Consider the following 112,191-nt stretch of genomic DNA (forward strand, 5'->3'; position numbering starts at 1 on the left):
GGCTGTGTTCCGGAATCGCCTTGAGCAGCGCTTCGCTGTAAGGGTGTGCCGGAATGTCGAACAGCTGTGGCACTTGACCCACTTCTACCGCTTGGCCGGCGTACATCACGCACACGCGCTGAGCGGTTTCGGCCACGACCGCGAGGTCGTGAGTGATCAGCACCAGGCCCATGTTCTGCTCTTTCTGCAACGCCAGCAGCAGGTCCATGATCTGCGCCTGAATCGTTACGTCCAGTGCGGTGGTCGGCTCGTCGGCGATCAGCAGTTTCGGTTCGCCGGCAATCGCCATGGCGATTGCAACACGCTGGCTCATACCGCCAGAGAGTTGATGCGGGTAAGCGTCCATACGACTGGCGGCGCCCGGGATTTCAACTTTTTCCAGCAGTTCGATGGCGCGTGCGCGGGCTTGCTTGCCGGACATTTTCAGATGCAGGCGCAGCACTTCTTCGATCTGGAAGCCAACGGTGTAGCTCGGGTTCAGCGCGGTCATCGGGTCCTGGAAGACCATGGCCAGGTCTTTGCCGACGATTTGCCGACGCTGACGGTTGCTCAGCTTGAGCATGTTCTTGCCGTCGAAATTCAGGGCGTCGGCGGTGACGATCCCCGGGTGTTCGATCAGGCCCATCAGCGCCATCATGGTCACGGACTTGCCGGAACCCGATTCGCCAACGATGGCCAAAACCTCGCCCTTGTCCACGGTAATGTCGAGACCGTCGACCACCGGAACGGCGTTCTTGTCGCCGAAGCGAACGTTGAGATTCTTGATTTCTAACAGTGACATTTGAATCTCCTCAGGCGGCGTTCTTGAGTTTCGGGTCCAGCGCATCGCGCAGGCCGTCGCCCATCAAGTTGATTGCCAGCACGCTGAGCAAAATGGTCAAACCAGGCAGACTGACGACCCACCAGGCGCGTTCGATGTAGTCGCGAGCCGAAGCCAGCATGGTGCCCCACTCAGGGGTTGGCGGTTGTACGCCAAGGCCGAGGAAGCCCAGTGCCGCAGCATCGAGAATCGCCGAGGAGAAGCTCAAGGTCGCCTGAACGATCAGCGGCGCCATGCAGTTGGGCAGCACGGTGACGAACATCAGGCGTGGCAGACCGGCACCAGCCAGGCGCGCGGCGGTCACGTAGTCGCGGTTCAATTCGCCCATCACCGCGGCGCGGGTCAGACGAACATAGGACGGCAACGAAACCACGGCGATGGCAATAATGGTGTTGATCAGGCCAGGGCCGAGGATGGCGACAATCGCCACGGCCAGCAGCAGCGACGGCAGGGCCAGCATGATGTCCATCAGACGCATGATGGTCGGGCCGAGCAGTTTCGGGAAGAAGCCGGCGAACAGACCCAAAAGGATGCCCGGAATCAGCGACATCACCACCGACGACAAGCCGATCAGCAGGGACAGGCGCGAACCGTTGATCAGTCGCGACAGCAGGTCGCGACCCAGTTCATCGGTGCCGAGCAGGAACTGGATCTGCCCGCCTTCCAGCCAGGACGGCGGGGTCAGCAGGAAGTCACGGTATTGTTCGCTCGGGTTATGCGGGGCAACCCACGGCGCGAAAATTGCGCAGAAAATCACCAGCAGCATGAACATCAGGCCGGCGACGGCACCTTTGTTCTTGGAAAACGCTTGCCAGAATTCTTTGTAAGGGGACGGGTACAGCAGGCTTTGATCGACTGTTACCGCTTGATTTGTAGTTGAAGCTGGAGTGGTCATGGTCATGATGATCTCAGCGCTGGTGACGAATGCGTGGGTTGGCAAAGCCGTAGAGGATGTCCACTACGAAGTTGACCAGAATCACCAGGCAGGCGATTAACAGGATGCCGTTCTGCACCACGGGATAGTCCCGTGCGCCAATGGCTTCGATCAGCCATTTGCCGATGCCGGGCCAGGAGAAGATGGTTTCGGTCAGGACCGCACCGGCCAGCAATGTGCCGACTTGCAGGCCGACCACGGTCAGTACCGGAATCAGCGCGTTGCGCAGGCCGTGCACGAACACCACGCGCGAAGGCGACAGGCCTTTGGCGCGGGCGGTACGGATGTAGTCTTCGCGCAGCACTTCGAGCATCGAAGAACGGGTCATCCGCGCAATAACGGCCAGCGGGATGGTGCCGAGCACGATGGCCGGCAGGATCAGGTGATGCAGGGCATCGAAGAACGCACCGACGTCATCGGCCAGCAGCGTGTCGATGAGCATGAAGCCGGTCCGCGGCTCTATGTCGTAAAGCAGGTCGATCCGCCCGGACACCGGGGTCCAGCCCAGGGATACCGAGAAGAACATGATCAGGATCAGGCCCCACCAGAAGATCGGCATCGAATATCCCGCCAGGGAGATGCCCATCACCCCGTGGTCGAACAGGGATCCTCGCTTGAGTGCCGCGATCACCCCGGCCAACAGGCCCAGGATGCCGGCGAACAACAGGGCGGCCATGGACAGTTCCAGGGTCGCCGGGAAGAGGGAGGTGAACTCGGTCCATACGCTTTCACGGGTACGCAGGGATTCACCAAGGTCGCCGTGGGCCAACTTGCCGATGTAATCCAGGTATTGGGCATACAGGGGTTTGTTCAGACCTAGGCGTTCCATTGCCTGAGCGTGCATTTCGGGGTCGACCCGACGTTCGCCCATCATTACTTCCACGGGGTCGCCCGGAATCATGCGAATCAACGCGAAAGTCAGCAGGGTGATGCCGAAAAACGTGGGGATCAGTAACCCCAGTCGGCGGGCAATAAAACTAAACATCTTGTGGTGTACCTCATCAGCCGGTTAGGCGTGCCTGGTGTCCCTGGAGTCAGGGACACCGGGAGTTTTCTTATCTACTTCACCTGGGTGGTGGCGAAGTTATTAGTGGTGAGGGGGCTAATGTGGTAGCCCTCTACGTTGTTGCGCATTGCGGTGAACATTCTAGTGTGAGCGATGCTGATCCATGGCTGGTCCTGGTTAAAAATAACCTGAGCCTGTTCGTACAGTGCTGCACGCTCGGCCGGGTCGGTTTTTTCGCGGGCCTGGTCGATCAGGGTCTGGAACTTTTCATTGCACCAGCGCGCGTAGTTTTCGCCGTTCTTCGCGGCTTCGCAACTGAGCATAGGCGTCAGGAAGTTATCCGGGTCGCCGTTATCGCCCGCCCATCCGGCGGATACCATATCGTGCTCGCCGTTTTTCGCGCGTTTGAGCATTTCGCCCCATTCCATCACGCGGATATCGATCTTGATCCCCACCTTGGCCAGGTCGGCCTGCATCATCTGCGCGCCGAGCATTGGGTTCGGGTTGGTCGCACCCCCACCGTTGCGGGTGAACAGGGTGAATACCGTGCCTTCCGGTACGCCGGCTTCCTTGAGCAGGGCGCGGGCCTTGTCGAGGTCGCGGGCCGGGTTTTTCAAGGTGTGGTTGTAACCCAGCAGCGTGTCCGGGAACGGGTTCACCGCAGCGGTCGCATTGCCTTTGCCAAACAGCGCGTTGACGGCCGCTTCCTTGTCGAAGGCGATGTCGATGGCTTTGCGCACGCGCACGTCACTCAGGTATTTGTGCGTGGTGTTGATGGCGATATACGCGACGGTCATCGCGTTCAGCTCATCGACCTTCAGCTTGTCGTCTTTCTTGATGCTCGGAATGTCATCCGGTTTCGGGTAGAGCGCGATCTGGCATTCGTTGGCCTTGAGCTTCTGCAGGCGCACGTTGTTGTCGGTGGCGATGGCCAGGATCAACGCGTCAGCCGGCGCCTTGCCGCGGAAGTAGTCCGGGTTGGCCTTGAAGCGAACCTGGGCGTCCTTGGCGTAGCGCTGGAAAATGAACGGGCCGGTACCGACTGGCTTGTTGTTCAGGTCGCCGGTCTTGTTGGCCTTGAGCAACTGATCCGCGTACTCGGCGGAGTAGATCGAGGAGAAGGCCATGGCGATGTCAGCCAGGAACGGCGCTTCGCGGCGGGTCAGGGTGAATTTGACGGTGTTGTCGTCAACTTTCTCGACGCTTTTCAGCAGTTCCTTGAAGCCCATGCTTTCAAAGTACGGGAAGCCCACGCTCGACAGTTTGTGCCATGGGTGGTTCGGGTCCAGCTGACGCTGGAAACTCCAGACCACGTCGTCGGCGTTCATGTCGCGCGTCGGTTTGAAGTATTCGGTGGTGTGGAACTTGACGCCTTTGCGCAGGTGGAACGTGTAGGTCAGACCGTCTTCGCTGATGTCCCAGGAGTCGGCCAGTGCCGGAATCACTTCAGTGGTGCCGGGCTTGAAGTCCGCCAGACGATTGAAGATGGTTTCGGCCACCGCATCGGCTGTGACTGCAGTCGTGTACTGGACCATATCGAAGCCTTCCGGACTGGCTTCGGTGCAGACCACCAGGGGTTTGGCCGAGACGCCAACAGCGACACTGAGCAACGCGGCTGCAATGGCCGCACGTAGGGGAAGCATTTTCATCAAGAACCCTCTGCAATCGGTTAAAGGACAAAAGCCGAACGGCCGATTCGTCACTGAATCAGCCGTTCGGCAGGTGTATTACAGAATGTTGAACGGGATGGTGGTCACGAGACGGAACTCGTTGAGGCTGCCATCCGCCTGGTTATCGCTGGCGCGGTGAGCGGTGTAGGTCGCGCGGATAGCCGTGGCCTTGAGCGGGCCGCTCTGTACGGCGTACGAAGTACCGATGCCGTATTCATAGTGGTTTTCGCCGTCCATCGCCTGCACGCCGTCGTAACCGCCGCCGGCATAGTGAGTACCGTCGATGCCCCAGCCACGAGCTTGGTAGATGTTGAACTTCAGACCTGGAATGCCGTATTCAGCCATGTTCAGACCGTAGGCGATCTGGAACGATTTTTCGTTCGGGCCGTTGAAGTCCGACAGCAGGGAGTTGGCCAGGTAGATGCCGTTGGTTTCGTGCAGGTAGTCGAAGTACTCGTTACCGTTCACTTCCTGGTAGGAGAAGGTCAGGCTGTGGGCCTGATGAGTCAGGCCCAACGACAGGGAGTAGGTGTCGTTGTCGATTTCGCCCAGCAGCTTTTTGCCTTCGTCGACGGTTTTGTAGTAGTTCAGGCCGGTGGTCAGGCTCAGGACCGAGCTGTCACCCAGAACGTGGGTGGCGCCGAAGTAGTACTGGTTCCACAGGTCTTCGGCCTGGGTGCCCCACAGGCTGGTGGTCAGGCTGGCGAACGGCGTGTAAGTGATACCGGCGGTATTGACGTGATCGGCTTCAGCGGTACCGTCGCCGTATTCGGAACGGAACTTGCGCTGGCTCTGTTCGGTACGCGGTGAGTTACGGTCAAAGGTGGCGATGTCGAAAGTCAGGTTTTCCAACTCTTCGCTGTGCAGACTGACACCCTCGAAGCTCGAAGGCAGTGGACGGTTACCGATGACATCCACTTGCGGGCTGCTGAAGTTCTGGCGACCGGCAGTCAGTGTGGTGTTGGAGAAACGTGCCTTGACGTTGGCCAGGCCCAGTTTGCTCCACTGGTCAACAGCGTCACCGCCACTTTCAGTCAAAGTACGGTTGTTGCCACGGCCGCCACGACCTGGCTCGGGAGCACCACCGTTACCGGATGCGAGGTCTTTGCGATCGCGGTCCAGAGCAATGGCGTTGTATGCCGCCACTTCGGTGCTGAAACCGACCGTGCCCTCGGTGAAGCCCGAGTTGTACTTGATGATCGTGCCTTGAACCCAGTTGATGCGACGGTCAGTCGTACGAGTCTCACCATTTTTACGATAGTTGAGCGTCGCGCCCCGCTTGAACGACTCATTCGCATACCAGTTACGCGTGGAACCGGTGATCGATTGGCCTTCAACAAAGCCGGTGGCTTCGCTTTGGGCGCTTTTCTCTTTCACGGTAACCGGGGTGAAAGCCTGGCTTTGGGTTTCTGCGTATGCCGTGGCGGTTACGCTGCTGATGGCCAGGGCCAATAACGCGGTGCTGCTCAGTTTCATGGGTGAAGCTCCTTACTTTCTTTTTTTAATGCCGGTCTTTTTTGGTGATCCGGCTATTTGGTTTAGAACTCATACAAGGCTTCGCAAACGTTTGCTGTAGGCCTTATCGGCGAATTAAGGCAATACGCTTGCGTGAGGGCGCAATGCGCCCCCAGCGTTCTGGCTAATCGGTTATTGGTCGATACTGACGCCCGAGAACACGTTGCGACCGAATGGACTCACCTTGAATCCTTCGATTTTGGCGCTCAACGGCTGGTTAACCGTCGAATGGGCGATAGGCGTGATCGGCACTTGTTGCTTGAGGTAGTGCTGCGCCTGTTTGTAGAGCACGGTGCGCTGGTCGCGGTCGGTGACGACCTTGGCCTGCTTGATGAACTTGTCATAAGCCGGATCGCACCACATGGAGTAGTTGTTGCCACCAATGGCGTCGCAGCTGTAAAGCGTGCCGAGCCAGTTGTCCGGGTCCCCATTGTCACCGGTCCAGCCAATCAGGCTGACGTCGTGTTCGCCATTCTTGGTGCGCTTGATGTACTCGCCCCATTCGTAGCTGACGATCTTCACTTTGAGGCCGATTTTCGCCCAGTCAGCCTGGAGCATTTCGGCCATCAACTTGGCGTTCGGGTTGTAAGGTCGCTGAACAGGCATCGCCCACAAGGTGATTTCGGTGCCTTCTTTCACGCCGGCAGCCTTGAGCAATTCCTTGGCTTTTTCCGGGTTGTAGGCGGCGTCTTTGATAGTGTCGTCGTAAGACCATTGGGTCGGCGGCATGGCATTGACGGCCAGTTGGCCGGCGCCCTGATAGACGGCGTTGAGAATGCCTTGCTTGTTCACTGCCATGTCCAGCGCCTGACGCACTTCGAGCTGGTCGAACGGTTTGTGGCGCACGTTGTAGGCGATGTAACCGAGGTTGAAACCGGGCTTCTCGATGAGCTTGAGCGTCGGGTCGTTCTTCAGCGCGGTCACGTCGGCAGGACGCGGATGCAGGGTAATCTGGCACTCGTTGGCCTTGAGCTTCTGTACCCGCACCGAGGCGTCTGTGTTGATGGCGAAAATCAGGTTCTCGAGCTTGACCCGGCTCGGGTCCCAGTACTGCTTGTTGCCGGTGTAACGGATGTTGGAGTCTTTCTGGTAGCTCTTGAACACGAACGGCCCGGTGCCGATCGGCTTCTGGTTGATGTCGCTCGGCTTGCCTTCTGCCAGCAGCTTGTCGGCATATTCGGCAGACAGGATGGCGGCGAAGCTCATGGCGATGTTCTGGATGAACGCGGCGTCGACGCTGTTGAGCGTCATGACCACGGTCAGCGGCCCGGTCTTCTCGACCTTGGCGATGTTCTTGTTCAGGCTCATCCCGTTGAAATACGGGAACTCGGTCGGATAAGCCTTACGGAAAGGTTGCTGCGGATCGAGCATGCGATTGAACGTGAACAGCACGTCATCGGCGTTGAAATCACGGGTCGGCGTGAAGTACTTGGTCGTGTGAAATTTCACCCCTTCGCGCAGGTGAAAGGTGTACTTGAGGCCGTCCTCGGAAATATCCCAGCTAGTGGCCAGACCGGGTACGACGTTGGTGGCGCCTTTTTCGAACTCTGCCAATCGGTTGTACAACGGCTCGGCGGCGTCATTATCGGTCGCGGTCGTGTACTGCGCAGTGTCGAAGCCGGCAGGGCTGCCTTCGGAGCAGAACACCAGGCTGTTGTTGGCGGCCTGGCTGATGGAAGTGGCGGCCAACAGGCCGGTGCCCAGCAATGCGGATAAAACCAAGGTATGGCGCATGACGCTCCCTTTTCTCGTTCGCTAAGTGTTTTCAATGAGCCACCGTCCCGTCCGCGGACGTGGAGGCATCACTGAGTTCAAACCATGCCATGCAGCAAAACCGAGAACCCACGCATGCACTGGTCAGATCCCGACGGTAGGAGCCGTGGGTCTGGCAGTAAATGCGTAGAGTCCTAAAGACTCGTAGGAAAAGGCGACGCATCCGACACCACTGCTGTACTACGCAGCGGAATTGGATGTAGGTGGTTTCCTACTTTCTCGGCAGATAAAACAACGGCGACGTTAAAAACGTCGCCGTTGCAAAATCTTATTTGCTGACGCTGACGCCGTAGAAGGAGTTCAAGCCAAACGGGCTGATCTTGAAGTCCTGCACGTTGTTGCGCATGGGTTGGAACACCGTCGAGTGAGCGATAGGTGTCATTGGAACAGCGTCTTTGAGGACGTGTTGCGCCTGTTGGTACAGTTCGGTGCGCTTGCCTTGGTCGGTTGTGCGCTTGGCTTCTTTGACGAGACCGTCGAACTTCTTGTCGCACCACTTGGAGAAGTTGTTGCCGCTCAGCGAGTCGCAGCCGAACAGGACGTTGAGCCAGTTGTCCGGATCACCATTGTCACCGCTCCAGCCAATGATCATCGCCTGGTTTTCACCGCCCTTGGAACGCTTGATGTACTCGCCCCATTCGTAGCTGGTGATCTTGACGTTCAGGCCGATTTTCTTCCAGTCGGACTGCAACATCTCAGCCATCAGTTTGGCGTTCGGGTTGTACGGACGCTGTACCGGCATCGCCCACAGGACGATCTCGGTACCTTCCTTGACGCCGGCTTCCTTGAGCAGCTCCTTGGCTTTCTCAGGGTTGAACGGCGCGTCCTTGATCGTGGTGTCGTAAGACCACTGGGTTGGCGGCATTGCGTTGACGGCCAGTTGGCCAGCGCCCTGGTACACCGACTTGATGATCTCTGGCTTGTTGACGGCCATGTCCAGTGCCTGACGGACTTTAAGGTTGGCCAGCGGGTTTGGCTCGTTGCTGCCCTTGACCTTGTCCATCACGTTGTAGGCGATGTAGCCCAGGTTGAAACCAGCCTGATCAGGCATCTTCAGGGTTTTGTCAGCCTTGAGCGCTGCCAGGTCGGCCGGGCGCGGGAACAGAGTGATCTGGCACTCGTTCTTTTTCAGCTTCTGAATACGTACCGACGGGTCGGTGGTGATCGCGAAGATCAGGTTGTCGATCTTGACGTCTTCAGGCTTCCAGTAGTCCTTGTTCCCGGTGTAGCGGATGTTGGAGTCTTTCTGGTAGCTCTTGAACACGAACGGGCCAGTGCCGACCGGCTTCTGGTTGATGTCGGCGGCTTTGCCTTCTTTCAGCAGCTGGGCCGCGTACTCGGCGGACTGCACCGACGCGAAGCTCATGGCCATGTTCTGGATGAACGCGGCATCAACTTCCTTGAGGGTGAACTTGACGGTGTGGTCGTCGACTTTATCGATCTTGGTGATGTTGGTGTCCATCGCCATGTCGGTGAAGTACGGGAATTCGGTTGGGTACGCCTTACGGAACGGATCATCCTTGTTAATCATGCGATTAAAGGTGAACAGCACGTCGTCGGCGTTGAACTCACGAGTTGGCTTGAAGTACGGCGTGGTGTGGAACTTGACGCCTTCACGCAGGTGGAAGGTGTAAGTCAGGCCATCGTCGGAGATGTCCCACTTGGTTGCCAGACCAGGAATCACGGCGGTGCCGCCGCGCTCGAACTGGGTCAAGCGGTTGAACATGGTTTCTGCAGAGGCGTCGAAGTCGGTTCCGGTGGTGTACTGACCAGGATCAAAACCGGCCGGGCTCCCTTCGGAGCAAAACACCAGGTTAGTCGCCGCTTGGGCGAAAGGTGCGGAGGCTAACAAGCCTGCGCCGACTAAAAACGGAATGACCGCGTGTTTAAGCATGTTGGCCTCATGATTTGTTGTCATTTTTGGAATTAGAGGACGACCTCGTGAGTCGTGCCTGCGGATACTTATGCAGGGGCCATACCCATTGCAAGATCCTGAGTAGCTACAGGCCTTAAACAGTGGCACGTACGTACCTTAATGTCGCATATGTATAAATTCTCGCGCATTTGACCGTTTGCGCATGGTTTTTTCGGTGCATATGGCGCACCTGTGCGGGGCGCTTCGGACGTCTTGCGCACTCGATTGGAGCGCGGTGTTACTTATTTATACCCATCATTGAGGGGCGTACGGGCGTGAATGAGATTGAGTTCCGGTTTGGTGGGTAGGTGATTGTTGTTTAAAGGGTTGTTGTGGCTGTGGGGGCAGATTGTTTCGTTACTGTTTGGTGCTGGACATCTGGGGGGATGCTTTGGATTCGGGATTGGGTGGGTGTCGCCCTTGCGTGGTGGTATTACTCGAAGGTGCAACCGTCTACTGCTTGCGGTAGCGCTTTTGGGTTTTTCCAGTTGTTGAGCTTCTTGTAACTCAGCATTTTTCTGACAGATAGGCTGTCGTCAACTGCTGGGAACGAGCTGATAGCTGACCCAGAGAGCAATTGTGGGAGCTGGCTTGCCACCGATGGCGGCCTGATAGCCGACCAGTCTCTTTCAGGTGTACCCAGTCCAACTGTGGGAGAGGGCTTGCTCGCGAAGGCGGCCTGGCAGTCAACTCACTTTAATCAGGCCAAGATAGATGCCCATCCGAATAAAACCAAAAAGCCATAGCATGAGAAGGCGTTAATTCGATAGGGGATCTCGATCCAACGCCTTAAATGCAGTGGAAAAAGCCGAATATCCTCAAAGGCGCAGGGGTCGTTCAGTAACAGCAGCGACGGATGCTTACTCAACATGGCTGTGATCAAGTTCAGCCTGTATTTGCGACCGTAAAGGCCATCGCCTGTTTCTTCACGATAAGCTTGGAGGAGATAGCAATTCTTGAGGTGAGACTCCATTTCTCTGAGTTTGAACAGGCCCACGAAAGCCATGACTGCAAAGTTGAGAACAATAATTGTGAGCAGGGCAATGACGAAGGCGGCATAGAGGAGCTTTGTTTCATTCATGGCTGGATGCTTCGTAAATAACTTCAGCGGTTGACTCGACGATTTTCGAACCAGCATTCCCGCCTACAGATGCTGCCGCACCACTTATGATCAAGACGCATACGACGCCGCCGATACCGCGGGTCCTTAGTGCTACACCGGCGCAGTACTCCATTGTTAATGGCGCCGTGTAATTAGTTACGATGGCTGCACCCCCTACGTTGCCAGTCAGCTTTCCTCCCTCTATGAATTTCACCTTCCGGCAGGAATCATTGTTCCCGCTCGGCAGACTTCATTAATTCGCGTGCTAGCTGCTGCCGTCGCCAGGCCTATGCCGATGTAGCCGCCGGCTTGCATGTATTTTGCGGCCCGCGCCGCTCCTTCGATATTTGTTGCATATCCTGGCAGTTGCGTCGGTGCCCCTGCTTTATCCCAGCGGTGAATTGTTCGTCGACTAGACAGCCCCAATGCCCGTTTCAGCTTTGGATGATCGGCAATGCCTGTGCCTTTACGTACAAGCGGTCCTAAGCCGGCATTTAGATTCACCAGAATGCGCTTGCGCTGGGCAAAAAAATCCGAGGAGTTCAAATGGCCGTACTGGCGGTATTGCTGCTGATGAAGTTCTTCCAGCGCTTTCAGGTTGTTTTTCAGCATTTCCAAATGCTGGCCAATCATGAACGAAGCGACACCCAGCGACCCCGCCGATACTTCCAGAAATGGCTCTATCACTTCATGGTGCTCAACCATGAAAGAAGCTTCTTCATCACTCAGATCTTTGATCGCCTCATTGACCTTCTCGGCCGCGATCATTAATTGGGCCTCTTCACGACGGCACATGTAGTGCCGTGAATCGCTGAAGATGACCATTTGCCCAGGCTTCACCCGTTCGCCGAGATGTCGGTTCAACGAACGAAACTGCTTACTCAGGACTTCGCCAGGCGGGTTGTCGTACAGCGAACGCTCCAAGGCTTCGAGGGGCATGGGTTTCTGGATGATGTGAAATCCCGATTCCGCCGGTTTGGGAAGAGTGAACGCGTGTTCTTCGACCAAGTGTTGTGCAGGCGGCGGTTCGGTTTTGGCTTTGAAGCCGTTCCAGGAGGCGCCGCCATTATCGGAATTGACGCGCTGCTTCACGATGACCCAATCGCCATTGCTCACTGCGCTGATAAGTTTCTGTTGATTGGCTGATTGCATGTAATTGGAGCGGTTGGCCCCGATTGCACTTAGCAAGTCGTCGAAACCCGACAGCTCGTCGGGGTAGCTAAGGGCCTGACGCAGGTCGTCGGTGGCTTGGTAGCTGTCGAGTACTTGGCTGCGCTGACCAGCGAGCAGGTCTTTGGGTATGAGTTTTTTCACGCTCGCTTCCTGTTCTTTGGAAACGAGCGACTTTGGCAATTGAACTCAAGTAGGGATGCCGGGGGATTCGATTTTGGGTGTAGGGGAAGTCCGAGTTTTTTTGGGTGCAGTCCATTTCGCGTGGGAATGCCGCCCGGGACGCTCCACGTTCAATTTTTGTGTTGAACGATGTGTAAAAAACACAGCGCTTTCCCACGCATTTTTCAGGTTGCCGGGTAGGAAGCAGTCCTTCTAACCTTTGGTCGTCGCTGCTATTTCAGCGACCGGGCGTGGAAACCTGGATCTCTTAGTAGCCGCATAGCTGGACCATCGTATTCGTTGCCGACGTCTTCGTTCGTCTGCAAACTGCGTCATGGCGGCTGTGCGTGGGCAGACTTCGGTCTGGCCGGGTCCTACTAACCGGTATTTCCACCCTGCGTGCAGCCGCCACCTATTTGTCGTGTGGAAACGACAATGGATGGCTCCCATTTTTAAGTAGGAGTTTTCCATGGATAAGTTAATCCCCGATCCACCCTTCAACACCACAACCCCCAACGCCGAAGCCACCGAAGCCGAAGCGCTCCTCAAAGACAGCGAAGCCATAAAACGCGCTCTCGACTACTACCTCGATCCCCCTGACCAGTACGCCCCCAAACCCCGCCGCCCCAGCACGATGTTCATGATCGCCCCGGACATGGACACTGAAAGTCTCCTGGCACAAGCTTGCGAGTCATTGGCGTCGGCGAGTGTCATGGCCAGTGATTTCGCAGCAAACTTGATCGGCCCGCAGCGCAATACGGTGTTGGCAATTCAGCAAATCATCATGCTAGCGGAGTTGGCGGTGAATCGGGCACTGGATAACGTCGATCCGCAAGCGTAGGCAGCTACCGCTCGTTTCCCTATTCTGCGGCGCTAACACTCGGTAAACCGTCGGGGGAGCATTCACCCCCGACGGTTAGGACAGTGTGTGCATAACGCTCTTCTTGTAATTCGTTGCCAACAGCTCGACCCACTGGTTCTTGTCATAAAGCACACCGTCAATGCAGCTGATTTCAGTGATGTCCATTGCTGTGCCACATAAAAAGGCGCCATCAAACTGACCCAGTTCCGAGCTTGAAATGTCACGCTGTATTACTTGCAGATCCAGTGCCGGGGCTAGTTCGTCAATGATGACGCGGCGGGTGATGCCCGCCAGTGCCATTTCGGTCGTCGGTGTAATGAGTTGGCTGCCCTTCACAAAAAAGATATTGGAACCACTGGACTCGCAGACCGTATCGCTGATCGAGAGAAACAGCACATCGTCAAACGCCTCATCTTTATCACGGAAGCTCAAAAAACTGATCGCATAGGTGGACGAGGTTTTGGCTTGATACGGATGACAATCGGCGGGCGCGCGTCTCCAACTGGCGGTCGTGAGCCTGTAAGGCGCGGTCGCTGCCTTCGGAGCAAATGGCAGGACGAATATCACCACTTTGCTGCGGCAACCTCGACCCATGAAGCTGACGTCAGCTTCGTCATAAAACACGATGATTTTAATGTACGCATCTTGCAGCTCGTTGCGCTTGAGCAGTTCATTGCACGCCTCAGTCAGCGTTGCGTTGGTGTAATACAGGTCATGTTTGAACAAACGGGCTGACTGTTGTAACCGTTGTAAATGCTCCTCGCACTTGAATACCTTACCGCCATAGCTGCGCATGCCTTCGTAGACTGAGGAGGCATAGGACAGCGAGTGTGTGACGGGCGACAGGTTCATCTGGTCGTGCTGGAGGTATACGCCATCCAGCCAGGCAAGAGCCTTGGTCATAATCTATTCCCTGATTGATTGTTCTTATGATGTTTACAGCGAAGTGGGACGTTAATTTTTTATGATTTCTCGCGCGGTCAGCGCGCTGTAGAACTCGCCCTTGATCAATCCTTCACCTTCATAGCTATTGGGGCGCCCACCTTGACGCTCGAGTTCCTTGATGATGGATTCGTAGTCGTCCAAGGGGACGATCCTGAAGTCCATGCTGACTCGCGTTATGTTTTCCCTATTCTCTGCGGTCCCGTGCAGAATCCGCGGGTCAAACATCAAGCATTGACCGTAACGAAGGTTGGTCGGCATGGCGTCAGTGCGCAGGTCGGCTATCAGTTGAGGGCGTTGCTTTGCATAGTCAAAAAAGGCGACCCGACTTCCTTTGTATTCGTTATAGGTATAACCCTGCTCTTGGGCAAAGGTTTTAAGGGTGTTGATGCTGGCAGTTCTGGAGCAAACGCTGAGCGCGCCGGTATTTTTCACGTCACAAAATGGCAGCCACATGTTGATCTGTTGAAAATAATCGCCCAGCAGCGTGTCCGAGTGATGGGTGAAAAGTTCGCCATCCGGCAACCTGTATCGATCATCCAGTTTGGCGGGGATGTGATAGCGGACCAATGGGTTGTGTTCGAATACGAAATCAAACCCCAGATGGTCGCTGAGCCAATGAACAAACTTGTAATACGCCTCGATCATTGGCGCCCCGAGTGTTTGCAGAGGGTCATGCCAATGGCCGGAGTCTTCCAGATGCTTGCTGATTTCTTCCCGGCTCAGGCATTCGTGCATTTTGCTCAGTGCAAAGTCGGTTTTGAGGTTGTAGCGACCGGCCAAGGTTTTCTGAAGTGTCCCTGCCAAGTCAAAGTTCGACGTTGGGTAATCCATGATAGACACGCCGTTCTCTATCCTATGAACACTGTAAAGCTGTTTGTTGATATCGAAAAAAGACATCTTAAACTCCTTGTTAGCTGTCTCTCGTACTTGAAAACTCATGCATCTGGTGCGGGTTTTTCGTTCGGATCGGAATCAGCCAGTTCTCTAGGTCCACCACCCGATTGGCGCCCATCCGTATCTTTATATCGATTGCTCCCCGCCCCAGGCAGTTGTTCTTGAAGCCCAGTGATTCCGCCACTTTGTACAGTTGGTAGTAATCGCTGACGTACAGGTTCAGCCCCGCCGGAACCTGGCTTCGGTCTTGACCCTGAACCAGTTGCGAGAAAACCCCGCGTTGTTCATCGGCGTAACTGAGCGAGCCATAGACCGGTGCATGGGTCATTTTGTCGTAGTTCATTTTGATGTAGTACTTTGAACCTTCCGTCGACCGTGCCAGTGCCTGCATTGCCTCCAGCGAATAGAGGTTTTTGACGTGCTGGTATTTATCCACATTGAAGGATTGAAGAAGTGAGAACGCCACCAACACCTCGCTGTTCTCGGACAATTCGCCAAGGCGGTATACCAGCGTATGACAGAGGTCCTCGGCCCGGCGCGTCAGGCGCATCATTTCTTTGTAGTGTTTTCTGCCCATGGACGTGAGCAAACACTCATCCAGGGTTCCCTCAACCTGCAGATAGGCGACTTGCATGAAGGGCACCGGGATAATTTCTTGTTCATATTGCTGCCGTATCGAATCTATCGACTTTTCCAGGGACGGTACTAACAGCCAGTCAGCCACGTGTGCCTCTTGTGCAAGCGTAATCAGATAATGCGGATCGGGGCGTTCGGAAACCGGTAGGTAAAAAAAGCCCGGGGCTACATAAGCCTGTTCCTCATGCAGGGCACTATGCTGAACCACCGTTCCTTTGAGTGTTGCTTCCCAATGGGCTATTCCACACAGGGGTAGTTGTGGGCGGGAGACACCATAGCTGATACAAAACGCATCTCGTTGTGCGTGCAACTTCATGTTTACGATCCTTGTATAACCACTCGTGAGGATTTATTCGGGACTGCCGTTTTTTCAACCAGCCGTTTTTCGTGATTGAAATTGAAGTTTCTGTTGCCGAGTGCGGAAAGCTCGGGATTGTGAGTAATGATGAAAAACAACGTATTGGGCAGCGCAGAAATGAGCTTGTGAATCAACTGAACTTCATCCGCTCTGTTCAACTCTGAAGTCGCTTCATCGAGGATGACGATCGCCGGGGTGTTGAGGGTCAGGTCAAGCAATGCCAGTCGTTGTAGTTCTGACTTGCTCAGGTTTATTTCACCATTCCAGGGGACGTGTTGATTAAAGCCATCCTGCAATTGCTCGACAATATCCGAGAGCCCGAGATAGGCCGCGCGTTGATTGAGTTCTTCCAGTGACGGGTTGTTAAAGTGCTGCGCCAGCGAACCCGGTTTAAAAACGGGGTTGGAGGTCAGTAGCTGGACTTCTTCCGCATGCTGGCGTGCTAGGTACCCATCGGTGCCGCCTAGCGTGGATATCTGCCCTTGGCTTGGGAACAAACTGCCCACTACCAGGTTGGCAAACGTGGATTTGCCGACGCCACTGGCACCCATGATCACAACGACTTCATTCTCATGGAACGACTGGTCGAAGTGTTCGAGCACCGTTGAGCCGCTGTTCGAGTTAATGAACGTGACATCGGAAAAGCACACCAACGGGGCATTCGAACCGATCTTTGTCTGCACCGGCGAAGTTCGAGGTTGAAAGCTGGCAACCACCAGACGATCAGCACTGTCCAGGACTTGCCGGAGTTCAACGAGACATCTGCCGAGTCGTGCAAAAATCGCAATCAGGCTGTAGGAGAGACTGATCGCCAAAACGTTCGCCATGCTGACCGTGCCTGTTGCATGGAAGTAAATCGTTGACGCAACGATGCCTGACAGGAAAAAAACGCCCATCAAATCCAGCTTGTAGCTATACCAGCGACGTGTTGCAGCATTGTCCAGCGAGGCGAATGCCCGAGTGGTCAGGCTGGGTGACAGCCAATCCAGAATCATCGAATTGTCGTGTGCATTATCAAATCGACTACCTGCCCAATTCAGTGCCTGAACACGTGCAAACAAGGTGGACGTGGCGTCGATTTCCCCGGCATTGAATCGCCGGAGTAACTCGCCGGAGTTTCTTGCGCCATACCAGTAGCAAAGCCCGATAACAACGAACGGCAGCAATACATAGAAGTTGTTCAGCATGACGTAGCCGATTGTTATCAACAGCAAGGTTGCGGCGCCAACCGTTTCCAGCAACAACACCGGCAGAACCTCATCGACACGACGCTGATCCCAGGTCAGCTTGTTCTGGCTGTCACGATTAACCTCTTGAGCCAGGGTGTGGTCCAGGCCTGGATTCATCAAATTAGAGAAGTAATGAATGCATTGGGTTGAGGCTGCATCAATACTTTTCCTGACGGTAATCAGCGCCCCGAAAATCGACAGGACCGCACTCACCACTAAAACAATGACTAGCCCGATCAAGGACAGCTGCAAGTGTGTCGTCAGGTAACCGCTGGCAATAATGTAATCACCCACAATGGTAAACACTTCCTTAAGGGCGAATAGCACGAAGGCTATCAACGTGATGTTCCATAGACCGAAATCCAGCAGGCTTCTTGTGATTGACCTTGAGCGTGTCGCAGCAGGTTCTGTCGGCTCGGGTACAGAGAGAGGCTCTGCTTCGTCTGCCGGAACAACCGGGGCGAGGTTCTCGGAGCGGGTGCCAACAGGGTTTGAATGCGCTGCAAGTTGATTGGTTAACACGTGCGCAATGTTGCCGCCCGCCACTGTCCAGACTTCTTGCGCGGCCGCTTTCTCTTCCTGTTTGTCCGTGACGAAAACGACGTTGGTATCGCGCCATGGACCTTGCAGAAGTGAAACAAGCAGGCCCGCCGCGAGGTTTTCGTCCAGACCCGAGGTGGGTTGGTCAATGAGAATCCACTGCGGCTGTGCGACCAAGGCTCTGGCCAACTCAAGACGCTTTCCCTGGCCTCTGGAAACGTCCCAGTTGCCCTCAGCGCCATGGGTGAGCTCATTTAGGTAATCAACGTAAAAGTGCTCGGGCAAGCGAGACAGAGCGAGGGCACGGCAGGCCTCGTCGTCTGAAAAATCTCTGCGGTAAAGACTCAGGTTCTCGCGAAGTCCACCGGCAAATATCCACGGCTCGTCCGGAATGAAGATTGCTCGGCCGTCAGTGTCGTCAAGACATTGCGCTCGGTTTCGTAGCACCGAGGTCTTGCCGCTACTCGCGGTCCCGACAATCGCAATATGTTTAGCTTGGGTGGTCGGTAGCTGTACCGGTTCAAGGGAGGACGAATCAGCGTGATCGGCACGAAGGAAATACTCGATGTTTTTGTGCCCGACAAATCCTTGAGAGATGCTTTGCACAATATCCGGAATGTTATGGGCGACGGATCTCAAGCCGCCAATCAATGCCATGGCCGCCAATACTCCAGGCGCATCGACGTGACCCAGATAGACTAGCTGCAACAGTGCCGCACTGAGCAGCGCCGCAATGGGCGTCATCGTCGAGATCAAACTGATCGCTGCTACCAGGCGGGCCGCTTTTTTCAGCGACGCTGCTTCGAGGTTTCGTTTGTCGGCGTAGTCGCTTATCAGTTTGGCATTCCAGTTCTTAAGCCAAGCCTGACGTCGGTTTTTTGTAGCGAACACACCTATCTCGATGCGTTGCGTGGCGTTCAGTGATAGTTGTGCATAGGTCATGCTTAGTCGTTGAGCCACCCAGAACACGACCAGCGAACTGACGACAATGACCGCCAACGCGGCCAAGGCACTGACGCCTAGGGCAAAGAAGAAGAATGTTGAGGTAAAGATGACCGTGGCGAGTGCCAGCGAGATTGTTATAAGTCCCGACCATGAAGATTCGACACGTGCCGCTTCGCGGTCAAACAGCGTGGTGAGGCTGAGTGGAGACGAGCCACCCAGCGCACTGTTCTTTTTGAGCAGAAGGCGTTGTTCTATATAAGAGCGACCGCCGATACCCACCAGTTCAGCCAGAAAAAACGAGTGGTTGAGCGCCAGCCAAGCGCAGTAGGTCAGCGCCATGCAGGTGGCACCGAGTGCGATGTTCGACATGACCACCAAGTCGTCTTGTATGAGTTGCGCCAGTAACGACTTGAGGGTAATGGCGGCGCCAAATGCCGCTGAGGTATGCACACCGATGGCCACAAACGCCAACACGATATCTTGTCTGAGGGCTGCAAAAATCCTGAGGTGAAGCCTGTCCTTCCCGTTTTCTTTCCCGGCATCCTGTATCGCAGCGCCACGCCAGCGCTGCCAGCGGGGCGCGTGGACGGAGCGCGCGCCTCGATGGCCTCCGAATTCAGGGATCTGAAACCATAAAATTGTGTTCAGGATTTCTGCAATCTTCATGAGGTCAGTTGTATGCCGGCTTGGTTGGAGGTTTTGTATCCATTGCACGATGCGGGTGATCAGCGCGGGCGATGTCGGCGAACCGGTCGCAAAGCAGAGTGATCATGTTCCAGCCTTCGCTCAGGGTTTCACGCAACTCTTCGATTTCCTTGGGGGATGCCTGATTCAGCAGTTCTATGCCCATACTGACGTGGCTGCTGTCATCTTCACCGTGCTCTTGAAAGTGGGGCATGCTGGTAAACACACGGGCCGCCTCGCTATGGAAAATCTCGCCGCTGCCTTCCAGCACGATGTGCATCAGCAATGTCTTGACCATGTCGTTCTTGTAGAGCATTTGATGCCTGAACCATTCCATGGTGGACAGAAATGCCGCGTCCCCTATGGGCGAGTGAGTGGCATCGCGCTGATTGCGCAGGTTGTTGTTGTGTCCCAGTTCCTCCACCAGGTGTTCAAGCGCGATTTTCTTGTGTGCAGGATCAAGCGTCATCGCCACACGTATATGCAGCAGGTTCTGAAACATGTCTGACCAGGTCTGCAGGCAATCGAGAAGCCTTTCGCGTACTTCGGGCTGATCGATCGACGGCGAATTGATCAGCGAAAGCAGCCGACTGTTCCTGAAGCTCTCCAGATAACCCTCGTTATCTTTTAACAGCGTGTCGGCGGGCTTGGCATTGGCTGTTTCTTGAGCCTTGAAGACGACATTCGGTTGAAGGGTGTCCTCGTACAGGGCCTTACCGTTGAACTGGATGGAGAGTGCCCAGAACCCATCGTTGGTGCCTTTGAAACCATGCTGCGAGTGGGGCGGGACCAGCACCATATCGCCTGCTTCGATATTTCGTTCTGTATCGCCAAGGGTTTTCCCCGAGCCGTCACAAATCAGGATCAGACTCGCCTCGGGGTGTTGGTGAACCGACAATTCCTGGTCCTTTTCGAGTCTGACCCAGCTAAGAGCCAGCTCGCTTTTGGACGGAATGAACTGGGCCAGCGCCGGATGTTGGGAAAATATTTTTACAACACCCAAGTCGTGTAAGGCGCCTTTCACCACCACGCTGTTGAGGGGAGCGATGTCACTTCTAGAGATAACTTCCATATCGTCTATTCCTATTGTTGGCAACTAACTTTCGGAGCTTAGTCTGTTCAGATGGTCAATGGCGGTATAGAACTTCTTGCGATCATTGCTGGCAATGACCACGAGGCCGATTTTGTCATCGTTGATGTGCGGTCTTCCCTGCGGGGGATTGGCTTCACCCATTACTAGCCTGATGATGTCCACTTCCTGCATGTAATCCCTGATCAGGTCCGGGTTTAGTGGTTCATAAAAAAGATGAGAGCCAGCAAACTTGTAGTGTGTCAGTTGAGTGTTGGTAGTGTCTGATTCGGCTTCGTGACTATGGAGGCGCAGTGTTTCTCTAAAAAGATCAACGCCTGTTGTGAGCTCAACCAACAAGCCGATGTAATCGCCACCGACGCGGTTGTTGACCTCTATCAGGTGAAATTTTCCATCCGCTATTGTTACTTCAATATGGCAAGGGCCATGTGTGTGATTGATTGCGGTCAGCAGGCGCTCGCAATAACGACTCAATTCGCTGAATGTGTCGCTGTCGAGATTGTCCGGCGAGATGATGTGCTGCTCTTCTGCGAGCGATGTTTTGTATAGTTGTTTATTCGTGACGGCAAGGACTCGGTGTTGTGAGTCGATGGTCAGTGTTTCGACACTGACTTCCCGTCCGTTTAAAAACTCCTCCGCCAGCATGACGAAATTTTCATGATTGAGTCTCTCCAGCGTATCGAGCAGGGACGCAGAGTCTTTGATGATGAAGACGTTTTCGCTACCGGAGCCCGTTGGGTCTTTTAAGACCATTCCATTTGGATAGCAGTTGAAAAACGCTTCGACGTCCCTTTTGGTTTTACAGATCTTGCTGGCAACGGCGAATTCAGTATGTTCCAGCCTGGATCGCATCAAAGGTTTGCAGATGCATATTTCGCAGGTTTCGTAATCGATGCCCGGGATGGCGTAATGCTGACTGGCGCGTGCGGCGGGTAGCAGCCCGTCCTCCGTGAATGAAAAAATGTAATCGATAGGTTGTGTTTTTAGTATTTTGTCCATTTCTTCGAGGATGGTGATTTCGGAGAAATCATTGATGAGATGAATATGGTTGGTAAGTGCTGAGAGATTTTTACCCTTTGACTCAGGAAGTTGCAGTACGATGAAGTTAGAGCCTAAGCCTTCGAAGTGCATGAAGGTTTCGTCATGTCCGCCGATCAGTACAATGTTTTTCATAAGGTTCCATTGTTGGCGAGTGGGGCCGATTGTCAAGGCTGTTATCTCGTGCTTTTAGGTGAGGCATGAGCTCGGTTTTGATGGGGGGGATTCAGTTGCATATAGTGAGTCGATTGAGCTGTTGGTGTGCGACAAGAGCTATTTATAACTGAATATTAGCTCGGTTAAAGTGGGCGGGAAATGGCGTGTGGAAAAAACAGACCCATCTTACAGTGCCTGAACGGCATGATTTAATTTGTTGAGGGAAGTTTCCTAAAGTCCTGTAAGTTGTTTCCTTCAGAGATGTTGGTGCACGTATAGAGTTGTTTTCTATAACTCAGCGATCGACCGTGAGATAACGTCGATCCGGCATAGACCGCGTTATCGTTCTTCGCGAGCAGGCTCGCTCCCACAGAGATTGAGTGTGTAGTTGGATTTTGTGTACGACACAGATCAAATGTGGGAGCGAGCCTGCTCGCGATGGCGGCGGATCAATCACCACAAAACCATCAGACACTCCGGCCCCGGTTTCGGACAGGCAATAAAAAACGGCGATCACTTCAGTGATCGCCGTTCCTGTGTCCGGGTTATCGAATCAAGGCATCAACACTTCAATTGCGCCATCCGCCGTCATGCCGACCTGGCTCGTGCCTGCCTCAACCTCAGGCATCACTGGCGCGCCGTCCATGCCCGCCGCTTTCATCATCATCGGCCCGCGCATGTACGGCTGTGGATAACCGCTGCTGTTCAGGTTCAGGCTGACGATTTTGTAACCCTTGCCACCCAACGCGTCGGTCGCCAGTTGCGCGCGGGCTTTGAAAGCGGTGACGGCTTCTTTAAGCAGTGCGTCTTCGCTGGCCTTGCGGGTTGGTGTGGCGATGGCGAAGTCCATGCCGCCCATTTTCAGGTCGGTCAGCAGTTCGCCAGTCAACTTCGACAGCGCGGCGAAGTCGGAGCTTTCCAGGCGCAGTTCGGCGCGTTCACGCCAGCCGGTGATTTTCTGGCCTTTGGTGTCGTAGATCGGGTAGCTGTTGCGGCTGCCTTGGCGCAGGGTGACTTCCTTGACCTGTTTGGCCTGGGCCAGCGCTGTGTTCATGGTGGTGCTGACGTCGGCCGCGAGTTTGGCCGGGTCGGCGTTTTGTTCTTCGGTGTAGAGCGTCACGATCATCAGGTCGCGGGCCACTTCCTGGCTGACTTCGGCGCGCAGGGCGATCTGGTTGTAATGAAGCTCGTCGGCGGCCAGGGCCGGGAGGCTGGCGACGGTGCCAACGCTTAAGGCAAGAAGGGCGGCGCTGCGGCGGAAACTGTGCATGAAAACTCCTTGGACGGTGCGCAGGGGTTAAGGTCCGAGCCTGCGTGAAACCATCAGACTCTAGCTTTAATGATCCGGTTCGCACAGTTACAACTTCTATACAGATGTCGGTGATCCAGTGGTGAGGGGATTTATCCCCGTTGGGTGGCGAAGCCGCCCCGAAAGCTGCACCTCGGTGCGTCAGATATACCGCGTGTGTCGTATTGACGACTGCTTCGCAGCCGAACGGGAATAAATCCCCTCGCCACAGGGGGACTGGGAGCTTTCCTGCCATGTGGCGGTTTGCCGCACTTTTGCCTGTCAGCCCCCGTGCTTGGTTATACTCCGTGCGATCCGCCTGGAGCGCTCATCAGGAGAGCTCATGCTCGCCCCCGTTCAAATCACTTCCGCCACTCGCCAGAATCTCTGGCGGCTGACATTCATCCGCACCTTGGTACTCGCCGCTCAGGCCGGTTCCGTAGGCCTGGCCTACTGGTTCGACTTGTTGCCGTTGCCGTGGGTGCAACTGGCGATGACCCTCGGCTGCTCGACGCTGTTGTGCGCGTTCACCGCTGTTCGCCTGCGCACTTCGTGGCCGGTGACCGAGCTGGAATATGCCCTGCAACTGGCCTGCGATCTATTTATCCACAGCGCCTTGCTGTATTTCTCCGGCGGCTCGACCAACCCCTTCGTCTCCTATTACCTGGTGCCGCTGACCATCGCTGCCGTGACGTTGCCGTGGCGCTATTCGGTGATTCTGTCCGGGATCGCGCTGGCGCTATATACGTTGTTGCTGGCGCAGTTCTATCCGCTGGAAACCTTCCCCATCGCCCGGGAAAACCTGCAGATCTACGGCATGTGGCTGAGTTTTGCCCTCGCCGCCGCCGTCATCACCTTTTTCGCCGCGCGCATGGCCGAAGAGTTGCGTCGTCAGGAAGAGCTGCGCGCCATCCGCCGTGAAGAAGGCCTGCGCGACCAGCAATTGCTGGCCGTTGCGACCCAGGCCGCTGGCGCCGCTCATGAGCTGGGCACGCCGTTGGCGACCATGAGCGTGCTGCTTAAGGAAATGCGTCAGGACCATCCCGACCCGCTGTTGCAGGACGATTTGAGCGTGTTGCAGGATCAGGTCAAACTCTGCAAAGAGACCTTGCAGCAACTGGTACGCGCCGCTGAGGCCAATCGTCGTTTGGCAGTGGAGATGCAGGACGTCACCGACTGGCTAGACGAAGCATTGAACCGCTGGCACTTGATGCGCCCGGAAGCCAGTTACCGCTTCCAGCGCCTGGGCCAGGGCACCGTGCCGCGCATGGCGCCGCCGCCAGATCTGACGCAGGCGCTGCTGAATTTGCTGAACAACGCCGCCGATGCCTGTCCCGAAGGGTTGCAGGTGACGCTGGACTGGAATGCCGAAGACCTGACCATCAGCATTCGCGACCACGGCGCCGGTGTGCCGCTGGCCATTGCCGAACAGATCGGCAAACCGTTTTTTACCACCAAGGGCAAAGGTTTCGGCCTGGGCCTGTTTTTGAGCAAGGCCAGCGTGACACGCGCCGGCGGCTCAGTGAAACTCTACAGTCATGAGGAAGGCGGCACGCTCACCGAGCTGCGCCTGCCCCGTGTCGCCCGAGGAGACGAACATGAGTGACGAGATCCAAGTTGAAGGCGAAGAACTGCCGCATTTGCTGCTGGTAGACGACGATGCAACCTTTACCCGTGTGATGGCCCGCGCCATGGCCCGCCGTGGTTTTCGCGTCAGCACCGCCGGCTCTGCCGAAGAAGGGCTGGTCATCGCTCAGGCTGATATCCCGGACTACGCCGCACTGGACCTGAAAATGGACGGCGACTCGGGCCTGGTGTTGCTGCCCAAACTGCTCGAACTCGACCCGGAAATGCGCGTGGTGATCCTCACCGGTTATTCGAGCATCGCCACCGCCGTCGAGGCGATCAAGCGTGGCGCCTGCAACTACCTGTGCAAACCGGCAGACGCCGACGACGTGCTGGCCGCGCTGCTCTCCGAGCATGCCGATCTCGACACGCTGGTGCCGGAAAACCCGATGTCGGTGGACCGCTTGCAGTGGGAACACATCCAGCGCGTGCTGACCGAACACGAAGGCAACATCTCCGCCACTGCTCGCGCCCTGGGCATGCACCGCCGCACGTTGCAGCGCAAACTGCAGAAGCGCCCGGTGCGCCGCTGAACGGTTGCTGAACGATTATCGCCAGCCCTCGCGATAACACGAACCGATCATCTATGATCGGTTCGTGTGTGTTCTTTTCTTTATTGAGCCTTTTCCATGAATCAGAACGCTGAGTATTCCGCGGTCAACGATGCTGTGCGCGGGCAGTTTTTTCGAAAAGTCTGGGCGATGATCACGCCGTACTGGCGCAGCGAGGAGAAGGTCAAGGCCTGGACGCTGCTGATCGCGGTGATTGCGTTATCGTTGATCAGCGTGGGGATCTCGGTGTGGTTCAACACCTGGTACAAGGATTTTTACAACGCGCTGCAGCAAAAAGACGAAGCGGCGTTCTGGCGGCTGATTCTGTATTTCTGCGGGATTGCGGCGGTGGCGATTGTCGGTGCCGTGTACCGGCTCTATCTGACCCAGATGCTGACCATTCGCTGGCGTGCCTGGCTCACGGAAAAGCATTTCGCCCGCTGGCTCGGCAACAAGAATTACTACCAGCTGGAGCAGGGCGGTTATACCGATAACCCGGACCAGCGGATCTCCGAAGACCTCAACAACTTCACCTCCAATACCCTGGAATTGGGCATCGGTTTGCTTCGCAATATTGTTAGCCTGGTGTCGTTCTCGATCATTCTGTGGGGCGTGTCGGGCAGTATCGAAGTGTTTGGTTTTACCATACCCGGCTACATGTTCTGGTGTGTGCTGGTGTATGCCGTGATCGGCAGCTGGCTGACGCATTTGATCGGTCGCCGCTTGATCGGCCTCAACAACAAACAACAACGCTTCGAAGCCGACCTGCGTTTCTCCATGGTGCGGATTCGCGAAAATGCCGAGAGCATTGCGCTGTACAACGGCGAGCCCAATGAAAACCGTCGCTTGAGCAACCGCTTCGGGATGGTCTGGCACAATTTCTGGGACATCATGAAGGTGTCCAAGCGTCTGACGTTCTTTACCGCAGGTTACCAACAGGCAGCTATTATCTTTCCGTTCATCGTCGCTTCGCCGCGTTACTTGTCCGGCAAGATCGAACTCGGCGAGCTGATGCAAATCAGTTCGGCGTTCGGCAATGTGCAGGAGAGTTTCAGCTGGTTTATCAGTGCGTACCAGAACCTCGCGTCGTGGCGCGCCACTTGTGATCGTCTGCTGAGTTTCCGCCAAGCCATGACCGACAACGAAGAGCGTGCGCCGGCGATCGATGTGCAGAATTCGGGCTCGGCACTGAAGGTGCACAACCTGGGCCTCGATCTGGCTGACGGTCGTCATTTGCTGACCAACGCCGACATGACCTTGGAGGAGGGCGAGCGCGTAATGATCAGCGGCCGTTCCGGCAGTGGCAAGTCCACGTTGTTTCGGGCGATGGGGCATCTGTGGCCGACGGGCCACGGCAGCATTCGTCTGCCGACGGCGCGCTATCTGTTCCTGCCGCAGAAACCGTATCTGCCGATTGGCACGTTGCGCGAGGCCTTGAGTTATCCACAGGCCGGTGAGACCTATCCGCACGAGCGTTATGTTCACGTGCTGGAGACCTGCCGCTTGCCGCACCTTGTTGCGCGTCTGGACGAAGCCAATCACTGGCAGCGCATGCTGTCGCCGGGTGAACAGCAACGGCTGGCTTTCGCCCGCGCGCTGCTTTATGCACCGCAGTGGCTGTACATGGATGAAGCGACGTCGGCGATGGATGAAGAGGATGAAGCGTCGCTGTATCAGGCGTTGATCGATGAGATTCCGGGGCTGAGCATTGTCAGCGTCGGGCATCGCAGCAGCTTGAAGCGTTTCCACCCACGGCATGTGCGCATTGAAAATGGCCATCTGGTGGACCAGACCGTGATCGCATAAACACCTCCGCCCCATCTGTGGGGCGGATTCTGTGGTGAGGGGATTTATCCCCGTTGGATGGCGCAGCCATCCCAAGCCAGCAGCCTTGGTACATCCGGTACATCAGGTACATCGAGTGCAGAGGTTTTGCGACGGCTGCGCCGCCGAACGGGGATAAATCCCCTCGCCACAGGTCGCGCCTGCCGGGGCGGGGTGATCGTACAACCGCGTTGAGCTATGATGCGGTTTCAGCCGCAATTTTCGAGACAGACGTTCACCATGGAAAACCCGATCGACGCACCACGCCTCCCTCGCAAGCGCCGCAGCCTCGCACAGGAATTGGTGACGGTGCTGTCCGAGCAGATCCGCGACGGTCACCTCAAGCGCGGCGACAAATTGCCCACCGAGTCGGCGATCATGGATGCCCATGGCGTCAGCCGCACCGTGGTGCGCGAGGCGATTTCCCGTTTGCAGGCGGCTGGCCAAGTGGAAACCCGCCACGGCATCGGCACCTTCGTGCTCGACACTCCAAGTCCAAGCGGCTTTCGCATCGACCCGGCGACCGTGGTCACTCTGCGGGATGTATTGGCAATTCTGGAATTGCGCATCAGCCTCGAAGTGGAATCCGCCGGCCTCGCCGCCCAACGCCGCAGCCCGGAACAGCTGGCCTTGATGCGCGCAGCACTGGACGCCTTGAATGAAAGTGCCGCCCACGCCAGCGATGCCGTAGCGTCGGATTTCCAGTTTCACCTGCAAATCGCCCTGTCGACAGGCAACCGCTACTTCACCGACATCATGACCCACCTGGGCACCAGCATCATTCCGCGCACACGGCTGAACTCCGCACGCCTGGCCCATGACGACCAGCAGCACTACATGAGTCGTCTGAGCCGTGAGCACGAAGAGATTTACGACGCGATCGCGCGCCAGGATTCGGATGCCGCGCGGGCGGCGATGCGTTTGCATCTGACCAATAGCCGCGAGCGGCTGCGCCATGCGCATGAAGAGGCTGAGGCGCAGCGGGGGTAGGTTTCCAGGCTGGGGGATTGGTTGACTGACAGATAGCCATCGCTAGCAGGCTAGCTCCCACAGGGGATCTCCAGTGAACCCACTATGGGTGTTCACCCTTGATTAAATGTGGGAGCTAGCCTGCTAGCGATTGGGCCGGCAGCTTTAATACTAAATTATCAGCCAGAGCGCAGAATCGAACGATCCACCCGCACGGCCAATTCAGCCACCCCGGGCTTGGCATCAAACGTCACATCCCCACGCTCATCTACCATCGCCCGAGCAATCGGCACACCTTTAGACAACAACTCCAACGGCGCCCCCTCCAGCGATTGTCCCGAAGCCAATTCCAGTTTCAATTTAATCGTCATCATTGATCTCCTTATCAGGCTACGTTGCCAGTGGGTTTGTAGTCCTTGAGCAGCAGGTAAGTGCTCCATCCCCACCAGTCATCGACGGTGGCGGTGTCGTTCAGGTTGTTGACGTCCTTGCGCCGCAGCACTTTGTTGCCTTCAACCCGGAACAGCGGTGAAAAGCTGTTGGCCAGGTTCAACACGGCTTGCAGATCCGGCGTCTTTTGCAAGGCGCCGAAGTTGCCGGGCGCCGAGGCGGTGCCGCTGAGATACGCCGCAAACACTTCGTCCGCCGACACTTGTACCGCCTGATTCACCTGGACGCGATTGGCGCTGTCGATGGCGTCGAAGTAACGTTTGTCGCCATACGCGCGCCATTGATCGCCATTGCCATTGCGCACATTGAGGCCGAACTTGCTGTCTTCGTCGTGCATGAAGCGGGTAATCAGCGAGCCCAGATCACTTGGTGTCACCACAGACGCGAGTTGTTTTCGTGGCACGCGCAAATGGCCGGCGGAAAACAGGTCGGTCAGGTAGTGATCGGCAAACGCATTCATCGCGTAGGCCAGTTCGAGCTGCTTTTCATCACCGCTGGCATGAGCCTTCACTGCTTGTTGCAGCGCTGCGGCATGCCCGGCGATGTACGCCAGCAGCGCCCACTCGGCAAAGTGATCGGCATTGTTGGCGGCCAGTTTCAGATAGCGCCCCAATGGAAACAGCGCCGAGACGAAACTGCCGCCGCCGGTGATTCTGTTCCACTCTTCGGACAACGTATCTCCGAGGGCGTCATACGCCTCATGAGGCTGTTTTCCGTCCTTGATCGCCTGTTTAACCGCGGCAATTTCCTTCTGCATGACGCCGAGGATCAGCTTGGCTTCGGCATTGGATGCCGGCAGCACCGCCAGCGAATTGAACGCGTTGGTAAAGCGCTGGACGCGGTCGGCAGGCGTGGCGCCTTCGCTGACCGGTTGATCGGGGATGCCATAGAAATCGCCGCCCAGGGCAACGATCTGACCGTAAGTCAGCGCCAATCCATTCGGTAAATGCAGTTCTACCTGCGAGGCCGGAACAGCGGGCGCGTCCTTGATGAAACGCAGCAGGGTGCTGTCGCCAATGGCAGTGTGTTCGCCGCCCTCGAACTTCAGCTGAGGCTTGCCTTTCAAGGCTTTGCCGGTCGGGGTGTTAGGTGTTTTAGGTGCGTCGTTATGTTCGCCTAGCTGCAGAATCAGCGAACTGTTGGCGGTGACGGCGATGCCGTCTTCGGTAAAAAGATCATCCAGATTCGCGATGATCTGTTCGGGTTTTTCCTGCGGTTGAGTGTGTAGACCTGACATTTCTGGCTCCTTGATATGTCGTCGGTATGAATCCGAATTAACTGTATGTATATACAGTTGTTCAGAGCATAGAAGAGAAATTTCCCACGTCAAGAAAATCCCTTTCCGACACAAATTCCAGGCCTAGCGATGAAATGCAGTTGACGGTTATTATTTAAGTTGTACGATGACCTACAACTCGGCCACAGGCTGAATGCTTTTCTCACACAAACGTCGCTACCCAGGGTGTTCGAATAATGAATCCACAAGAACTGAAGTCCATCCTCTCTTCCGGCCTGCTGTCTTTCCCGGTCACCGATTTCAATGCCCAGGGCGATTTCCATCGCGCTGGTTACATCAAGCGTCTCGAATGGTTGGCCCCATACGGCGCCACGGCGTTGTTCGCCGCGGGCGGCACCGGTGAGTTCTTCTCTCTGGCGGCCAGCGAATATTCGGAAATCATCAAGACCGCCGTCGACACCTGCGAAACCAGCGTGCCGATTCTGGCCGGCGTGGGCGGTTCGACCCGTCAAGCCATCGAATACGCACAGGAAGCCGAGCGTCTGGGCGCCAAAGGTTTGCTGTTGCTGCCGCACTACCTGACCGAAGCCAGCCAGGACGGCGTTGCCGCCCACGTTGAAGCCGTGTGCAAATCGGTGAAAATTGGCGTGGTGGTTTACAACCGCAACGTCTGCCGCCTGACCGCTCCGTTGCTGGAACGTCTGGCTGAGCGCTGCCCGAACCTGATTGGCTACAAGGATGGCCTGGGCGATATCGAGTTGATGGTGTCGATCCGTCGCCGCCTCGGTGATCGTTTCAGCTACTTGGGTGGTTTGCCGACCGCCGAAGTTTACGCCGCTGCTTATAAGGCGCTGGGCGTGCCGGTCTACTCGTCGGCGGTGTTCAACTTCATCCCGAAAACCGCGATGGATTTCTACCACGCCATTGCCCGCGAAGATCACGCCACCGTCGGCAAGATCATCGACGACTTCTTCCTGCCGTACCTGGACATCCGTAACCGCAAAGCCGGTTACGCGGTAAGCATCGTCAAGGCCGGGGCAAAAATTGCCGGCTATGACGCAGGTCCTGTGCGTGCACCGCTGACCGATCTGACCGGCGAAGAGTACGAGATGCTCGCCGCGCTGATCGACAAGCAAGGTGCGCAGTAACACCCGACATAACCAAGGCCGCTGAGCAATCAGCGGCTTTTTGCGTGAGGAGATCTTCCAGTGGCAGATACAAAGCGTTTCGATAACTACATCAACGGTGAATGGGTCGCGGGCAGTGATTACTGCGCCAACATCAACCCGTCAGAACTGACCGATACCATCGGCGACTACGCCAAGGCTGACCTCGCTCAAGTCCAGGCCGCCATCGACGCCGCGCGCGCCGCGTTCCCGGCCTGGTCCACTTCGGGCATTCAGGCTCGTCACGATTCGCTGGATAAAGTCGGCAGCGAAATCCTCGCCCGCCGCGAAGAACTCGGCAACTTGCTGGCCCGGGAAGAGGGCAAGACCCTGCCCGAAGCCATCGGCGAAGTGACCCGCGCCGGCAACATCTTCAAGTTCTTCGCCGGTGAATGCCTGCGCCTCTCCGGCGACTACTTGCCGTCGGTGCGCCCGGGTGTGAACGTCGAAGTCACCCGCGAAGCATTGGGCGTCGTTGGCCTGATCACGCCGTGGAACTTCCCGATCGCGATCCCTTCGTGGAAAATCGCCCCGGCCCTGGCCTATGGCAACTGCGTCGTGCTGAAGCCGGCCGATCTGGTGCCGGGTTGCGCCTGGGCGCTGGCCGAAATCATCTCCCGCGCAGGCTTCCCGGCCGGCGTGTTCAACCTGGTGATGGGCAGCGGTCGTTTGGTGGGCGATGCGTTGGTGCAGAGTCCGAAAGTCGACGGCATCAGCTTCACCGGTTCGGTCGGTGTCGGTCGTCAGATCGCGGTCAACTGCGTCTCGCGCCAGGCCAAGGTTCAGCTGGAAATGGGCGGTAAGAACCCGCAGATCATTCTTGACGACGCCGACCTGAAACAAGCGGTCGAGTTGTCGGTACAGAGCGCGTTCTACTCCACCGGCCAGCGTTGCACGGCGTCGAGCCGCTTCATCGTCACCGCCGGGATTCACGACAAATTCGTTGAAGCCATGGCCGAGCGCATGAAGTCGATCAAGGTCGGCCACGCGCTGAAAACCGGCACCGACATCGGTCCGGTCGTCTCGCAAGCCCAGCTTGAACAGGATTTGAAGTACATCGACATCGGCCAGTCCGAAGGTGCACGTCTGGTCAGTGGCGGTGGTTTGGTGACGTGCGACACCGAAGGCTACTACCTCGCGCCAACGCTGTTTGCCGACAGTGAAGCGGCGATGCGCATCAGCCGTGAAGAGATCTTTGGTCCGGTGGCCAACATCGTTCGCGTTGCCGATTACGACGCTGCGCTAGCCATGGCCAACGACACCGAATTCGGTCTGTCGGCGGGCATCGCCACCACGTCGCTGAAGTACGCCAACCACTTCAAGCGCCACTCCCAGGCCGGGATGGTGATGGTCAACCTGCCGACGGCGGGCGTGGATTACCACGTTCCATTCGGTGGGCGTAAAGGTTCATCCTATGGTTCCCGCGAGCAAGGTCGCTACGCGCAAGAGTTCTACACGGTCGTGAAGACCAGCTACATCGGTTCCTGATACACCGCAATACCTGTGGGAGCTGGCCTGCCAGCGATGGCATCCCCTTGGTGTGACTGACATACCGAGGTGCCCGCATCGCTGGCAGGCCAGCTCCCACAAAAACTACACCGTTATTACCCGCATAAAAATAATCAGTGGGAGTACATCTACATGCAAGCGACCAAGCCGACTCACGTCCGCTATTTGATTCTGCTCATGCTTTTCCTGGTGACCACGATCAACTACGCCGACCGGGCCACTATCGCCATCGCGGGCTCCAGCCTGCAAAAAGACCTCGGTATCGACGCTGTCACCCTCGGCTACATCTTCTCTGCATTCGGTTGGGCCTACGTGGCCGGGCAAATTCCCGGTGGCTGGCTGCTGGACCGTTTCGGTTCGAAAAAAATCTACGCATTGAGCATCTTCACCTGGTCGCTGTTCACCGTGCTGCAGGGCTATGTCGGCGAGTTCGGCATGTCCACGGCGGTGGTTGCGCTGTTCATGCTGCGCTTCCTGGTGGGCCTGGCCGAAGCGCCATCCTTCCCCGGTAACGCGCGCATTGTCGCGGCCTGGTTCCCGACCGCTGAACGCGGTACGGCGTCTGCAATTTTCAACTCGGCGCAATACTTTGCCACCGTGTTGTTCGCACCGCTGATGGGCTGGATCGTCTACAGCTTCGGCTGGCAGCACGTGTTCATCGTCATGGGCGTGATCGGCATCATCTTCTCGGGGATCTGGCTGAAGGTGATCTACAGCCCGCGCCAACACCCGATGATCAACGAAGCCGAGTTCAAGCACATCGCCGACAACGGCGGCATGGTCGACATGGACCAGGACAAAGGCAAAGGTACAAAGGCTGACGGTCCGAAGTGGGACTACATCCGCCAGTTGCTGACCAACCGCATGATGCTCGGCGTGTATCTGGGCCAGTACTGCATCAACGGCATCACCTACTTCTTCCTGACCTGGTTCCCGGTGTACCTGGTGCAAGAACGCGGCATGACCATTCTCAAGGCCGGCTTCATTGCCTCGTTGCCGGCGATCTGCGGATTCATCGGTGGTGTGCTCGGCGGGGTGATTTCCGATTACCTGCTGCGCAAAGGGCATTCCCTGACCTTCGCCCGCAAGGCGCCGATCATTGCTGGCTTGCTGGTCTCCAGCAGCATCGTGGCCTGCAACTATGTCGATGTTGAGTGGATGGTTGTCGGCTTCATGGCCCTGGCATTCTTCGGCAAAGGTGTGGGTGCGCTGGGTTGGGCCGTGGTGTCCGACACCTCGCCAAAACAGATCGCCGGTCTCAGCGGCGGCTTGTTCAACACCTTCGGCAACATCGCTTCGATCACCACCCCGATCGTCATCGGTTACATCATCAGCTCCACCGGCTCGTTCAAATGGGCGCTGGTGTTTGTCGGTTGCAACGCACTGGTCGCAGTGTTCAGCTATCTGGTGATCGTTGGCCCGATCAAGCGTGTGGTACTTAAAGAGCCGCCAGTCAGCGGCCCTGAAACCAACAACAAATTGTCTCAAGCGCATTCCTGAGGAGCGGCGTCATGCAGTTGATTGAACATTCCGACTCGCCGCGCTACATCCGCCTGCACGAGCGGGACAACGTGGTGATCGTGGTCAATGACCAAGGCGTACCGGCCGGCACCGAGTTTCCCGATGGCCTGGTGACGGTGGACTTCGTGCCGCAGAGCCATAAAGTCACCCTGGAAGACATTCCCGAGGGCGGCCAGTTGATTCGTTACGGCCAGACCATCGGCTACGCGTTGCAGCCGATTCCGCGCGGCAGCTGGGTCAAGGAAGATCAACTGCGCATGCCCACCGCGCCACCGCTGGACAGCCTGCCGCTGTCCACCGAAGTGCCGGCGGCGCAGGCACCGCTGGAAGGCTTCACGTTCGAGGGTTATCGCAACGCCGACGGCACCGTCGGCACGCGCAACATTCTGGGGATTACCACGACCGTTCAGTGTGTCACTGGCGTGCTGGACCATGCGGTCAAGCGCATCAAGGACGAGTTGTTGCCGCTTTATCCGAATGTCGATGACGTGGTGGCGCTGACCCATAGCTACGGCTGCGGCGTGGCCATTACCGCCACCGACGCGTACATCCCGATCCGCACCGTGCGCAACCTGGCGCGCAACCCGAACTTGGGAGGTGAAGCCTTGGTCATCAGCCTGGGCTGCGAGAAATTGCAGGCCGGGCAGGTGATGCACGAGAACGACAGCTCGGTGGATCTGAGCGATCCGTGGCTGTACCGCTTGCAGGATTCCAGTCACGGTTTCACCGAGATGATCGAGCAGATCATGGCGCTGGCCGAGACCCGTTTGAAGAAGCTCGACCAGCGTCGCCGGGAAACCGTGCCGGCGTCCGAGCTGATTCTGGGCATGCAGTGCGGCGGCAGCGATGCGTTTTCCGGCATCACTGCCAACCCGGCGCTGGGCTACGCTTCGGATCTGTTGCTGCGGGCTGGCGCGACGGTGATGTTTTCCGAAGTCACCGAAGTGCGTGATGCGATTTATCTGCTGACTTCCCGCGCGGAGACTGAGGAAGTTGCTCAGGAACTGGTGCGGGAAATGGACTGGTACGACCGCTACCTGGCCAAGGGTGAAGCGGATCGCAGCGCCAACACTACGCCGGGTAACAAGAAGGGCGGGTTGTCGAACATTGTCGAGAAGTCGTTGGGCTCAATCGTCAAATCCGGCAGCAGCGCGATCAACGGGGTGCTTGGCCCTGGTGAGCGGTTCAAGCGCAAAGGGCTGATTTTCTGCGCGACCCCGGCCAGTGATTTTGTCTGCGGGACGTTGCAACTGGCTGCGGGAATGAACCTGCACGTGTTCACCACCGGGCGTGGTACGCCATATGGTTTGGCGATGGCGCCCGTGGTGAAGGTGTCGACCCGGACCGAACTGGCGCAGCGCTGGCCGGACCTGATCGACATCGATGCTGGGCGCATTGCCACCGGGCGCGCTTCGATTGAAGACCTTGGGTGGGAGTTGTTCCACTACTACCTGGACGTGGCGAGCGGCAAGAAGCAGACGTGGGCCGAGCAGCACAAGCTGCATAACGACATCACCCTGTTCAACCCGGCGCCGATCACGTAATGATCGTTCCCACGCTCCGCGTGGGAATGCCTCTTGTGACGCTCCGCGTCACGCTTTTGGGACGCGGAGCGTCCCGGGCTGCATTCCCACGCGGAGCGTGGGAACGATCCGGGTGAAAGTGGCTTATCATTAGCCCCCTAACGACGCTCACCCAAGGTTCCCCCCGGCATGCTGGCTATCTTCCTCGAAACCCTGAACATCACCGCGCCGGTGTTTGCCATGCTGTTTCTGGGGGTGGTGCTCAAGCGCATCGGCTGGATCAACGACAACTTCATTCATACCGCGTCGGCCCTGGTGTTCAACGTCACCATGCCGGCGTTGCTGTTCCTGGGCATCCTGCATGCCGACTTGCACGCCGCGCTGCAACCGGCGCTGCTGATCTACTTCTCGCTCGCCACCCTGGCGTCTTTCGCCATCGCCTGGGGCTGGGCGATCTTGAAGTGCCCGCGGGAAGACCGGGGGATTTATACCCAGGGCGCGTTTCGCGGCAACAACGGTGTCATCGGCCTTGCGTTGGCGGCGAGCATGTACGGCGATTACGGGATTTCCCTCGGGGCGATTCTCGCGGCGCTGGTGATCCTGTTTTACAACACGCTCTCGACCATCGTGCTGGCGGTATACAGCCCGGTGATCAAATCCGATCCGTGGAGCATCTGCAAAAGCGTGATGGTCAACCCGCTGATCATGAGTGTGTTTGCTGCGGCACCGTTTGCTTACTTCCAGATTGGCTTACCGGGCTGGCTGGAAACCTCCGGCCAATACCTGGCGCAAACCACTCTGCCGTTGGCACTGATCTGCATCGGCGGCACGCTGTCGCTGGCGGCATTGCGCAAAAGCGGCAACATGGCGCTCAGCTCAAGCCTGGTGAAGATGATTGGCTTGCCGGTGCTAGCGACGCTGGGAGCGTGGCTTTGGGGTTTTCGTGGCGCGGAGTTGGGGATTCTGTTTCTGTACTTCGGCAGCCCCACCGCAGCGGCCAGTTTTGTCATGGCCCGTCAGGCCGATGGCAATCACGAACTGGCGGCGGCGATCATCGTCATCACCACGTTGATGGCGGCGGTGACCACCAACATCGGGATCTTTTTGTTGCAGTGGGGTGGGTGGATCTGATTTCGGGCTTTGTGGTGTTATTCAGGGCCTCATCGCGGGCAAGCCCGCTCCCACAGGGTCTTCGGTGTTAGCTCAATTTGTGCCGCACAGAAGATCACTGTGGGAGCGGGCTTGCCCGCGATGACGGCAGAACAATCACCACAAATACCGGCGACCTACTCCGGCTTCTGATAGGTATCGATCACTTCCTGCGCCGCGCGAAACGCATCGATCGCTGCCGGCACACCGGCATACACCGCGCAATGCAGCAGCGCCTCACGAATCTCTTCCACCGTGCAGCCGTTGTTCAGCGCCCCGCGCACGTGACCTTTCAATTCCTGCGGGCACTTCAACGCCGTCAGCGCGGCGAGGGTGATCAGGCTGCGGGTCTTCAGCGGCAGACCCTCGCGATTCCACACGCTGCCCCACGCGTGTTCATTGACGAAATCCTGCAGCGGCTGGGTGAACTCGGTGGCATTGCCCAGTGCGCGGTCGACGAACGCATCGCCCATCACTTGGCGGCGGACTTCAACGCCAGGTTTCTTATTGTCGGTCACGGCATTTCCCTCTTGTGGTGTTGGCGACGCCAGGCGCGCAGCGACGTGAACAGCAGATAGGCCACCAGCGCCGGCAGGACGTAAAACAGCATCAGGTGTTCAAGCTTGCCAGCCAGTGGCATGCCGGTGGTAAACGACACCACGTGCAGACCGTAAGCCAGATACAAACCCAAAAACAGCAGACCTTCGGCGCGGGTCACCCGGTAGCCGGTGTAGAACAGCGGCAGACACAGCACCGCAACACCGAGCATCACCGGCAAGTCGAAATCCAGGGCATTGGGCGAGACCGACAGCGGCGAGGGCGCGACGAGCGCGGTCAGGCCGAGCACGCCCAGGAGGTTGAACAGGTTGCTGCCAATCACGTTGCCCACGGCAATGTCCCGTTGACCGCGCAGCGCAGCGATCAATGAGGTAGCCAGTTCCGGCAGGGACGTGCTGATGGCGACGATGGTCAGGCCGATGACCCGCTCCGACAGCCCCAGATCGGTCGCGACTGCCACGGCGGCGCCCAGCAACAAGTGGCCGGCGTAGACCAGCATCGCCAGTCCGGCGACGATCATCAGCACGCTGCTGAACCACGATGCCCGAGGTGTTCCGTCATGGGAGTGCGGACGGGCCGAGTGTCGCGACTGACGCAGCAGCAAGCCCAGATACAGCGCCAGGGCGGCCAGCAGAATCATGCCGTCCACGCGGTTCAGCTCTTCATTCCACGCCAGTAAAAACACCAGCAGGCTGGCGCCGATCATCAGCGGAATATCCAGGCGCACCAGTTGCCGCGACACCCGCAGCGGAATGATCAGCGCCGACAGCCCGAGGGTGACGAGGATGTTGAAGATGCTGCTGCCGATCACGCTGCCGACGGCGATGTCGACGTTTTGCGCCAGGGTGGCTTGCAGGCTCACCGCCATTTGCGGCGCGCTGCTGCCCAGGGCGACGATGGTCAGGCCGATGATCAGCGGGCGCACCTGCAAGCGCGCGGCAAGCCGGACGGCGCCGCGCACCATCAGCTCGGCGCCAGCGATCAGCAACAGCAGGCCACCGAGCAATTCAATCACGCTGATCAGGGGTAAATCGGCAAGTCCGAAAATGGTCGGGGCTCCGTCTGTTAATCGTCGAGGGCTTGCACGCGAACACGTGCGGTGCCGCTACGGAGCATACCCAGTTGTTCGGCGGCCTCGTGGGAAAGATCAATCAGGCGCCCACGGGTATGCGGCCCGCGGTCGTTGATACGCACCACGCAGGACTTGTCGTTATTCAGATTGGTGACCTTCACCCGCGTGCCGAACGGCAACTGGCGATGGGCGGCGGTCAGGGAGTTCTTGTTGAAACGTTCGCCACTGGCGGTGCGTTTACCTTGGTGTTTGGCGCCGTAATACGAAGCTACGCCGGTCTTGTCGTAGCCATGTGGATCGACGATGTCGTTGCTGGCGCAACCGGCCAGCAGAGAGAGCAGGGCGCAGGCGCCAAGTAGACGCTTCATTTGAAAGCTTCCAAAAACAAAAGTGGGAGCGGGCTTGCTCGCGAATGCATTCTGACAGTCAACTTTGTATTGAGTGCCGGACCGCTATCGCGAGCAAGCTCGCTCCCACAGGGAATTGAGCCAGTAGTCAGAGCTGGCTCCATTCCGGTCAGCCTTCGAGCTTGCTTTTCAGCAGTTCGTTGACCTGTTGCGGGTTGGCCTTGCCTTTGGAGGCTTTCATGGCCTGGCCGACGAAGAAGCCGAACATCTTGCCGCGTTTGGCTTCGTCTGCCGCGCGGTATTGCTCGACCTGCTCGGCATTGGCCGCGAGCATTTCGTCCAGCACCGCCGAGATCGCGCCGCTGTCGGTCACTTGCTTGAGGCCGCGCTTGTCGATGATCTCGTCCGCGCTGCCTTCGCCGTTGGCCATCGCTTCAAACACCACCTTGGCAATTTTGCCGGAGATGGTGTTGTCCTTGATGCGCAGCAGCATGCCGCCCAGTTGCTCGGCCGAGACCGGCGACTGGTCGATTTCCACGCCTTGCTTGTTCAGCAGGCTGCCCAGTTCCACCATCACCCAGTTGGCCGCCAGCTTCGCGTCACCGCTGATGCTTACGACTTTTTCGAAGTAATCGGCTTGCTCGCGGCTGGTGGCCAGGACGCTGGCGTCATACACCGACAGGCCGAATTGTTCCTGGAAACGCTCGCGTTTCTGCGGTGGCAATTCCGGCAGCGTGGCGCGCACCTCGTCCAGGAACGAGTTCTCGATGACCACCGGCAGCAGGTCCGGATCAGGGAAGTAACGGTAGTCGTTGGCTTCCTCTTTGCTGCGCATCGGACGGGTTTCGTCCTTGTTCGGATCGTACAGGCGAGTCTGCTGGATCACTTTGCCGCCGTCTTCGATCAGCTCGATCTGACGACGCACTTCGCTGTTGATCGCCTTCTCGATGAAGCGGAACGAGTTGACGTTCTTGATCTCGCAGCGCGTACCGAACTCAACCTGGCCTTTCGGGCGGATCGACACGTTGCAGTCGCAACGCAGCGAACCTTCGGCCATGTTGCCGTCGCAGATGCCCAGGTAACGCACCAGCGCGTGGATGGTCTTGACGTAGGCCACGGCTTCCTTGGCGCTGCGCATGTCCGGCTCGGAAACGATTTCCAGCAGCGGCGTGCCGGCACGGTTTAAGTCGATGCCGGTGGCACCGTTGAACTCTTCGTGCAGGCTTTTGCCGGCGTCTTCTTCCAGGTGCGCACGGGTGACGCCGACACGTTTGATCGTGCCGTCTTCCATGGCGATGTCCAGGTGGCCCTTGCCGACGATCGGCAATTCCATCTGGCTGATCTGGTAGCCCTTCGGCAGGTCCGGGTAGAAATAGTTTTTACGGGCGAACACGTTGTGCTGGCCGATTTCGGCATCGATGGCCAGGCCGAACATCACCGCCATGCGCACCGCTTCCTGGTTCAGCACCGGCAGTACGCCGGGCATGCCGAGGTCAACCAGGCTGGCCTGGGTGTTCGGCTCGGAACCGAAAGTGGTGGAACTACCGGAAAAGATTTTCGACCGGGTGGTGAGCTGGGTATGAATCTCCAGCCCGATCACGACTTCCCATTGCATGTGTTTCTCCTCAGAAGCCGGTTGGGGTGCGGGTGTGCCAGTCAGTGTTCAGCTGATACTGATGGGCAACGTTCAACAGGCGACCTTCCTGGAAATACGGGGCGAGCAGTTGCACGCCGACCGGCAGGCCATCGACAAAACCGGCGGGCATGGACAAGCCCGGCAAGCCCGCGAGGTTGGCGGTGATGGTGTAGACGTCTTCCAGGTACGCAGCGACCGGGTCGCTGTTCTTGGCGCCGAGTTTCCAGGCCGGGTTCGGCGTGGTTGGGCCGAGGATGATGTCGACTTCATTAAAAGCTGCCATGAAGTCGTTCTTGATCAAGCGACGGATCTTCTGCGCCTTCAGGTAATAGGCGTCGTAGTAACCGGCCGACAGCGCATAGGCGCCGACCATGATCCGGCGTTGCACTTCCGGGCCGAAACCTTCGCCGCGGGAACGCTTGTACAGGTCTTCCAGGTTTTTCGGGTCTTCGCAGCGGTGGCCGAAACGCACGCCGTCGAAACGCGACAGGTTGGAAGAGGCTTCTGCCGGGGCGATCACGTAGTACGCCGGGATCGCGTGCTGCATGTTTGGCAGGCTGATTTCCTTGATCACGGCGCCGAGTTTTTCCAGCTCCTTGACGCTGTCGTGGATCAGCTCGGCGATGCGCGGGTCGAGACCGGCGCTGAAATATTCCTTTGGCACGCCGATGCGCAGGCCTTGCAGCGAACCGTTGAGGCTGGCGCTGTAATCAGGCACTGGCTCGTCGATGCTGGTGGAGTCTTGCGGGTCGAAACCGGCCATGCCTTGCAGCAGGATTGCGCAGTCTTCGGCAGTGCGGGCCAGAGGGCCGCCCTGATCGAGGCTGGACGCGTAGGCGATCATGCCCCAGCGCGAAACACGACCGTACGTCGGTTTCAGGCCGGTGAGGTTGGTCAGTGCAGCGGGCTGACGGATCGAGCCGCCGGTGTCGGTGCCGGTGGCCGCTGGCAACAGACGAGCGGCAACGGCTGCGGCCGAACCGCCGGACGAACCACCCGGAACGTGTTCCAGGTTCCACGGGTTTTTCACCGGGCCGTAGTAGCTCGACTCGTTGGCCGAACCCATGGCGAACTCGTCCATGTTGGTTTTGCCCAGGGTCACGGCGCCGGCAGCGGCCAGCTTGGCGACCACGGTGGCGTCGTACGGTGCTTTAAAGTTGTCGAGCATCTTCGAACCGCAGCTGGTGCGGATGCCTTGGGTGCAGAACAGGTCTTTGTGGGCGATCGGCGCGCCGAGCAGGGCGCCGCTCTCACCATTGGCCCGGCGTGCGTCGGCGGCTTTCGCCTGCTGGAGCGCCAGGTCTTCGGTGAGGCTGATGAAGCTGTTGAGCTGAGGATCGAGCTGGGCGATACGCGCCAGCAGGGTTTTGGTCAGCTCTTCGGAAGAAAACTTTTTATCGGCGAGTCCGCGGGCGATCTCGGCCAGAGTCAATTGATGCATTGCAGGCTCTTTCCCTTTAGTCGATGACTTTCGGAACCAGGTACAGGCCGTTTTCGACCGCTGGTGCGATGGACTGGTAGGCCTCGCGATGATTGGTCTCGGTCACGACGTCTGCACGCAGGCGCTGGCTGGCTTCCAGTGGGTGGGCGAGCGGCTCGATACCGTCGGTATTGACCGCCTGCATTTCGTCGACCAGCCCGAGAATGCTGTTCAGGGCTGAAGTAATGTGTGGAAGATCGGCATCATTGAGGCCAAGGCAGGCCAGATGAGCGATTTTTTCCACGTCGGAGCGTTCAAGCGCCATGGGAATCTCCAGTGGAAAACAGAACGGACGGCGTCCGTGTGTTAGATTGTCGGAACACTACCGCATTTCTACGGTCATAAGGCCGCGATTGTGGGGGTTGGTGCACAGAAAAGCGGCCAATTTAACATATTGGCGCCTTGCCCAAAATCCCTGTCGTTGTTAGAGTTTGCCGCACTTTTTTACCCACGCGTTGCCTAGGGTCCCTTTCCCATGTTCAAGAAACTGCGTGGCATGTTTTCCAGCGATCTTTCCATTGACCTGGGCACTGCCAACACCCTTATTTACGTGCGCGAGCGCGGTATCGTCCTGAATGAGCCATCGGTTGTGGCTATTCGGACACACGGTAACCAGAAAAGTGTCGTTGCTGTCGGCACCGAGGCGAAGCGCATGCTCGGCCGTACGCCGGGCAACATTGCTGCCATTCGTCCGATGAAGGATGGCGTAATCGCCGACTTCAGCGTCTGCGAAAAGATGCTGCAATACTTTATCAACAAGGTTCACGAAAACAGCTTCCTGCAGCCAAGCCCTCGTGTGCTGATCTGCGTTCCGTGCAAATCCACCCAGGTTGAGCGTCGCGCCATCCGTGAGTCGGCCCTGGGTGCCGGTGCTCGCGAAGTGTTCCTGATCGAAGAGCCAATGGCTGCTGCGATCGGTGCCGGCCTGCCGGTTGAAGAAGCACGCGGTTCGATGGTCGTCGATATCGGTGGCGGTACCACTGAAATCGCCCTGATCTCCCTCAATGGTGTGGTTTACGCCGAATCCGTACGGGTTGGCGGCGACCGCTTCGACGAAGCGATCATCACCTACGTGCGTCGCAACTACGGCAGCCTGATTGGCGAATCCACCGCCGAGCGCATCAAGCAGGAAATCGGTACGGCCTACCCGGGCGGCGAAGTGCGTGAAGTCGACGTTCGTGGCCGTAACCTGGCCGAAGGCGTTCCACGTGCCTTCACCCTGAATTCCAATGAAGTGCTGGAAGCTCTGCAAGAGTCCCTGGCCACCATCGTTCAGGCTGTGAAAAGTGCGCTGGAGCAATCGCCTCCGGAACTGGCTTCCGATATCGCCGAGCGTGGCCTGGTGCTGACCGGTGGTGGCGCGCTGTTGCGTGACCTCGACAAGTTGCTGGCCCAGGAAACAGGTCTGCCGGTGATCGTTGCCGAAGACCCGCTGACCTGCGTTGCTCGCGGCGGTGGCCGTGCACTGGAAATGATGGATAAACACACCATGGACCTGCTGTCGAGCGAGTGATCTCGCCCGATGCATCTATGCTGTTGAGCGCGCAGGCGGCCCTTTGCAGTGCCGCCTGTTGGCGTTTATCTTCTGTCAGTCTGCATCCAGGCCGGTCTGCCGTATGAATAAACAAAACATTTGCCTGGGAGGAGCGGCTTATTAAACCGCTTTTCACCAAAGGGCCTTCACTGGGCGTGCGCTTGTTGGTGCTGGTCGTGCTATCGGTCGCACTGATGGTGGTCGATGCCCGCTTCACACTGCTCAAGCCAGTGCGTAGCCAGATGTCGCTGGTGCTGATGCAGTCTTACTGGATCACCGACCTGCCGCAGCGGTTATGGCAGGGTGTGGCCAGTCAATTCGGCAGTCGTACCGAGCTTGTCGCCGAAAACGAAAAACTCAAGACCGAAAACCTGCTGTTGCAGGGCCGCATGCAAAAGCTTGCCGCCCTCACCGAGCAGAACGTTCGGCTGCGCGAGCTGCTCAATTCCTCTGCGCTGGTCAACGAAAAGGTCGAAGTGGCCGAGTTGATCGGCATGGACCCCAACCCCTTCACCCATCGCATCATCATCAATAAAGGTGAGCGCGACGGTGTGGTCCTCGGTCAGCCGGTGCTCGATGCCCGCGGCCTGATGGGCCAGGTGGTCGAATTGATGCCGTACACCTCCCGCGTGCTGTTGCTGACCGACACCACCCACAGCATTCCGGTGCAGGTGAACCGTAACGGGTTGCGCGCGATTGCCAGCGGCACCGGCAACCCGGAACGCCTGGAACTGCGTCATGTCGCCGACACAGCTGACATTAAAGAAGGTGATCTGCTGGTCAGTTCCGGCCTCGGTCAGCGCTTCCCGGCCGGTTACCCGGTGGCGACAGTCAAGGAAGTGATCCACGATTCCGGCCAGCCGTTTGCCATCGTTCGTGCCGTGCCGACCGCCGCGTTGAACCGCAGCCGTTACTTGCTGCTGGTGTTCACCGACGGTCGTACCGCCGAAGAGCGCGCCAACGATGCTGCCCAGGCGCAGGAAGCGCTGGACCAGCACGGTGGTGGGCCGATCATTCCGGCGACCGTACCAAAACCAGTGCCTGCTAACGTGGTGGTACCCGCCGCAGCCGCTGCGCCTGTTGCCGCTCCGGCGACACCGGCACCGGCACCGGCGGCAACCCCGGTCAAACCTGCGCATCCCGCAGCTGCCAAGCCGCCCGCATCGCAACCTGCCGCAACCAAACCGCCAGCCACTCAACCGGCTGCGGTGAAGCCTGCCGCCAAACCGCCTGTCTCTGCGCCGGCTTCCACTGGGGGACGAGAATAATGGTCGGTGCTACCGCATCCCGAAATGGCTGGATGATCTGGCTGACGTTTGCCATTGGCCTGCTGCTCAGCGTTTCGCCGCTGCCGCAATTCATGGAAATCCTCCGCCCGCTCTGGCTGGCCTTGCTGCTGGCGTTCTGGGCGCTGTATTTGCCGCAGAAAGTCGGCATGGTCACGGCCTGGTGCCTGGGTCTGGCCGAAGACGTACTGTACGGCACGTTGCTGGGTCAGAACGCGTTGATCCTGTGCCTGATCACCTTTCTGGTGCTGTCGTTGCAACAGCGCCTGCGCATGTTCCCGATGTGGCAACAGAGCCTGGTGATCCTGGTGATCTTCGGCCTCGCGCAGCTTGTTCAACTATGGCTGAGTGCCCTGACCGGCAACCGTCAGCCAACCCTGGCACTGGTGCTGCCGGCCTTGGTCAGTGCATTGCTCTGGCCGTGGATCAGCTACGGTTTGCGCGGTTTGCGTCGACGCTACAAGATCAATTAATTCGGTCAGGCATCTGCCAGTACCTCGACAGGGAGATGTCTAGATGAAAGTGCTTTACCTCGCCTCAGGCTCGCCGCGTCGGCGTGAACTGCTCACGCAGATCGGCGTGCCGTTCTCCGCCATCAGCGCGGACATCGATGAAACCCCTTTAAAAGATGAATCCCCGTCGGCCTATGTCGAGCGCCTGGCGCGCGGCAAAGCCGAGGCCGGGCGCGGCGCGGTCGTGTCCGACCAGGGTTTTTGCGTGCTGGGCGCTGACACCGCTGTCGTGCTCAACGGGAAAATTCTCGGCAAACCGGTGGACGAAGCTGACGCGTGCGCCATGCTTATGATGTTGGCCGGTCAGGAACACGAAGTATTGACCGCCATCGCGGTGCTTGACGGTGAGTGTTGTGAGTCGCGGGTGGTGCGCAGTCTAGTGCGTTTTCGCAACATCGATCGCGATGAAGCGGCGGCCTACTGGGCCAGTGGCGAACCCCGGGACAAGGCTGGTGGCTATGGCATTCAAGGACTGGGCGCGGTGTTTGTCGCCCAGCTGATTGGAAGCTACTCGGCGGTGGTCGGACTGCCGCTGTGCGAAACCGCTGAGCTGCTCGGCCATTTCGGCATACCCTGTTGGCAAACCCTTAACGCGCGCTGAGCGTCGTACTGACAAGATGCGGCCATTATCGTGAACATGCCTGAACGAGACCCTGCCATGAGTGAAGAGATCCTGATCAACATCACGCCGATGGAATCGCGCGTGGCGGTGGTCGAAAACGGTGTCCTGCAAGAGGTCCACGTCGAGCGCACGCAAAAGCGCGGGATCGTCGGCAACATCTATAAAGGCAAGGTCGTACGGGTATTGCCGGGCATGCAGGCGGCCTTCGTCGATATCGGCCTGGACCGAGCCGCGTTCATTCACGCCTCGGAGATTTCCCTGCGCGAAGGCCCTGCGGTGGAGAGCATCAGCGCGCTGGTTCACGAAGGCCAGAGCCTGGTCGTCCAGGTCACCAAGGACCCGATCGGCTCCAAAGGCGCACGCCTGACCACCCAGCTGTCGATCCCGTCGCGCTATCTGGTGTACATGCCGCGCACAGCCCACGTCGGCATTTCGCTGAAAATCGAAGACGAAGCCGAGCGCGAACGTCTCAAGCAGGTCGTCACCGATTGCGTGGCCAAAGAAGGCATAAAAGAGGCGGGCGGTTTTATCCTGCGTACAGCCGCCGAAGGGGCCGGCGCCGATGAAATTCTCATGGATATCCGCTACCTGCGCCGTCTTTGGGACCAGATCAACGAACAGATCAAAACCATCGGTGCACCGAGCGTCATCTACGAAGACCTCGGCCTGGCGTTGCGCACCTTGCGCGACCTGGTGAGCCCGAAGATCGAGAAGATCCGCATCGATTCCCGGGAAACCTTCCAGAAAACCACGCAGTTCGTCGCCGAACTGATGCCGGAAATTGCCGATCGTCTTGAGCATTACCCGGGCGAGCGGCCGATTTTTGACTTGTACGGCGTCGAAGACGAGATCCAGAAAGCCCTCGAGCGCAAAGTGCCGCTCAAGTCCGGCGGTTATCTGGTGGTCGATCCGGCGGAAGCCATGAGCACCATCGACGTCAATACTGGTGCATTCGTCGGCCATCGCAACCTCGAAGAAACCATCTTCAAGACCAACCTCGAAGCCGCGACCGCCATCGCCCGCCAACTGCGCCTGCGCAACCTCGGCGGGATCATCATCATCGACTTCATCGACATGGAAGACGAAGAGCACCAGCGCCAGGTGCTGCGTACCCTCGAGAAACAGCTGGAACGCGATCACGCCAAGACCAACATCATCGGCATCACCGAGTTGGGCCTGGTGCAGATGACCCGCAAGCGCACCCGCGAAAGTCTCGAACAGGTGCTGTGCGAACCGTGCAGCAGCTGTCAGGGTCGCGGCAAGCTGAAGACCCCGGAAACGGTCTGCTACGAAATTTTCCGCGAAATCCTCCGCGAGGCGCGAGCCTATCAAGCGGAAGGCTATCGTGTATTGGCGAATCAGAAAGTCGTCGACCGTTTGCTCGATGAGGAGTCGGGTAATGTCGCCGAACTGGAAGGATTTATCGGACGCACCATTCGGTTCCAGGTGGAAACCATGTATTCCCAGGAACAATACGACGTGGTGCTGCTCTGAATCGCTGTGTTTCACCCTTACTAGAACGGCTGGCCTCAGCTTTTTGCAGTATTTTCGCTATGGGAGCCAACTGACATGGAACGTCTGACACGCATTTTGGCCGCACTGACCCGCTGGGGTCTTGGCCTGTGCGCGTTGGTTCTGGTGTTGATGGCGTTGTACGTCAGCCTCGGCCGGGAGCTGACGCCCCTGGTGGCCGAATACCGTGCCGACGTCGAAACCAAAGCCAGCGCCGCCTTGGGCATGCCGTTGCAAATCGGCAAGCTGGAAGGTAACTGGAGCGGTTTCGCGCCGATTTTGCTGGCGCATGACGTGACGGTGGGCGAGGGCGCCAACGCCCTGCACCTGGATCAGGTGCGAGCCGTACCGGACCTTTGGGAAAGCCTGCTGGCTCGCGACGTTCGCATCGCCCATCTGGAACTCAATGGCCTGAAGATCAGCCTCAAGGAAGGCGCGGACGGTCACTGGGCACTGGAAGGGTTGCCGGTACAACAGGACCAGCCGCTGGATCCGGAGCAACTGCTCAATCGTATGCAAATGGTCCAGCAACTGTCGGTGATCGACAGCCAGGTGACCTTGCAGCCTCTGGACCACCCGCCGCTGACCCTGACCTACGTCGGCCTGAATCTGAAAACCGGCGTCTCCCGCCAGCGCCTCGATGCCCGTCTGACCCTGCCCGACGGTCAGCCGGTGGCCATGAGTGTGCGCACCCGTCTGCGCGCCAGCCAGTGGAAGGACGGCGAGGCCGAGGCCTACCTGAGCCTGCCGCAGAGCGACTGGTCGAAATGGCTGCCCGAGCGCGTGACCCGGCAGTGGAATTTCTCCGAGCTCAAGGCCGGTGGCGAGCTCTGGGTGAACTGGGGCAAGGGTGCGCTGCAAAGCGGCGCCATTCGCCTGAACGCGCCGCAACTCAAGGGCGCCTACGCTGAGCGCAAGCCGATCCAGATCAACAATCTGGCGCTCAACGGTTATTTCCAGCGCAGCAGCGAAGGCATGCTGGTGACCCTGGATTCCCTGGCGATGAACTTTGGCGAGACCCGTTGGGAATCGCACCTGCAACTTCGACAGACCGCCGCCACCGACAAGTCGGAAGAACTCTGGCACCTGCAAGCCGACCGCCTCGACCTCACCCCGCTGACCCCATTGATAAACGCCCTGGGGCCGCTGCCCGAAGGCGTTGCCACGGCGGTCGAGCGACTCAAGGTGACCGGTGGGCTGCGCAACGTGCTGATCGATCTGCGCCCCAATGCCACCGATGACAGCAAGTTCAGCTTTGCCGCCAACCTCGATCAGGTTGGCTTCGACGCCTATCACGGCGCGCCAGCAGCACGAAATGTCAGCGGCAGCATCAGCGGTGACCTCGGCCAGGGGGAACTGCGGATGGACAGCAAGGATTTTGTCCTGCACCTGGACCCGATTTTCGCCAAGCCATGGCAATACATTCAGGCCAACGCCCGGCTGACCTGGAAGCTCGACAAAGAAAGTTTCACCCTGATCGCGCCGTACCTGAAGGTGCTGGGCGAAGAGGGCAAGATTGCCGGTGACTTCCTGATCCGCCTGCATTTCGACCACACCCAGGAAGACTACATGGACCTGCGGGTTGGCCTGGTCGATGGCGACGGTCGCTACACCGCCAAGTACCTGCCGACCATGCTCAGCCCTGCGCTGGACGAATGGCTGCGCACGGCGATTCTCAAAGGCGCGGTAGACCAGGGTTTCTTCCAGTATCAAGGTTCGCTGAACCATGGCGCCGCCGAGACGGCACGCAGCATCAGCCTGTTCTTCAAGGTGCACGATGCCGAACTGGCCTTCCAGCCGGGTTGGCCGCATGTCAGCAAGGTCAGCGGTGATGTGTTCGTTGAAGACAGCGGCGTGCGGATCCTGGCCAGCAAGGGTCAGTTGCTCGACACGCAGGTTCGCGACATTTACGTGAATATTCCCCATGCGCCGGAGGGCCAAAGTGTTCACCTGTTCCTCGACGGTGGGTTCTCCGGCGGGTTGGGCGATGGCCTGAAGATACTTCAGGAAGCGCCGATCGGCACCGCTGAAACCTTTGCCGGATGGGAAGGCGAGGGTGATCTGCAAGGCAAGCTGAAGCTGGACATTCCGCTGGTCAAAGGCGAGCAGCCGAAGATTCTCGTCGACTTCAAGACCGCCAAGGCGCGTTTGAAGCTGGCCGAGCCTTCCCTGGAACTGACGCAGCTCAAGGGTGATTTCCGCTTCGACAGCACCAAGGGCTTGAGCGGACAGAACATCACCGCGCGGGCCTTCGACAAACCGGTCACTGCGCAGATTTTTGCCGATGGCAGCGCGGGTAATCTCAAGACCCGTGTCACCGCTTCCGGTCAGGTCGAGGTCAAGAAGCTCACTGACTGGCTGAGCGTCACCCAGCCATTGCCGGTGTCCGGTTTGATCCCGTATCAGCTGCAACTGAGCCTGGATGGCGCCGACAGCCAGTTAATGGTCAATTCCAGCCTCAAAGGTGTGGCGATCGATTTGCCGGCACCGTTTGGCATGACCGCCGATGCCGGCCGCGACACCACGTTCCGCATGACCCTGCAAGGGCAGGAACGGCGCTACTGGGTCAACTATGGGGAGCTGGCAGACTTCACGTTTGCGGCGCCGAGCGGCAATTTTGCCGACGGTCGTGGCGAATTGTTCCTGGGCGGTGGCAGTGCCGTGCTGCCCGGCGCCAAAGGGCTGCGAGTGCGCGGCGTGCTGTCGGAGCTGGATGTCGGCCCGTGGAAGGATCTGTTGGACAAGTACGCCGGCCAGGATCCGGGCGGCAATGCCAAGCAGTTGCTCAGCAGTGCGGAGTTCAAGGTTGGCAAGCTCAGCGGTATCGGCACGACGCTCGATCAGGCGTCGGTGCAGTTGAACCGCAAGGCCGCGGCGTGGGCCTTGCAACTCGACAGTCAGCAGGTCAAGGGCAGCGCGAGCATCCCTGATGCGAAAGGCGCGCCGATTGCGATCAATCTGCAAACCGTGCGATTGCCGGCACCAGACCCGACAGTGCTGGCCGACGAAAACTCGCCGGATCCACTGGCCTCGGTGGACCCGACCAAGATTCCGGCGCTGGATATCACCATCAATCAGCTGTTCCAGGGCCAGGACCTCGTTGGCGCCTGGTACCTGAAAGTCCGTCCGACCGCCAGGGGCATTGCGCTCAATACGCTGGATCTGGGCCTCAAGGGCATTTTGTTGCAGGGCACTGGCGGCTGGGAGGGCATCCCCGGCAGCTCCAGCAGTTGGTACAAAGGGCGGATCAGCGGTAAGAATCTCGCTGACGTGCTCAAAGGCTGGGGCTTTGCGCCGAGCGTCACCAGCGAAGAGTTTCACATGGATGTCGACGGTCGCTGGCCGGGTTCACCGGCGTGGCTGGCCACCAAACGTTTCTCCGGCACCCTCGATGCTTCTTTGAATAAAGGCCAGTTCGTTGAGGTCGAGGGCAGCGCCCAGGCCCTGCGAGTCTTCGGCCTGCTCAACTTCAACTCCATTGGTCGCCGTCTGCGCCTGGACTTCTCCGACCTGTTTGGCAAAGGCTTGAGTTATGACCGGGTCAAAGGTCTGCTGGTTGCGACCAACGGGGTTTATGTGACGAAGGAGCCGATCCTGCTGACCGGCCCGTCGAGCAACATTGAACTGAACGGGACCCTGAACCTGGTAGGTGACCAGATTGACGCCAAGCTGCTGGTGACCTTGCCGGTGACCAACAACCTGCCAATTGCCGCATTGATCGTCGGCGCCCCGGCCATCGGCGGTGCGCTGTTCCTGATCGACAAGCTGATCGGTGACCGCGTGGCACGTTTCGCCAGCGTCAAATACACGGTCAAAGGCCCTTGGAAAGAGCCGAAAATCACCTTCGACAAGCCTTTTTGAGTTCTTTTTTGAAAAGGCACTCCCCCAGCCTATGGAGTAGCATGGCGGCCTGTCCTTATAAAAAGCGACCCAGGAGCGCGCCATGACTTTTGCGGTGATTCAAATGGTCAGCCAGAGCGATGTGCTGGCCAACCTGGCCCAGGCCCGGCGTCTGCTCGAGCAGGCGGCGGCCGGTGGCGCGAAGCTGGCAGTGCTCCCGGAAAACTTCGCCGCCATGGGCCGTCGCGACATTGCCGACATCGGCCGCGCCGAGGCGTTGGGTGAAGGTCCGATCCTGCCATGGTTGAAACAGACCGCCCGCGACCTCAAGTTATGGATAGTGGCCGGCACGTTGCCGTTGCCACCAGTGGACTATCCGACGTCCAAAGCCCATGCCTGCTCGTTGCTGGTCAATGATCAGGGCGAGACGGTGGCGCGCTACGACAAGCTGCACCTGTTCGACGTGGACGTGGCGGACAATCGCGGACGTTATCGCGAATCCGATGACTATGCTTATGGCAGTGGGGTTGTGGTGGCGGACACGCCCGTCGGCCGGGTCGGCCTGACGGTGTGTTACGACCTGCGCTTCCCGGAGTTGTATAGCGAACTGCGCGCTGCGGGCGCGCAATTGATTACCGCGCCGTCGGCATTTACCGCGGTGACCGGCGCGGCGCATTGGGATGTGCTGATTCGTGCGCGGGCCATCGAGACGCAGTGTTATGTGCTCGCGGCCGCCCAAGGCGGAATGCACCCGGGGCCGCGGGAAACCTGGGGGCATGCGGCGATCGTCGACCCTTGGGGACGCGTGCTGGCCCAGCAGGATCAAGGCGAGGCCGTGCTGCTGGCCGAACGCGATAGCAGCGAACAGGCGTCCATCAGGGCGCGGATGCCGGTGTCCAGTCACCGGCGCTTTTTCTCGCAGGGCGCGCAGCGACCTGCCCGGAACGACGAATTTAAGGCGTAAACATATGAGCGAGTTGTTGTCCTCCGTCAGTGAACACCTCCTGGCGCCCGGTGGCGTAACGATCGAGAGCCTGCAAGGTGTGCTCGGCGATCTGGCCGGCCCGGGCATCGATGCCGCGGACCTGTATTTCCAGGGGCAGATTTCCGAGTCCTGGGCGCTGGAAGACGGGATCGTCAAGGAAGGCAGCTTCAACCTCGACCAAGGTGTGGGCGTGCGGGCGCAATCGGGTGAAAAAACCGGTTTCGCCTACAGCAATGCCATCACCCTTGAAGCCCTCGGCGCAGCGGCCCGTGCGGCGCGGTCGATCTCCCGCGCCGGGCAGAACGGCTCGGTGCAGGCCTTCACTACCGCGGACGTCGCCCAGTTATACGGGCCGGATAACCCGCTGGAAGTGATGACCCGTGCGGAAAAAGTCGAACTGCTCAAGCGCATCGACGTCGCGACTCGCGCCCTTGACCCGCGTATCCAGCAAGTCACCGTGAGCATGGCCGGTGTCTGGGAACGGATTCTTGTCGCTTCGACCGATGGCAGCCTGGCCGCTGATGTGCGGCCATTGGTGCGCTTCAACGTCAGCGTGATCGTCGAGCAAAACGGTCGCCGCGAGCGCGGTGGTCATGGCGGTGGCGGTCGTACCGATTACCGTTACTTCCTCGCCGAAGACCGCGCCATGAGCTACGCACGTGAAGCACTGCGTCAGGCGTTGGTGAACCTGGAAGCTATTCCCGCGCCGGCCGGTACGTTGCCGGTGGTGTTGGGTTCGGGCTGGTCCGGCGTGCTGTTGCACGAAGCGGTCGGCCATGGTCTGGAAGGTGACTTCAACCGCAAGGGCAGCTCCGCTTACAGCGGACGCATGGGCGAGATGGTTGCGTCCAAGCTGTGCACCATTGTCGATGACGGTACGTTGGCCGGGCGTCGCGGTTCCCTGAGCGTCGACGACGAAGGTACTCCGACCGAATGCACCACGCTGATCGAAAACGGCGTACTCAAAGGCTACATGCAGGACAAGCTCAACGCGCGCCTGATGGGCGTGGCCCGCACCGGCAACGGTCGTCGTGAATCCTACGCGCACTTGCCGATGCCACGGATGACCAACACCTACATGCTGGCGGGTGAAAGCGACCCGGCGGAAATCATCGCCTCGGTGAAGCGCGGCATCTATTGCGCCAACCTCGGCGGCGGGCAGGTGGACATCACCAGCGGCAAATTCGTGTTCTCCACCAGCGAGGCATACTTGATCGAAGACGGCAAAATCACCGCCCCGGTCAAAGGCGCGACGTTGATCGGCAACGGCCCGGAAGCCATGAGCAAGGTGTCGATGGTCGGTAACGACCTGGCGCTGGACAGCGGAGTGGGGACGTGTGGCAAGGATGGGCAGTCGGTGCCGGTGGGTGTCGGCCAGCCAACGCTGAAAATCGATGCGATCACTGTGGGTGGCACAGGATCGTAAAAGGATGGAGCTTCGGGTGAGCCGCTTTGGCGACTCACCCGACTCGGGACTTAACGCAGACCGCGTTGAGTCTCGTCCAGCTCACGGATGTACTTGAAGATTTTACGGCTCGATGCCGGTGGCTTGTTAGTCGCCAGTTCGTGCTGGGCCTGACGGATCAGGGAGCGCAACTGCTGACGATCAGCCTCCGGGTAGTCGAGCACGAACTTCTCCAGGACCGCATCGTCGCCCGCGATCAAGCGATCGCGCCAGCGTTCCAGGCCATGGAAACGTTCGTTGTACTGCCGGGTGGAGGCATCGAGTTGATCGAGCAACGTCAGAATGGCGTCAGTGTCCTGATCGCGCATCAGTTTGCCGATGAACATGAGGTGCCGTTTACGCGCGATATTCGCGGTGTGCTTGGGCGCATCGGCCAGTGCCCGGCGCATAGCGTCGGTCAACGGCAGTTTTGCCAGCAAGTCAGGCTTGAGCGTTGTAAGGCGCTCGCCGAGGTCAACCAGAGCATGAAGCTCGCGTTTAACCTGGGATTTGCTTTTTTCTCCCGTATCGAGGGAGTCGTCGTAAGAATCAACCATGGTGGCCGTCCGCAAAGAAACGCCGCCATGATAACCAGTCGGGGGCCGCTTGTCCGGCCCGGTCGCTCGAAGGCCCCAGCCGAAAGCAGAATTTGAGTGGAGAACAGCATGAGTGCAGTTGAAAGCGTCGGCCCACAAGCGTTGCCGGCACTGCAAGAACAAGTCGAGCAGATCATCGCTGAAGCCAAGCGTCAGGGTGCCAGTGCCTGTGAAGTGGCCGTGTCCCTGGAGCAGGGCCTGTCCACCTCGGTGCGCCAGCGTGAAGTCGAAACCGTCGAGTTCAACCGCGACCAGGGCTTTGGCATCACTTTGTATGTCGGTCAGCGCAAAGGCTCGGCCAGCACCTCGGCCAGTGGTCCTGAGGCGATTCGTGAAACCGTCGCCGCCGCACTGGCCATCGCCAAGCACACTTCCGAAGACGAAGCTTCAGGCCTGGCAGATGCCGCGCTGATGGCCAGGGATCTGCAGGATTTCGACCTGTTCCATGAATGGGACATTACCCCGGAGCAAGCCATCGAGCAGGCGCTGACCTGTGAAGCCGCGGCATTTGCTGCCGACAGCCGGATCAAGAACGCCGACGGCACTACCCTCAGTACCCATCAAGGCTGCCGCGTCTATGGCAACAGTCACGGTTTCATCGGCGGTTATGCGTCGACCCGTCACAGCCTCAGCTGCGTGATGATCGCCGAGGCTGATGGCCAGATGCAGCGCGATTACTGGTACGACGTAAACCGTCAGGGCAACTTGCTGGCCGACCCGGTGAGCATCGGCCAACGCGCCGCGCAACGTGCCGCGAGCCGATTGGGCGCGCGCCCGGTGCCGACCTGCGAAGTGCCGGTGCTGTTTTCTGCGGAGCTGGCCGGTGGTTTGTTCGGCAGCTTCCTTTCGGCGATTTCCGGCGGCAGTCTGTATCGCAAGTCGTCGTTCCTTGAAGGCACCTTGGGTCAGAAGCTGTTCCCGGAATGGCTGACCATCGATGAGCGTCCGCACTTGATGCGTGCCATGGGCAGTTCGGCGTTCGACGGTGATGGCCTGGCGACCTACGCCAAACCGTTCGTCGAAAAGGGCGAGTTGGTGTCCTACATCCTCGGCACCTATTCCGGCCGCAAGCTGGGTATGCCGAGCACCGCCAACGCAGGGGGCGTGCACAACCTGTTCGTCACCCATGGTGATGAAGATCAGGCCGCCTTGCTGCGCCGCATGGGGCGCGGTTTGCTGGTCACCGAGCTGATGGGCCAGGGCCTGAACATGGTCACCGGCGATTACTCCCGTGGTGCGGCGGGTTACTGGGTCGAGAACGGCGAAATCCAGTTCGCGGTCCAGGAAGTCACCATCGCCGGTAACATGCGCGACATGTTCAAGCAGATCGTTGCCGTGGGTAATGACCTGGAGCTGCGCAGCAACATTCGCACCGGTTCGGTGTTGATCGAGCGGATGACCGTCGCAGGCAGCTAACGCTGTCCGCTACACAAAAAGGCGCGCCACCCATTGGGTGGCGCGCCTTTTTTGTGCCTTTGCACTGGCCCCTGTGGGAGCGGGCTTGCTCGCGAAGGCGGTGTATCAGTCAACAAAGATGTTGAACGTGGTGGCCCCTTCGCGAGCAAGGTATTTGTCGTGTATTGCCGGCTTGTGTTGGTTCTCATTATCATCTAATAATAAATCTCATTACCGAATGAGCCCGGATCATGAGTTCTGCCTTGCACGAGCAGCCTTACCTCGAAAGCTGGCGCTGGATGAGTCGCCAGATCCGTTGCGCGATGGACCCCGACGAACCGCGCCTGATCGAACATTACCTGGCTGAAGGCCGGTATCTGGCGTGTTGCACGGCCACTTCTCCCTGGACCATTGCCGAAACCTCCTTTCGTTTGCTGCTCGACACCGCCGCCGATGTCGCGCTGCCCTGGCACTGGCGGACTTACTGCCTGGACCAGGCCTGGCGCCCATTGCGCGATCTGGAACGCCTCTCTCTGTGCAAATGCCGCCTCAAGCGCTGGCAAAGCTACACCTGGCAACTGGCGATCTGCGAGTTGCAGCCCTCGATTCCTCTCATAGAACTGGTGCAAGGATTTAGTGATGACCAAGACCCGTATTGAGCGCGACAGCATGGGCGAGCTTCAAGTCCCGGTGGACGCCCTCTATGGCGCGCAGACCCAGCGTGCGGTGGATAACTTCCCGATCAGCGGCAAGCCGATGCCGGTGCAGTTCATCCGCGCTCTGATCCTGGCCAAGGCTGCCGCCGCCCAGGCCAACGTCGAACTCAAGCAGATCAGCGAGTCCCAGGGCAAAGCCATCGTCGATGCATCACTGGGGTTGCTTCAGGGCGACTTCATGCAGCACTTTCCGGTGGATATCTTCCAGACCGGTTCCGGCACCAGTTCCAACATGAACGCCAACGAAGTGATCGCCACCCTGGCCAGCCGTCTGCTCGGTGAGCCAGTGAACCCTAACGATCACGTGAATTGCGGCCAAAGCAGCAACGACATCATCCCGACCACCCTCCATGTCAGCGCTGCACTCGCGTTGCATGAACAACTGCTGCCGGCGCTGGTGCGGCTGGTGCAGGTCATCGAGCGCAAGGCTGAAGAGGTTCATCACCACGTCAAAACCGGTCGCACGCACCTGATGGACGCGATGCCGGTGCGCATGAGCCAGGTCCTGAATGGCTGGGCGCAACAACTCAAGGCCAACATCGGCCATTTGCAGGACTTGCTGCCGAGCCTGCAATCCCTGGCCCAGGGCGGCACGGCGGTAGGCACCGGGATCAATGCGCATCCGCAATTCGCCGCGCGTTTCAGCCAGCAGCTGAGCGAACTGACTCACGTTCAATTCACGCCGGGCAAGGATCTGTTTGCCCTGATCGGCTCCCAGGACACTGCGGTGGCGGTCTCCGGCCAACTCAAAGCGACAGCGGTTTCCCTGATGAAGATCGCCAACGACCTGCGCTGGATGAACTCCGGCCCGCTGGCCGGCCTCGGCGAAATCGAACTCGAAGCGTTGCAGCCGGGCTCGTCGATCATGCCGGGAAAGGTCAACCCGGTGATCCCGGAAGCCACCGCCATGGTCGCCGCCCAGGTGATCGGCAATGACACGGTGATAACCATCGCCGGTCAGTCGGGCAATTTCGAATTGAACGTGATGCTGCCGATCATCGCCCAGAACCTGCTGAGCAGCATCGAATTGCTGGCCAACTCCAGCCATCTGCTGGGGGAGAAGGCCATCGCCACTTTCAAGGTCAACGAGGCGCGGATCAAAGAGGCGCTGTCGCGCAACCCGATTCTGGTGACCGCACTCAACCCGATCATCGGTTACCAAAAAGCCGCTGAAATCGCCAAGAAGGCCTATCAGCAGGGCCGTCCGGTGATTGATGTCGCCCTGGAACACACCGACCTGACACGCAGCCAACTGGAAGAATTGCTCAACCCAGAGAAGCTCACCGCAGGCGGCGTGTAATCACCGCTACCGCTTTGGAGGCTCACCATGGAGCACTGGAAACGCACGATCGAAAGGGCCAATCGCCATTTCATGCTGGGCGAACTCGTCGATGCCCGCGAGGCTTACTTGCAGGCTTTGGCCCTGGCCCAGGTGTTGTTCGAGCGCTGGGCGGATGCCGACGAAGCGGTGGCGGCCTGCGTGATTTCCCACCACAACCTGGCCGACTTGCATTTGAGTCTTAACCAGCCGGAGGAGAGCGCCGAATATTTGTGCGCGATCCATCAGCGGTTGTTGCAGACCCTGCAGGACCCGCGCCTGGCCCCGGCCCTGCGTGAAGCCGCGCTGCGCCAAAGCAGCAAAACCTATGTCGAGCTGCTGAATTTCATCAGCGAGCATGGCGAATACCCGCGCACGCACCGTTTGCTGCGCACCGATACCGCATCGTCTGCGCCTCTACATCATGGAGTCCATTGAAATGGCTTTTACCTTGCCTGCCCTGCCTTACGCCTACGATGCCCTGGAACCGCATATTGATGCGCAGACCATGGAGATCCACTACACCAAGCACCACCAGACCTACATCAATAATCTCAACGCCGCTGTCGAGGGCACCGAATTTGCCGAATGGTCGGTGGAAAAACTGGTCGCCAGCGTCCAGCAACTGCCGGAAAAACTCCGTGCGGCGGTGATCAATCAGGGCGGCGGCCACGCCAACCATTCGCTGTTCTGGGAAGTGATGGCGCCTCACGGCGGCGGCAAACCCGACGGTGCGCTGGCCAAGGCGATTGATGAGCAACTGGGTGGTCTGGAGAGTTTCAAGGAAGCGTTCACCAAAGCCGCGCTGACCCGCTTTGGCAGTGGCTGGGCCTGGCTGAGTGTCACACCGCAAAAGGCCCTGATTGTGGAAAGCAGCGGTAACCAGGACAGCCCGTTGATGAATGGCAATACGCCGATCCTCGGCCTGGATGTCTGGGAGCACGCCTATTACCTGCAATATCAGAACCGCCGTCCGGAATACATCAATGCGTTCTACAACGTCATCAATTGGCCTGAAGTCGCTGCGCGGTATCAGGCTGCGCTGGTTTAAGTCCTCTATCAAAACAATCCAAGGCTGACTATGGGCACTGAAACACTGGCGATCGGCAGCGGACGAATGTTTCGCTACGCGTTGGGATCGCTGTTGCTGCTGGCGGGCATGTCGTTGTTGGTCGCCCATGGACTGGCGTGGCTGGACCTCGAGCCAAGATTGCTGCGCGCACTGCAGGGCGGGGCGATTTGCGCCTTGGGCACTGCGTTGGGTGCAGTGCCGGTGCTGGTGATTCGGCGGATGCCGCAGTCGGTCAGCGATACGCTGCTCGGTTTCGGTGCCGGGGTGATGCTCGCGGCGACGGCGTTTTCGCTGATTGTCCCGGGGATCTCCGCCGCTGAAAGCCTGGGGCTGACACCCTGGGCGGCCAGCGGACTGATCAGCTTCGGCATCATGCTCGGCGCGTTCGGGCTGTTTCTGGTGGATCGAAAGGTCTCGGGCGCCTCACCGGAAATGCTCGTCGGAACCCTGGAACGGCCGGTCATCCCGCCGCGGATTTGGTTGTTTGTGTTTGCCATCATTGCCCACAACATTCCTGAAGGCATGGCGGTCGGGGTCTCGGCCGGTGGAGGAATGCCGGATGCCGACAGCCTGGCCATGGGCATCGCGTTGCAGGATGTACCGGAAGGGCTGGTGATCGCGCTGGTGCTGGCAGGCGCGGGGATGTCGCGGGTCAAGGCGTTCCTGATCGGTGCGGCATCAGGGTTGGTCGAGCCGGTCTTCGCGCTGTTGTGCGCCTGGTTGGTGAGCCTGGCCGAATTGCTGTTGCCATTGGGATTGGCGCTGGCGGCGGGGGCGATGTTGCTGGTGGTCACCCATGAAGTCATCCCCGAATCGCGGCGCAATGGTCACGACAAGCTGGCGAGCCTTGGGTTGTTGGCCGGGTTTTGTTTGATGATGGTGATGGATACGGCGTTGGCCTGAATCGTGGCGAGGGAGCTTGCTCCCGCTCGGCTGCGCAGCAGTCGTGAAATCAGCGGATGCGGTATATCTGAAATGTTGCGGTGGCAGGTTTTAGGGCCGCTTCGCAGCCCAGCGGGAGCAAGCTCCCTCGCCACAGGTGCCCGCTCAAAAAGGCGGGTTATTCGCCTTCGTCGAAGAAGTTGTTGATCAATGCGACCAGCGCATCCATCGCTTCCTGCTCTTGCTCGCCTTCCGTACTCAGATGGATTTTGGTGCCCTTGCCGGCGGCGAGCATCATCATGGCCATGATGCTTTTGCCATCGACCGTGGATTCTGGTGTGCGACCGACTCTGATCTTGCATTCCGGATACTGACCAGCAACGCCAACGAATTTAGCCGAAGCGCGGGCATGCAGGCCCAGCTTGTTGATGATTTCTATGTCCCGAGCAGGCATCGCGATGTGAATCCTTTAGCTGAGGTCGCGGTGGCGAACCTGGACGTTCTTCAGGGATTGTTGCAGGACCTGGCCCAGACGTTCGGTCAGGTAGACGGAGCGGTGATGCCCGCCGGTGCAGCCAATGGCAATGGTGACATAAGCCCGGTTGCTGGCGGCAAAGCGCGGCAACCACTTGAGCAGGTATGTGGAAATGTCCTGGAACATCTCTTCGACGTCCGGTTGTGCCGCCAGGTAGTCGGCCACCGGTTGATCAAGTCCGGACTGCTCACGCAATTCCGGTTTCCAGTAAGGGTTGGGCAGGCAGCGCACGTCGAACACCAGGTCGGCGTCGACCGGCATGCCACGCTTGAACCCGAAAGACTCCACCAGGAACGCAGTGCCGGCTTCCGGCTGGTTCAGCAGGCGCAACTTGATGGTATCGCGCAGCTGATAAAGGTTCAGGTTGGTGGTGTTGACCTTGAGGTCGGCCAGGTCGGCGATAGGGCCCAGCAACAGGGTCTCGTCTTGAATCGCCTCGGCCAGCGAGCGATTGGCGTTGCTCAGAGGGTGGCGACGACGGGTTTCCGAGAAGCGTTTGAGCAACGTTTCTTCGTCAGCGTCCAGATACAGCACATCGCATTTGATATGCCGACTGCGGACTTCTTCCAACAGTTCCGGAAACCGTGACAGGTGACTCGGCAGGTTGCGCGCATCGATGGAGACGGCAACCAGCGGCTGTGCCAGTTCAGTATGAATCAGCGCGCGCTCGGCCAGTTCCGGCAGTAATCCGGCGGGAAGGTTGTCGATGCAGTAGTAGCCGTTGTCCTCGAGAACATCGAGGGCGGTACTTTTACCTGAGCCGGAACGGCCACTGACGATGATCAGGCGCATGATCAGTGACCGTTCTGCTCGTCCAGGACAACCTGATACAAGGCTGCGTTGCTCGGGGCACTGCGCAGTTTTTCGCGCACTTCCTTGCGATCGAGCATGCTGGCGATCTGGCGCAGAAGTTCCAGGTGGGCATCGGTAGCGGCTTCCGGGACCAGCAGAACGAACAGCAGGTCAACCGGGGCGCCGTCGATGGCGTCGAAATCGATGGGGGCGTCGAGGTGCATCAATGCGCTGACAGGCGACGTACAACCTTTCAGACGACAGTGGGGAATGGCGATGCCGTTACCAAAACCGGTCGAACCGAGTTTTTCACGGGCAATCAGAGCCTCGAAGACATCTTGCATCTCCAGATCCGGGACTTCTTTATGGATAAGGTTGGCAATTTGCTCGAGGGCTTTCTTTTTGCTGCCGCCCGGCACGTTCACGAGGGAACGGCCGGGGGTCAGGATGCTTTCAAGTCGGATCATGGGTAGGGAGTGTTAACGACCGGTCGCGCCCTGGAGGAGGCTTTGGGTCTTTTCCTTATGCTTTTTGAGTTGTTTATCCAGCTTGTCGGTCAGCGCGTCGATCGCCGCATACATATCGGTATGCTCCGCGTTGGCGACCACTTCATTGCCGGGAATATGCAGCGTGGCTTCGATTTTCTGCTTGAGCTTTTCGACCGTCATCGTGACCTGCACGTTGGTGATCTTGTCGAAATGCCTCTCTAATCGTTGGAGTTTTTCGCCGATGTAGGTGCGAAGAGGTTCGGTCACTTCCAGTTGGTGTCCACTGATGTTGACTTGCATACAGCTTCTCCTTCGTTGCCAGTGCATAAAGCGGCAGGCAGAAATGCCTGCCACTGGAACGCTGTGGCGTGGCTCTACATCAACCGCTTGCGTTCGCTCGAAGGCGCGATTCCGAGGGATTCGCGGTACTTGGCGACGGTGCGGCGAGCCACCTGAATGCCTTGTGCCTCCAGTAAACCAGCGATCTTGCTGTCACTCAACGGCTTTTTCTGATTTTCCGCAGCAACCAGTTTTTTGATGATCGCGCGGATCGCTGTGGACGAGCATTCACCGCCTTCGGAGGTGCTGACGTGGCTCGAGAAAAAGTATTTCAGTTCATATATGCCCCGAGGGGTATGCATGAATTTCTGTGTAGTCACCCGGGAAATCGTCGATTCGTGCATGCCTACCGCTTCGGCGATGTCATGCAGGACCAGCGGTTTCATCGCTTCGTCGCCGTACTCCAGGAAGCCGCGCTGATGCTCGACGATCTGGGTGGCTACTTTCATAAGAGTTTCGTTGCGGCTTTGCAGGCTTTTGATGAACCAGCGGGCTTCTTGCAGCTGATTGCGCATAAAGGTGTTGTCGGCACTGGTGTCGGCGCGGCGTACAAAACCGGCATATTGAGCGTTGACCCGCAACCGTGGCACCGATTCCTGGTTCAGCTCGACCAGCCAGCGCTCGTTGTCCTTGCGCACGATCACGTCAGGGACAACGTACTCGGCTTCACTCGACTCGATCTGCGAGCCCGGACGCGGGTTGAGGCTCTGCACCAGTTCGATCACCTGGCGCAGTTCATCTTCCTTGAGCTTCATGCGGCGCATCAGCTGGCTGTAGTCGCGGCTGCCGAGCAGGTCGATGTAGTCGGTGACCAGGCGCTTGGCTTCGGCCAGCCAAGGCGTCTTGGCGGGCAGCTGGCGCAGTTGCAGCAGCAGGCATTCACCCAGATTGCGGGCGCCGATGCCGGCCGGCTCGAATTGCTGGATGCGGTGCAGGACGGCTTCGATTTCGTCCAGTTCAATGTCCAGTTCCGGATCGAAGGCTTCGAGAATTTCCTCGAGGGTTTCGTCCAGGTAACCCTGATTGTTGATGCAGTCGATCAGGGTCACGGCTATCAGGCGATCGGTGTCGGACATCGGTGCCAGGTTCAGTTGCCACAACAAATGGCTTTGCAGGCTTTCGCCGGCCGATGTGCGGGTGGTGAAATCCCACTCGTCGTCATCGCTGCTGGGCAGGCTGCTGGCGCTGGTCTGGTAGACGTCTTCCCACGCGGTATCGACAGGCAGTTCGTTGGGAATGCGCTCGTTCCAGTCACCTTCCTCGAGGTTATCCACCGTCGGGGCGGTTTCCTGATAGGAGGGTTCCGAAACATCGGCGTTGGGGAGCTGTTCGGCTTTGTCGGCCAATGGGTCGGCGTTATCGAAGTCGTCGCCTTCTTCCTGGCGTTCGAGCATCGGATTGGACTCCAGGGCCTCCTGGATTTCCTGTTGCAGGTCCAGGGTCGACAATTGGAGCAGGCGGATGGCCTGTTGCAGCTGCGGTGTCATCGTCAGCTGCTGGCCCATTCTCAAGACTAGCGATGGTTTCATGGCAGGGGCTTAACACCTTATTCGCCGGCGCACATGCGCCATCCACTACAGGGCGCCGGAGCGCCAAACATAAGCAAATTATATGCCCGAAACTGCAGCGTTTGCCTAGAGCGCTGTAACAATAAAAAAGTATTGATTTTTTATCGAGACGAGCGCTCGGACAACCAGCCAGACACGTCAGCGCTTACAGGCGGAACTCGTGGCCCAGATACACTTCCTTGACCAGTTCGTTGGCCAGGATGGTGGCGGAGTCACCTTCGGCGATCAGCTGGCCATCGTTTACGATGTAGGCAGTTTCGCAGATATCCAGGGTCTCACGGACGTTGTGGTCAGTGATCAGCACGCCAATGCCTTTGGCCTTGAGGTGGTAGATGATCTGTTTGATGTCGCCCACCGAGATCGGGTCCACACCGGCGAAAGGTTCATCGAGCAGGATGAATTTCGGGTTGGTGGCCAGTGCCCGGGCGATTTCCACGCGGCGGCGCTCACCACCGGACAGGCTCATGCCGAGGTTGTCGCGGATGTGGCTGATGTGGAATTCCTGCAGCAGGCTTTCCAGCTCCTTGCGACGATCGGCCTTGTCGAGTTCCTTGCGGGTCTCGAGGATGGCCATGATGTTGTCCGCAACCGAGAGTTTGCGGAAGATCGACGCTTCTTGCGGAAGATAGCCGATACCGGCCTTTGCACGACCGTGCATCGGCTGGTGGCTGACGTCCAGGTCGTCGATCAGTACGCGACCCTGATCGGCCTGCACAAGGCCAACGATCATGTAGAAGCAGGTGGTCTTGCCGGCGCCGTTAGGGCCCAGCAGGCCGACGATCTGACCGCTGTCGATGGACAGGCTGACGTCACGCACGACCTGGCGGCTCTTGTAGCTCTTGGCCAGATGCTGAGCTTTCAGAGTTGCCATTACGGGGCCTTTTGCTCTTCGGTTTTCTTTTTCGGCTGGATCACCATGTCAATGCGCGGACGCGACTCGGTGACCTTGCTGCCCGTAGCACGCCCGGCGCTCGCAAGCTTTTTCTGGGTGTCGTAGACGATTTTCTCGCCTTGGGTGGTGTTGTTGTCCTTGTCGATGACTTTCGCTTTATCGATCAGCACGACGCGGTTTTGCGAGGCGTGGTACTGGATGGTCACCCCCCAGCCTTGCACAGGCTTGGTGTCGCCAGCCGTCTGCATCTGCTCAAAGTAGGCAAGGTTGCCCACCGATGTCACCACGTCAATGTCGCCAGTCGAGGTGCGAGTGATGGTCACGGTATTGCCGGTGACCTTCATCGAGCCCTGAGTAATGATCACGTCACCCTTATAGGTGGCAACGCCATTCTTGTCGTCCAGTTGGGCGTCGTCGGCCTGAATGCGGATAGGCTGCTCTTGATCGTTCGGCAGACCCCAGGCGCTCACGCTTCCCAGTGCTGCGCCCAGACTGAGCAAAATAGGGAGAGTTTTAACGAGCCTCATACTGTCCTCTTACGTTCGATAGCAGGTGTATCCTGCTTTCTTTCAAGTACGCTTTCATTCCGTTGCCTGTCGATACACCGCCAGCGCCGTCGATTCTAACGGGTTGATCGGTCTGCGCATATTGCTCCTTGGGGAACACAGTCATACGGGTGGTGGTAATCAGGGTTTTGCGGTTTTTCTCGTCGAAACGCGTGATGCGGACCGAGTCGATCAGCTCGACCTGAGTGCCGTCCGGGTTGACTTCGCCGTGCTCACTCTGGACGTGCCAGGGAAACTCGGTACCACGAAACATGTTCAGGTCAGGGTTGGTCAGCAACGTCACCTCGCTCACTTTCAGGTGTTCGACCTTGTCGGACGTCATTTCATACTGCAATTTGCCGTCCGGCAGGTACTGCACGCTGTGGGCGTTCAGGGCGTAATAGTCGATCGCGCTTTCATCGACCTTGACCACGGGTTTGTCGAGGAAGCGTTCGGGGCTGATGTTCCAGTAGCCGACCGCGGCGAACAGCGCCGCGATGCAACCGAACAACAGGATGTTACGAATCTTTTTGCTCAGCATAGTGGGCTCACAGGTACGCGGCGTTGGCCGCATCGAGGCGGCCCTGGGCGCGCAGGATCAATTCACAGAATTCGCGTGCGGCACCCTCGCCACCACGGGCCAGGGTGATGCCGTGGGCGTGTTCGCGCACGAAGCTGGCGGCGTTTGCTACGGCCATGCCCAGGCCCACGCGACGAATCACCGGCAGGTCCGGCAAATCGTCGCCCAGATAGGCGACCTGTTCATAGCTTAGGTTGAGTTGAGCCAGAAGCTCGTCGAGCACCACCAGTTTGTCTTCGCGCCCCTGGTAAACGTGTGGAATGCCGAGGTTTTTCGCTCGACGTTCGACCACCGGGGTCTTGCGGCCGCTGATGATAGCGGTCTGCACGCCGGCTGCCATCAACATCTTGATGCCTTGGCCGTCGAGGGTGTTGAACGTCTTGAATTCACTGCCGTCTTCGAGGAAGTACAGGCGCCCGTCGGTCAGCACGCCATCGACATCGAATACCGCGAGTTTGATCTGTTTGCCGCGTTGCAGCAGGTCCGTGCTCATTACATTACTCCCGCACGCAGCAAGTCGTGCATGTTCAAGGCGCCGACCGGACGGTCTTCGCTGTCGACCACGACCAGTGCGTTAATCTTGTGGTCTTCCATGATTTTCAGGGCTTCGGCGGCGAGCATCTCGGCGCGAGCGGTCTTGCCGTGCGCAGTCATGACCTGATCGATGGTGGCGCTGTGGATGTCGATGCTGCGGTCCAGCGTACGGCGCAAGTCACCATCAGTGAAGATTCCTGCCAGTTTGCCATTGGCTTCGAGGATTACGGTCATGCCCAGGCCCTTGCGGGTCATTTCCATCAGCGCGTCCTTGAGCAGCGTGCCGCGCTGAACCTGTGGTAGCTCTTGGCCGGCGTGCATGACGTTTTCGACTTTCAGCAGCAGGCGTCGGCCCAGCGCGCCGCCCGGGTGGGAAAAGGCGAAATCTTCAGCGGTAAAGCCCCGGGCTTCCAGCAGCGCAACAGCCAGGGCGTCGCCCATGACCAGCGCGGCGGTGGTCGAAGAGGTCGGCGCCAGGTTCAGCGGGCAGGCTTCGTGCTCGACGTGAACGTTGAGATTGACCTCGGCAGCCTTGGCCAGCGCCGAGTCCGGATTGCCGGTCACGCTGATCAATTTGATGCCCAGACGCTTGATCAGGGGCAGCAGGGTGACGATTTCATTGGTCGAGCCGGAGTTCGACAGGGCCAGGATGATGTCATCGCGCGTGATCATGCCCATGTCGCCGTGGCTGGCTTCGGCCGGGTGCACGAAAAACGCCGTGGTGCCGGTGCTGGCCAGGGTGGCGGCGATCTTGTTGCCGATGTGCCCCGATTTGCCCATGCCGACCACGACCACGCGGCCTTTGCTCTCCAGAATCATCTCGCAAGCGCGTACGAAATCTGCGTCGATATGGGGCAGCAAGCCTTGTACGGCTTCCAGTTCGAGGCGGATGGTGCGTTGTGCAGATTGAATCAGGTCGCTGGATTGGCTCATGTCAGAAATCGTATAGCCTGATGAAAAGGCGGCGATTATAGCGGTAATGATCAAAACCCTCACGCAAGTTCGTCATGCTTTGTCATTCCCTGTTACCGAATCCTCTCTGGGCGAGGCTTTTTGCCTGTCATGTTGCTGAACATGGGCCGGCTTGGGCCTTGGGCGCTTGGCCTTTGCAGTGATATAGTTCGCCGCCAGTTCGGCCTGCCCGGGGAGGTATGTGCTTTCGTCAGGAAGCCAGGCGTCCGAGTGTGAGGCTGCATCGCAAGGAGTTTAGATGAGTGCCGATAACGCCTACGCGGTCGAGCTGAAGGGACTGTCCTTCAAGCGCGGTGCGCGCAGCATTTTCAATAACGTCGATATCCGTATCCCACGCGGCAAGGTCACCGGCATCATGGGGCCTTCCGGGTGTGGCAAGACCACGCTGTTGCGTCTGATGGGCGCACAGCTGCGTCCTACCAAGGGCGAAGTCTGGGTCAATGGCCAGAACCTGCCGAAGCTGTCGCGCAGCGATCTGTTCGATGCGCGCAAGCACATGGGCGTGCTGTTCCAGAGCGGCGCGCTGTTTACCGACCTCGATGTGTTCGAGAACGTCGCCTTTCCGCTGCGCGTTCATACCGAGCTGCCGGAAGAAATGATCCGTGACATCGTCCTGCTCAAATTGCAGGCCGTGGGGCTGCGTGGCGCCATCGACCTGATGCCCGACGAGCTGTCCGGTGGCATGAAGCGCCGTGTCGCGCTGGCGCGGGCGATTGCCCTCGATCCGCAGATCCTCATGTACGACGAACCCTTTGTCGGCCAGGACCCTATCGCCATGGGCGTGTTGGTGCGCCTGATCCGCTTGCTCAACGATGCGCTGGGCATCACCAGCATCGTGGTTTCCCACGATCTGGCCGAGACCGCCAGCATTGCCGACTACATCTATGTGGTGGGCGAGGGGCAAGTCCTGGGGCAGGGCACTCCCGAAGAGCTGATGAATTCTCAGGAACCACGGATTCGTCAATTCATGACCGGCGAGCCCGACGGTCCGGTTGCATACCACTTTCCAGCGACGGATTACCGCGCAGATCTCCTGGGGAAGCGTTGATGCGCAAGATTTCACTATTAGAACGCGTGCGTCGATTCGGCCACGGCGGCATCGATGTGTTGTCGGTGTTCGGGCGTTCGGCGATTTTCCTGTTTCATGCCTTGCTCGGCCGCGGCGGTATCGGCGGCGGTTTTGGCCTGCTGATCAAGCAACTGCATTCCGTGGGCGTGATGTCCCTGGTGATCATTGTGGTCTCCGGGGTGTTCATCGGCATGGTGCTGGCGCTGCAAGGCTTCAACATTCTGTCCAGCTACGGTTCGGAGCAGGCGGTCGGGCAGATGGTTGCGCTGACGCTGTTGCGTGAACTCGGTCCTGTGGTCACGGCATTGCTGTTCGCCGGGCGCGCGGGTTCGGCGTTGACCGCCGAAATCGGCAACATGAAATCCACCGAACAGTTGTCCAGTCTGGAAATGATTGGTGTCGACCCGCTCAAGTACATCATTGCCCCGCGCCTGTGGGCCGGCTTCATTTCCCTGCCGGTGCTGGCGATGATTTTCAGCGTGGTGGGTATCTGGGGCGGTTCGTGGGTGGCTGTCGACTGGTTGGGTGTCTATGAAGGTTCCTACTGGTCCAACATGCAGAACAGCGTGACTTTCACCGATGATGTGCTCAACGGCATCATCAAGAGCATCGTCTTCGCCTTTGTCGTGACCTGGATCGCCGTATTCCAAGGCTATGACTGCGAGCCCACTTCCGAGGGGATCAGTCGTGCCACTACCAAGACCGTGGTGTATGCCTCTTTGGCAGTGCTCGGCCTGGACTTTATTTTGACCGCCTTGATGTTTGGAGATTTCTGATGCAAAACCGCACCCTGGAAATCGGTGTCGGCCTTTTCTTGCTGGCTGGCATTCTGGCTTTGCTGTTGCTAGCGTTGCGGGTCAGTGGCCTGTCCCCGAGCGCCACCACCGATACTTATAAACTTTATGCGTATTTCGACAATATCGCCGGTTTGACGGTCAGAGCTAAAGTGACCATGGCCGGTGTGACCATCGGCAAGGTCACGGCGATCGATCTGGACCGCGACAGTTTCACCGGTCGGGTGACCATGCAACTGGAAAAGCGCGTAGATAACCTGCCGGCTGACTCCACTGCATCTATCCTGACGGCTGGCCTGTTGGGCGAGAAATACATCGGTATCAGCGTGGGCGGGGAAGAAGCCCTGCTCAAGGATGGTGGAACCATCCACGACACGCAGTCGTCGCTGGTGCTCGAGGACCTGATCGGTAAATTCCTGCTCAATACCGTTAGCAAAGACGCCAAATGAGGAGCTTTTGAATGATCTCTACCTTGCGACGTAGCCTGTTGATTTTACTCACGGCTTTGCCGTTGATGGCTCACGCCGTGGCAGCGCCCTCAGCGCACGATATCGTTAAAGACACCACCGATCGGCTGCTCGCCGATCTGTCGGTCAACAAAGAGAAGTACAAGCAGGACCCGCAAGACTTTTACACGGCGCTGAACACCATCGTCGGGCCGGTGGTGGATGCCGAGGGCATTTCCAAAAGCATCATGACGGTCAAATACTCGCGCAAAGCCACGCCGGCGCAGATGAAGACCTTTGAAGAGAACTTCAAAAGAGGCCTGTTCCAGTTCTATGGTAACGCCTTGCTCGAGTACAACAATCAGGGCATCACCGTCGATCCTGCCAAGGATGAGTCCGGAGACCGTACCAGCGTTGGCATGACGGTCAAAGGCACCAATGGCTCGATCTATCCCGTGTCGTACACACTCGAGAAGATCAACGGCGAGTGGAAACTGCGTAACGTGATCATCAACGGTATCAACATCGGCAAGCTGTTCCGCGATCAGTTCGCTGATGCGATGCAGCGCAATGGCAATGACCTGGACAAGACCATCAACGGTTGGGCCGGGGAAGTCGCCAAAGCCAAGGAAAAATCCGCGGACGCCACCGAGAAGTCTACGCAATGAGTGTGTCGGCCATTCGCATGAGCGAAACCGGCGAGCTGCGACTCAGTGGCATGCTGGATTACCGCACCGGCCCTGGTCTGCGCAAGCAGGGGCAGGCGTTGATCAAATCCAGTACGGCTGCCGAAGTGGTGGTCGATTGTTCGGCTGTGTTGAAGTCCAGCAGCGTGGGCTTGTCCCTGCTGCTGTGCTTCATGCGCGATGCTGAGGCGGCCGGCAAGGCGCTGAGCATTCGCGGGATGCCAGAAGACATGCGTGAAATCGCTCAGGTCAGCGAATTGACCGAGCTGTTGGCGCATCCCTAACCAGCATCTATAAAGAAGCCCCCCGTCAGAGTCCTGCTTCGCGGGGTTCGCAGGCGCGGGGCTTTTTTGTATGATGTCCGACCCGCGCGCACAGGGCGCCGATTGAGGTTGAGCATGCAGGCCGTAGAAGTGAAGAGCTTCCTTGAAGGAAAGCTGCCCGGAACGTTGGTAGAAGTTGAGGGCGAAGGCTGCAATTTCCAGCTGAACGTGATTAGCGATGAACTGGCGGCGTTGAGCCCGGTGAAGCGTCAGCAGCAGATCTATGCCCATTTGAACCCATGGATCACCGATGGCAGCATCCATGCGGTCACTATGAAATTTTTCAGCAGCGCGGCCTGGGCCGAGCGCACCTGAGCCCAAGGGCGTCGAGATTCTTATGGATAAATTGATTATTACTGGCGGCGTTCGTCTTGACGGCGAAATCCGCATCTCCGGGGCAAAGAACTCTGCCCTGCCGATCCTGGCTGCAACCCTGCTGTGCGATGGCCCGGTAACCGTTGCCAACCTGCCGCACCTGCACGACATCACTACCATGATCGAGCTGTTCGGTCGCATGGGCATCGAGCCGGTGATCGACGAGAAGCTCAGCGTCGAAATCGACCCGCGCACCATCAAGACCCTGATCGCCCCGTACGAACTGGTGAAAACCATGCGTGCGTCGATCCTGGTGCTGGGCCCGATGGTAGCCCGTTTCGGTGAAGCCGAAGTCGCCCTGCCTGGCGGTTGCGCCATCGGTTCGCGTCCGGTTGACCTGCACATCCGTGGTCTTGAAGCCATGGGCGCAGTCATCGACGTCGAAGGCGGCTACATCAAGGCCAAGGCGCCAGAAGGCGGTTTGCGCGGTGCGCACTTCTTCTTCGACACCGTCAGCGTGACCGGTACCGAAAACATCATGATGGCCGCCGCTCTGGCCAAGGGCCGCAGCGTGTTGCAAAACGCCGCTCGCGAACCTGAAGTCATCGACCTGGCGAACTTCCTGATCGCCATGGGTGCCAAGATCACTGGCGCCGGCACCGACACCATCACCATCGATGGCGTTGAGCGTCTGCACCCGACCACCTACAAAGTGATGCCTGACCGTATCGAAACCGGCACCTACCTGGTAGCGGCAGCCGTGACCGGCGGTCGCGTGAAGGTCAAGGACACTGATCCGACCATCCTTGAAGCCGTCCTGGAAAAACTCCGCGAGTCGGGTGCTGAAATCACCTGCGGCGAAGACTGGATCGAGCTGAACATGCATGGCAAGCGGCCGAAAGCCGTCAACGTGCGGACCGCGCCATACCCGGCGTTCCCGACTGACATGCAGGCGCAGTTCATCTCCCTCAACGCCATTGCCGAAGGCACGGGCGCTGTGATCGAGACGATTTTCGAAAACCGCTTCATGCACGTTTACGAACTGCACCGCATGGGCGCGCACATCCAGGTCGAAGGCAACACCGCCATCGTCACCGGCATCGAAAAGCTCAAGGGCGCGCCAGTCATGGCCACCGACCTGCGTGCTTCGGCCAGCCTGGTGATCTCGGCACTGATCGCCGAAGGCGACACCCTGATTGACCGCATCTACCACATCGACCGTGGTTACGAGTGCATCGAAGAGAAACTGCAGATGCTCGGCGCCAAGATCCGCCGCGTACCGGGCTAGTTTCTGCTGCATGGGCACAGGGAGGTGCCCGTTGGTTTCGTTTCAAGTCGAGGGTGTCTTTTCATTATGAGAAAGCCTTCGAAGTGTGTCCGGCGCCGTTTGCGACCGGGCATCAGTAGCCTGATAAGGACTGACGTTTCCCATGTTGACCATCGCACTGTCCAAGGGCCGCATCCTTGACGACACCCTGCCGCTTCTGGCTGAAGCGGGCATCGTGCCGACCGAGAATCCGGACAAGAGCCGCAAGCTGATTATCCCCACGACTCAGGCCGACGTGCGTCTGCTGATCGTGCGCGCCACCGATGTGCCGACCTACGTCGAGCATGGTGCCGCGGACCTGGGCGTCGCCGGTAAAGATGTGCTGATGGAATACGGTGGCCAGGGTCTGTACGAACCGCTGGACCTGCGCATTGCCCTCTGCAAGCTGATGACCGCCGGCCGCGTCGGCGACGTCGAGCCCAAGGGCCGTCTGCGCGTGGCGACCAAGTTCGTCAACGTCGCCAAGCGTTACTACGCCGAGCAGGGCCGTCAGGTCGACATCATCAAGCTCTACGGCTCGATGGAACTGGCGCCGCTGATTGGTCTGGCGGACAAGATCATCGACGTGGTCGACACCGGCAACACCTTGCGTGCCAATGGCCTGGAACCCCAGGATTTCATTGCCGACATCAGCTCCCGGCTGATCGTCAACAAAGCTTCGATGAAGATGCAACACGCCCGTATCCAGGCGTTGATCGACACCCTGCGCAAGGCAGTGGAGTCTCGACACCGCGGCTGATTCACCTGCGCGACGTTAAGTCGCGCCGTCTATCCGCCTCATAGCCAGAATTCTCAGGTGCCCAAGCGGATCGAATGTTAGCTTCGGGTGCCTGAGTTTTTTGCCAATCCTATGAGGCTCTCGCTATGACCGCACCGACTGCAATTCGCCGACTCAACGCTGCTGACCCGGATTTCGCGCATCATCTGGATCATCTGCTGAGCTGGGAAAGTGTGTCTGACGACTCGGTCAATCAGCGCGTGCTGGACATCATCAAAGCCGTGCGCGAGCGTGGCGATGCGGCGTTGGTGGACTTCACCCGGCAGTTCGACGGCCTGGACGTTGCGTCCATGGCGGACCTGATCCTGCCGCGCGAACGCCTGGAACTGGCGCTGACCCGAATCACCGTGCCTCAGCGTGAAGCGCTGGAAAAAGCCGCGGCCCGTGTGCGCAGCTACCACGAAAAGCAGAAACAGGATTCCTGGACCTACACCGAAGCTGATGGCACGGTGCTGGGCCAGAAGGTCACGCCGCTGGATCGCGCCGGCCTGTACGTCCCGGGCGGCAAGGCGTCGTACCCATCCTCGGTGCTGATGAACGCGATTCCGGCCAAGGTCGCCGGTGTGACCGAAGTGGTCATGGTGGTGCCGACCCCGCGCGGTGAAATCAACGAACTGGTGCTGGCCGCGGCTTGCATCGCCGGTGTCGACCGCGTCTTCACCATTGGCGGCGCCCAAGCGGTTGCCGCATTGGCCTATGGCACCGAAAGCGTGCCGAAGGTCGACAAAGTGGTTGGCCCGGGCAACATCTATGTCGCCACCGCCAAGCGTCACGTGTTCGGGCAAGTTGGCATCGACATGATCGCCGGCCCGTCGGAAATCCTCGTGGTGTGCGACGGCCAGACCGATCCGGACTGGATCGCCATGGACCTGTTCTCCCAGGCCGAGCACGACGAAGACGCCCAGGCGATTCTGGTCAGCCCGGACGCCGAGTTCCTCGACAAGGTCGCCGCGAGCATCGCCAAACTGCTGCCGACCATGGAACGCGCCGAGATTATCGAAACCTCAATCAATGGCCGTGGCGCCCTGATTCTGGTTCGTGACATGGAGCAAGCCATCGAAGTGGCCAACCGCATTGCGCCGGAGCACCTGGAGTTGTCGGTCGCCGATCCGCAAGCCTGGCTGCCGCTGATCCGACACGCGGGCGCGATCTTCATGGGCCGTCACACGTCCGAAGCCCTGGGCGACTATTGCGCAGGTCCAAACCACGTGTTGCCGACGTCCGGCACCGCGCGCTTCTCTTCGCCACTGGGTGTTTACGACTTCCAGAAACGCTCGTCGATCATCTTCTGCTCCGAGCAGGGTGCCTCCGAACTGGGCAAAACCGCTTCCGTGCTGGCCCGTGGCGAGTCGCTGACCGCCCACGCGCGGAGCGCCGAATATCGCATCGTTGACGAAGACTCTTCACAAGGGCAGGGGAACTGAACATGAGTAAATTCTGGAGCCCGTTCGTCAAGGATCTGGTGCCCTACGTGCCGGGCGAGCAGCCGAAACTGGCGAAACTGGTCAAGCTCAACACCAACGAAAACCCGTACGGCCCCTCGCCCAAAGCCTTGGCGGCGATGCAGACCGAGCTCAACGACAACCTGCGTCTGTATCCGGACCCGAACAGCGATCTGCTGAAAAACGCCGTGGCTGCGTATTACGGCGTGCAGGCCAATCAGGTGTTCCTCGGCAACGGCTCGGACGAAGTCCTGGCGCACATTTTCCACGGCTTGCTGCAACACGACAAAGCGGTGTTGTTCCCGGACATCAGCTACAGCTTCTATCCGGTCTACTGCGGGTTGTATGGCATCAAGTTCGACGCGGTGCCGCTGGACGAACAGTTCCAGATCAACCCGGCGGATTATGCCAAGCCTAACGGCGGGATCATCTTCCCGAACCCTAACGCGCCGACCGGTTGCCTGTTGGCGCTGGAAGCGGTTGAGCAAATCCTCAAGGCCAGCCCGGATTCGGTGGTCGTGGTGGATGAGGCTTACATCGACTTTGGTGGGGAGACGGCAATCACTTTGGTCGACCGTTATCCGAACCTGCTGGTGACTCAGACCCTGTCCAAGTCCCGCTCGCTGGCCGGCCTGCGGGTTGGTCTGGCGGTGGGGCATCCCGATTTGATCGAGGCGCTGGAGCGGATCAAGAACAGCTTCAACTCTTATCCACTGGATCGCCTGGCAAATGTCGGGGCTGCTGCTGCGTTTGAAGACCGTGAATACTTCGACAAGACCTGCCGGTTGGTCATCGATCATCGTGAGTGGGTGGTTGCGCAACTGGAAGGGAAGGGCTTTGAAGTGCTGCCGTCCGCGGCGAACTTCATTTTCGCGCGCCATCCGAAGCATGACGCGGCGGGATTGGCTGCGAAGCTGCGTGAGCAGGGCGTGATCGTCCGGCACTTCAAGCAGGAGCGGATTGCACAGTTCCTGCGGATTTCCATCGGCACGCCTGAACAGAATCAGGCACTGATCGACGGCCTGGGCGACCTTTAAGGAACACCCCCGATCCTGTGGGCGCGTGGCTTGCCCGCGATGAACGATAACGCGGTGTAACTGATACACCGCGTTATCGTTCATCGCGGGCAAGCCTCGCTCCTACAGGGTTTTGTGGGTTATTCGTGATGCGGTTCGCCCAGGAACGTCAGCGAGCTGAACACCCCGCGCGTCGCCACATCCGGATTGTCCTTCAGCACAATCTCCATCTGCGCCGAAATCACATTCAACCCTTCATTACGCACCACCACCTGCGCACGGCCGTCCTTATCCGTCTCGGTGCTCAACGTATTCGGCGCACTGCGATAGTCACCAATCAACTTCACCCCCGCCGCCGGTTTCCCATCGAGCAGCACCCGCACGGGCAGCAACTTGCCCGGTCCGACCGTCAGCGGATCGACCTCCGGCAGAATCAGCAGCTTCATCTGATCCAGCTTCGGCAACTTCGCCCCTGGCTGATAGATCGCCAGGCTGTATTTGAAGGTCTGCGTTGACTCGATCGCCCCCGGCACTTTACTGCGTCCTTCGTTGATCCACTTTTTATCCGCCGTCTGCGACCACATGCCGTTGTCCAGTGCCACGGCCATCACGGCGGGCGGTTTCAAGGGTTGTAAACGCGCATGATCGGCCAGGCGTTGCACGGTCACCGGGATCATTTTGCCGTTGGCGTCATAGGCCCAGGCACCGCTGATTTTCTGCGCCTTGAAGGCGTTGTCCTCGGCACCGTGGCCGTAAATCACTTCGATGTTGCCGCGACGTTGTTCGGTCCAGAGACCATGGGCCGAGGCCTGGCCGGTAAACAACAGGCCGAGCAGCAGGCTGAGCAGTGCGGGTTTGAGAGGGTGCATGGGAACTTCCTTTTACAGATTGAGTGTGAGGCTGACGGTGAAATTGCGCGGCTCGCCGGGGTTGACCCAGTAATTGCTGTACGAGCGCTCGTAGTATTTCTCGTCGAACAGGTTGTTCAGGTTCAGGCCGACAGTGACGTTTTCACTGGCCTTGTAATGGGCCAGCAGGTCGACGGTGTGGTAGGCGGGGAGCTCAAAATCGCTGCCGGATTCGCCTGAGCGATCACCGACGTACGTGAACGCCGCGCCGACGTCTGAGCCGCGCAAATGGCCATCCTGAAATTCATAAACACCCAGCAGACTGCCGCTACGCTTGGCGACGCCGAGGATGCGGCTGCCGGTGGGAATCACTTTGTCGCCTTCGGTGACCTCGGCGTCGATGTAGGCGAAGGCGCCGATCACTCGCACGGCGTCGGTCACCTGCCCGGTGACTTGCAGGTCGAATCCCTGGCTGCGGGCCTTGCCCATGGCGCGGCTGGTGTCGGTGCCCGGGTCGAGTGCGAGGACGTTTTCCTTTTCGATATGGAAGGCGGCGAGGGTGGTGCTCAAACGGTCGTCGAACAGCTCGCTCTTGATCCCCACTTCGTATCCGACGCCTTCTTCCGGGTCGAAGGATTTGCCGCCAGCGTCCAGGCCATTGTTCGGTTTGAACGAGGTGGACGCGTTGGCGAACAGCCCGACTTCGGGTGTCAGTTGATAGAGCAGGCCGGCCCGTTGGGTCAGCGCATCGTGGCTCTGACGGCTGGTGGTGCCGCGGCTGTGATCGTCGATGCTTTGCTCGAAATGTTCGAAGCGGGCGCCGAGCATGCCGCGCAGTTTGTCAGTGAAGACGATCTGGTCCTGCAGATTCAGCGCGCGGCTTTCGACGTGTTCGAAAAGGTCAGTGCCCGAGCGCGTGCCGTTGGGTTTCGGCTGGCCGTAGATGGGCTGATAAATGTCGATGGCGTAGGGGCCGCCGGCAATGGTCGTGACCCGTTCGTTCTTGCGGAAGTTCTCATATTCGGTGCCGATCAGCAGTTCGTGCTGCCAGCTGCCGAGGTCGAACAGACCGCGCAATTCGAGTTGGGTGATGCTGTCGTGCCAATTGGTATCGCGCTCGCGATAACGTCGATTGACGGTGTGGCCGTCGGCATTCAGCGGGCGATTTTCGGAGGCGTAGCCCCAGAGTTTGCCTTCCTTGTAATGGCTGGCCAGGCGTAGTTTCCAACTGTCATTGAGATGATGTTCGAGCGTGGCTTGCAGCAGGTTGTTGTGGTTGTCGATGTTGCCGTCGTTGGGTTCGCCGAGGAAGGTCGAACGTGACACGCCGCTCCACTTGTTATTCGGCGCGACAATGCCGCGATCGAACGTGGAGCTGTGACGCACGAATTCACTCTCCACCAACAGACTGGTGTCCGGGTTCAATTGCCAACTGAAGGAGGGTGCGACGAACACTCGCTGGCTGTCGACGTGATCGCGAAAGCTGTGGTTGTCCTCGACGGACAGGTTGATTCGGGACAACACGTTGGCGTCGTCATCCAGCGGCGTGTTGACGTCGAGGGCGGTGCGATAGCGATCCCAACTGCCGGCGCTGGTTTGCAGGGTGGTGAACGCTTCGGGCTGGGGTTTCTTGGTGACGATGTTCACCGTACCGCCGGGATCGCCGCGTCCATAGAGGCTGGCAGCGGGGCCTTTGAGCACTTCGATGCGCTCGATGTTGGCCGCGTCCGGCGTGCTCGGATAGCCACGGTTGGCGCTGAAGCCGTCCTTGTAGAACTCCGACGTGGTGAAGCCACGCACGCTGTATTCGTAAAGCGTCAGGCCGCCGAAGTTATTCTGCTTCGACACACCACCGGCAAAATCCAGGGCACGCTCGACGCTGGTGCTGCCCAGGTCATTGAGCACACTGACGGGAATCACGCTGATGGATTGCGGGATGTCGCGGATCGCGGAGTCGGTTTTGGTCGCGCTGGAAGAGCGCGTGGCGCGGTAGCCCTTGACCGGGCCGGTGGGCGATTCGTAGTCGGAGGTGACGCTTATGGCGTCCAGTTCGAGGGTGCCGGGCTCTTCTGCGAAGACCGGATCCGCCAGCAGGCCAAGGGCAAGACTTGCCACGGAAGCCATTGTTCGAGACGACATGTTATGTTGTTCCAATTGAGATATTGAAACAATATAACATGTCTAATGAGACTGTCTTCTATTAGCCCGAAATCCTCGGGTTGATGTCAGCCTTCTTCTTTCTCTTTAACCGGCGCCGGTGGCGGACGCAGGCCGATCTCAGCCGTGAGCTTCAGCTCTTTGCCATTGCGCATCACCTGAATCGTGACCTTGTCGGTCGGTTTGATCCGCGCGACCTGGTTCATCGAACGACGACCGTCGCCGGCCGGTTCGCCGTCGATGCTGAGGATTACGTCGCCCAATTGTAGGCCGGCCTTCTGCGCCGGACCGTCGCGGAAAATCCCTGCGACCACAATCCCCGGGCGCCCCGACAGACCAAACGACTCCGCCAGTTCCTGACTCAATGGCTGCACTTCGATGCCGAGCCAGCCGCGAATCACCTGGCCGTGTTCGATGATCGACTTCATCACTTCCATGGCCAGTTTGACCGGGATCGCAAAACCGATGCCTTGCGAGCCGCCAGACTTGGAGAAGATCGCCGTGTTGATGCCGGTCAGGTTGCCGTTGGCGTCCACCAGCGCACCGCCGGAGTTGCCGGGGTTGATCGCGGCGTCGGTCTGGATGAAGTCTTCGTAGTTGTTCAGGCCCAACTGGTTACGCCCGGTGGCGCTGATGATGCCCATGGTCACGGTCTGGCCGACCCCGAACGGGTTGCCGATGGCCAGCGCGACGTCACCGATGCGAATGTTGTCGGAGCGGCCGACGGTGATCGACGGCAGGTTTTTCAGATCGATCTTCAGGACGGCGAGGTCGGTTTCCGGGTCGCTGCCGATCACCCGGGCCAGGGTTTCACGGCCATCCTTGAGCGCGACCACAATCTGGTCGGCGCCGCTGGTCACGTGGTTGTTGGTCAGCAAATAACCTTCCGGGCTCATGATCACGCCCGAACCCAGGCTCGACTCCATGCGTTTCTGCTTGGGCGAGTTGTCGCCGAAGAAGCGGCGGAACTGCGGATCTTCGAACAACGGATGGTTCGGTTTGTTGATGACTTTGGTGGTGTACAGGTTCACCACCGACGGCGCGGCCGTGGTGACCGCGTCGGCATAGGACACCGGACCTTGCTGCATCGTGGTGGTTTGCGGGGCTTGCTGCAGGTTGACGTCGAGGCTCGGAAGCCCGACCCACTGCGGGTAACGCTGGATGATCAACAGAGCGATAAGCACGCCGGCCAACAACGGCCAGCCGGAAAAACGCAGCGCCTTGAGCATTAAGCACGTCCTGAGAGGTTGCAGGCGGTATGAGACCGCCCATAATGTCGCGCATTATACGAGGCGCAGCTCGCCTCTGAACGGGATATTTAGGAGTCTTTTATGGCCGTCGCCTTGAGCACCCTGGTCGAAGAAGCCGACCGTTACCTTAACAGTGCCAGGATTGCCGATTACTGCCCCAACGGCTTGCAGGTCGAAGGCCGCCCGCAGGTGATGCGCATCGTCAGTGGCGTCACCGCCAGCCAAGCGCTGCTGGACGCCGCCGTCGAAGCGCAGGCCGATCTGGTGCTGGTGCATCACGGCTATTTCTGGAAGGGCGAGAACCCGTGCATCACCGGCATGAAGCAGCGTAGGTTGAAAACCCTGCTCAAGCACGACATCAGCCTGCTGTCCTATCACTTGCCTCTGGATCTGCACCCGGACGTTGGCAACAACGTGCAGCTGGCGCGTCAGCTCGACATCACGGTCGAAGGCCCGCTGGATCCTGACAACCTTAAAGTGGTCGGCCTCGTTGGCTCGTTGAGCGAACCGATGACGCCGCGTGATTTTGCCCGTCGTGTGCAGGAAGTCATGGGGCGTGAACCGCTGCTGATTGAAGGTAGCGAGATGATCCGTCGCGTTGGCTGGTGCACCGGTGGTGGCCAGGGTTACATCGATCAGGCCGTGCTGGCCGGGGTCGATTTGTACCTTAGTGGCGAGGCTTCGGAGCAGACTTTCCACAGCGCCCGGGAAAACGACATCAGCTTCATCGCCGCCGGTCACCACGCCACCGAGCGTTACGGCGTGCAGGCATTGGGCGATTACCTGGCCCGCCGGTTCGCCCTCGAGCACATCTTCATCGATTGCCCGAATCCGATCTGAGATCACCGCAGATCAAATGTGGGAGCGGGCTTGCTCGCGAAGAGGCCGTGTCAGACGACAACAACGTTGACGGACCCACCGCTTTCGCGAGCAAGCCCGCTCCCACAGGGTCTTCGGTGCCCAAACGAGGGGGTATATTCATATACCCTTTCGATCTAGTCGGCGGCCTGATTAGAAGAGGTCGCTGTGCTAGGATTCCTCGCTCGAACACGGCCCGCTGGCCGTCCATAAGATCGTTTTCGTGAGTAGCCATGGTCGACAAACTGACGCATCTGAAACAGCTGGAGGCCGAAAGCATCCACATCATCCGCGAGGTCGCCGCCGAGTTCGATAACCCGGTGATGCTGTACTCCGTCGGTAAAGACTCCGCCGTGATGCTGCACCTTGCGCGCAAGGCATTCTTCCCGGGCAAACTGCCGTTCCCGGTGATGCACGTCGACACCCGGTGGAAGTTCAAGGAAATGTACGCGTTCCGCGACCGCATGGTCGAAGATCTCGGCCTGGACCTCATCGTGCACGTGAACCCTGATGGCGTCGCGCAGGGCATCAACCCGCTGACCCACGGCAGTGCCAAGCACACCGACATCATGAAAACCGAAGGCCTGAAACAAGCCCTCGACAAGTATGGTTTCGATGCCGCTTTCGGTGGTGCTCGCCGCGACGAAGAGAAGTCCCGTGCCAAAGAGCGCGTGTATTCCTTCCGCGATACCAAGCACCGCTGGGACCCGAAAAACCAGCGCCCGGAACTGTGGAACGTCTATAACGGCAACGTCAACAAGGGCGAATCCATTCGTGTATTCCCGTTGTCGAACTGGACCGAACTGGATATCTGGCAGTACATCTACCTTGAAGGCATCCCGATCGTGCCGCTGTATTTCGCCGCCGAGCGCGACGTTATCGAGATGAATGGCACCTGGATCATGATCGACGACGAACGCCTGCTCAATCACCTGAGCGATGAAGACAAGGCGCGCATCGTCAAGAAGAAGGTCCGCTTCCGTACGCTCGGCGACTACCCGCTGACCGGTGCGGTCGAGTCCGAGGCCACCAGCCTGACCGACATCATTCAGGAAATGCTCCTGACGCGAACTTCCGAACGCCAGGGCCGGGTCATCGACCACGATGGCGCAGGCTCGATGGAAGAAAAGAAACGTCAGGGTTATTTCTAAGGGGTTGTCATGTCGCACGCATCTGATTTGATCAGCGAGGACATCCTCGCCTACCTGGGCCAGCACGAACGCAAGGAAATGCTGCGCTTTCTGACCTGTGGCAACGTCGACGACGGCAAGAGCACCCTGATCGGGCGCCTGCTGCACGACTCCAAGATGATCTACGAAGATCACCTGGAAGCCATCACCCGCGACTCGAAAAAAGTCGGCACCACCGGCGAAGACATCGACCTGGCATTGCTGGTCGACGGCCTGCAGGCCGAGCGTGAGCAGGGCATCACCATTGATGTCGCTTACCGCTATTTCTCTACCGCCAAGCGCAAATTCATCATCGCCGACACCCCTGGCCATGAGCAGTACACCCGCAACATGGCCACCGGTGCGTCCACCTGTGACCTGGCGATCATCCTGGTCGACGCCCGCTACGGCGTGCAGACCCAAACCCGTCGCCACAGCTTCATCGCCTCGTTGCTCGGCATCAAGCACATCGTGGTCGCCATCAACAAGATGGACCTCAATGGCTTCGACGAAACCGTGTTCGAGTCGATCAAGGCCGATTACCTGAAGTTCGCCGAAGGCATCGCGTTCAAGCCGACCACCATGGCGTTTGTGCCGATGTCGGCATTGAAAGGCGACAACGTGGTGAACAAGTCCGAGCGCTCGCCGTGGTACACCGGCCAGTCGCTGATGGAAATTCTCGAGACCGTCGAGATCGCCAACGACCGCAACTACACCGACCTGCGTTTCCCGGTGCAGTACGTCAACCGTCCGAACCTGAACTTCCGCGGTTTCGCCGGCACCCTGGCCAGCGGCGTCGTGCACAAGGGCGACGAAGTCGTCGTGCTGCCGTCGGGCAAGAGCAGCCGCGTGAAATCCATCGTCACCTTCGAAGGTGAGCTGGAGCATGCAGGTCCTGGTCAAGCGGTGACGCTGACCATGGAAGACGAGATCGACATCTCTCGCGGCGACTTGCTGGTGCACGCCGACAACCTGCCGCAAGTGACCGACGCCTTCGACGCCATGCTGGTGTGGATGGCCGAAGAGCCGATGCTGCCGGGCAAGAAATACGACATCAAACGCGCCACCAGTTATGTGCCGGGTTCGATCACCAGCATCGTCAACCGCGTTGACGTGAACACGCTGGAAGAAGGTCCTGCCAGCGCGTTGCAACTGAACGAGATTGGTCGGGTCAAGGTCAGCCTCGACGCTGCGATCGCACTGGACGGTTACGCGAGCAACCGCACCACCGGTTCGTTCATCGTCATCGATCGTTTGACCAATGGCACCGTTGCCGCCGGCATGATCATCGCTCAGCCGTTGGCGCATGGCAGCAACACGCACCACGGCAAACTGGCGCACGTGGCGACCGAAGAACGCGCCCAGCGTTTCGGTCAGCAACCGGCCACCGTGTTGTTCAGCGGCTTGTCGGGCGCGGGCAAAAGCACCTTGGCTTACGCGGTTGAGCGCAAGTTGTTCGACATGGGCCGTGCGGTGTTTGTGCTCGATGGCCAGAACCTGCGTCACGACCTGAACAAAGGTCTGCCACAGGATCGCGCCGGGCGTACCGAGAACTGGCGCCGTGCGGCGCACGTTGCGCGTCAGTTCAACGAAGCGGGTCTGCTGACACTGGCAGCCTTCGTTGCGCCGAGTGCCGAAGGTCGTGAGCAAGCCAGGGAACTGATCGGCAAGGAGCGTCTGCTGACGGTCTACGTCCAGGCCTCGCCGACGGTCTGTGCCGAGCGTGACCCACAAGGCCTGTACGCGGCGGCCGGGGATAACATCCCGGGCGATTCCTTCCCGTACGACGTGCCGCTGGACGCCGACCTCGTGGTCGACACCCAGTCGCTGTCGCTGGAAGAAAGCGTCAAGCAAGTGCTGGATCTGCTGCGTCAGCGTGGCGCGATCTAAGCGTTAGCCGCTAATAAAAAACCCGTCGATGATCACTCATCGGCGGGTTTTTTGTGGGTCAACTGTGGGAGCTAGCCTGCTAGCGATTGCGGTGATTCAGGCAATAAATCTGCTGAATGTGAACCCGCTATCGCCAGCAGGCTGGCTCCCACAGGAGGTCAGTGTTTATCGGGATATTCGCGGTGCATCTGCGCAAGCAACGCATCCTTGTCTTCCCACAGCTGATTGATCCAGCCCTGAAATTGCAGTCGATACTCCCCATCCTGGTCGTAATTCTTGCCAATAAATTGCGGCGGAATCTTCAGTTCCTGAAAATGCACCACCACCTCTTCCACATTCCCACAGAGCAAATCCCAATACCCGGGACGCCCGGCCGGATAATGAATGGTCACGTTGACGATGGCTTCCAGCTGCTCCCCCATGGCATCCAGCACAAACGCAATGCCGCCGGCTTTGGGTTTGAGCAGGTACTTGAACGGTGATTTCTGCTGCGCATGCTTGCCTTCAGTAAAGCGCGTGCCTTCGACAAAGTTGAAGATCCCCACCGGGTTGTTACGGAACTTGTCGCAGGTCTTGCGGGTGGTCTCCAGGTCCTTGCCTTTCTTCTCCGGGTACTTCTCCAGATAAGCCTTGGAGTAGCGTTTCATGAACGGAAAACCGAGCGTCCACCAGGCCAGGCCAATCACCGGCACCCAGATCAGTTCCTGTTTGAGGAAGAACTTCAGCGGCTGGATGCGCCGGTTGAGCACGTACTGCAACACCATGATGTCGACCCAGCTCTGATGGTTGCTGGTGATCAGGTACGAGTGCTGATAGTCCAGGCCTTGCAGGCCGCTGAGGTGCCAGCGGGTGCGGCAGACCAGGTTCATCCAGGCCTTGTTGTTGCTGATCCAGGCTTCATGGGTATGGCTCATCAACCAGAGCGTGAAACGCTGGGTGAGGGCAAAGGGCAATACCTTGAAGATCGCCACGCAGAAGAGGAACGAGCACAACAGAATGGTATTCAACGCCAGCAACAACGATGCAATCACGCCGCGCACGGCGGCAGGTAGAAAAGCCAGCATTTAAAGATCCATAGGTCGGTTGGCAGCTTGAATCGCGGTCAGTGCGATGGTGTACACGATGTCATCGACTTGCGCGCCGCGCGGCAGGTCGTTTACCGGTTTGCGCAGGCCTTGCAGCATCGGCCCGAGGCTGACGCAATCGGCACTGCGCTGCACGGCTTTGTGCGTGGTGTTGCCGGTGTTCAGGTCGGGGAACACGAACACCGTGGCGCGACCGGCGACCTGGCTGTTCGGCGCCAGTTGCCGGGCCACGGTTTCGTTGGCGGCGGCGTCGTACTGCAACGGGCCGTCGATCAGCAGCGAGTTCTGCTGTTCGTGGGCGAGCAACGTCGCTTCGCGAACTTTCTCGACTTCTTCGCCGCTGGCCGATTCACCGCTGGAGTAGCTGATCATCGCCACGCGCGGGGTGATGCCGAATGCCGCTGCCGAGTCCGCGCTTTGCAGGGCGATCTCGGCCAGTTCGCTGGCGCTCGGGTGCGGGTTCATCACGCAGTCGCCGTAGACCAGCACTTCTTCGGGAAACAGCATGAAGAATACCGACGACACCAGCGTGCAGCCCGGCGCCGTTTTGATCAGCTGCAGGGCAGGGCGGATGGTGTTGGCGGTGGAGTGGATGACGCCGGAGACGAGGCCGTCGACTTCATCCAGCGCCAGCATCATGGTGCCGATCACCACGGTGTCTTCCAGTTGCTGCTCGGCCATCGGCGCGTTGAGGCTTTTGCTTTTGCGCAGGGCGACCATCGGCTCGACGTAGCGTTCGCGGATCAGGTCCGGGTCGAGAATCTCCAGCCCCGGCGGCAGTTCGATGCCTTGAGCGCGGGCCACGGCTTCGACGTCTTCCGGTTTCGCCAGCAACACGCAGCGAGCGATGCCACGGGCCTGGCAGATCGCCGCCGCTTGCACGGTCAGTGGCTCGCTGCCTTCTGGCAGAACGATGCGTTTGTTGGCGGCCTGGGCGCGCTGGATCAATTGATAACGGAACACCGCTGGCGACAGGCGCATCTCACGCGGAGTACCGCAACGCTGGTGCAGCCAGTTGGCATCGAGGTGGCTGGCGACGAAGTCGGTGATGATCTCCGCGCGCTCGCGGTCGTCGATCGGGATTTCCTTGTTCAGACCGTTCAACTGGTTGGCAGTGTCATAGGAGCCGGTGCTCACCGACAACACCGGCAAGCCTGCCTGCAATGCGCCACGGCACAGGTCCATGATGCGCGGGTCGGGCAGGGTGTCGCTGGTCAGCAACAGGCCGGCCAGCGGCACGCCGTTCATGGCGGCGAGGCTGACGGCGAGGATGATGTCGTCGCGATCGCCCGGGGTCACCACCAGCACGCCGGGCTTGAGCAGCTCCACGGTGTTGCGCATGGTGCGGGCACAGATGATGATCTTGGTCATGCGCCGGGTTTCGTAATCGCCAGCATTGAGAATCTGCGCGCCCATCAGGTCGGCCACGTCGCGGGTGCGTGGTGCGTTCAGTTCCGGCTGGAATGGAATGCAGCCGAGCAAGCGGAAATCACCGCTACGCAGCAACGGCGAATGCTCCTTCAGGCGCGAGGCGAAAGCCTCCATGCTTTCGTCGGTCTTGACCTTGTTGAGGATCACGCCGAGGACTTTCGGGTCTTTTGGACCGCCAAACAGTTGCGCCTGCAATTCCACCCGGCCAGACAGTTCGGTCAGCACTTCGTTTTCCGGCGCCGAGACCAGGATCACTTCGGCATCCAGGCTCTTGGCCAGATGCAGATTGACTCGCGCGGCGTAACTGGCGCTGCGGGTCGGGACCATACCTTCGACGATCAGCACGTCCTTGCCGACGGCGGCTTGCTGATACAGGGTGATGATTTCTTCGAGCAGCTCATCCAGTTGACCGTCGCCGAGCATGCGCTCGACATGGGCCAAGCCGAGTGGCTGTGGCGGTTTCAGGCCGTGGGTGCGCGCCACCAGTTCGGTGGAACGCTCCGGGCCGGTGTCGCCCGGATGCGGCTGGGCAATCGGTTTGAAAAAGCCGACTTTGAGGCCGGCCCGTTCAAGGGTACGCACCAGCCCGAGGCTGATGGAGGTCAGACCCACACCAAAATCGGTGGGCGCGATAAAAAAAGTTTGCATGCGGATTCTCTGGAGGTGCATGGCAATGGTGACGACCTATGTCTGGCCGTTTACCGAAATTCAGTCGCCAAGGTTATCGCTAACCGAGCCTTGTGCGCACCAACCGCAATCAAAGGGCTGGCCTATTTTTTCAATGCGTTGCGCGGGGTCCAGGACCCAGGCGCGCGATTGCCACGGTGGCTGGTGACGCAGGTGCTGGGTGTGGCCGCAGGAAAGCTCGGCCACCCAATGCCCGTCCTCATCCTGATGGAAACCTGTGACCGTCGAGCCTTTCACCGCGATCCGTCTGTCCGGGTTGTGTTCGCTTTCGGACGATTGCTTCGCTAAACTTGGCCTTTCTTCATTCTTATGCAAAAGGTCTCGCCCCATGCTGATCGCCGCCAATAAGGCTGTCTCCATCGACTATACCCTGACCAACGACGCTGGTGAGGTCATCGACAGCTCCGCCGGCGGCGCGCCGCTGGTCTACCTGCAAGGCGCAGGTAACATCATCCCGGGCCTGGAAAAGGCACTGGAAGGCAAAGCAGTCGGCGACGAGCTGACCGTAGCCGTTGAACCTGAAGATGCCTACGGCGAATACGCTGCCGAACTGGTCAGCACCCTGAGCCGCAGCATGTTCGAAGGCGTCGACGAACTGGAAGTGGGCATGCAGTTCCACGCTTCCGCGCCGGACGGCCAGATGCAGATCGTTACCATCCGCGATCTGGACGGCGACGACGTTACTGTCGACGGCAACCACCCGTTGGCCGGTCAGCGCCTGAATTTCCAGGTCAAGATCATCGACATCCGTGACGCCAGCCAGGAAGAAATCGCTCATGGTCACGTCCATGGCGAAGGTGGCCATCACCACTGATTTTCTGCGCTAAGCTCAGAGAACTGGAGAGGCGCCCGAGGGGCGCCTTTTTAGTCCGCGGCTGTCCCTGGCGACATCGCCAAGTGGCTGTTTCGAGTAGAACACGGGAATCTGGAGTTCGTCATGAGTGCTTTTCACGACCTTAAATTGACAGCCCTGGATGGTCAGGAGCTACCGCTGGCACCCCTCAAGGGGCAAGTCGTGCTTGTGGTCAACGTCGCCTCCAAATGTGGCTTGACCCCACAGTACGCGGCGCTGGAAAACCTCTACCAGCAATACAAGGACAAAGGCTTCAGCGTGCTGGGTCTGCCGTGCAACCAGTTTGCCGGGCAGGAACCGGGCACCGAGCAAGAAATCCAGGATTTCTGCAGCCTCAACTATGGCGTGAGCTTTCCGTTGTCCAGCAAGCTGGAAGTCAACGGTCACGATCGTCATCAGTTGTACCGTTTGCTGGCGGGCGAGGGTGCGGAGTTTCCGGGGGATATCACCTGGAACTTCGAGAAATTCCTGCTGGGCAAAGACGGGCGTGTGTTGGCGCGGTTCTCGCCGCGTACGCCGCCGGATGATCCGACGGTCATCGCGGCGATTGAAAAAGCGCTGAGCTGAATCCCAAAAAATCGCAGCCACCGAGCTGCGATTTTTTATGCCTGCCTTTTGACCCTTAATCACCCAGATCAATAGTGCTGTGCATCGTGTTTCACTGCGCATATTATCGCCGTCATAAAATTTGTGTCCCGTCGATATCGTTTTCGTGGAGCGTCCCATGCCAGTCAAAGCCTTGTTCAAACCGTTCCACCTCGGCACCCTCGAACTGCCGACCCGCGTCGTCATGGCGCCGATGACCCGCTCGTTTTCACCGGGCGGCGTTCCCAATTCCAAAGTGATCGAGTACTACCGTCGTCGCGCTGCCGCCGGCGTCGGCCTGATCATCACCGAAGGCACCACCGTCGGGCACAAGGCCTCCAACGGCTACCCGAACGTGCCGCATTTCTACGGTGAAGCTGCGCTGGCCGGCTGGAAGAAAGTGGTCGACGCGGTCCACGCCGAGGGCGGCAAGATCGTGCCTCAGCTTTGGCACGTGGGTAGCGTGCGTCGCATCGGCACCGAGCCGGATGCCAGCGTGCCGGGTTACGGTCCGTCGGAAAAACTGAAGGACGGTCAAGTCGTAGTGCACGGCATGACTAAACAAGACATCCAGGACGTGATCGCCGCATTCGCCCAAGCCGCTAAAGACGCTCAAAGCATCGGCATGGACGGTGTGGAAATCCACGGCGCCCATGGCTACCTCGTGGACCAGTTCTTCTGGGAAGGCAGTAACCAGCGCACCGACGAATACGGTGGCAGCCTGGCCAACCGTTCGCGTTTTGCCATTGAATTGATTCAGGCCGTGCGTGCAGCGGTCGGCGAAGGTTTCCCGATCATCTTCCGTTTCTCGCAGTGGAAGCAGCAGGATTACACCGCGCGTCTGGTGCAAACCCCGGAAGCGCTGGGTGAATTCCTCAAGCCGCTGTCCGACGCTGGCGTGGACATTTTCCACTGCTCGACGCGTCGTTTCTGGGAGCCGGAGTTCGACGGTTCCGAGCTGAACCTGGCTGGCTGGACCCGCAAGCTGACGGGCAAGCCGACCATCACCGTGGGCAGCGTTGGCCTGGATGGCGAGTTCCTGCAGTTCATGGTCAACACTGACAAGATCGCGCAGCCGGCCAGCCTGGAAAAACTGCTGGAGCGGTTGAACAACGATGAATTCGATCTGGTGGCGGTAGGGCGTGCATTGCTGGTCGACCCGGACTGGGCGCAGAAAGTGCGTGAGGGTCGCGAGGAAGACATCCTGCCGTTCAGCCGTGAGGCGTTGATGACGCTGGTTTAAGCGGCGACTGGCAAGGCCTCATCGCCAGCAGGCTGGCTCCCACAGGGGGGCTGCGGTATACACGGAACCTGTGGGAGCCAGCCTGCTGGCGATGACTGACTCAATGTCACCCTAGGCTCGGGGCAAGGTTGGTGCATTTGGCACCACCTGCTCCCCCACACAAGCCCCCCGCAACTGCCCCTCAAACTGCTCGATAATTGCCGCCCAGCCCTGGCGACTCGCATGCTGGCGCGCATTGAGCCGCACGCAACGCAACGTTTCGCGCTCCTCCAACAACCACGTCGCGGCATCGCAGAACGCCTCTTCATCCCCCGGCATCGCCAGCACGCCGTTGTAGCCATGGCGAATATGCTGGGCTGCTGCCGCCTGATCGTAGGCCACCACGCCCAATCCCGAGGCCAGCGCTTCAAGCACCACATTGCCGAAGGTTTCGGTCAGGCTCGGAAACAGAAATACATCCGCCGACGCATAGTGGCTGGCCAACGCTTCGCCACGTTGTGAGCCGCAGAAAATCGCGTCGGGCAGTTCCTTCTCCAAAACACTTCGCTGCGGTCCGTCGCCGACCACGATCAATTTCAGCTTGCGCTGTGGATAAGTGGCTTTCAGTGCGTCGAAACAGCGCTTGAGCAAGCCAAGATTTTTCTCCTGCGCCAACCGTCCTACATGGATTACCGCGATGTCCTTTTCGGCCAGGCCCCACTGTTCGCGTAGCGATTGCTGGCGTTTGACCGGATGAAACAATTGGCTGTCGACCCCTCGGGACAGCAACGCCAGACGTTCGAAATGCCGCCGCTCCAGTTCCAGTTGCTGGCTGATGCTGGGCACCAGCGTCAGCGTCGAACGATTGTGAAACCAGCGCAGGTAATGGGTCAGCAAACGCGACAGCAAGCCGAGCCCGTACTGGCTGGAATACTGCTGGAAATTGGTGTGAAAACCGCTGACTACTGAAATCCCCAGGCGACGCGCGGCACGCAATGCCGACAATCCCAGCGGTCCCTCCGTGGCGATGTAGAGCACGTCCGGGCGATGACGCTTCCATCGCCGCAGCAGCTTGTGCATCGACGACTGACCCCATTGCAGCCCCGGATACCCCGGCAGCGGCCAGCCGCGACACAGCAACAACTCATCGCTGCTGGCCGCCAACTGATCGCAGCCCTGACGCGGCCGCACCAGCTCGACCTGGTGCCCGCGCGCGCGCAAGCCATCACACAAGCGGCCGAGGGTATTGGCCACGCCGTTGATTTCGGGAGGGAAGGTTTCGGTGATCAGGGTGATATGCAGAGTTGTCGTCATGACCTCAGTGTCGGCTGAGGCCATGTCGTCATTGTGGCGTTTCGATGATGGATTTGTGACGGTGTCAGCGTTGGGTCACCAGATTCTCTGCGCCACGCTCCCGCACCCAGAACAATGTCGCCCCGGCCACCGCCGCCGGCATCATCAGAATATTGACCACCGGAATCAGCAGCACCAGATACACGATCCCGCCAAAACTCATGCTCTGCCAGCGCTTCTCGCGCAGCCAGGCGAGCATTTCGTTCCAGCCGAGTTTGTGGTTGTCCGCGGGGTAGTCAATGTACTGGATCGCCATCATCCACACCCCGAATAGCAGCCACAATGGCGCAGCAATGATGTTCACCACGGGGATGAACGAGAGAATGAACAACCCGATCGCTCGCGGCAGGAAGTAACCGAGTTTGCGCATTTCCCGGGACAGGGTGCGCGGGATCATGGCGATCAGTTCACCCCAGCTGAAAGCCGGGAAGTCATCGGTGCCGCGCACCACCACTTCGACTTTCTCCGCGAGGAAGCCGTTGAACGGTGCGGCGATGACGTTGGCGAGCATGGTGAAGGTGAAAAACACCATCAGAACCACCAGCACGACAAAAATCGGCCAGAGGACGTAACTGAGAAAACTCAGCCAGTCGGGCAGGGACGGCATCAGCGTATCGACCCACAGGCTGAACTGATGGCTGGCCAGGTAGATCAATCCGACGAACAGCACGAGGTTGATCACCAAGGGCAACAACACGAACAAACGCAGGCTGGGGCTCAGGACCAGCTTGAGACCTTCGCGCAGGTATTGCGGGCCGGACAGAACGGGGGCGGGCATAACGTGCTCCGAGCAAAGGGTAAACGCGCCGACCTTACCGGCTTTGCCTGACAGGCGAAAGCGCGGCAGCGACATCGACATTAACTGTAACAAAGGCGCCTATAAATTCATCGTGACCGGATAGAGACCGCCTATGAGCTGGATTGTTAAACCGTATTTCCTTAATCTTCGCCCCCTCGATACGCTGCACCCATTCTTTTTACAGGACTGTCGAACCCGAGCCTTCCCCAAGGCATTCAACGGTCCTTTTTTATTCCCGCCGGCAACCCGGCGTTCCGCGCCAGGTGTTCCGGGCCGGTCAACAGGAGCAGGTCATGTCTGAAGTCCGTCATTCGCGAGTGATTATTCTCGGTTCCGGCCCTGCCGGTTACAGCGCCGCGGTCTATGCCGCCCGTGCCAACCTCAAGCCACTGCTGATCACCGGCATGCAAGCCGGCGGTCAACTGACCACCACCACCGAAGTCGACAACTGGCCGGGCGACGTCCACGGCCTGACCGGCCCGGCGCTGATGGAACGCATGAAAGAGCACGCCGAACGCTTTGAAACCGAGATCGTTTTCGATCACATCAATGCCGTCGACTTCGCTGCCAAGCCGTACACCCTGATCGGTGACAGCGCGACATACACCTGCGACGCCCTGATCATCGCCACCGGCGCCAGCGCCCGTTACCTCGGCCTGCCGTCGGAAGAAGCGTTCATGGGCAAAGGCGTTTCGGCCTGCGCAACCTGCGACGGTTTCTTCTACCGCAACAAGCCTGTAGCCGTGGTCGGCGGCGGTAACACCGCTGTCGAAGAAGCACTGTACCTGGCCAACATCGCCAGCACCGTGACCCTGATCCACCGCCGCGAGACTTTCCGCGCCGAGAAGATCCTGATCGACAAGCTGAATGCGCGGGTTGCCGAAGGCAAAATCATCCTGAAGCTGAACTCGAACCTGGACGAAGTCCTGGGCGACAACATGGGCGTGACGGGTGCCCGCCTGAAGAACAACGACGGCAGCTTCGACGAGCTGAAAGTCGACGGCGTGTTCATCGCCATCGGCCACACCCCGAACACCTCGCTGTTCGAAGGCCAGCTGACGTTGAAAGACGGTTACCTGGTTGTCCACGGCGGCCGCGACGGCAACGCAACGGCCACCAGCGTCGAAGGCATCTTCGCGGCCGGTGACGTGGCTGACCACGTTTACCGTCAGGCCATCACCTCCGCCGGCGCCGGTTGCATGGCGGCACTGGATGCCGAGCGCTACCTCGACGACCTGCAGAACGCCAAGTTCTGACATTGTTGAAATGAAAAAACCGGCTTCGGCCGGTTTTTTTGTGCCTTCAGAAAAATGCCGTAAACCTGTGGGAGCGGGCCTGCCCGCGATGGCGGTGGGTCAGGCGACGTAAATGTTTAATGATAAATCGCTATCGCGGGCAAGCCCGCTCCCACAGGATGTGCGTCAACTTCAATGCTCAAGCCAGTTTTTTCAGGCACGCCTCAAGCATATCCAGCCCTTCCTCCAGCACTGACGCCTCGGTGGTCAACGGCGCCAACAGCCGAATGATGTGACGCGACTTGCCGCTGGGCATCAGCAGCAATCCCGCGTCTCGCGCCAGGCTCAGAAGTTGCGTCAACTGCGCCGAGGCCGGGGAGCCGTCGGCATGGGTCAGCTCGATACCGCGCATCGCACCGACGCCGGTCAAGCGTCCCAGGTACGGCGACAGTTTGCTGGTACGCCAGGACTCATAGCGGCTGACAATCGCTTCTTCCTGCTGCGCGCCCCAGGCTTGCAAGTTCGCGTCAGTCATCTCGTCCAAGGTCGCCAATGCGGCTGCGCAGGCGATAGGGTTGCCTGAATAAGTGCCGCCCAGTCCGCCTTTGGGCAAGGTGTCGAGCAGCGTCTTGCGTCCAACCACCGCGCCCAGTGGCACGCCGCCGGCAATGCTTTTGCCCAGCAGGATCAGGTCCGGCTCGATGCCTAGGCGCGAAAAGGCAAAACGTTCGCCGGTGCGGCCGAAGCCGGACTGGATTTCATCGGCGATCAACACGATGTTTTTTTCATCGCAGAAGCTTCGCAGCGCCTGTGCGAACTCGACATCCATCGCCAGGAATCCCGCTTCACCTTGCACCGGTTCGACGATAAAGCAGGCCACGTCATTGACGTCGATTTCGACGCTGAACAGTCGATCCATCGCCTTCAAGGCTTCGGCGCAGGTCACGCCGTTGTCCTTGCTTGGGTACGGCAAATGGAACACCGGACCCGGCAGCACGCCGACTTTCTGTTTGTAAGGCGCGACTTTGCCATTGAGATTGAGAGTGGCGAGCGTGCGTCCATGGAAGGCGCCGTCGAAGGCAATGACGGCCGTGCGGCCGGTCGAACCGCGGACGATCTTCAGGGCGTTTTCCGCCGCTTCTGCGCCGCTGTTGGTGAGCATGCCACTGACAGCGTAGTCCACAGGAATGAACGCCGTCAGACGATCCATCAGTTCGATGTAGGGCACATGCGGGGCGGCGTTGAACGCGTAGTGGGTCAGGCGCGAGGCCTGTTCGCGAATGGCTTCGACGATGCGCGGATGGCAATGGCCGAGATTCAGGACGCCGATGCCGCCGACGAAGTCGATGTAGCGTTTGCCCTCGGTGTCCCAGACCTCGGCATTTTTGCCGTGGCTGAGCGTGACGGGATGAACGACGTTGATCGACTGGCTGATGGTTTCGCTGCTCATGGATGACCGACTCTGAAGAAGGGATGCTTCTTTTTATCTAAGCCGTGAGCAGTGGTTTGGGGCAAACGAAATAAAGTGGCCGGGTCAATCTTAAAAGTCGGGATGTGCGGTGGAAGATCAAAAGATCGCAGCCTTGAGTGAAACGAGGCTGCGATCTTTTGATTTTGAATCAGCGGCGAGTCAGCGGCTGTTGGGTGAATTTCACGCCCGCCAGACCGTGAGCGATCAATGCACGGATATTGCCGTGATCGCTGCCTTCAGGCGTGGCCACCACCGAGCGGTAATGCTCGCCGAAAGCCAACAGCGCTTCTTCATCGCTCAGGCCTTCCAGCAACGCCAGACCCAGGGTCTTGCACGAACCTTCGTTCTGCCCGGCGGCGTTTTCCACGCCACCGTTGTTGAACGCCTGAGGCTGGTAGTCGTAACCCGCGGCGATGAACGCCAGGGTGTCGGCGAAAGCGTGTTCGCCGCTCTTGAGGCTGGCGCGCAGGGTGTTCAAATCACTCATTGGGTTTTCCTTTGGCGAACGCCGCTTGTTGTTCGGCGCTGGCTTCTTGCTGGTATTGGGCTTTCCACTCGGCGTACGGCATGCCGTAGACCACTTCGCGGGCGTCATCGAGGCTGACCTCGATCTGGCGTTCATCGGCGGCGGCCTTGTACCACTTGGACAGGCAGTTGCGGCAGAAACCCGAGAGGTTCATCAGGTCGATGTTCTGCACGTCCTTGCGGCTGTCCAGGTGGGCGACCAGCCGGCGAAAGGCGGCGGCTTCAAGTTCCAGGCGTTGTTGATCGTTCATGGCGGGCTCTGTGCAATCCAATCGTGGCGCGGATGATAAAAGTCTGACGGACATTGCGCCAGACGTGGTCAGCGGCTCGCGGCCAGGGTAATCGACACCGACTCGGCGAATCGCAACGCATGTGGCTTATCGACTTCGACCTCGGCGTACAGCACCGATTCGTTGGCCATCACCAGGTCGAGGATTTCCTGGGTCAGGCGTTCGAGCAGGGCGAAGCGATTGCCCTCCACGTGGGCGATGATCGCCTTGGTGATGGTTCGGTAATTCAACGCGTGATCGATGTCGTTGTCACGCACCGCTTCTTGAGCGGCATACAGGATGGTCAGGTTGATCAGCACATCCTGCTTGTTGAGGATTTCATCCTCGTTGATCCCGATGAAGGTCCGCAGGCACAGGTCCTTGACCCGGATGCGTGCCATTCCTGGTTGAAGTTGTGGCATTGCTACTTGCTCCGTCCAATCAATTGCAGGAACTCCTGGCGGGTGTTGCTCGACTCGCGGAAGGCGCCGAGCATCACCGAGGTGTTCATGGTCGAATTCTGTTTCTCGACGCCGCGCATCATCATGCACATGTGCCTGGCTTCGATGACCACTGCGACGCCCGCCGCGCCGGTCACTTGCTGCACGGCGTCGGCGATTTGCCGAGTGAGGTTTTCCTGGATCTGCAGGCGACGGGCGAACATATCCACCAGCCGCGCAATCTTCGACAGGCCCAGCACCTTGCCCGTTGGAATATAAGCCACATGCGCCTTGCCGATGAAGGGCAGCATGTGATGTTCGCAAAGCGAGTACAGCTCGATGTTATCGACGATGATCATTTCATCGTTGTCTGACGCAAACAGTGCGCCGTTGACGATCTCTTCGACACTCTGATCGTAGCCATGGCAGAGGTACTGCATGGCCTTGGCCGCGCGAACCGGGGTGTCTTGCAGTCCCTCACGGTCAGGGTTTTCACCGAGGCCGATGAGGATTTCGCGATAGCTCTGGGACAGTGAATTCTGGGGCAGGGATAACGTCATGGAACATCCTCGCGGGGGCCGCTTATTTGATGTGCCGTCCGCCGTTGACGGTCAGGGTCGTGCCGGTGACATAAGGGTTGTCGAGCAAATAACGCAAGCTCTGGTAGATCACTTCGCTGCCGGGTTCGATGCCCAGCGCGGACTTGGCCAGGGCTTTGGCGCGGTACGCGGCGTCGTCGTCGGGATTGAACATTAGCAGGGCTGGCGCGATGCCGTTGACCTTGATTGTCGGCGCGTATTTCGCGGCGAAGGACAGGGTGAGGCTGTCGAGCCCGGCTTTGCTGGCGCAGTAGCCGATGTGCTTGCTGCTGCCCCTGCGGGTCACGTCATCGCTGATGTGCACGATGTCGGCCGGGCTAGAGCGTTCGAGCAAGTCGGCACAGTGCAGGTTGATCAGGTAGGGCGCGAGCATGTGCACGCTGAACATGCGGGTGAAGGCCTCGGCATCGGTGTCAGGGGTTTCGGCCAGCCATTCGGACGCGTTATGGACAATGGCTCGCAGGCTGTCGGTGTGGGTTTTCAGTTCGTTGATGAACGCGAGGATGCCCGCTTCAGTGGAGAAGTCTGCAAACACCGCGGTCGCGCCCAAGTCGCGCAATGTCTGCACGCCGGGGCGTTCGCTGCGGTAGCTGAAGATCACCGGATGGCCGTCTTCGAGCAAACGCTGCGCACAGTGCAGGCCGACACGCTGGCCGGCACCGGTGATGAGGATCGGAGCTGCGGAAGAGGTCATGAACGGCTCGCGTCGCGGTGAGAGCAAAACTATACCAGCGCGCGGCGACGTACACCTATTGCGGGAGCCTTGTGGCGAGGGGATTTATCGGAATGCCGCACCACCCCGTTGGGCTGCGAAGCGGCCCCGATTCCAACACCGCGGTGAATCAGATACACCGCAGACAATGGTTTTACGACTGCTTCGCAGCCGAACGGGGATAAATCCCCTCGCCACAAAGGCTCGCTTCCACAACGGTTATCCGTGATTCTGGGTGGAGGGTTCGGCGGGCAACGGGCGCGTCGGTGGGCTGTTCAGCCAGCCGGCCAGCAGGCGGGTCGACAGCGGTATGAAGAAGTAGACCATCAACGGCGTCAGGCACAGGGTGCTGATGAGCACGCGGGCCAGCAGGCTCATGTCACTGAGCAACGGTCCCAATACAAAGTTGAACAGCAAGGACACCGGAAAGAACGCCAACCAGATCGCCACGGCCTGTTTCCAGCGGGGTGGACGCTGGCCCACGGCGCCGAACCAGCCTTCGATACCGCTCACGCGATGTTCCGTCTTGTGCGCAAACAGATCGCTGCCACGCGCCAGCCATGCGGTACGCGAAGCGGAATGCTCCCAGGCGTACATGGTTTGCTCGTTGGCAAAACGGAAAATAATCTGGAATTCGTTATCGCCGGGCGGCGGAGCGAGCACGCCTGAGCCGAGATAACCGGGAAAGTCGGTGGCCAGTTGTTCGCCTTCGCGCAACCAGACCATCAGGTCTTGATAACGCCCATCGGCGACACGACGAGCAACCATCAGCGTGACGGGTGAGGTAGACATGGTGAATCTCCGTATAACAGATGCGTCGCTCCGGGTAGGAGTTTCGCCAGGCGCAGCGCCGGGGTGATGGGCTGCGTCTTGAGACAAGCAAGGATTATTCCTGATTCTGACGGATACACCAGCGACATTCGTCGTTCATCGGCCTTGAACATGCACGGGGTAGAGGAGTTAGAATGGGATCCAATTTTGTGCGCGGACGTCAATTGCCTAATGCCTGTCCTGACTGAGGGTGTCCCAGCGTTGCAGCAAGATACTGCGCTGGAACAAGAGGAGCTGTTTCCCATTCGTGAAGTGGCGCGCCTGACGGGTATCAACCCCGTCACCTTGCGGGCATGGGAACGACGTTATGGCCTGATCCAGCCCACACGCACCGAAAGCGGGCATCGGTTGTACTCGATGGCCGATATTGAAAAGGTTCGCAGCATTCTCGGCTGGATCGATCGAGGCGTCGCAGTCAGCAAGGTCGGCAAGATACTGGCCAAGACCGAACCCCTCAAAGCCCTGGCGAAGATCATTCCCGAAGAACTCGTTCAGGCCGACTATGCCCAGTGGCAACAGCAGGTTGAGGCGGCCGTGACGGCGTTTGACGAGGTGCAACTGGAGCAGATATATGGACAGGTTTTTTCCAGCTATCCCCTGACAGTGGTGTTCCAGGACATCCTGATGCCGATCTGGAAGTTGATGCTTCAGCGACATGACGCGTTCGGTCAGACCAGCGAATGGCTGTTCCTGGATGGTTTTCTGCGATCTCGCGTATTGCAACGCATGCTGCTTGTGCGCGTCATGCAACCGCGCCGTGTGATTGTCTGCGCCCTGGCCGATCAGGCCCATGAACTCGAAGTGCTGCTCACGGCGCTGTATCTGAGCAGTGTCGACTCGGCCATTCAATTGCTGGCCATCGGTCAGCCCTTCGACGAGTTGACCCTGGTTTGCGAGCGGATCAAGCCCACGGCACTGGTGCTGGTGTCCAATCACGCGCCGGCCGCAGAATTGCCTCGACGTTTGAATCGACTGGCCATGAGCCTGGACTGTCAGTTGTTGCTGTCCGGCGATGCGTCGGACCTGGTACAGGACAGCCTGGCCGGAACGTCGATCGGGTGTCTGGGGAATGAGGGAATGGTGATGCGTCAGCGTCTGAAACAGTTCCTGGCAGGAAACCTGGATACCTGAATCAGATGTGCAGGGCGGGATGTGTCAGACGATGTTGCTGAAGGATGTACTGACGCAGACGCTCGGTCTCGTCCTTGTCACTCTGGCTCAATTCGTAGGCGTAGAAACCTTGCTCGGTTTCACGCTCGAAGGTGCCGCGCAATGCAATCCGCTCATAGCCTGACGGGCTGAACCACAGCGCGAAGTGCTTGGGTGGTTTGGTCTTGTTGCGCACTTCCAGCAACACCCCTTTGAACGATATTTCATGCACCCACATCGTGCCGGGTTGGCCTTTGGCATTTTCCAGCGCAACCGGCTCTTCAAGTGACAAGCGCCATGGACGAACCATAGGCCCGTCTTCAAAAATACTCGGCACGCCCAGGCGCAAATGCAGCGCGTGAAACTCGTCTTCCACCAGGTGCAGCGGAAAGGTCATTTGCTGGTTTTCGAAGTTCGCCTGAATGGTGACTTGCTCATGTGCCGCCAGGCGCGTGAGCAAATCACGGATTTGCGATCCACCGTTGACGAGCAGGCTCGACGTCGCGTCCCGCACATTGAGTTGCGGGTTGTGTTGCATGGTCTGGATGAAATCCAGCTCATCCTGTGTCAGGAGTGCGTCGCGTTGCATGGCTAACTCGAAAGAAAAAGTTACAAAGTCATCGGTGATTGTAGTTAATGACAATTAATTCGCTGTTTTGTTTTCGCCGTTCGTCGCTTTCAGCGCAGCCAGTTCGGCTTGCGTCTCAGCCAATTGGGCTTCCAGTTGCGCTACTCGCTGCTGTGCCTTGACCTGCACCGTAACGTCTTTCTGCACGCCGACAAAATAAGTTTGCCCATCGCTCGGGTTCTTCACTGTAGAAAGGGACAGTTCATTCCAGAACGGCGTGCCGTCCTTACGGTAATTTCGCAGGATTTCCCGGCAGGAGCCGCCACGGGTCAATGACTCGCGAATCGTAGCGAGGGCCTCTTGATCGCGGTCGCCAGACTGCAGGAAACGGCAATCCTGGTAGAGAATTTCTTCGCTGGTGTATCCCGTCAGACGCTCAAACGCCGGGTTTACGTAAATCAGGATGTTGTCCTGTTCGCCTTCCTTTTCAGCAATCACGATGCCGTCGTTGGAAGCGTTTATCACCATTTGCAGCAGTTGAGCGTTGATCATCGGAGAGTCCTTTCCGGATTGATAGAGATTTGCATTCTAAAAGATCAAATGAGCCTGTGCTGTTAATATCTGTGTCTTTTACTCAGCTTCAGGATCAGTTTGATGAAAGTTGCCATCATTTCCGGCTCGGTGTACGGCACGGCTGAAGAAGTTGCCCGCCACGCCGCAACGATTTTAAACGCCGCCGGTTTCGAAACCTGGCACAACCCGCGCGCATCACTTGCCGACGTTCAGGCCTTCGGCCCGGACGCGTTTCTGGCGGTGACGTCGACCACTGGTATGGGTGAATTGCCGGATAACCTGCAACCGTTGTATTCGATGATCCGTGACCAATTGCCTGCAGCCTGGCGCGGTTTGCCGGGGGCGGTGATCGGCCTGGGCGATGCAAGTTATGGCGATACGTTCTGCGGTGGCGGTGAGCAGATGCGTGAATTGTTCGGCGAGTTGGGCCTGCGCGAAGCGCTGCCGATGCTGCGCCTGGACGCCAGCGAAAGCGTGACCCCGGAAACCGACGCCGAACCTTGGCTGGCCGAGTTGATCAGCGCGCTGCGGGGCTGACCGGCCGCTCGCGCAGGAGGGCGAGCCAGGCTTGTGCGGCCTTCGACAGGTACGCGCCCTGACGCCAGATAAAGGCAATGTCCCAGCGCAAATAGCTCGGGGCATTCAAGGTCAGGCGCACCACCCCTGGCCGCACCAGCCCGCGCGCCACCACGCTGGGCAACAGCACCACGCCCTGGCCGGCGGCCACCAGTGCCGCGAGAAAATCCGCCTGGCCACTGCGCCCACCTTCCTTTGGCGTAAAGCCCAACTGATGACAGGCCTGCAGCAAGCGGTCGTTGAGCACGAAGCTGCGTTGATACAACAGGAACGGCGTCTCGGCCAACTCTTCCAAACCGATCACCGACTTGTTCGCCAGCGGATGATCCGCCGGCAGCAGCGCGTCCAGCGGCTCATCACAGAACGGCTGAAAGGCAAACTGCGGATCTTTCGGCAACAGACTGCCACCGAGTTCGAGCTCACCGCTCAATACCGCCTGTTCGATGTTCAGGCTACCGCCCTCCAGTAACTGGATGCTGATGTTCGGGTAGCGCCGCCGGTACTCGGCAAACAAACCGGCGAACAGCGCGTCACTGCCGAGCAATGGCAGGCCCAGACGCAATTCCCCGCGAGCCAGTTGGCTCAAATCGTCCAGTTCGCTGAGCAATTCGTTTCGCAGTCGCAGCATGCCTTCGGCCCGTTGCAGCACCACGCTGCCGGCGGCGGTCAGGCGAAGCTGCGAACCCAGGCGCTCGAGCAGCGGGGTGCCCAGGCTCTGTTCCAGCTGAGCGACTTGCTTGCTGACCGCCGATTGGCTGATGTGCAAGCTCTTGGCCGCTTGAGTGAAACCACCCTGGTGCATCACTTCGACGAAGCTGCGTAGCTGTTTGAATTCCATGTGCTTGATTCCAGATTGGAATAGGTATGAGTCTAACAATTCGTTTTCGGGATAACAGCCCGCTCCGTAAAATGAGCGCCTGTGAGGACCGAAACCATGAATGCATCCACCTTGAAACGCCTGGCTCGATTAACCGCTGAACTGGCCGTGTTGCTCGGCATCTACCTGCTTGGCTGTGAGATTGCCGTAGGGTTTGCCTGGCCAATCCCGGGCGGCGTCGTCGGTATGGCACTGTTGCTGCTGGCGTTCGCCGTTGGCGCTATCAAACCGGCGGCACTGCAAATGGGTGCCGGCCTGTTGATGGCTGAAATGCTGCTGTTTTTTATTCCGGCGCTGATGAGCCTGCTCGACTACGGTGGCCTGATGCGCGACGACGGCTGGCGGATTCTGCTGGTGATCGGCGTCAGTACGCTGATGGTGATGCTGGTCACCGCATTCACCGTGGAGTGGGTGGTGCGGTTGAGGAGGTCCCATGAAGCTTGAACTGATGCCGATGTTCTGGCTGGCCTTCACGCTCTCGGCCTATTTATTCAGTCGCTGGATCTATCGGCGCACCGGGCATTATCTGCTATCGCCGCTGATTCTGGTTCCAGCCCTGCTGCTGGCCCTCGCTGTGCCGCTGCACACCGCGTATTCGGAATATTCGAGCAACACCCATTGGCTGATGTTGGTGCTGGGGCCCGTGACCGTCGCGTTCGCGGTGCCGATCTGGCAACAGCGGCAGATGCTGATGCGGCATTGGTCGGCGTTGCTGCTCGGAATGCTGGCGGGCAGCGCGGCGTCCATCGGCACATCGTTCGGTCTTGCCAAGGCGTTGGCGCTGGACAGTTCGGTGACGATGTCGCTGGTGCCCCGTTCCATCACCACGCCCTTTGCCATGCCACTGGCTCACGACCTCGGTGGCGTGCCGGAATTGACGGCGGTGTTCGTGATGTTCACCGGGGTGTTCGGGGCGATGCTCGGCGGCATTTTGCTGAAGTGGCTGCCGTTGCGCAGTGCCCTTGCGCGCGGCGCGTTGTTTGGCGTTGGCGCGCACGGTGCCGGCGTCAGTCGGGCCCATGAAGTGGGCGGTGAAGAAGGCTCGGTCGCGGGGCTTGTCATGGTGCTGACCGGGCTGTTGAACCTGTTTGCCGCGCCTTTGTTGGCGGCGGTCCTTTGACATGGATCCAGGCTTTCTTATGAACTGACTCGTTAGGCCATCAAGCTGGCTGCCAATGCAACTACACGAACTCCGGGGCCTGACTAGACTGCTGTAACGACAGTAAAACAATAAGAACAGGAGGTCCTTGCCGTGAATGTTGCTCCCGTCCAATCCCCCCACAGTGTCAAAAACCAGGTCAGTGCCGCCGAGTGGCAGACCCGCGTCGACCTGGCTGCCTGTTATCGTCTGGTCGCCTCGCATGGCTGGGACGATCTGATCTTTACGCACATTTCCGCCAAGGTGCCGGGCACCGAAGATTTCCTGATCAACCCGTTCGGGCTGATGTTTCACGAGATCACCGCGTCGAGCCTGGTCAAGGTCGATCAGGCCGGCAACAAGCTGATGGACAGTCCTTACGAGATCAACCCGGCGGGTTACACCATTCACAGCGCGGTGCATGAAGTGCGTCACGATGTGGTCTGCGTGCTGCACACTCACACCGCAGCGGGTGTGGCGGTGTCCGCGCAAAAGCAGGGCATTCTGCCGATCAGTCAACAGTCATTGTTTGTGCTGTCCAGCCTGGCTTACCACGCCTACGAAGGCGTTGCCCTGAACCATGAAGAGAAGGCGCGCCTGCAAGCCGATCTGGGTGAAAACAATTTCCTGATGCTGCACAACCACGGCTTGCTGACCTGTGGCAGCACCATCGCCGACACGTTCCTGATGATGTTCACCTTCCAGCGTGCCTGCGATATCCAGGTGCTGGCGCAGAACGGTGGTGCCGAGCTGATTGCCATCGAGCCGCAGATTCTGGCGGGCGCCAAGGCGATGATCGCCGGCGTGACCAAAAGTGCTCAAGGAATGGGCGGTGCGTTGGCCTGGCCGGCGTTGCTGCGCAAACTCGATCAACAAGACCCGGGTTATAAAATCTAATGCCACTTGCCGAGATCCCCCTGTGTGTCTGGCGCAAACGCGGCCAGACGTTCGTATTCCGTGGCCAGACCATCCGTTACTGGACGGCGGGGCAGGGTGAGCCGCTGTTGCTCATCCATGGCTTCCCGACCGCCAGTTGGGACTGGCATTACCTGTGGCAACCGCTGACGCAGCGCTATCGGGTGATTGCCTGCGACATGCTCGGCTTCGGCGACTCAGCCAAACCGGTCAACCATGAATACAGCCTGTTGGAGCAGGCCGATCTGCAACAGGCGTTGCTCGCGCACCTGAACGTCGAGCAGCCGGTGCATGTGCTGGCCCACGATTACGGCGACAGCGTGGCCCAGGAACTGTTGGCCCGGCATTACGAAACCCGCATTGATATCGCCAGTTGCGTGTTCCTCAACGGCGGCCTGTTCCCTGAAACCCATCGTCCGGTGTTGATGCAAAAACTGCTGCTCAGCCCCTTGGGCTGGATGATCGGTCGAGCCTTCACCCGTGACGGTCTGGTGAAAAGTTTCCGGCAGATATTTGGTCCGCAAACTCGGCCTACCGAGAGTGAGATGGATGATTTCTGGGGACTGATCGACAGCAATCACGGCCCGCGCATCATGCATAAGCTCATCGCTTATATCCCTGAGCGGCGTGTCCAGCGCGAGCGTTGGGTCAGCGCCATGCAGCGCGGCGAGGTGCCGCTGCGGGTCATCGATGGTGAGGTCGACCCCATTTCCGGCGCGCACATGGTCAAACGCTATCGGGAACTGGTCCCCAACCCGGACACGGTGCTGCTGCCTGATATTGGCCATTACCCACAGACCGAAGCACCGGCGCAGGTGCTCAAGCATTACCAGGAGTTTCGGGATCGGCTGGTTTCTCCGCCGCGCAGGGCCGCCTGTTCCTGACTATCCCCCAGCCTTATCGGGCACCATTCAGCTCTACCTGTGTTTATTGTGACCAGCAGCCTGGTGCCTGACACTCGGACTTATTGTCCCTGTCTGCTGGAGTTCCCCCATGAGTGAGTCTGTGCGCTTCGAAGATAAAGTTGTGATCGTCACGGGTGCCGGCGGCGGCCTGGGCCGGGCTCATGCGCTGCTGTTCGCCAAACAAGGCGCCAAAGTGCTGGTCAACGATCTTGGCGGCTCGGCTCAAGGGGAAGGCGCGAACGCGTCGGCAGCAGACCGCGTAGTGGCGGAGATCCGTGAGGCGGGCGGCATCGCCGAAGCCAACCACGACTCCGTCACCGACGGCGACAAAATCGTCCAGCACGCCCTCGACGCCTTCGGTCGTATCGACGTTGTGGTCAATAACGCCGGGATCCTGCGCGACAAAACCTTCCACAAAATGGACGACGCCGATTGGGACCTGGTTTACCGCGTCCACGTCGAAGGCGCCTACAAAGTCACCCGCGCCGCCTGGCCACACATGCGCGAGCAAAACTATGGCCGCGTGATCTTCACCGCATCGACCTCGGGCATCTACGGCAACTTCGGCCAGTCCAACTACGGCATGGCCAAACTCGGCCTCTACGGCCTGACCCGCACACTTGCCATCGAAGGCCGCAAGAACAACATCCTGGTCAACGCCATCGCGCCCACCGGCGGCACTCGCATGACCGAAGGCCTGATTCCGCCGCAAGTGTTCGAGCAACTCAAGCCGGAACTGGTCAGCCCGTTGGTGGTGTACCTGGCCAGCGAAACCTGCCAGGAGACTTCCGGGTTGTTTGAAGTCGGCGGCGGCTGGATGGGCAAGGTGCGCTGGGAACGCAGCCTGGGCGCCGGGTTTGATCCGCGGGTGGGTTTCTCGCCGGAAGATGTCGCGGCGCAGTGGGAGCAGATTTGTGATTTCGAAGGGGCGGCGCATCCGAAGGACAATATTGAAGCGCTGAAGGAAATGATGGGGAATTTGCAGAAGTATTCGATTTAACAGTTTAGGGGAGCAAGCATGAATGCTTGCTCCCCTATTTTTTATTCTTCGGGTTTGAAGCCTGGTTTTCCGTTGGCGGCTCGCCATTCCTTGATGGCTTTTAGTACGCCAGCAGGGCTGTCTTCAACGCCCGGTTCGGGATAATACAAAATGCCTGTGCCGTTTGGGTGTTCTGAGGTGCTTACGATGTGGTCGACAATTGCATCGTGTTCTCGCTCCGATAGGTAGTCGCCTTCAATTAATCGGTTTATCAGGCTTATATATTCGGATTCTGTGTATTCTTCGAATTTTTTTTGAAAGGTCATCTCATTTATCTCCTTTTTTGGAGTGGATCCTGATGTGCTGTTTTGGTGTTAGTACTCGAAGATTATCTAGATCGTAAACCGAACCACCTTCGCTGATTGGCTGGATGTGGTGAATTTCAAACTTTTGCCGTCCACCTACTTGCTCTGATGGCAGAGCGCTCGGAGAAAGCCCTCTCCTGATATCAATTTTGTTGAAGAAGGAGAATTGGTCCATCAGAAACTTGTCATTCGCCACCGTCCTCCAAAACGCTCTCCGAAAAGCATCGAAACTCGAAAACTCCCTCCCACGAAGTTTATCCGCAATCTGCATCGGGATTGGGGCGCCTTCCAGTGTCGTGGCCGCACCCAACCAATTTCCTGAAACCGACTGACCAGCGCCGATGCCCACACCGGAATCCTGCCGTCGATCCCTAAGCAGGGTGAAGATCGGTGGAAGGCCGGAGTCGATCGGAAAGACGGTGATGAATCCGCCAAATCCGTAGCGATCAAACGCCGGAAATGGATCGATTCGTCCGGTGTGGGGAGTGACAGTGGCGCCTTCATAGATCGGCAGATCTGTTTCGGTCAGAGGGAAGTCAGTCGACGTATTTTGTGGGTCAACCAATGGCGTCCAGGTGATGACGGGACCATTGATGACGTTACTGCCGCAGACGTAAACATTCTTCTGTGGGTCAAAGTGAGCAAGCTTCACTGGCACTTTGTTAGGGACTGCCACTCCGTCAGTGGCAACGACGAAGAGTTCTACTCTATTGCGATACGTCTTCGAGCCTAGTGTCACCGGCAGGTCAATTTCTCCTCCGGTGACTGCTTGCTCGTACAGATTGGCAGTCGGAAGGGGCGCGAGCTCTGACAGGGGAACACTGACAGAATAAAGATCACTGTTGCCCAGCCTGGAGGGAACGATCAGCGCGGCGAAACCCATAAGGGTCGGCGCCGTTGCTGTTGCGAGCGCTTCGACAACGGCGACTACCGCAGTTCGCAGCGCAGCCTTAAGGGCCAAAGAGGCCTCGCGGCTAACGTCCACGGTTCCGTTTGTTCCGGAAAATACGGGGCCCGATGCCGCTGTCGATCCTGCGTTGGCGAACGTCAGACTGGCTTGGTATGCCTGCGTGCTCCATAGCGCATGGAGGCGCGCCTTCTCTCTCTCCACTTGTTGCTTTTCAGCTCGCGCCCGCTCGTTTTGCCGAACGAACTCGGCGTGCTTTTCCATCAACTCCCGTGAGTTTGCTTCCCTTTGTTTGCGGAACCGCTCCAATTCGGCTTCCCATTTGGCCTTGGCTTGTGCATCAAGACGGGCCTTTTCGGCGGCGACCTGCTGCGCTGCCGCTTGCGCCGCGACTCGAGCTTGTTCCTCCGCCACTCGCCGCGCATTTTCCAAGGAGGCAAGCCGCGCTTGTTCTCGAGCCCGGGCCGCAGCTTCCTCGTTTATGCGCGCCAACTCAGCGGCGGCCTTCTGTGCTTGTTCATTGGCCTGCACAGCACTGAGAAAGTTCTGCACATTGACGTTTTGCTGTCTGAGCAATTCGAGGCCTTGAGCCAACAATCTTGCATCGTGGGCCGCCCGAAGAGACTGAAATAATGCCTGCATGGCAACGCCGTTCGGCGCGGGTCTCTTTTCGATAGTTGTGGCCTTCTTCATGAATTCGTTGATGTGTCTGTTAAATGGATCTCCTCCATAAAAAGAATGGGCAACCGCTGTCTTGTTTTGGAACTCAGCCGTTTTTCGAGCGGTGAGTCTGCTTCGTACGTCCAGCTCGCGAATGATCGATTGCACAGGCGGAAGTGGATCGGTTGAACCCTCAAGCCGAGTGGTGGCGAGTTCATTCTCAATGGTTTGCGGTAGTTGGCTGGACTTGGTTTGATATTCCTGTTCCAGCGCATTGGAAGTGGCTTTGATTGTATTGAGATTCTGGTAGTAAACCGGTATGCCGTGTCCGTGTGGGCCGGTTGTTACTACGTTTGATGTTAGAGGTGCGGGGATGATGTGATCGGGTGCTTCGCCAATCGTGTGAACAGGTGTGCCGATATCAAGAAATCCTGGTCTTGATTGATCTGGTGGCTTTTGCATATTCATATCCTTTTGAATGTGCAGGGTGATTTAGAAAGCGCGCGTGGTTGGCATGTCTTCTAAAAATAAATTCGAGTTATTACGTCGTGCCCATAAAACGTTACAACCAAAACCGACAGTCTGGGTCCGAGAGATGTGTGGGCTGTTACAGACAGGATTGAGAGAAGTTTCGATGCGGCAGGAATAAAGACGTGAATGTCTTTCGCGTAAAGAGATGTTTCTTATCCCGATATAGGAAATATCTTGCAGGAGATTCTCGAGCGGAAATCCCTGTCCCCATCGCCAGCCACAAAACCACCGCCCATAAAAAAGGCCGCTGCAAACGCAGCGGCCAAAGTAAGACGTTGGATCAAGGAGCTACAAATCAACGTCAGTGAACACGGGGCGATCAATCGATAAAGCGTCGATTCATCAGGATTCTGTCGCCAATGGCATGGGCATGATCACATGCCATCGCTTCGCGTTTCCTGGCTACTCACCGTGAAAGCCCGGCAAGAATAAGGCCTTGAGCCCAAAGGAAAAATAGCGATTCGCGACATGAACTGTTGCAGCATAAGTAAAAGTCCACTGCGCCAAGGCCCCTGTAGCAGCTGCCGAGCAACGCGAGGGTCAGCCAACGCGGTTCACCAGGAGATTTGCATATGCAGGTTTTGCGACTGCTGCGCAGCCGAACGCAGCCTCGCGTTGCTCGGCAGCTGCTACATCGGTCGGTGCCATCCTCCCGCCATGCGTTCTGCTGATAACCCTCCATCCAGCCCATCCATGCTCAGCGCAAACGCCCGTCCCATCAGGCCATTCATCCTTTAGAGGTACACCACGAATACCTCCTTGGTGCGCTTATCGCTCCTCACGTGCGGCAGTAGGGTGGGGCCTTCTGTCACTCACCGGGGAAGACGCATGACAAAAACAACAATGCGCGCCATCTTCACGCCGCAAGCGCTGGCCGCTGCGGTTGCCTTGGGCTGCTGTGCCCAGGCGCAAGCGGTTGCATTCAACATCGGCGAAATCGAGGGGACGTTTGACTCCTCGCTGTCCGTCGGCGCGAGTTGGGGTATGCGCGATGCCGATAGATCGTTGGTGGGCACCGTCAACGGCGGGACCGGACAGTCTTCGACCGGAGATGACGGCCGGCTGAATTTCAAGAAGGGCGAAACCTTCTCCAAGATCTTCAAGGGCCTGCACGACCTCGAATTGAAATACGGCGACACCGGCGTGTTCGTCCGTGGCAAGTACTGGTACGACTTCGAGCTCAAGGACGAGGACCGCGAGTTCAAGCCGATCAGCGACAGTGGCCGCAAGGAGGGCGCCAAGTCGTCCGGTGCGCAGATTCTCGATGCCTTCGTCTATCACAACTATTCCATTGCCGATCTGCCGGGCACCGTGCGCGCCGGCAAGCAGGTGGTCAGCTGGGGTGAAAGTACCTTCATCGGCAACTCGATCAACAGCATCAACCCGATCGACGTATCGGCGTTCCGTCGTCCAGGCGCCGAGATCAAGGAAGGTCTGATTCCGGTGAACATGCTGTTCGCCTCCCAGGGCTTGACCGATCAGCTCTCGGTGGAAGGTTTCTATCAACTGGAGTGGGACCAGACGGTCGTCGACAACTGCGGCACCTTCTTCGGCAACGACGTAGTGGCGGATGGTTGCAACAACAACTACACGGTCGGCAGCCCCGCGATTGCCCCGTTGGCGCCTTTGGCGTCAGCCTTCGGTCAACCGATCCAGGTGACCCGCGAGGGCGTGGTCGTGCCCCGTGGCGGCGACCGCGATGCGCGGGATTCCGGGCAGTGGGGCACGGCATTGCGCTGGCTCGGTGACGACACCGAGTACGGCCTGTATTTCATGAATTACCACAGCCGCACACCGACGGTCGGCACCACCACCGCCGGCCTGTCGACGCTGGCCAGCCTGCCGGGCATGGTGAGTGTCGCCAACCGACTGGCGCCGGGCAGCGGTGCAGGCCTGGCCCAAAGCGTGATGCTCGGACGCGGTCAGTATTACCTCGAATACCCGGAAGACATTCGTCTCTACGGCGCGAGTTTCTCCACCACCTTGCCTACCGGCACTGCGTGGAGCGGCGAGATCAGTTATCGCCCGAATGCTCCGGTGCAGCTCAGCACCAACGACCTGACCCTGGCCATGGTCAACCCGATTGCCGGTGGCGCTGCATCACCGATCACCACCACCCCTGGTGCTGACAACAAAGGCTACCGCCGCAAGGAAATCACCCAGATCCAGACCACCCTCACGCAGTTCGTCGATCAAGTGTGGGGCGCCCAGCGCTTGACCCTGGTCGGCGAAGCAGCGGTGGTTCACGTCGGTGGTCTGGAGTCGCGCAGCAACCTGCGTTACGGCCGCGACTCGGTCTACGGCCAGTACGGTTTCGGCGGCGATACCGAAGGTTTCGTCACCTCGACCTCCTGGGGTTACCGCGCCCGGGCGATCCTCGATTACGCCAACGTGATTGGCGGGATCAACCTCAAACCCAACCTGTCCTGGTCCCATGACGTCGCTGGCTACGGCCCCAACGGGCTGTTCAATGAAGGCGCCAAGGCAGTCAGCGTCGGCGTCGATGCCGACTACCGCAACACCTATACCGCGAGCCTGAGTTACACCGATTTCTTCGGCGGTGACTACAACACCCTGGAAGACCGCGACTTCCTGGCACTGAGCTTCGGCGTGAACTTCTGATCTGGCTGAGAAGGATGAATTTGATGCGCAAGATGATTCTGCAATGCGGCGCCCTGGCCCTGAGCCTGCTGGCGGCCAACGTGATGGCGGCGGTCTCGCCGGACGAAGCGAACAAACTCGGCACCACCCTCACGCCGCTCGGCGCCGAGAAGGCCGGTAACGCCGATGGGTCGATCCCGGCGTGGACCGGTGGCATCCCGAAAAACGCCGGTGCGGTGGACAGCAAAGGTTTCCTGGCTGACCCGTTCGCCAGTGAAAAACCGTTGTTCGTGATCACCCCGGCCAACGTCGACAAGTACAAGGACAAACTCTCGGAAGGCCAGGTGGCGATGTTCAAGCGCTACCCGGAAACCTACAAGATCCCGGTCTACCCGACTCACCGCACCGTGGCCGTACCACCGGAGCTTGTCGAGTCGGCCAAGCGCAGCGCGCTGAACGTGAACAGCATCAACGACGGTAACGGCCTGGCGAATTTCACTGGCAACCGCTACTACGCATTCCCGATTCCGAAGACCGGGGTCGAGGTGTTGTGGAACCACATCACCCGTTATCACGGCGGCAACCTGCGCCGCATCATCACCCAGGTGACGCCGCAGACCAACGGCAGCTACACGCCAATCCGCTTTGAGGAAGAGATCGCCGTCCCGCAATTGATGAAGGACCTGGACGCGGAAAAAGCTGCCAACGTGCTGACCTTCTTCAAGCAGTCGGTCACGGCGCCAGCGCGTCTGGCGGGTAACGTGCTGCTGGTGCACGAAACCCTCGATCAGGTGAAAGAACCGCGCCTGGCGTGGATCTACAACGCCGGCCAACGCCGTGTGCGCCGCGCGCCGCAAGTGGCCTACGACGGACCGGGCACCGCCGCCGATGGTCTGCGCACCTCCGACAACTTCGACATGTTCTCGGGTGCGCCGGATCGCTACGACTGGAAACTGGTCGGCAAGAAGGAAATGTACATCCCCTACAACAGCTACAAACTCGACTCGCCGAGTCTCAAGTACGACGACATCGTCAAGGCCGGCCACATCAACCAGGACCTGACCCGCTATGAACTGCACCGCGTCTGGGAGGTGATCGGCACGGTCAAGTCGAGCGAGCGGCACATCTATGCCAAGCGCCACATGTACATCGACGAAGACAGCTGGCAAGTGGCGCTGGCGGACCACTACGATGGTCGCGGTCAACTGTGGCGAGTGGCCGAAGGTCACGCCCAGTACTACTACGATCACCAGACCCAGGCGTACACGCTGGAAGCGCTCTACGACATCATTGCCGGCCGATACATTGCGCTGGGGATGAAGAACGAAGAGAAGCACAGCTTTGAATTCGGTTTCGAAGCCAAGGCCGCGGACTACACGCCATCGGCGTTGCGTGCCGAGGGGGTTCGGTAAGGTAATTGATGTATTCGCAGTGCAAAAGGCGACCGCTTGGTCGCCTTTTTTATGGGCGTCAATCAGCGTTCTGAATACTTCTAAACAAGCGGGTTGTAGAGGGCTAGGGTTGCCGGACAATTATAAATAGGCACGCCGCAATGACCGCCATGACCCCGTGTCTTGACCGTTCTGGATTCCTGCCCCGTCTGTCCTCGCATCACCTGTCGCGTGATCGATTGACCGGGCCTTTGCTGGCTTCCACGTCACGGGTGAAATTTCTCTGCGCGCCGGCCGGCAGCGGCAAGACCGCGCTGCTCGCCGACTGCCTGTTACAGGCGCCGCCGCAATGCCGGGTGTGTTGGTTGCCGTTGTCTGGCGTAACGATGAGTGCGGCGGAGTTTCGTCAGCGATTGGCCGAAGCGCTGGGGTTGGCTTCGTCGGAAGAGTCGGCAATGCTCGGCGCGCTGGCCCGATGGCAGACGCCGACCTGGCTGTTTCTCGATGACTATTGCCGCGTTCCGAACCCGGAACTCGATCACCTGCTCGATCGCATGCTGGCCGTCAGTAGTCCTGTGCTGACGTGGTGGTTGGGCGCCCGCCGCCGCCCGCAATGCAATTGGCCACGGTTGCTGCTCGATGACGAATTGTACGAATGCGAGCGCGCCACGCTGGCCTTCAATCAAGCTGAGATTGCCTCGCTGTTGCGTCACCTGACGCCGGTTGATGCCAACAGCGCCGCCAGCAAGATTATCCAGATCAGCGGCGGCTGGTGCGCCGGTGTCCGCGTTGCGCTGCTGCAAAAATGCGACTGGTCGCGCAACGACCCGCATCACAGCCGAGCGGACACGTTGCTCGATTACCTCGAACACGAACTGTTCACCAGCCTGACTCCGGAGTTGACGGAGGCCTGGCGGGTGCTCGCGCATTTGCCACGCTTCAATGCGCGGTTGTGCGGACACCTGTTTGGTGCGGGGGAGGGCGCGCAATGCCTGAAGACGTTGCAGGACCTGGGCTGCTTTATCGAGCCTTGGCAGGACTCGACCGACTGGCTGCAGATCTTCCCTCCACTCACGCAGTTGATGCGCGATGAGCAATGGCCGGCCGGGCGTTCCTGGCATCGCCGCGCCTGCCAGTGGTTCGCCGCCGAACTGGACTGGAAAGCCGCGTTCGAGCAGGCCTTGCTGGCCGAAGAGTTCGAGGTTGCGGTCAGCCTGTTACAGCATTTCAGTTTCGAGCATTTGTTCGAGGAACAGACGGTCGTGCTGTTGTTGCGGTTGTA

At 58.9% G+C, this 112,191-nt stretch carries 106 protein-coding genes (2 of these 106 only partly in view); 51 read left to right on the forward strand and 55 right to left on the reverse strand.

The annotated features are described in order from the left end of the window. From DJ564_RS05195 to DJ564_RS05235, 9 genes are all read right to left on the reverse strand, one after another. Positions 1-781: the 5' portion of an ABC transporter ATP-binding protein gene (locus tag DJ564_RS05195; RefSeq protein WP_109627939.1), read on the reverse strand. The gene continues 188 nt to the left of window position 1, outside the view; only the first 781 of its 969 coding nucleotides appear in the window; it begins with the start codon at positions 779-781; its stop codon lies off the left edge, out of view. A 10-nt stretch (positions 782-791) separates the two neighbouring features. Continuing rightward, positions 792-1,721 (reverse strand): ABC transporter permease subunit, encoded by a 930-nt coding sequence (locus DJ564_RS05200; RefSeq protein ID WP_371922044.1) that lies wholly within the window; start codon positions 1,719-1,721, stop codon positions 792-794. A gap of 7 nt (positions 1,722-1,728) precedes the next feature. Beyond that, positions 1,729-2,739 (reverse strand): ABC transporter permease subunit, encoded by a 1,011-nt coding sequence (locus DJ564_RS05205; protein ID WP_075947650.1) that lies wholly within the window; start codon positions 2,737-2,739, stop codon positions 1,729-1,731. Between the two features lie 74 nt (positions 2,740-2,813). Continuing rightward, positions 2,814-4,409, reverse strand: coding sequence for an ABC transporter substrate-binding protein (locus DJ564_RS05210; RefSeq protein WP_109627940.1), 1,596 nt, complete (start codon positions 4,407-4,409; stop codon positions 2,814-2,816). A 78-nt stretch (positions 4,410-4,487) separates the two neighbouring features. Next, the gene (locus DJ564_RS05215; RefSeq protein WP_109627941.1) at positions 4,488-5,906 is read right to left on the reverse strand and encodes an OprD family porin; all 1,419 of its coding nucleotides are present in this window, start codon (positions 5,904-5,906) and stop codon (positions 4,488-4,490) included. Positions 5,907-6,077: 171 nt separating this feature from the next. Then, entirely contained in the window at positions 6,078-7,679 is a 1,602-nt protein-coding gene (locus DJ564_RS05220) for an ABC transporter substrate-binding protein (RefSeq protein WP_109627942.1), read from the reverse strand. A gap of 307 nt (positions 7,680-7,986) precedes the next feature. Continuing rightward, positions 7,987-9,612 (reverse strand): ABC transporter substrate-binding protein, encoded by a 1,626-nt coding sequence (locus DJ564_RS05225; RefSeq protein ID WP_109627943.1) that lies wholly within the window; start codon positions 9,610-9,612, stop codon positions 7,987-7,989. Between the two features lie 721 nt (positions 9,613-10,333). Then, on the reverse strand, positions 10,334-10,714 hold the full coding sequence (locus DJ564_RS05230; RefSeq protein ID WP_109627944.1) for a hypothetical protein: 381 nt from the start codon (positions 10,712-10,714) through the stop codon (positions 10,334-10,336). Positions 10,715-10,945: 231 nt separating this feature from the next. Then, positions 10,946-12,049: a hypothetical protein gene (locus DJ564_RS05235; RefSeq protein WP_109627945.1), complete on the reverse strand. Its 1,104-nt coding sequence runs from the start codon at positions 12,047-12,049 to the stop codon at positions 10,946-10,948. A 487-nt stretch (positions 12,050-12,536) separates the two neighbouring features. On the opposite strand from DJ564_RS05235, the gene DJ564_RS05240 reads away from it, so the two are divergent. Next, positions 12,537-12,908: a DUF6124 family protein gene (locus DJ564_RS05240; protein ID WP_109627946.1), complete on the forward strand. Its 372-nt coding sequence runs from the start codon at positions 12,537-12,539 to the stop codon at positions 12,906-12,908. 75 nt (positions 12,909-12,983) lie between these two features. On the opposite strand, the gene DJ564_RS05245 is transcribed toward DJ564_RS05240, so the two are convergent. From DJ564_RS05245 to DJ564_RS05275, 7 genes are all read right to left on the reverse strand, one after another. Continuing rightward, entirely contained in the window at positions 12,984-13,832 is an 849-nt protein-coding gene (locus tag DJ564_RS05245; protein WP_109627947.1) for an aminotransferase class IV, read from the reverse strand. Positions 13,833-13,883: 51 nt separating this feature from the next. Beyond that, a complete protein-coding gene (locus DJ564_RS05250) occupies positions 13,884-14,771 on the reverse strand; it encodes a phytanoyl-CoA dioxygenase family protein (RefSeq protein WP_109627948.1) in 888 nt (295 codons plus the stop codon). Positions 14,772-14,784: 13 nt separating this feature from the next. Further along, positions 14,785-15,720, reverse strand: a complete 936-nt coding sequence (locus DJ564_RS05255; protein ID WP_109627949.1) for a hypothetical protein — start codon at positions 15,718-15,720, stop codon at positions 14,785-14,787. A gap of 2 nt (positions 15,721-15,722) precedes the next feature. Continuing rightward, complete coding sequence (locus DJ564_RS05260; RefSeq protein ID WP_109627950.1) at positions 15,723-19,142, reverse strand: ATP-binding cassette domain-containing protein; 3,420 nt, start codon at positions 19,140-19,142, stop codon at positions 15,723-15,725. A gap of 4 nt (positions 19,143-19,146) precedes the next feature. Beyond that, positions 19,147-20,232 carry a cupin domain-containing protein gene (locus DJ564_RS05265; RefSeq protein WP_109627951.1) on the reverse strand — a complete coding sequence of 362 codons (1,086 nt, stop codon included), beginning with the start codon at positions 20,230-20,232 and terminating at the stop codon, positions 19,147-19,149. Positions 20,233-20,256: 24 nt separating this feature from the next. Continuing rightward, a complete protein-coding gene (locus tag DJ564_RS05270; protein WP_109627952.1) occupies positions 20,257-21,423 on the reverse strand; it encodes an acetyl-CoA carboxylase biotin carboxylase subunit family protein in 1,167 nt (388 codons plus the stop codon). Positions 21,424-21,997: 574 nt separating this feature from the next. Then, the gene (locus tag DJ564_RS05275) at positions 21,998-22,714 is read right to left on the reverse strand and encodes an SIMPL domain-containing protein (protein ID WP_109627953.1); all 717 of its coding nucleotides are present in this window, start codon (positions 22,712-22,714) and stop codon (positions 21,998-22,000) included. Between the two features lie 361 nt (positions 22,715-23,075). Here DJ564_RS05275 and DJ564_RS05280 point away from each other — a divergent pair, with 361 nt between their 5' ends. From DJ564_RS05280 to DJ564_RS05295, 4 genes are all read left to right on the forward strand, one after another. Next, positions 23,076-24,338, forward strand: coding sequence for an ATP-binding protein (locus DJ564_RS05280; RefSeq protein ID WP_109627954.1), 1,263 nt, complete (start codon positions 23,076-23,078; stop codon positions 24,336-24,338). After that, the gene (locus DJ564_RS05285; RefSeq protein ID WP_109627955.1) at positions 24,331-24,891 is read left to right on the forward strand and encodes a response regulator transcription factor; all 561 of its coding nucleotides are present in this window, start codon (positions 24,331-24,333) and stop codon (positions 24,889-24,891) included. Before DJ564_RS05280 ends, DJ564_RS05285 begins: the two co-directional genes overlap by 8 nt. 96 nt (positions 24,892-24,987) lie before the next feature. Next, the gene (locus DJ564_RS05290) at positions 24,988-26,715 is read left to right on the forward strand and encodes an ABC transporter ATP-binding protein/permease (protein WP_109627956.1); all 1,728 of its coding nucleotides are present in this window, start codon (positions 24,988-24,990) and stop codon (positions 26,713-26,715) included. A 258-nt stretch (positions 26,716-26,973) separates the two neighbouring features. After that, the gene (locus DJ564_RS05295) at positions 26,974-27,723 is read left to right on the forward strand and encodes a FadR/GntR family transcriptional regulator (RefSeq protein WP_031318393.1); all 750 of its coding nucleotides are present in this window, start codon (positions 26,974-26,976) and stop codon (positions 27,721-27,723) included. Positions 27,724-27,881: 158 nt separating this feature from the next. On the opposite strand, the gene DJ564_RS05300 is transcribed toward DJ564_RS05295, so the two are convergent. Beyond that, the gene (locus DJ564_RS05300) at positions 27,882-28,073 is read right to left on the reverse strand and encodes a hypothetical protein (protein WP_109627958.1); all 192 of its coding nucleotides are present in this window, start codon (positions 28,071-28,073) and stop codon (positions 27,882-27,884) included. A 14-nt stretch (positions 28,074-28,087) separates the two neighbouring features. Further along, positions 28,088-29,389 carry a phospholipase gene (locus DJ564_RS05305; RefSeq protein WP_109627959.1) on the reverse strand — a complete coding sequence of 434 codons (1,302 nt, stop codon included), beginning with the start codon at positions 29,387-29,389 and terminating at the stop codon, positions 28,088-28,090. A 236-nt stretch (positions 29,390-29,625) separates the two neighbouring features. Between DJ564_RS05305 and kdgD the strand changes: the two genes are divergently transcribed. The 5 genes from kdgD (at position 29,626) to DJ564_RS05330 (ending at position 36,239) form a co-directional block, all read left to right on the forward strand. Continuing rightward, positions 29,626-30,537 carry a 5-dehydro-4-deoxyglucarate dehydratase gene (gene kdgD, locus DJ564_RS05310; protein WP_109627960.1) on the forward strand — a complete coding sequence of 304 codons (912 nt, stop codon included), beginning with the start codon at positions 29,626-29,628 and terminating at the stop codon, positions 30,535-30,537. 60 nt (positions 30,538-30,597) lie between these two features. Further along, entirely contained in the window at positions 30,598-32,043 is a 1,446-nt protein-coding gene (locus DJ564_RS05315) for an aldehyde dehydrogenase family protein (protein ID WP_109627961.1), read from the forward strand. Between the two features lie 153 nt (positions 32,044-32,196). Further along, on the forward strand, positions 32,197-33,564 hold the full coding sequence (locus tag DJ564_RS05320) for an MFS transporter (protein WP_109627962.1): 1,368 nt from the start codon (positions 32,197-32,199) through the stop codon (positions 33,562-33,564). 11 nt (positions 33,565-33,575) lie between these two features. Beyond that, positions 33,576-35,129 (forward strand): galactarate dehydratase, encoded by a 1,554-nt coding sequence (gene garD, locus DJ564_RS05325; RefSeq protein WP_109627963.1) that lies wholly within the window; start codon positions 33,576-33,578, stop codon positions 35,127-35,129. A 168-nt stretch (positions 35,130-35,297) separates the two neighbouring features. After that, positions 35,298-36,239: an AEC family transporter gene (locus tag DJ564_RS05330; protein WP_109627964.1), complete on the forward strand. Its 942-nt coding sequence runs from the start codon at positions 35,298-35,300 to the stop codon at positions 36,237-36,239. A 155-nt stretch (positions 36,240-36,394) separates the two neighbouring features. On the opposite strand, the gene DJ564_RS05335 is transcribed toward DJ564_RS05330, so the two are convergent. The 6 genes from DJ564_RS05335 to gatC form a co-directional block, all read right to left on the reverse strand. Continuing rightward, the gene (locus DJ564_RS05335) at positions 36,395-36,730 is read right to left on the reverse strand and encodes a carboxymuconolactone decarboxylase family protein (protein ID WP_371922076.1); all 336 of its coding nucleotides are present in this window, start codon (positions 36,728-36,730) and stop codon (positions 36,395-36,397) included. Positions 36,731-36,771: 41 nt separating this feature from the next. Continuing rightward, a complete protein-coding gene (locus DJ564_RS05340; protein ID WP_109627966.1) occupies positions 36,772-37,830 on the reverse strand; it encodes a calcium/sodium antiporter in 1,059 nt (352 codons plus the stop codon). Between the two features lie 50 nt (positions 37,831-37,880). Then, the gene (locus tag DJ564_RS05345) at positions 37,881-38,255 is read right to left on the reverse strand and encodes a septal ring lytic transglycosylase RlpA family protein (protein ID WP_109627967.1); all 375 of its coding nucleotides are present in this window, start codon (positions 38,253-38,255) and stop codon (positions 37,881-37,883) included. A gap of 148 nt (positions 38,256-38,403) precedes the next feature. Beyond that, entirely contained in the window at positions 38,404-39,849 is a 1,446-nt protein-coding gene (gatB, locus tag DJ564_RS05350) for an Asp-tRNA(Asn)/Glu-tRNA(Gln) amidotransferase subunit GatB (RefSeq protein ID WP_109627968.1), read from the reverse strand. A 10-nt stretch (positions 39,850-39,859) separates the two neighbouring features. Continuing rightward, a complete protein-coding gene (gene gatA / locus DJ564_RS05355; RefSeq protein ID WP_109627969.1) occupies positions 39,860-41,311 on the reverse strand; it encodes an Asp-tRNA(Asn)/Glu-tRNA(Gln) amidotransferase subunit GatA in 1,452 nt (483 codons plus the stop codon). 16 nt (positions 41,312-41,327) lie between these two features. Beyond that, positions 41,328-41,615: an Asp-tRNA(Asn)/Glu-tRNA(Gln) amidotransferase subunit GatC gene (gatC, locus tag DJ564_RS05360; protein ID WP_007901429.1), complete on the reverse strand. Its 288-nt coding sequence runs from the start codon at positions 41,613-41,615 to the stop codon at positions 41,328-41,330. A gap of 210 nt (positions 41,616-41,825) precedes the next feature. On the opposite strand from gatC, the gene mreB reads away from it, so the two are divergent. The 8 genes from mreB to tldD all read left to right on the forward strand — a co-directional run bounded on the left by mreB (position 41,826) and on the right by tldD (position 53,067). Then, entirely contained in the window at positions 41,826-42,863 is a 1,038-nt protein-coding gene (mreB, locus tag DJ564_RS05365; protein ID WP_002555108.1) for a rod shape-determining protein MreB, read from the forward strand. A 140-nt stretch (positions 42,864-43,003) separates the two neighbouring features. Continuing rightward, a complete protein-coding gene (gene mreC, locus DJ564_RS05370) occupies positions 43,004-44,152 on the forward strand; it encodes a rod shape-determining protein MreC (protein WP_109627970.1) in 1,149 nt (382 codons plus the stop codon). After that, positions 44,152-44,643, forward strand: coding sequence for a rod shape-determining protein MreD (mreD, locus tag DJ564_RS05375; RefSeq protein ID WP_109627971.1), 492 nt, complete (start codon positions 44,152-44,154; stop codon positions 44,641-44,643). The genes mreC and mreD overlap by 1 nt, the downstream gene beginning before the upstream one ends. 43 nt (positions 44,644-44,686) lie before the next feature. Further along, a complete protein-coding gene (locus DJ564_RS05380; RefSeq protein WP_109627972.1) occupies positions 44,687-45,283 on the forward strand; it encodes a nucleoside triphosphate pyrophosphatase in 597 nt (198 codons plus the stop codon). 57 nt (positions 45,284-45,340) lie between these two features. Continuing rightward, positions 45,341-46,798, forward strand: a complete 1,458-nt coding sequence (gene rng / locus DJ564_RS05385) for a ribonuclease G (RefSeq protein WP_010463355.1) — start codon at positions 45,341-45,343, stop codon at positions 46,796-46,798. Between the two features lie 75 nt (positions 46,799-46,873). Next, positions 46,874-50,677: a YhdP family protein gene (locus DJ564_RS05390; RefSeq protein WP_109627973.1), complete on the forward strand. Its 3,804-nt coding sequence runs from the start codon at positions 46,874-46,876 to the stop codon at positions 50,675-50,677. An 82-nt stretch (positions 50,678-50,759) separates the two neighbouring features. Further along, positions 50,760-51,620, forward strand: coding sequence for a carbon-nitrogen hydrolase family protein (locus DJ564_RS05395; protein WP_109627974.1), 861 nt, complete (start codon positions 50,760-50,762; stop codon positions 51,618-51,620). A 4-nt stretch (positions 51,621-51,624) separates the two neighbouring features. Continuing rightward, complete coding sequence (gene tldD / locus DJ564_RS05400; protein ID WP_109627975.1) at positions 51,625-53,067, forward strand: metalloprotease TldD; 1,443 nt, start codon at positions 51,625-51,627, stop codon at positions 53,065-53,067. A 50-nt stretch (positions 53,068-53,117) separates the two neighbouring features. Here tldD and yjgA read toward each other — a convergent pair whose 3' ends face one another. Further along, entirely contained in the window at positions 53,118-53,642 is a 525-nt protein-coding gene (gene yjgA / locus DJ564_RS05405; protein WP_007901505.1) for a ribosome biogenesis factor YjgA, read from the reverse strand. A gap of 108 nt (positions 53,643-53,750) precedes the next feature. Between yjgA and pmbA the strand changes: the two genes are divergently transcribed. The 6 genes from pmbA (at position 53,751) to DJ564_RS05435 (ending at position 59,085) form a co-directional block, all read left to right on the forward strand. Further along, entirely contained in the window at positions 53,751-55,097 is a 1,347-nt protein-coding gene (pmbA, locus tag DJ564_RS05410) for a metalloprotease PmbA (RefSeq protein WP_010463346.1), read from the forward strand. 230 nt (positions 55,098-55,327) lie between these two features. Further along, positions 55,328-55,735, forward strand: a complete 408-nt coding sequence (locus tag DJ564_RS05415; RefSeq protein ID WP_109627976.1) for a FagA protein — start codon at positions 55,328-55,330, stop codon at positions 55,733-55,735. After that, positions 55,716-57,092 (forward strand): aspartate ammonia-lyase, encoded by a 1,377-nt coding sequence (locus tag DJ564_RS05420; RefSeq protein ID WP_109627977.1) that lies wholly within the window; start codon positions 55,716-55,718, stop codon positions 57,090-57,092. Before DJ564_RS05415 ends, DJ564_RS05420 begins: the two co-directional genes overlap by 20 nt. Before the next feature lie 27 nt (positions 57,093-57,119). Then, entirely contained in the window at positions 57,120-57,548 is a 429-nt protein-coding gene (locus tag DJ564_RS05425; protein WP_109627978.1) for a hypothetical protein, read from the forward strand. Position 57,549: 1 nt separating this feature from the next. Further along, entirely contained in the window at positions 57,550-58,161 is a 612-nt protein-coding gene (locus DJ564_RS05430; RefSeq protein ID WP_109627979.1) for a superoxide dismutase, read from the forward strand. A gap of 30 nt (positions 58,162-58,191) precedes the next feature. Continuing rightward, positions 58,192-59,085 (forward strand): ZIP family metal transporter, encoded by an 894-nt coding sequence (locus DJ564_RS05435; RefSeq protein WP_109627980.1) that lies wholly within the window; start codon positions 58,192-58,194, stop codon positions 59,083-59,085. A gap of 157 nt (positions 59,086-59,242) precedes the next feature. Here the strand turns inward: DJ564_RS05435 and DJ564_RS05440 are convergent, their stop codons facing one another. The 10 genes from DJ564_RS05440 to DJ564_RS05485 form a co-directional block, all read right to left on the reverse strand. Then, entirely contained in the window at positions 59,243-59,518 is a 276-nt protein-coding gene (locus tag DJ564_RS05440; RefSeq protein WP_109627981.1) for an HPr family phosphocarrier protein, read from the reverse strand. A gap of 15 nt (positions 59,519-59,533) precedes the next feature. Further along, a complete protein-coding gene (gene rapZ / locus DJ564_RS05445) occupies positions 59,534-60,391 on the reverse strand; it encodes an RNase adapter RapZ (protein ID WP_109627982.1) in 858 nt (285 codons plus the stop codon). 2 nt (positions 60,392-60,393) lie between these two features. Continuing rightward, the gene (gene ptsN, locus DJ564_RS05450; RefSeq protein ID WP_109627983.1) at positions 60,394-60,858 is read right to left on the reverse strand and encodes a PTS IIA-like nitrogen regulatory protein PtsN; all 465 of its coding nucleotides are present in this window, start codon (positions 60,856-60,858) and stop codon (positions 60,394-60,396) included. Between the two features lie 12 nt (positions 60,859-60,870). After that, on the reverse strand, positions 60,871-61,179 hold the full coding sequence (gene hpf / locus DJ564_RS05455; protein WP_047537716.1) for a ribosome hibernation-promoting factor, HPF/YfiA family: 309 nt from the start codon (positions 61,177-61,179) through the stop codon (positions 60,871-60,873). Between the two features lie 74 nt (positions 61,180-61,253). Next, on the reverse strand, positions 61,254-62,747 hold the full coding sequence (locus DJ564_RS05460; RefSeq protein ID WP_109627984.1) for an RNA polymerase factor sigma-54: 1,494 nt from the start codon (positions 62,745-62,747) through the stop codon (positions 61,254-61,256). Positions 62,748-62,931: 184 nt separating this feature from the next. After that, positions 62,932-63,657 (reverse strand): LPS export ABC transporter ATP-binding protein, encoded by a 726-nt coding sequence (gene lptB / locus DJ564_RS05465; protein WP_109627985.1) that lies wholly within the window; start codon positions 63,655-63,657, stop codon positions 62,932-62,934. Further along, positions 63,657-64,205: a lipopolysaccharide transport periplasmic protein LptA gene (gene lptA, locus DJ564_RS05470; protein WP_109627986.1), complete on the reverse strand. Its 549-nt coding sequence runs from the start codon at positions 64,203-64,205 to the stop codon at positions 63,657-63,659. The genes lptB and lptA overlap by 1 nt, the downstream gene beginning before the upstream one ends. Beyond that, on the reverse strand, positions 64,192-64,764 hold the full coding sequence (lptC, locus tag DJ564_RS05475) for an LPS export ABC transporter periplasmic protein LptC (RefSeq protein WP_109627987.1): 573 nt from the start codon (positions 64,762-64,764) through the stop codon (positions 64,192-64,194). Before lptC ends, lptA begins: the two co-directional genes overlap by 14 nt. Positions 64,765-64,771: 7 nt before the next feature. Then, positions 64,772-65,296 (reverse strand): HAD family hydrolase, encoded by a 525-nt coding sequence (locus tag DJ564_RS05480; protein ID WP_109627988.1) that lies wholly within the window; start codon positions 65,294-65,296, stop codon positions 64,772-64,774. After that, a complete protein-coding gene (locus DJ564_RS05485; protein WP_109627989.1) occupies positions 65,296-66,270 on the reverse strand; it encodes a KpsF/GutQ family sugar-phosphate isomerase in 975 nt (324 codons plus the stop codon). Before DJ564_RS05485 ends, DJ564_RS05480 begins: the two co-directional genes overlap by 1 nt. 277 nt (positions 66,271-66,547) lie before the next feature. Here DJ564_RS05485 and DJ564_RS05490 point away from each other — a divergent pair, with 277 nt between their 5' ends. The 10 genes from DJ564_RS05490 to hisC all read left to right on the forward strand — a co-directional run bounded on the left by DJ564_RS05490 (position 66,548) and on the right by hisC (position 74,526). Next, positions 66,548-67,357: an ATP-binding cassette domain-containing protein gene (locus DJ564_RS05490; protein ID WP_109627990.1), complete on the forward strand. Its 810-nt coding sequence runs from the start codon at positions 66,548-66,550 to the stop codon at positions 67,355-67,357. Continuing rightward, the gene (gene mlaE / locus DJ564_RS05495; protein ID WP_109627991.1) at positions 67,357-68,154 is read left to right on the forward strand and encodes a lipid asymmetry maintenance ABC transporter permease subunit MlaE; all 798 of its coding nucleotides are present in this window, start codon (positions 67,357-67,359) and stop codon (positions 68,152-68,154) included. Before DJ564_RS05490 ends, mlaE begins: the two co-directional genes overlap by 1 nt. Next, a complete protein-coding gene (mlaD, locus tag DJ564_RS05500) occupies positions 68,154-68,621 on the forward strand; it encodes an outer membrane lipid asymmetry maintenance protein MlaD (protein ID WP_109627992.1) in 468 nt (155 codons plus the stop codon). Before mlaE ends, mlaD begins: the two co-directional genes overlap by 1 nt. A gap of 11 nt (positions 68,622-68,632) precedes the next feature. Further along, on the forward strand, positions 68,633-69,286 hold the full coding sequence (locus DJ564_RS05505) for a phospholipid-binding protein MlaC (RefSeq protein WP_109627993.1): 654 nt from the start codon (positions 68,633-68,635) through the stop codon (positions 69,284-69,286). After that, positions 69,283-69,588, forward strand: coding sequence for a lipid asymmetry maintenance protein MlaB (locus DJ564_RS05510; RefSeq protein WP_109627994.1), 306 nt, complete (start codon positions 69,283-69,285; stop codon positions 69,586-69,588). The genes DJ564_RS05505 and DJ564_RS05510 overlap by 4 nt, the downstream gene beginning before the upstream one ends. A gap of 114 nt (positions 69,589-69,702) precedes the next feature. Beyond that, positions 69,703-69,942, forward strand: a complete 240-nt coding sequence (locus DJ564_RS05515; RefSeq protein ID WP_007912386.1) for a BolA family protein — start codon at positions 69,703-69,705, stop codon at positions 69,940-69,942. A 22-nt stretch (positions 69,943-69,964) separates the two neighbouring features. After that, on the forward strand, positions 69,965-71,230 hold the full coding sequence (gene murA / locus DJ564_RS05520; protein ID WP_109627995.1) for a UDP-N-acetylglucosamine 1-carboxyvinyltransferase: 1,266 nt from the start codon (positions 69,965-69,967) through the stop codon (positions 71,228-71,230). Between the two features lie 142 nt (positions 71,231-71,372). Further along, a complete protein-coding gene (gene hisG, locus DJ564_RS05525; protein WP_007901570.1) occupies positions 71,373-72,008 on the forward strand; it encodes an ATP phosphoribosyltransferase in 636 nt (211 codons plus the stop codon). A gap of 125 nt (positions 72,009-72,133) precedes the next feature. Next, positions 72,134-73,471, forward strand: coding sequence for a histidinol dehydrogenase (gene hisD / locus DJ564_RS05530; protein WP_109627996.1), 1,338 nt, complete (start codon positions 72,134-72,136; stop codon positions 73,469-73,471). 2 nt (positions 73,472-73,473) lie between these two features. Next, positions 73,474-74,526 (forward strand): histidinol-phosphate transaminase, encoded by a 1,053-nt coding sequence (gene hisC, locus DJ564_RS05535; RefSeq protein WP_109627997.1) that lies wholly within the window; start codon positions 73,474-73,476, stop codon positions 74,524-74,526. Positions 74,527-74,645: 119 nt separating this feature from the next. Here the strand turns inward: hisC and DJ564_RS05540 are convergent, their stop codons facing one another. The 3 genes from DJ564_RS05540 to algW all read right to left on the reverse strand — a co-directional run bounded on the left by DJ564_RS05540 (position 74,646) and on the right by algW (position 78,739). Further along, complete coding sequence (locus tag DJ564_RS05540; RefSeq protein WP_109627998.1) at positions 74,646-75,374, reverse strand: DUF4198 domain-containing protein; 729 nt, start codon at positions 75,372-75,374, stop codon at positions 74,646-74,648. A gap of 12 nt (positions 75,375-75,386) precedes the next feature. Then, a complete protein-coding gene (locus DJ564_RS05545; RefSeq protein WP_109627999.1) occupies positions 75,387-77,492 on the reverse strand; it encodes a TonB-dependent siderophore receptor in 2,106 nt (701 codons plus the stop codon). A gap of 86 nt (positions 77,493-77,578) precedes the next feature. Then, on the reverse strand, positions 77,579-78,739 hold the full coding sequence (gene algW / locus DJ564_RS05550) for a Do family serine endopeptidase AlgW (protein ID WP_109628000.1): 1,161 nt from the start codon (positions 78,737-78,739) through the stop codon (positions 77,579-77,581). A gap of 102 nt (positions 78,740-78,841) precedes the next feature. On the opposite strand from algW, the gene DJ564_RS05555 reads away from it, so the two are divergent. The 3 genes from DJ564_RS05555 to cysN all read left to right on the forward strand — a co-directional run bounded on the left by DJ564_RS05555 (position 78,842) and on the right by cysN (position 82,677). Continuing rightward, on the forward strand, positions 78,842-79,600 hold the full coding sequence (locus DJ564_RS05555) for a Nif3-like dinuclear metal center hexameric protein (protein ID WP_109628001.1): 759 nt from the start codon (positions 78,842-78,844) through the stop codon (positions 79,598-79,600). A 251-nt stretch (positions 79,601-79,851) separates the two neighbouring features. Then, positions 79,852-80,769 carry a sulfate adenylyltransferase subunit CysD gene (gene cysD / locus DJ564_RS05565; protein WP_109628002.1) on the forward strand — a complete coding sequence of 306 codons (918 nt, stop codon included), beginning with the start codon at positions 79,852-79,854 and terminating at the stop codon, positions 80,767-80,769. 9 nt (positions 80,770-80,778) lie between these two features. Then, the gene (cysN, locus tag DJ564_RS05570; RefSeq protein WP_109628003.1) at positions 80,779-82,677 is read left to right on the forward strand and encodes a sulfate adenylyltransferase subunit CysN; all 1,899 of its coding nucleotides are present in this window, start codon (positions 80,779-80,781) and stop codon (positions 82,675-82,677) included. A gap of 158 nt (positions 82,678-82,835) precedes the next feature. Here the strand turns inward: cysN and DJ564_RS05575 are convergent, their stop codons facing one another. Genes DJ564_RS05575 through DJ564_RS05585 form a run of 3 tightly spaced genes read right to left on the reverse strand, consistent with a single transcriptional unit; the run spans position 82,836 to position 86,240 of the window. Further along, positions 82,836-83,741, reverse strand: coding sequence for an acyltransferase (locus DJ564_RS05575; protein ID WP_109628004.1), 906 nt, complete (start codon positions 83,739-83,741; stop codon positions 82,836-82,838). Next, entirely contained in the window at positions 83,742-85,841 is a 2,100-nt protein-coding gene (gene pta, locus DJ564_RS05580) for a phosphate acetyltransferase (protein ID WP_109628005.1), read from the reverse strand. A gap of 60 nt (positions 85,842-85,901) precedes the next feature. Next, the gene (locus DJ564_RS05585; RefSeq protein WP_109628006.1) at positions 85,902-86,240 is read right to left on the reverse strand and encodes a DUF3565 domain-containing protein; all 339 of its coding nucleotides are present in this window, start codon (positions 86,238-86,240) and stop codon (positions 85,902-85,904) included. Between DJ564_RS05585 and DJ564_RS05590 the strand changes: the two genes are divergently transcribed. The 3 genes from DJ564_RS05590 to DJ564_RS05600 all read left to right on the forward strand — a co-directional run bounded on the left by DJ564_RS05590 (position 86,209) and on the right by DJ564_RS05600 (position 88,561). Continuing rightward, positions 86,209-86,694 carry a peptidylprolyl isomerase gene (locus DJ564_RS05590; RefSeq protein WP_007901600.1) on the forward strand — a complete coding sequence of 162 codons (486 nt, stop codon included), beginning with the start codon at positions 86,209-86,211 and terminating at the stop codon, positions 86,692-86,694. The two genes, DJ564_RS05585 and DJ564_RS05590, sit on opposite strands and share 32 nt — an antisense overlap. Positions 86,695-86,817: 123 nt before the next feature. Next, positions 86,818-87,300, forward strand: coding sequence for a glutathione peroxidase (locus DJ564_RS05595; RefSeq protein ID WP_109628007.1), 483 nt, complete (start codon positions 86,818-86,820; stop codon positions 87,298-87,300). A gap of 157 nt (positions 87,301-87,457) precedes the next feature. Further along, entirely contained in the window at positions 87,458-88,561 is a 1,104-nt protein-coding gene (locus DJ564_RS05600; RefSeq protein ID WP_109628008.1) for an NADH:flavin oxidoreductase, read from the forward strand. A gap of 111 nt (positions 88,562-88,672) precedes the next feature. Here the strand turns inward: DJ564_RS05600 and DJ564_RS05605 are convergent, their stop codons facing one another. Continuing rightward, a complete protein-coding gene (locus DJ564_RS05605) occupies positions 88,673-89,878 on the reverse strand; it encodes a glycosyltransferase family 1 protein (RefSeq protein ID WP_109628009.1) in 1,206 nt (401 codons plus the stop codon). 40 nt (positions 89,879-89,918) lie between these two features. Continuing rightward, complete coding sequence (gene cysZ / locus DJ564_RS05610; RefSeq protein WP_109635948.1) at positions 89,919-90,671, reverse strand: sulfate transporter CysZ; 753 nt, start codon at positions 90,669-90,671, stop codon at positions 89,919-89,921. 314 nt (positions 90,672-90,985) lie between these two features. On the opposite strand from cysZ, the gene trxB reads away from it, so the two are divergent. Then, positions 90,986-91,948, forward strand: a complete 963-nt coding sequence (gene trxB, locus DJ564_RS05620; protein ID WP_109628010.1) for a thioredoxin-disulfide reductase — start codon at positions 90,986-90,988, stop codon at positions 91,946-91,948. A gap of 178 nt (positions 91,949-92,126) precedes the next feature. Here the strand turns inward: trxB and DJ564_RS05630 are convergent, their stop codons facing one another. From DJ564_RS05630 to DJ564_RS05660, 7 genes are all read right to left on the reverse strand, one after another. Then, positions 92,127-93,377 (reverse strand): aspartate aminotransferase family protein, encoded by a 1,251-nt coding sequence (locus tag DJ564_RS05630; RefSeq protein WP_109628012.1) that lies wholly within the window; start codon positions 93,375-93,377, stop codon positions 92,127-92,129. A gap of 169 nt (positions 93,378-93,546) precedes the next feature. After that, the gene (locus tag DJ564_RS05635) at positions 93,547-93,885 is read right to left on the reverse strand and encodes a HopJ type III effector protein (RefSeq protein WP_027924562.1); all 339 of its coding nucleotides are present in this window, start codon (positions 93,883-93,885) and stop codon (positions 93,547-93,549) included. Next, positions 93,878-94,174 carry a DUF1244 domain-containing protein gene (locus DJ564_RS05640; protein WP_017336573.1) on the reverse strand — a complete coding sequence of 99 codons (297 nt, stop codon included), beginning with the start codon at positions 94,172-94,174 and terminating at the stop codon, positions 93,878-93,880. Before DJ564_RS05640 ends, DJ564_RS05635 begins: the two co-directional genes overlap by 8 nt. Before the next feature lie 68 nt (positions 94,175-94,242). Further along, a complete protein-coding gene (gene folX / locus DJ564_RS05645) occupies positions 94,243-94,614 on the reverse strand; it encodes a dihydroneopterin triphosphate 2'-epimerase (RefSeq protein ID WP_008026970.1) in 372 nt (123 codons plus the stop codon). A gap of 2 nt (positions 94,615-94,616) precedes the next feature. Next, positions 94,617-95,192: a GTP cyclohydrolase I FolE gene (gene folE / locus DJ564_RS05650; protein WP_109628013.1), complete on the reverse strand. Its 576-nt coding sequence runs from the start codon at positions 95,190-95,192 to the stop codon at positions 94,617-94,619. A gap of 22 nt (positions 95,193-95,214) precedes the next feature. Next, positions 95,215-95,925: a dihydromonapterin reductase gene (folM, locus tag DJ564_RS05655; RefSeq protein WP_109628014.1), complete on the reverse strand. Its 711-nt coding sequence runs from the start codon at positions 95,923-95,925 to the stop codon at positions 95,215-95,217. A gap of 237 nt (positions 95,926-96,162) precedes the next feature. Next, a complete protein-coding gene (locus DJ564_RS05660; protein ID WP_109628015.1) occupies positions 96,163-96,735 on the reverse strand; it encodes an antibiotic biosynthesis monooxygenase in 573 nt (190 codons plus the stop codon). A 210-nt stretch (positions 96,736-96,945) separates the two neighbouring features. On the opposite strand from DJ564_RS05660, the gene DJ564_RS05665 reads away from it, so the two are divergent. Then, positions 96,946-97,905: a MerR family transcriptional regulator gene (locus DJ564_RS05665; RefSeq protein ID WP_109628016.1), complete on the forward strand. Its 960-nt coding sequence runs from the start codon at positions 96,946-96,948 to the stop codon at positions 97,903-97,905. A gap of 1 nt (position 97,906) precedes the next feature. Here the strand turns inward: DJ564_RS05665 and DJ564_RS05670 are convergent, their stop codons facing one another. Next, the gene (locus DJ564_RS05670; RefSeq protein WP_109628017.1) at positions 97,907-98,512 is read right to left on the reverse strand and encodes a hypothetical protein; all 606 of its coding nucleotides are present in this window, start codon (positions 98,510-98,512) and stop codon (positions 97,907-97,909) included. Between the two features lie 54 nt (positions 98,513-98,566). Next, complete coding sequence (locus tag DJ564_RS05675; protein WP_109628018.1) at positions 98,567-99,043, reverse strand: PAS domain-containing protein; 477 nt, start codon at positions 99,041-99,043, stop codon at positions 98,567-98,569. A gap of 102 nt (positions 99,044-99,145) precedes the next feature. Here DJ564_RS05675 and DJ564_RS05680 point away from each other — a divergent pair, with 102 nt between their 5' ends. After that, a complete protein-coding gene (locus DJ564_RS05680) occupies positions 99,146-99,601 on the forward strand; it encodes a flavodoxin (RefSeq protein ID WP_109628019.1) in 456 nt (151 codons plus the stop codon). Here the strand turns inward: DJ564_RS05680 and DJ564_RS05685 are convergent. Continuing rightward, positions 99,582-100,478, reverse strand: coding sequence for a LysR family transcriptional regulator (locus tag DJ564_RS05685; protein ID WP_109628020.1), 897 nt, complete (start codon positions 100,476-100,478; stop codon positions 99,582-99,584). The genes DJ564_RS05680 and DJ564_RS05685 overlap by 20 nt on opposite strands. Positions 100,479-100,574: 96 nt before the next feature. Between DJ564_RS05685 and DJ564_RS05690 the strand changes: the two genes are divergently transcribed. The 5 genes from DJ564_RS05690 (at position 100,575) to DJ564_RS05710 (ending at position 104,475) form a co-directional block, all read left to right on the forward strand. Then, positions 100,575-100,961 carry a CidA/LrgA family protein gene (locus DJ564_RS05690; protein ID WP_109628021.1) on the forward strand — a complete coding sequence of 129 codons (387 nt, stop codon included), beginning with the start codon at positions 100,575-100,577 and terminating at the stop codon, positions 100,959-100,961. Further along, positions 100,951-101,637 (forward strand): LrgB family protein, encoded by a 687-nt coding sequence (locus tag DJ564_RS05695; RefSeq protein ID WP_109628022.1) that lies wholly within the window; start codon positions 100,951-100,953, stop codon positions 101,635-101,637. Before DJ564_RS05690 ends, DJ564_RS05695 begins: the two co-directional genes overlap by 11 nt. A 132-nt stretch (positions 101,638-101,769) precedes the next feature. Further along, on the forward strand, positions 101,770-102,552 hold the full coding sequence (locus DJ564_RS05700) for a class II aldolase/adducin family protein (protein WP_109628023.1): 783 nt from the start codon (positions 101,770-101,772) through the stop codon (positions 102,550-102,552). Beyond that, positions 102,552-103,454 carry an alpha/beta fold hydrolase gene (locus tag DJ564_RS05705; protein ID WP_109628024.1) on the forward strand — a complete coding sequence of 301 codons (903 nt, stop codon included), beginning with the start codon at positions 102,552-102,554 and terminating at the stop codon, positions 103,452-103,454. Before DJ564_RS05700 ends, DJ564_RS05705 begins: the two co-directional genes overlap by 1 nt. A gap of 109 nt (positions 103,455-103,563) precedes the next feature. Continuing rightward, positions 103,564-104,475, forward strand: coding sequence for an SDR family oxidoreductase (locus DJ564_RS05710; protein WP_109628025.1), 912 nt, complete (start codon positions 103,564-103,566; stop codon positions 104,473-104,475). A 41-nt stretch (positions 104,476-104,516) separates the two neighbouring features. On the opposite strand, the gene DJ564_RS05715 is transcribed toward DJ564_RS05710, so the two are convergent. Further along, positions 104,517-104,780 (reverse strand): bacteriocin immunity protein, encoded by a 264-nt coding sequence (locus DJ564_RS05715; RefSeq protein ID WP_109628026.1) that lies wholly within the window; start codon positions 104,778-104,780, stop codon positions 104,517-104,519. Between the two features lies 1 nt (position 104,781). Then, positions 104,782-106,848: an S-type pyocin domain-containing protein gene (locus DJ564_RS05720; protein WP_109628027.1), complete on the reverse strand. Its 2,067-nt coding sequence runs from the start codon at positions 106,846-106,848 to the stop codon at positions 104,782-104,784. A gap of 897 nt (positions 106,849-107,745) precedes the next feature. Between DJ564_RS05720 and DJ564_RS05725 the strand changes: the two genes are divergently transcribed. The 3 genes from DJ564_RS05725 to DJ564_RS05735 form a co-directional block, all read left to right on the forward strand. Beyond that, positions 107,746-109,539, forward strand: a complete 1,794-nt coding sequence (locus tag DJ564_RS05725; RefSeq protein WP_109628028.1) for a DUF1302 domain-containing protein — start codon at positions 107,746-107,748, stop codon at positions 109,537-109,539. A gap of 23 nt (positions 109,540-109,562) precedes the next feature. After that, complete coding sequence (locus DJ564_RS05730; protein ID WP_109628029.1) at positions 109,563-110,930, forward strand: DUF1329 domain-containing protein; 1,368 nt, start codon at positions 109,563-109,565, stop codon at positions 110,928-110,930. A gap of 140 nt (positions 110,931-111,070) precedes the next feature. Next, a protein-coding gene (locus DJ564_RS05735) for a LuxR C-terminal-related transcriptional regulator (protein ID WP_109628030.1) crosses the window boundary here: on the forward strand, positions 111,071-112,191 show its 5' end (the start). 1,435 nt of this gene lie beyond the right edge of the window; 1,121 of the gene's 2,556 nt are visible here — the first part of the coding sequence; it begins with the start codon at positions 111,071-111,073; the stop codon falls past the right edge of the window.

It is taken from the genome of Pseudomonas sp. 31-12, from assembly GCF_003151075.1.
Lineage (GTDB): Bacteria > Pseudomonadota > Gammaproteobacteria > Pseudomonadales > Pseudomonadaceae > Aquipseudomonas.

What these genes read in the sequence shown, in the direction of transcription:
- DJ564_RS05200 (WP_371922044.1), bottom strand. Translation starts at nt 1,721, where the DNA reads ATGACCATGACCACTCCAGCTTCAACTACAAATCAAGCGGTAACAGTC.
- DJ564_RS05205 (WP_075947650.1), bottom strand. Translation starts at nt 2,739, where the DNA reads ATGTTTAGTTTTATTGCCCGCCGACTGGGGTTACTGATCCCCACGTTT.
- DJ564_RS05210 (WP_109627940.1), bottom strand. Translation starts at nt 4,409, where the DNA reads ATGAAAATGCTTCCCCTACGTGCGGCCATTGCAGCCGCGTTGCTCAGT.
- DJ564_RS05215 (WP_109627941.1), bottom strand. Translation starts at nt 5,906, where the DNA reads ATGAAACTGAGCAGCACCGCGTTATTGGCCCTGGCCATCAGCAGCGTA.
- DJ564_RS05220 (WP_109627942.1), bottom strand. Translation starts at nt 7,679, where the DNA reads ATGCGCCATACCTTGGTTTTATCCGCATTGCTGGGCACCGGCCTGTTG.
- DJ564_RS05225 (WP_109627943.1), bottom strand. Translation starts at nt 9,612, where the DNA reads ATGCTTAAACACGCGGTCATTCCGTTTTTAGTCGGCGCAGGCTTGTTA.
- DJ564_RS05230 (WP_109627944.1), bottom strand. Translation starts at nt 10,714, where the DNA reads ATGAATGAAACAAAGCTCCTCTATGCCGCCTTCGTCATTGCCCTGCTC.
- DJ564_RS05240 (WP_109627946.1), top strand. Translation starts at nt 12,537, where the DNA reads ATGGATAAGTTAATCCCCGATCCACCCTTCAACACCACAACCCCCAAC.
- DJ564_RS05245 (WP_109627947.1), bottom strand. Translation starts at nt 13,832, where the DNA reads ATGACCAAGGCTCTTGCCTGGCTGGATGGCGTATACCTCCAGCACGAC.
- DJ564_RS05250 (WP_109627948.1), bottom strand. Translation starts at nt 14,771, where the DNA reads ATGTCTTTTTTCGATATCAACAAACAGCTTTACAGTGTTCATAGGATA.
- DJ564_RS05255 (WP_109627949.1), bottom strand. Translation starts at nt 15,720, where the DNA reads ATGAAGTTGCACGCACAACGAGATGCGTTTTGTATCAGCTATGGTGTC.
- DJ564_RS05260 (WP_109627950.1), bottom strand. Translation starts at nt 19,142, where the DNA reads ATGAAGATTGCAGAAATCCTGAACACAATTTTATGGTTTCAGATCCCT.
- DJ564_RS05265 (WP_109627951.1), bottom strand. Translation starts at nt 20,232, where the DNA reads ATGGAAGTTATCTCTAGAAGTGACATCGCTCCCCTCAACAGCGTGGTG.
- DJ564_RS05270 (WP_109627952.1), bottom strand. Translation starts at nt 21,423, where the DNA reads ATGAAAAACATTGTACTGATCGGCGGACATGACGAAACCTTCATGCAC.
- DJ564_RS05275 (WP_109627953.1), bottom strand. Translation starts at nt 22,714, where the DNA reads ATGCACAGTTTCCGCCGCAGCGCCGCCCTTCTTGCCTTAAGCGTTGGC.
- DJ564_RS05280 (WP_109627954.1), top strand. Translation starts at nt 23,076, where the DNA reads ATGCTCGCCCCCGTTCAAATCACTTCCGCCACTCGCCAGAATCTCTGG.
- DJ564_RS05285 (WP_109627955.1), top strand. Translation starts at nt 24,331, where the DNA reads ATGAGTGACGAGATCCAAGTTGAAGGCGAAGAACTGCCGCATTTGCTG.
- DJ564_RS05290 (WP_109627956.1), top strand. Translation starts at nt 24,988, where the DNA reads ATGAATCAGAACGCTGAGTATTCCGCGGTCAACGATGCTGTGCGCGGG.
- DJ564_RS05295 (WP_031318393.1), top strand. Translation starts at nt 26,974, where the DNA reads ATGGAAAACCCGATCGACGCACCACGCCTCCCTCGCAAGCGCCGCAGC.
- DJ564_RS05300 (WP_109627958.1), bottom strand. Translation starts at nt 28,073, where the DNA reads ATGACGATTAAATTGAAACTGGAATTGGCTTCGGGACAATCGCTGGAG.
- DJ564_RS05305 (WP_109627959.1), bottom strand. Translation starts at nt 29,389, where the DNA reads ATGTCAGGTCTACACACTCAACCGCAGGAAAAACCCGAACAGATCATC.
- kdgD (WP_109627960.1), top strand. Translation starts at nt 29,626, where the DNA reads ATGAATCCACAAGAACTGAAGTCCATCCTCTCTTCCGGCCTGCTGTCT.
- DJ564_RS05320 (WP_109627962.1), top strand. Translation starts at nt 32,197, where the DNA reads ATGCAAGCGACCAAGCCGACTCACGTCCGCTATTTGATTCTGCTCATG.
- garD (WP_109627963.1), top strand. Translation starts at nt 33,576, where the DNA reads ATGCAGTTGATTGAACATTCCGACTCGCCGCGCTACATCCGCCTGCAC.
- DJ564_RS05330 (WP_109627964.1), top strand. Translation starts at nt 35,298, where the DNA reads ATGCTGGCTATCTTCCTCGAAACCCTGAACATCACCGCGCCGGTGTTT.
- DJ564_RS05335 (WP_371922076.1), bottom strand. Translation starts at nt 36,730, where the DNA reads ATGGGCGATGCGTTCGTCGACCGCGCACTGGGCAATGCCACCGAGTTC.
- DJ564_RS05345 (WP_109627967.1), bottom strand. Translation starts at nt 38,255, where the DNA reads ATGAAGCGTCTACTTGGCGCCTGCGCCCTGCTCTCTCTGCTGGCCGGT.
- gatB (WP_109627968.1), bottom strand. Translation starts at nt 39,849, where the DNA reads ATGCAATGGGAAGTCGTGATCGGGCTGGAGATTCATACCCAGCTCACC.
- gatA (WP_109627969.1), bottom strand. Translation starts at nt 41,311, where the DNA reads ATGCATCAATTGACTCTGGCCGAGATCGCCCGCGGACTCGCCGATAAA.
- gatC (WP_007901429.1), bottom strand. Translation starts at nt 41,615, where the DNA reads ATGGCGCTTGAACGCTCCGACGTGGAAAAAATCGCTCATCTGGCCTGC.
- mreB (WP_002555108.1), top strand. Translation starts at nt 41,826, where the DNA reads ATGTTCAAGAAACTGCGTGGCATGTTTTCCAGCGATCTTTCCATTGAC.
- mreD (WP_109627971.1), top strand. Translation starts at nt 44,152, where the DNA reads ATGGTCGGTGCTACCGCATCCCGAAATGGCTGGATGATCTGGCTGACG.
- DJ564_RS05380 (WP_109627972.1), top strand. Translation starts at nt 44,687, where the DNA reads ATGAAAGTGCTTTACCTCGCCTCAGGCTCGCCGCGTCGGCGTGAACTG.
- rng (WP_010463355.1), top strand. Translation starts at nt 45,341, where the DNA reads ATGAGTGAAGAGATCCTGATCAACATCACGCCGATGGAATCGCGCGTG.
- DJ564_RS05390 (WP_109627973.1), top strand. Translation starts at nt 46,874, where the DNA reads ATGGAACGTCTGACACGCATTTTGGCCGCACTGACCCGCTGGGGTCTT.
- DJ564_RS05395 (WP_109627974.1), top strand. Translation starts at nt 50,760, where the DNA reads ATGACTTTTGCGGTGATTCAAATGGTCAGCCAGAGCGATGTGCTGGCC.
- tldD (WP_109627975.1), top strand. Translation starts at nt 51,625, where the DNA reads ATGAGCGAGTTGTTGTCCTCCGTCAGTGAACACCTCCTGGCGCCCGGT.
- yjgA (WP_007901505.1), bottom strand. Translation starts at nt 53,642, where the DNA reads ATGGTTGATTCTTACGACGACTCCCTCGATACGGGAGAAAAAAGCAAA.
- pmbA (WP_010463346.1), top strand. Translation starts at nt 53,751, where the DNA reads ATGAGTGCAGTTGAAAGCGTCGGCCCACAAGCGTTGCCGGCACTGCAA.
- DJ564_RS05415 (WP_109627976.1), top strand. Translation starts at nt 55,328, where the DNA reads ATGAGTTCTGCCTTGCACGAGCAGCCTTACCTCGAAAGCTGGCGCTGG.
- DJ564_RS05420 (WP_109627977.1), top strand. Translation starts at nt 55,716, where the DNA reads ATGACCAAGACCCGTATTGAGCGCGACAGCATGGGCGAGCTTCAAGTC.
- DJ564_RS05425 (WP_109627978.1), top strand. Translation starts at nt 57,120, where the DNA reads ATGGAGCACTGGAAACGCACGATCGAAAGGGCCAATCGCCATTTCATG.
- DJ564_RS05430 (WP_109627979.1), top strand. Translation starts at nt 57,550, where the DNA reads ATGGCTTTTACCTTGCCTGCCCTGCCTTACGCCTACGATGCCCTGGAA.
- DJ564_RS05435 (WP_109627980.1), top strand. Translation starts at nt 58,192, where the DNA reads ATGGGCACTGAAACACTGGCGATCGGCAGCGGACGAATGTTTCGCTAC.
- DJ564_RS05440 (WP_109627981.1), bottom strand. Translation starts at nt 59,518, where the DNA reads ATGCCTGCTCGGGACATAGAAATCATCAACAAGCTGGGCCTGCATGCC.
- rapZ (WP_109627982.1), bottom strand. Translation starts at nt 60,391, where the DNA reads ATGCGCCTGATCATCGTCAGTGGCCGTTCCGGCTCAGGTAAAAGTACC.
- ptsN (WP_109627983.1), bottom strand. Translation starts at nt 60,858, where the DNA reads ATGATCCGACTTGAAAGCATCCTGACCCCCGGCCGTTCCCTCGTGAAC.
- hpf (WP_047537716.1), bottom strand. Translation starts at nt 61,179, where the DNA reads ATGCAAGTCAACATCAGTGGACACCAACTGGAAGTGACCGAACCTCTT.
- DJ564_RS05460 (WP_109627984.1), bottom strand. Translation starts at nt 62,747, where the DNA reads ATGAAACCATCGCTAGTCTTGAGAATGGGCCAGCAGCTGACGATGACA.
- lptB (WP_109627985.1), bottom strand. Translation starts at nt 63,657, where the DNA reads ATGGCAACTCTGAAAGCTCAGCATCTGGCCAAGAGCTACAAGAGCCGC.
- lptA (WP_109627986.1), bottom strand. Translation starts at nt 64,205, where the DNA reads ATGAGGCTCGTTAAAACTCTCCCTATTTTGCTCAGTCTGGGCGCAGCA.
- lptC (WP_109627987.1), bottom strand. Translation starts at nt 64,764, where the DNA reads ATGCTGAGCAAAAAGATTCGTAACATCCTGTTGTTCGGTTGCATCGCG.
- DJ564_RS05480 (WP_109627988.1), bottom strand. Translation starts at nt 65,296, where the DNA reads ATGAGCACGGACCTGCTGCAACGCGGCAAACAGATCAAACTCGCGGTA.
- DJ564_RS05485 (WP_109627989.1), bottom strand. Translation starts at nt 66,270, where the DNA reads ATGAGCCAATCCAGCGACCTGATTCAATCTGCACAACGCACCATCCGC.
- DJ564_RS05490 (WP_109627990.1), top strand. Translation starts at nt 66,548, where the DNA reads ATGAGTGCCGATAACGCCTACGCGGTCGAGCTGAAGGGACTGTCCTTC.
- mlaE (WP_109627991.1), top strand. Translation starts at nt 67,357, where the DNA reads ATGCGCAAGATTTCACTATTAGAACGCGTGCGTCGATTCGGCCACGGC.
- mlaD (WP_109627992.1), top strand. Translation starts at nt 68,154, where the DNA reads ATGCAAAACCGCACCCTGGAAATCGGTGTCGGCCTTTTCTTGCTGGCT.
- DJ564_RS05505 (WP_109627993.1), top strand. Translation starts at nt 68,633, where the DNA reads ATGATCTCTACCTTGCGACGTAGCCTGTTGATTTTACTCACGGCTTTG.
- DJ564_RS05510 (WP_109627994.1), top strand. Translation starts at nt 69,283, where the DNA reads ATGAGTGTGTCGGCCATTCGCATGAGCGAAACCGGCGAGCTGCGACTC.
- DJ564_RS05515 (WP_007912386.1), top strand. Translation starts at nt 69,703, where the DNA reads ATGCAGGCCGTAGAAGTGAAGAGCTTCCTTGAAGGAAAGCTGCCCGGA.
- murA (WP_109627995.1), top strand. Translation starts at nt 69,965, where the DNA reads ATGGATAAATTGATTATTACTGGCGGCGTTCGTCTTGACGGCGAAATC.
- hisG (WP_007901570.1), top strand. Translation starts at nt 71,373, where the DNA reads ATGTTGACCATCGCACTGTCCAAGGGCCGCATCCTTGACGACACCCTG.
- hisD (WP_109627996.1), top strand. Translation starts at nt 72,134, where the DNA reads ATGACCGCACCGACTGCAATTCGCCGACTCAACGCTGCTGACCCGGAT.
- hisC (WP_109627997.1), top strand. Translation starts at nt 73,474, where the DNA reads ATGAGTAAATTCTGGAGCCCGTTCGTCAAGGATCTGGTGCCCTACGTG.
- DJ564_RS05540 (WP_109627998.1), bottom strand. Translation starts at nt 75,374, where the DNA reads ATGCACCCTCTCAAACCCGCACTGCTCAGCCTGCTGCTCGGCCTGTTG.
- DJ564_RS05545 (WP_109627999.1), bottom strand. Translation starts at nt 77,492, where the DNA reads ATGTCGTCTCGAACAATGGCTTCCGTGGCAAGTCTTGCCCTTGGCCTG.
- algW (WP_109628000.1), bottom strand. Translation starts at nt 78,739, where the DNA reads ATGCTCAAGGCGCTGCGTTTTTCCGGCTGGCCGTTGTTGGCCGGCGTG.
- DJ564_RS05555 (WP_109628001.1), top strand. Translation starts at nt 78,842, where the DNA reads ATGGCCGTCGCCTTGAGCACCCTGGTCGAAGAAGCCGACCGTTACCTT.
- cysD (WP_109628002.1), top strand. Translation starts at nt 79,852, where the DNA reads ATGGTCGACAAACTGACGCATCTGAAACAGCTGGAGGCCGAAAGCATC.
- cysN (WP_109628003.1), top strand. Translation starts at nt 80,779, where the DNA reads ATGTCGCACGCATCTGATTTGATCAGCGAGGACATCCTCGCCTACCTG.
- DJ564_RS05575 (WP_109628004.1), bottom strand. Translation starts at nt 83,741, where the DNA reads ATGCTGGCTTTTCTACCTGCCGCCGTGCGCGGCGTGATTGCATCGTTG.
- pta (WP_109628005.1), bottom strand. Translation starts at nt 85,841, where the DNA reads ATGCAAACTTTTTTTATCGCGCCCACCGATTTTGGTGTGGGTCTGACC.
- DJ564_RS05590 (WP_007901600.1), top strand. Translation starts at nt 86,209, where the DNA reads ATGCTGATCGCCGCCAATAAGGCTGTCTCCATCGACTATACCCTGACC.
- DJ564_RS05585 (WP_109628006.1), bottom strand. Translation starts at nt 86,240, where the DNA reads ATGGAGACAGCCTTATTGGCGGCGATCAGCATGGGGCGAGACCTTTTG.
- DJ564_RS05595 (WP_109628007.1), top strand. Translation starts at nt 86,818, where the DNA reads ATGAGTGCTTTTCACGACCTTAAATTGACAGCCCTGGATGGTCAGGAG.
- DJ564_RS05600 (WP_109628008.1), top strand. Translation starts at nt 87,458, where the DNA reads ATGCCAGTCAAAGCCTTGTTCAAACCGTTCCACCTCGGCACCCTCGAA.
- DJ564_RS05605 (WP_109628009.1), bottom strand. Translation starts at nt 89,878, where the DNA reads ATGGCCTCAGCCGACACTGAGGTCATGACGACAACTCTGCATATCACC.
- cysZ (WP_109635948.1), bottom strand. Translation starts at nt 90,671, where the DNA reads ATGCCCGCCCCCGTTCTGTCCGGCCCGCAATACCTGCGCGAAGGTCTC.
- trxB (WP_109628010.1), top strand. Translation starts at nt 90,986, where the DNA reads ATGTCTGAAGTCCGTCATTCGCGAGTGATTATTCTCGGTTCCGGCCCT.
- DJ564_RS05630 (WP_109628012.1), bottom strand. Translation starts at nt 93,377, where the DNA reads ATGAGCAGCGAAACCATCAGCCAGTCGATCAACGTCGTTCATCCCGTC.
- DJ564_RS05635 (WP_027924562.1), bottom strand. Translation starts at nt 93,885, where the DNA reads ATGAGTGATTTGAACACCCTGCGCGCCAGCCTCAAGAGCGGCGAACAC.
- DJ564_RS05640 (WP_017336573.1), bottom strand. Translation starts at nt 94,174, where the DNA reads ATGAACGATCAACAACGCCTGGAACTTGAAGCCGCCGCCTTTCGCCGG.
- folX (WP_008026970.1), bottom strand. Translation starts at nt 94,614, where the DNA reads ATGCCACAACTTCAACCAGGAATGGCACGCATCCGGGTCAAGGACCTG.
- folE (WP_109628013.1), bottom strand. Translation starts at nt 95,192, where the DNA reads ATGACGTTATCCCTGCCCCAGAATTCACTGTCCCAGAGCTATCGCGAA.
- folM (WP_109628014.1), bottom strand. Translation starts at nt 95,925, where the DNA reads ATGACCTCTTCCGCAGCTCCGATCCTCATCACCGGTGCCGGCCAGCGT.
- DJ564_RS05660 (WP_109628015.1), bottom strand. Translation starts at nt 96,735, where the DNA reads ATGTCTACCTCACCCGTCACGCTGATGGTTGCTCGTCGTGTCGCCGAT.
- DJ564_RS05665 (WP_109628016.1), top strand. Translation starts at nt 96,946, where the DNA reads ATGCCTGTCCTGACTGAGGGTGTCCCAGCGTTGCAGCAAGATACTGCG.
- DJ564_RS05670 (WP_109628017.1), bottom strand. Translation starts at nt 98,512, where the DNA reads ATGCAACGCGACGCACTCCTGACACAGGATGAGCTGGATTTCATCCAG.
- DJ564_RS05675 (WP_109628018.1), bottom strand. Translation starts at nt 99,043, where the DNA reads ATGATCAACGCTCAACTGCTGCAAATGGTGATAAACGCTTCCAACGAC.
- DJ564_RS05680 (WP_109628019.1), top strand. Translation starts at nt 99,146, where the DNA reads ATGAAAGTTGCCATCATTTCCGGCTCGGTGTACGGCACGGCTGAAGAA.
- DJ564_RS05685 (WP_109628020.1), bottom strand. Translation starts at nt 100,478, where the DNA reads ATGGAATTCAAACAGCTACGCAGCTTCGTCGAAGTGATGCACCAGGGT.
- DJ564_RS05690 (WP_109628021.1), top strand. Translation starts at nt 100,575, where the DNA reads ATGAATGCATCCACCTTGAAACGCCTGGCTCGATTAACCGCTGAACTG.
- DJ564_RS05695 (WP_109628022.1), top strand. Translation starts at nt 100,951, where the DNA reads ATGAAGCTTGAACTGATGCCGATGTTCTGGCTGGCCTTCACGCTCTCG.
- DJ564_RS05705 (WP_109628024.1), top strand. Translation starts at nt 102,552, where the DNA reads ATGCCACTTGCCGAGATCCCCCTGTGTGTCTGGCGCAAACGCGGCCAG.
- DJ564_RS05710 (WP_109628025.1), top strand. Translation starts at nt 103,564, where the DNA reads ATGAGTGAGTCTGTGCGCTTCGAAGATAAAGTTGTGATCGTCACGGGT.
- DJ564_RS05715 (WP_109628026.1), bottom strand. Translation starts at nt 104,780, where the DNA reads ATGACCTTTCAAAAAAAATTCGAAGAATACACAGAATCCGAATATATA.
- DJ564_RS05720 (WP_109628027.1), bottom strand. Translation starts at nt 106,848, where the DNA reads ATGCAAAAGCCACCAGATCAATCAAGACCAGGATTTCTTGATATCGGC.
- DJ564_RS05725 (WP_109628028.1), top strand. Translation starts at nt 107,746, where the DNA reads ATGACAAAAACAACAATGCGCGCCATCTTCACGCCGCAAGCGCTGGCC.
- DJ564_RS05730 (WP_109628029.1), top strand. Translation starts at nt 109,563, where the DNA reads ATGCGCAAGATGATTCTGCAATGCGGCGCCCTGGCCCTGAGCCTGCTG.